The sequence below is a fragment of the Oceanobacter sp. 1_MG-2023 genome (assembly GCF_030689025.1).
GTDB lineage: Bacteria > Pseudomonadota > Gammaproteobacteria > Pseudomonadales > Oceanobacteraceae > Oceanobacter.
Genome location: NZ_JAUYWA010000005.1, coordinates 1 through 113,683, shown reverse-complemented (window position 1 = coordinate 113,683; position 113,683 = coordinate 1). Strand labels below are relative to the sequence as shown.

Here is a 113,683-nt window from a genome sequence, read left to right as displayed (position 1 = left end):
GTGGTGATGATGAGGATATCAGCCTGTTGGCGCAGTTCCTCGATAGCGCCGCGCTGGATGCCGGAGAGGGGCAGGCGGATGAACATGAAGATGCGGTGCAGATGATGACGCTGCACTCTGCCAAAGGACTGGAGTTTCCCCAGGTGGTATTAACCGGCCTGGAAGATGGCTTGTTTCCTCACAAGATGTCGATGGATGATGCCGATGGACTGGAAGAAGAACGGCGTCTGGCTTACGTCGGTATCACCCGGGCGATGGATCAGTTGGTGATCACATACGCCGAGAGCCGACGTTTGCATGGGCAAGAAAATTTTAGTACTCCTTCGCGATTTATTCGTGAAATCCCGACAGAACTGATGGATGAAGTGCGTTTGAAAAATACAGTATCACGACCTCTGAGTGCCCGACGATCAAGAACGGGGAATCACAGACTGCAAGCAGATATATCGGCGGACTGGCCTTTTGGCCTGAGCAGTCGGGTCTACCATGAGATGTTTGGGGAAGGCACGGTAATGCAGTTCGAAGGCCAGGGGCCGGGGTTGCGGGTACAGGTGAACTTTGAAGATGTCGGCAGCAAATGGCTGGTGCTCAGTTTTGCCAAGTTACAGGCGCTGTAGACGCTGATACAACTGGCGGCTGACCGGTCTGGTGTGACGAGGCCGGTCAGGCTGCTGCATACGTTGCTCTGGAATCGAGGAGCGACGAATCCTGGTCAGCGAGGGACCCGGCGAATACGCCCGGTGTCATCAATGGCCACATAAACAAAGACGGCATCCACGACCTTTCTGCGCTCGTTTTCATTCGGGTTCTGGGTCCATACTTCGATGCCAATCCGGATCGACGATGAGCCGATCTCCAGTACGCGGGTATAAAAACACACCGCCGCTCCGATACGTATCGGAGACATAAAGACAACGGATTCCAACGCCACATTGGCAATACGCCCCTGGGCCAGACGATTGGCAACGGTTTCGGCCGCGTGATCCATTTGTGCGACGACCCAACCACCACTGATATCCCCATGAGTATTGGTGTCACCTCTTGACGGGATCAGCCGTAACGTCAGTTCTCCATCCGGTTTCGGCTCACAATCGTCTTTTGGTCTGGCTTTCATAGGGATTCCTGATTTTGAAATTATTTTTAGGAAGTTTACTTCTTTTTTAGCGCGGGCAATACAGACGCACTCGAGATCAATGATGTCAAAAAATATTTAAGACAATACGACAAAAGTAATGCCTCGACCGGGGTATGACTGTTCTGTTGTCTGGTAAAAAAAAGGCCCCTGTAACCAAAATGCAACATATTTGTAATAAACAAGGGGGCGTCACGTAGATGTAACACAGCTCCGGGACAATTCCTCCTTTCGACAACGATTTGCCTGCTGGACATCATCAGGTCACATTGAAGGATATCGCATGAAACATTCTCTCGCTGCCGGTGTGGTTTTATTGGCATCAGTTTTCAGCCAAAGTGCTTTTGCTGAGCGTAATTACATCAGCATAGTCGGTTCATCGACGGTTTATCCATTTTCTACAGTTGTTGCTGAACGTTTTGGCAAATCGAGCAAGTTTCGTACTCCTAAAGTTGAATCCACGGGTTCTGGTGGTGGTTTGAAGTTGTTTTGTAGCGGTGTTGGCGACACAACCCCTGACATTACGAACTCATCGCGCCGTATCAAGGCATCCGAGGTTGCGCTGTGCGCAAAAAATGGCGTTAAAGAGATCGTTGAAGTGACCATCGGCTTTGACGGTATTGTGTTTGCCAATGCCGCCGAACACGCCCAGGCTTCCTTTTCTACCAAGGAAATCTTCCTGGCACTGGCCAAAATGGTACCGGCTGCGAATGGCTCGGAAAAACTGATCGCCAACCCTTATAAAACCTGGCAGCAAATAAATCCTGCTCTGGATAACACGCCAATCAAGGTACTGGGGCCGCCACCGACATCCGGTACCCGTGATGCGTTTGTGGAGCTGGCGATGGAAGGGGGTTGTTCTGCCTTCCCGTTTATCAAGGCGCTGAAAAAATCCGATCCAGACAAATACAAGGCCATTTGCCACGGTCTGCGTGAAGATGGTGGCTACGTTGAAGCCGGTGAAAACGATAACCTGATTGTTCAGAAACTGGCGGCCAGCCCGGATTCCTACGGTATTTTTGGCTACAGCTTCCTGGAACAGAATGAAGACAAGGTTCAGGGCTCCCTGATTGATGGGATTGAACCAACCTTCGACAATATTTCCAGTAGTGAGTATCCGGTCAGTCGGTCACTGCACTTTTATGTTAAAAAAGCCCACGTAGGGGTGATTCCGGGGATTGAAGAATTTCTGGCTGAGTTCACCTCCTCGCGTGCCATTGGTGAAGATGGCTATCTCGCCGACAAAGGCATGATTCCGATGGATGAATCCCGTCGCCGGGCCATGGCTGCGGATGTCAAGGCACTGACCCTGCTGGGTCAGTAAGCCTGAATGCAGGGTGCTGCCCTGCTGCGCGTGTCACATGGATGTATTCTCCGGCCGGTAAACTCACCGGCTGTTTCTTGTTCTGTTCAGGCTAGTCATTATGACCTTCAGCATTTTGCTACTTGTCATCGCGGTATTATTTGTTATCGCATACGTGAGTGGTGCCCGCCGCGCGCGTTCTCTGGTCACTCCTGGTGTGACCCTGAATTCACTGCCTGGCCATTATGGTTCGCTGGTCGCCCTCTGGACCTGCTTGCCTCCGCTGTTGTTAATGCTGTGTTGGGGGGTGCTCGAAACCCCGGTGATCGATCGCTTGTTGGCGGCGCAGTTACCCGCAGAAGTACAGGCAGAAGGGGGCAATCGCATCAGTCTGGCACTGAGCAAGGTGCGTAACCTGGCCGGTGGTGCCAATGTACAAGCCGACCCGGAACTGGCCCCTGTGGTGCTGCATCTGAAAGACCTGCAGTCGCGTAACAGCATGCTGAGTACGACGCTGGTGCTGGCTCTGGCCCTGGCTGGTTTTGGCTTCGGCTTGCGGCGTCTCGCTCCTGCGTTACGGGCTCGTAATGAAGTGGAAAGCATTGTCAAAGTGCTGCTGTTCTGCAGCTCGGGTGTCGCGGTACTGACAACTGTCGGTATTCTGAGCAGTGTGTTGTATGAAGCCTGGATGTTTTTTGGCCGGGTGCCCGTGTTTGACTTCCTGTTTGGTACTACCTGGTCGCCACAGGTCGCCTTGCGCGCTGACCAGTCTGGCTCCTCTGGCAGTTTTGGGGCGGTACCGCTGTTTGCCGGTACCCTGATGATTTCCATGATTGCCATGTTTATCGCGGTTCCGATCGGCCTGATGTCGGCCATTTATTTGTCGGAATATGCCACCCCTCGGGTGCGTAGCTATGCCAAGCCTGCACTCGAAGTGCTGGCGGGCATTCCAACCGTTGTGTACGGCTTTTTTGCGGCCCTGACTGTTGCCCCGATACTGAAAAGCCTGGGGGCTGATATTGGCCTCGAGGTATCGTCTGAAAGTGCGTTGGCTGCTGGTCTGGTCATGGGGGTGATGATCATCCCGTTTGTCTCATCCCTGTCGGATGACGTAATCAATGCTGTACCACAAGCCTTGCGTGATGGCAGTTACGGGCTGGGAGCGACCCAGAGCGAGACCATTCGGCAAGTGGTTATCCCGGCCGCATTACCCGGTATTGTGGGGGCCGTTATGCTGGCGGTTTCCCGGGCGATTGGTGAAACCATGATTGTCGCCATGGCGGCGGGTCTGGCAGCCAACCTGACAGCCAACCCGCTCGACAGTGTGACCACCGTGACTGTGCAGATTGTGACCTTGCTGGTGGGAGACCAGGAGTTTGATTCCTCCAAAACACTGGCTGCCTTTGCACTGGGACTGGTGTTGTTCCTGGTGACTCTGATTCTTAACTACGTGGCGCTGAAAGTGGTACAGAAGTACCGGGAGCAATATGACTGATCAACTCACAACGACTCGCTCCAAAGTAGAACAGGGCATGGCGCGTCGTCGCCGTGCCGAAGGGCGATTCCGCCTGTATGGCGTGTTATCCGTCGGATTTGGCCTGTTATGCCTGGTGGTGCTGTTTGGCAATATTCTGTCTCAGGGCAGTTCGGCTTTCCGGCAAACCGTGTTGCAAGCAGAGATCCTGCTCGATCAGGAGTATCTGGGGCTGAATAACCAGTCGCCGGTTAATGAGCTGCGTAATGGCAATTACGAGGGCCTGATCAAACAGTATCTGAGAAACACGGCTGAGGTTTCCAGTCGCAGCGAGCGCCGGGCGTTGTACGGCCTCGTCAGCGTCGGTGCCCATTGGCAGTTGCAGGATGCGGTATTGGCCAACCCGGATTTGTTGGGTAGTACATTAAGCATTGAACTGATCATGGACGATAACGTGGATCAGTGGTTCAAGCATGAGCGGGACGAGGGCGGTGCCGGACGATTGAATGAATTGCAGCTGGGCTGGCTCGAACAATGGGTGGCGGAAGGGCGCTTGAAGAGCCGTTTCAGTACTACCTTCTTTACCAATGGTGATTCAAGGGAGCCTGAGCTGGCGGGTGTTCATGGTGCCATTATGGGTACGTTGCTGACCCTGATGGTGACCTTCCTGTTGTCGTTCCCGATCGGGGTTGCGGCAGCGATCTATCTGGAAGAGTTTGCACCTAAAAATCGCATCACAGAAATTGTTGAAATCAACATCAACAACCTGGCGGCAGTGCCCAGTATTACGTTTGGTTTGCTGGGCCTGGCGATCTTTATCAATATTTTTGGGGTCTCCCGTTCCACCCCTTTGATTGGTGGCCTGGTGCTGACCCTGATGACCTTGCCGACCATTATTATTTCCGGTCGCGCGGCGATCAAGTCGGTACCGCCTTCCATACGGGAAGCTGCTTTTGGTCTCGGTGCCTCAAAAATGCAGGTGGTTTTTCACCACGTCTTGCCTCTGGCAATGCCGGGTATGCTGACGGGAACCATTATTGGTATGGCACAGGCCCTGGGTGAAACCGCACCGCTCCTGATGATCGGGATGATCGCCTTTGTGGTGGATGTGCCCGGATTTATTACTGATCCATCGACGGTTTTGCCGGTTCAAATCTTTCTCTGGTCTGACAGCCCGGAGCAGGCTTTCACCGAGCGTACATCAGGAGCCATTATTGTATTGCTGACCTTCCTGATTATGATGAACACTGTCGCTGTCTGGCTGCGTCGTCGTCTTGAGCGACGCTGGTAAACGCTAAACTATTCGGATTCCTTGTTATGAGTATTATCGAAAACCACCAAACCGACGGCGAACCGTTTTGCGACTCACCCAAGCTGAAGGCGCGTGGTGTTGGCGTTTTTTATGGGGACAAACAGGCGATTTTTGACGTCAGCCTGGATATTGGTGCCAATGAAGTCATTGCCCTGATTGGCCCATCCGGCTGCGGTAAGTCGACCTTTCTGCGTTGCTTGAATCGCATGAATGATACGATTGATATCTGTCGCATTACTGGCGAGATCCTGCTGGATGATGAAGACATTTATGCCCCCAAGATCGATGTTGTGCCGCTGCGGGCGCGGGTCGGTATGGTGTTCCAGAAGCCCAACCCGTTTCCAAAAACCATCTTTGATAACGTTGCCTACGGGCCACGTATTCACGGGCTGGTGAACCACCGCCATGAACTGGAAGAAATCGTGGAGCAAAGTTTGCGTCGCGCTGGGTTGTGGTCTGAAGTAAAAGACCGGCTGGATGCACCGGGCACCGGCCTGTCGGGTGGCCAACAACAGCGATTGTGTATTGCCCGCACGATTGCTGTTGATCCGGAAGTAATCCTGATGGATGAACCTTGTTCTGCACTGGATCCGATTGCAACTGCTAGAATTGAAGAGTTGATTGACGAGTTGCGCGATAACTACACCATCGCTATCGTTACCCACTCGATGCAGCAGGCTGCTCGGGTATCCCAGCGTACGGCGTATTTTCACCTGGGTCAGCTGATAGAAGTAAACCCGACTGACCTCGTGTTTACCAAACCCCAACATGCGTTGACCGAGGCTTATATTACAGGCCGTTTCGGCTAAAAGGAGAGCTCCAGTGGCAAACAAGGGCATACCGGTTGAAATGAATTTCAGCCAACACATATCCGGACAGTTCAACTCAGACCTCGAAGCCATTCGCAGTCAAATGATGGAAATGGGTGGCTTGGTTGAACGTCAGGTGGCTAATGCCATTGAAGCAATCACGACCGGTGATACCACCCCGGCTGATGACATTATTCGTCGTGAAGATGATGTTGACCGCATGGAAGTGGCTATCGACCAGGAGTGCACCCAGATTCTTGTACGTCGGCAGCCGGCCGCTTCTGATTTGCGTATGGTGTTGGCGGTTTCCCGTGTTGTGCGTGACCTGGAGCGTATCGGAGATGAAGCGACCAAAATTGCGGTTCACGCTCTGGAAGTGAGTGGCTCCACCAACGGCGGTTACTGCCAGCAATCGATACGTTACATGGGCACTGAAGTTGGCAAAATGATTTCAGGGGCGTTGAACGCCTTTGCTCGTAACGATGTGGATGGCGCACTGGATGTGGTGCGTAATGACAAACTGGTCGACCAACAGTACTCCGCGGCGCTGCGGGAACTGATTACCTATATGATGGAAGACCCGCGATCTATCAGTCAGGCGATCAATATTCTCTGGATTCTGCGCGCCATTGAACGGATTGGCGACCATGCCCGTAATATCTCCGAACAGGTGATTTACGTGGTCAGTGGAGCCGATGTACGGCACAGCTCGATCTCCGAAATGGAAGAGCGAGCCCATAAAGACAAAGATGATTCGTCATCTACAGGAGCGTAACGCGTACTGGAGTGGAAATTTCACAGAAAGAGTGATTTTTCAGTATGTTAGGGGAAAAATATATTGACGGATGCCAGCGGCATCTATAGTATTTCCGCCCACTTAGCCGGTATAGCTCAGTTGGTAGAGCAACTGACTTGTAATCAGTAGGTCCCGAGTTCGACTCTTGGTGCCGGCACCAGTAAAATGATAAAGGGCTTCCAGAGCAATCTGGAGGCCCTTTTTCTTTTCTGCTGGTACGCTTTAGTTCCGTTCTGGGTGCTTATTCCAGTTATCCCCAATCTTCATAAATCAAGCGCTGTGGCTTTTTGTCCGTGGTCTGTCGTGTAGCTTTTAGCTGCTCAACGGCATTGGCATGCCAAACCTGCGTTTCACAACGATGGTTAATGTGCCTCAGGGATTGATACTTCCCAAACCGTTTGTGGTGTATATCATCGCTCGTAGTAACTGATAGCGGCTCATACAATTATTCAGTCAACAGGCGTCACGCCATTCTCTGTGCTGCTGTAACTTGTCGGAAATTTTTCCGAATGTGAGCCTTGCCGGTACATACCATCCGTGATTTATGTAGGTTGTCGGGTGTGAGATCCATCGGGGTGGCGAAAGAGTGGGAGTGAGTGGTTGATGACGTTATTGGTGTCGGTATCCGGTTGGCTGCGGCCTTACAATGATGAAATCGCGCTGGCGATTATTGCCACGCTGCTGGTGGTCTTTGGTGACCGGATCAATCGGCTGGTGCGCAAGCTGGTCAGGCCGTATTGGGTGGGATTTCGGGTGCTGGCCTTTGTTGCTCTGTGTACCTTTGGCTATGGCACGTTGACGGTCTGGTTGGTGCCTGTTCTGGCGGGAGTACTGATAAGTCTGGCTGCGCCGGTTTATGTGGCGTCGATTGTTGGCAGCTTTGTGGTGTTGGGAATTCTGGCAGAGGGCTACCACAAGAAGTAGTTGTCTTGGCGGCTGTCAGGCTGTGGGACGTCTATCTTGGGTGGAGAAGGGGGTTGGGTAAATTGGACGGCAGGTACATCCTGTACAAGCCGCCACAGCACCCTGGAACAATCCTGGTTCCGTATACATCATCCTTGCCACAATCCGTCGTGTTGGTCATCCCTGTGCTGTCCGTTGCTTACTGTCCATTTGCCTTCCTGGCAAGCCTCCTGGCCATCTTCCCTGGGCAATCCATTTGCCGTGCCGTCCTGGCAGGTCATCCACTGATGAATATCCTTGTACCTCATCCTGAGGCATGTCCTGACATTCCATTGTGTTGCTCGTCTGAGCCGTCCTGCTCCCTTATAACCCTTCCCTGGCGTGTTCCTGCGGTACGTCATCCGTGTCCCTTTCCTTTGCCGTCCTGGCTGCACTCCTGTGCCTTTCCTGTTACCGCTTCATCCTGAAGTGGTTGCCATCCTGGCAATCTTCCGTTGATCTCCTGTCCGTGTGGTCACACTTTACCAAAAAAGCTGGTGGTCAGGATGGAGGCAGGACGGCGGTATGCTTGCAACAGAAATGAAATGAAAAATAAACTTCATACAAAACAACAGGTTGTGTTTTATGTAGCATGAAAGTGAACAGAAACGGGTAGTCCAGACTACGTATTTCCCACAGGCTTGTGAGATATCTCGCACAAGCAGGTGGGCGAATGTCTCTGGCAGAGGCATTGGGTATCAAAAGCGCGGGAGAGTATTAGCGGGCAATACCCTGGCTACGAGCGTTCACTTGTCGGGAAAATGCTTGCGGGTCGGCGATTTCACCGTCTTCGCGCAGTGCCGGATAGGGCAGGTCATGTTTTTGGCAGAGCTTGGCTGCGGAGGGCTGGCACCACTCAAACAGCAAGGTATTGAAGCGGTCGTCATCCAGATGGCGCTGTTCGAACAGGCCTGCCTGCTGGCGTTGACGTGCGGCCTCGCAGAGAATAATCGCGGCAGCCACGGAGACGTTGAAAGAATGCACCATGCCGAGCATGGGGATGATCAGGTGTTCGTCCGCCAGTTCGGAGGCGATGTCGCTGACGCCTTCTTTTTCGGTGCCCATCAGGATGGCGGTGGGTTGAGTGAAGTCATATTCCCGAAAGTCGATCGCTCTGTCTGTCAGATGAGCTGCGCAGACCTTGATACCGCGTTGCTGGTGCGTGCGGATGGCGGTTTCGATGTCGGCATGGGTGCTAACGCTGACCCAGCTCTCTGAGCCAGCTGCAGCGGCGCTGGTGACGGTATTAAGGCGGAAAGTGTCGGTTGGCCATACGCAGTGGATGTCTTGCACGCCAAAGGCGTCACAGGAGCGGGCAATGGCGGCCAGATTGTGCGATTTGTAAACTTCATCGGTAATGACCGACAGGTCTGGCTGGCGTCGGTTGAGGGTGTTGATCACACAACTCAGGCGTTCTGGCGTCATGTTCGGTTACGTCTCTCTGGCTCAAAACGGAGCGGCATTGTATAAAACCTTCCGGTTTTATGCACGGAACAGGTATGAAAGACAATTTATTGATAGGAGCCGGCTATTTGTGGCGTGGCTTTACACTGCTGAATGAACCGGGAATACGCCGTTATGTCTGGTTGCCCATTCTGATTAATCTGCTGGTGTTGTCGTTTGGAACCTATTGGCTGATTGATGCAGTCAGCCAGTGGGATGGCTTTGATTCCAGCTGGATCAGTTGGCTGGCCTGGCTGGTGGTGCCTCTGTTGCTGTTACTGTCGACCTTGATCTCGGGGTATTTTTTCAGTGCGGTGTTGTTGCTGTTGGCGAGTCCGTTTTATGGCTTGCTGGCGGGCAAGATCGAGCAGCGTCTGGGGCATGAGGTCGAGGACGAATCCATTGCCGCGTTGATCCCGCGTACGGTGATACGGGAGCTGGTCAAGATGGGTTATTACCTGCCGCGTTATCTGTTGCTGCTGTTGTTGTCGTTTGTGCCGGGCGTCAACTTGCTGATGCCCTTCGTCTGGTTCTGGTTTGGCAGCTGGGTGATGGCGTTGCAATACAGTGATTATACTCTGGATAACCAGCAGCAGAATTTCCGTGCCAGCCGAGAGCAGGTGGCTACCCAGCGCTGGACGGCCTGGGGATTTGGTGGGGCGGTGTCGGTGCTGATGGCGGTACCATTACTGAACTGTCTGGTGCCCCCGGCGGCGGTGATCGGGGCTACGCTGTGGCAATTGCAACGGCAGGCCGATCAGTCACGGGCCGGTTGATCTATTGGCCGGCCTCATCACGGTTGTCAGATAAGCAGGCTGCGGGGAAAACACAGGTGAATGTACTGCCCTTGCCTTCGATGCTGCTGATTTTCAGCTCGCCGTCATGGTGCAGCAAGACGTGTTTGACAATAGCCAGCCCCAGTCCGGTACCGCCAGTGGCGATGCTGCGGCTGGGGTCGGCGCGATAGAAGCGCTCGGTCAGGCGGGGGATGTGATGCTGGGCAATACCGATGCCGTTATCCGAGACGCTGAAATGCCCTTTGCCGCCTTCGGTATACCAGCGCAGGGTGACGTCACCCCCTTCCGGGGTGTATTTGACGGCGTTGAATACCAGGTTGGAAAATGCACTGCGCAGCTCATTATAAAAGCCCATCATTTTTTGATCCTGATCGATGGTCAGGGTAATGGTGTGCTTGCTGCTGCTGAGTGATGCGGCATCGCGACGGATGGCTTCCAGCAGCGGCTGCAGCTCGATAGGCTGAGGCTGTTCCGTCTTGCCGGTCTCCAGCCGTGACAGCATCAGCAAATCTTTGAGCAGGTTTTCCATACGATGACTTTGTTCGCTCATTTGCTGCAGCATGCGACCCCAGCGTGGTGGCAGCATCTCGGAAGCGGCTTGCATGGTTTCGACGTAACCGGCAATCACGGTCAGCGGTGTACGTAATTCATGGCTGACGTTGGCAACAAAATCCTTGCGCATTTCTTCCAGTTGTTTCAAACGGGTGATGTCATGAATCAGGATCAGGCGATCCTTGCGGCCAAACAGGGTGATATTGAACTGCAGGTAAATGCGCGGATTGATGGGCGATCGAATCGTGAGCGGTTCCTGATAATCGGCCTTGTCGAAGTAGGCCTTGAATTCTGGCGTGCGGATCAGGTTGGTGATGGGCTGGCCAATGTCTACCGGGTTGCGTAACCCCAGGTAGTTTTGTGCGGCCTGGTTCCAGAATTCCAGCGCGCCGCTGGCATCCACCATCAAGACAGAATCTTGCAGGGCCGCGGTTGAGTCCTGGATACGATTGATAATGGCCTGCAGGCGCTGCTGGTGTTTGATATTGCTTTGCTGCAAGCGCTGGTTCTCGGTAAAAATCGCTCCCCAGATGCCCAGTGTTCGCGGTAATACGGTGGTTTGCCCCTGATCCAGCCAGCGGTGCAGGCGGTACAGTTGCAGCCATTGCCAGGTGATATAGGCCCCCATCATCAAACACAATGCTTCCAGCGGCCGGTCAAAAAAGACGTAACCACAACCAACGGCCAGAATCAGCAAGTAGACAAGGCGGCGCAATTCTCTGCGCCAGACGGGGGACATCAAAATTCAGGAGGCTTTGGTCGAAAAGCGGTAGCCGGTGCCACGCACGGTTTGGATCAGTTGTTCGTGAGACTCACCGAGTGCTTTGCGCAGACGACGAATATGCACGTCAACGGTGCGCTCTTCAACGTACACATTACCACCCCAGACTTGATCGAGCAGCTGGGCTCGGGAGTAGGCCCGTTCCTGGTGGGTCATGAAAAACTGCAACAAACGATACTCCGTAGGGCCGATGTCAATCGGGTCGCCATGAGCGGTAACGCGATGGCAGACCGGGTCCAGCATCAGGCCGCTGACTTCAATGGGCTCTTCGATGCCTTGTGGGGTGGAACGGCGCAAGACGGCTTTCAGTCGTGCGACCAGTTCTCGAGGGGAAAACGGTTTGGTGATGTAGTCATCTGCCCCCGCTTCCAGCCCTTGTACTTTGTTATCTTCTTCGCCCTTGGCCGTCAGCATGATGATTGGCAACTCAGCGGTGCGGTCTTCACGCTTGAGGCGCCGGGCAAATTCGACGCCACTGGTGCCTGGCAGCATCCAGTCGAGTAAAATCATATCAGGCTTTCGATCGATAATCTGCGCATGTGCTTCCTGTACATTGGCAGCCTCAAGGCATTCATACCCGGCCATTTCCAGGGCCACGGCGATCATTTCCCGGATAGGGGCTTCATCGTCCACAATAAGAACGGTCTTGCCAGCTTTGGTCATAAGGCTCGTCACGCAAATGTCACAATAGGAATAATGCGGAGGTATTACACTGACCTAGTGTTACAAGCATGTGACACTGTTGGCATTGGCGTCAAGCCTGACACCAATTACGCGCTGGACAGGGCGTAGTGTGACAGGAGTCCGGCCCAGATCAGCGTGCCATACCAATGGGCTGCCAGAAACACTTTCATGCAGGCTTCCCGGCGGCGACTGCGGATAGACCATAATTGCCAGACCAGATACCCTCCGGCGACGCACCAGGCCAGATAAAACGGCCAGCTTGCTTCCAGCTGATTGCCCGTCAGTAACAGACAAAAATGCGCCATTCCGTAGAGAATGGCGATCATGGTGACATCCAGGTCACCAAACAGGATCGCCGTGCTTTTGACACCAATCAGCAGGTCATCGTCGCGGTCGACCATGGCGTAAATTGTGTCGTAACCGACCGTCCAGCAAACATTGGCAATAAACAATAACCAGCAGACAGCGGTCAGCTCATTGGCCTGTGCGGCAAAGGCCATTGGAATCGCCCAGGAAAATGCAGCGCCGAGAAACACCTGTGGCAAATGGGTATGGCGTTTCATAAAGGGATAAAGTGCTGCCAGAGCGACCCCGCCGAGGGATAACCAGATGGTCAGGGCATTGGTCAACAGCACCAGCGCCAGACTGATCAGGCACAGCACAATAAAGCCGGATAATGCTTCGCGGTCAGAGATGCGTCCTTGAGTCAGGGGACGGTCCTGGGTGCGTTTGACATGGCGGTCGATATGACGGTCGGCGTAGTCGTTAATAACACAACCGGCCGACCGCATAAGAAATACGCCCAGAGTAAAAATCACCAGATTGGCAATGGAGGGAATGCCCTCGGCGGCAATCCACAGCGCCCACAAGGTTGGCCAGAGCAGCAGATAAGAGCCAATCGGCCGGTTCAGGCGTGTCAGCTGCACCCACTGATACCAGTTGGGCCAGAGTTTGTTGAGTGAGGCGGACAGAGGTGATTGCATAATCAACGCCTTGTGTCGTCTGACAAAGGAAAGGAGGCGGATACCAGCAAGGACGAGAAGGCTTCCGTTACCAGCAGTGGTGCACCATGAATTGTAAATACCGAACGCCTGGCCCAGCCAAACGGGTTGGGCTGGTTGACTGTTGACGCCCTTGTGCGGCTGAATTTCAGCGGTTGGCGGCGCAAACTGGGCTGGCGGAACAGATAGCTGCCAAGCGAGCGGTTACCAAGATGGCGAATCTGTTGTCCTACCCGTGCAAGGCTGGTCAATGGAATGGCAGTGCGGGCTCGCACCAGTTCCGTTTGTCCCAGGCACAAGGAAACCTCGCGTACCCAAACGGGTTGGCGTCCGTGCAGCTTCAGGTCTGCCTGTTCGGTTGGTAAAGCCGGGCCGCAATATTGTCGGATAACCTTGACCGAAAATGTGCTTGGGTCCAGTGCCTGCAAACGCTTGGTCAGTGACCCGGCGTCATTGAGCCAGTGACGCCACTCGCGGGGAATGCTCGCTGGTGTTACACAAAAGCGCCCGCTCCAGCGTGGTGTTGTGGCCAGAAGTTGCGCATGGTATCTGGGTATAGTGCTTTTCATGGCGGCGCAGCATGCGTCAAATCGCATTTAGTGGCAAGAGGATTGCTCTGTCCATTGATTTTATGCGGGTTGGACAGTAGCTTAGGCGGCCGAAGTATCGAGTCGGCTGATGCAACATCGGCTCCAGCCGTTATTATGACAGGTGTGACATGAAAAAATGGCAGTGCGTGGTGTGCGGCTGGATCTACGATGAAGCTGAAGGCGCACCAGAAGAAGGTATCCCGGCAGGTACCCCTTGGGAGGACGTGCCAGCAGACTTTACCTGCCCGGATTGCGGTGTCGGTAAAGATGATTTTGAAATGATAGAGATTTGACCATTGATTCCGACCTGCTGTCCCCCAACGGTAACCCCTGCCGATGCCCGCTGGGCATTGATTGTTGTTGCCGATGCGGTTGCGGTTGCCGAAGCGAGCACCGCCGCTGGCTACCAACGGGTGCACGACTACTGTCAACGCCATGGACCCGCGTCGGTGCTCTTGATTTGTGCCAATGATGGCCAGCAAGAACAGTCCAGCGCAGCGGATATGGCGGAGCGTCTGGGAATCGTGGTGCTGAACAACACCCCGGTGACCAGGATCGACCATTCTGGCCGCTGCCTTGAGACGCCGCTGGGGCGATTTGACTTCGAAACACTGATTGTCGCGCCTGCTCATCTGGCGGATAACGTTGATACCGAGCAAGCCTTGTGTGACCACAAGCGCCAGCCATAACGGTATTCGTTAGCAGCCGCCGCCGTATACAAAGTACTAATATGAATAGTGCTGTCGGTAGCCACTGCGCTGACGGTAACAGATAACCGATATTCCTGAGCCTGCGAAGCAGGCCGTACAACCAGGCGTTATGCCTAACTTATCGAGAGGATTCATCTCCATGCGTAAACCAGAACTGGCGGCCGCCATTGCTGAAAAAACAGACCTGAGCAAAGAAAAAGCAACAGAAATCATCACCGTTGTCACCGATCGTATTGCCCAGGCACTTTCCGAAGGCGAGAACGTCAGCCTGATTGGCTTTGGTACCTTTGAAGTACGTCAGCGTGCTGAACGTCAGGGCAAAAACCCGCAAACAGGGGAAGCCATCACCATTGCGGCAGCCAAGGTACCCGCTTTCAAACCCGGTAAAGCCCTGAAAGATTCGGTGCAGTAAGCCGATATGATGGATGCCGCAACGCTGACCCGGCACTGGGTGGAAACATTGGTTGTCGGCGAGGGGTTATGCCCTTTTGCTGCGCCAGTGATGCCAGCACTGCGGATCGATATTTGTGAGCATCCTGACCTTGATCAGGCCACGGCCGAGTTTATGGATTTACTCACCGAAGTGGCCAGGGCAGACAGCGAGACATTGCCAACGGCATTGTTTGTTGTGCCTGGGCTGGTCAAGGAATTTGATGAGTACTGGAACTGGAGTCTGATTTGCGAACAGTTACTGGTACAAATGGGTTACGAAGGCCTGCTACAGTTAGCGACCTTTCACCCTAACTATTGTTTTGATGGTGAGCCGCTGGATGATCCGGGCAACTTCACCAACCGTTCTCCCTTCCCCATGCTGCACATTATCCGCGAGGCGCATATAGAGCAGGCGCTGGCCTCGGTTCCCTTTCCTGACCGTATTCCCGAACGCAACCAGAAGCACCTGCGACGCCTGGGTATTGCCGGTGTGCTGGCGTTGATGCCAGAGCTGGCAAACACGGAAGTATTGTCTGATCAGCCGTCAGCGCAGGGCTGGCGGCCGAAATAACCACCGGGATTTGCCTGGCAAATCCGATTGCCGCCGATCAGGCTGACAGTACGGAAGACTGGCCCATTGATTCCCTGGCTCGCTGGATCACCGTTTCCGTGGCGTCGCGTACCGTCTCTTTGTCAAGACCCAGAGCCTGGAGGATTTTGGTATCCAGTGCTTCTTTCGGGCCATCGCCGTAACCATGAGCGCGTAAACTACGAGTGGTGATATTCAGCAGTCGGGCGTAATGGGCGTGGGCGCCGTTGTAGCGTGAATTATGTTGCTGCCGCAGGGCTGTGACGACCTCATCCGGGAGATGCCACTGATCGATCAGGCAGGCGGCAATCTGTTCACGTGTCAGAGCCAGTACATGACGTTCGATGCAAGAACGGTTGATATGTGGATTGGCTTCAATATAGCGATTGATCAGCGCCAGTTGATGTGGAAAGACATGAGCCAGCAATAAAAAACCGAAGTTGTGCAGTAACCCGGCCAGATTGGCCAGGCTGCAGTCCAGCTGCTTGTCTTCTGGACAGCGCCGGGAAAGCTCACTGGCCAGCTCGGCTCCCATGGCTGCTTGTTGCCAGAACGGGGTATAGCCTCTGGGGCCTTCGTGGGGCATATCAATATGACGTCCCAGTGCCAGATGCGAGACCAGCTCAACCCCGAGTACGTGCAGGATGGTCTCTTTGATGGTTGGCTCGGTATCTTTGGATTGATAACAGGGAGAGTGCTTCCAGTTAAGGATTATCTCGTTGATAGCGGGGTTTTGCTGAAGCGTGTGCGCCTGGCTCTCGAGGTTGGCATCCGGGTCGATTCGCAGCTCAATAATACGCCGTGCGGTCTCTGGTAACGGTGGCAGGTCGAGAGTGTCCTGCAAGCGTGGTTGAACGCGCAGCAAAGTAAACTGTTGTATTGCGGTGTTGATATCCTCCATGTCCTCGCTGGCTGTTGCGTGGAATGGGTCCTCTTTGGGTGGGGCCGAATAATGCCCCAGCTGCGAGTGGGCGATCAGTGCCCGTACCTGCTCGGCTGGTAGTTGCAATAACGTGTCGTTGGTATCAGAGGGAATATACAGGGAGTTGTTTTCGAGTAACGAGTGATCCACCAGGGTTTCGATCTGGGTCAGCTGTGGTGGAGCCGGAAAATTATCCAATCCCAGTGTGTACTTGAGGGATTGCATCTCATCGGGCAAGAGTGCGGTGCAGCATTGTCGCCCCAGTTGATGTGCCAGCTGTTTCAGGTCCAACAGGCGATTGGCCGGGATCAGCACCTGTATCTTGCTATAGCTATCTTTAAGGAAGATAACGCTGGCCAGATTGCCGGATGGCATGGCACTTTTACTGATCATGGTCGGTCACCTGTAATGTCGTCTCGGGTGGCTTGTACGGAGAGGCCTTGTGCCTTGTGAGCAAGCGGCAAAATTGCCGCGGCCAATCAGTGTGGGTACATACAATATAGATCAGATGAGCGTATTTACTTGGGCTGGATCAGCAACCGCTGATATGTGCCCGCTGGAGCATAAAAAAAGACAATGGCTTGGTACTTAGGGAGTCATATTTGGATCAATAAGGGGTAGGTATGGCCCATGAGATGTATTTTTTCAATCTTTATTGATACGACCATTGGATAGCTTTTGACAGTTTTGTTAATTGGGTCTCATTTTTGATATGTTTCTGAACAGAATTGATTGGTTGGTATGCTACAGGGTACATCTATTTAATCCTGCACGGCGGCAACCCGCGCCCAGAGTGAGCACCGGACTAAACAGATGTCCCCTACACGGCAGCATAACGCTCGGCATCGCCCAGCCATCGGAGAATCAGGGGCTCGACCCGTTGCGGGTGCTGGTGCCAAAGCTGAGTCGCCATCTCTCGTACCTGGGGTAATAATTCGGCATCACGTTGCAGGTCGGCGACGCGCAGCATTTGCAAGCCGGTCTGGCGCGTGCCAAGCACTTCCCCCGGGCCTCGCAGCATCAGGTCTTGTTCGGCAATATAAAAACCATCCTGGCTTTCTCGCATCACGTGCAGGCGTTGCTTGCTGGTGAACGAGAGTGGCGCCTTGTACAGCAAGACACAGTGACTGGCGACAGAGCCACGACCAACCCGGCCCCGCAACTGGTGCAGTTGTGCCAGCCCCAGACGTTCCGGGTTTTCAATTACCATCAGACTGGCATTCGGTACATCGACACCGACCTCAATCACCGTTGTCGCGACCAGCAGATCCAGCTGGTGGGCTTTGAAGGCCGCCATAACGGCGGCTTTTTCGGCAGCTTTCATGCGGCCATGCACCAGCCCGATACGTAAATGCGGCAGTTGTGTCGCCAGGTCTTCGGCGGTGTTTTCAGCGGCCTGACATTGCAGCGCCTCACTTTCTTCAATCAGGGTACAGACCCAGTAGGCCTGGGCCTGCTCACGACAGGCATGATCGACTCGCTGAATCACTTCTTCGCGGCGCTGGTCGGATACCACGACGGTGGTAATCGGGCTGCGCCCTGGTGGCAGTTCGTCAATGATGGAGGTATCCAGGTCGGCGTAGGCACTCATGGCCAGGGTACGGGGAATGGGAGTGGCAGTCATGATCAACTGGTGTGGTGACAAGCCATCGAGATTCCCCTTGTCTTTCAGTGCCAGACGCTGGTGGACACCAAAGCGATGCTGCTCATCAACAATCACCAGTGCCAGACGATGAAAATGCACTTCTTCCTGAAACAGCGCGTGCGTACCAACAATCAGCTGGGCCTGGCCTGCGGCAATCGCTTCCAGAGCGGCAACACGTGCCTTGCCCTTGGTTTTTCCGGCCAGCCAGCCACACGGGATACCCAGTGGTTCGAACCAGTCACTCAAGTTCTGGAAATGCTGTTCGGCAAGAATTTCTGTCGGTGCCATCAGGGCGACCTGAAATCCGGCTTCCAGCACGTGGCAGGCTGCCAGCGCCGCTACCAGGGTCTTGCCGGAGCCAACGTCGCCTTGCACCAGCCGTAACATGGGTAATGGCCGGGCCAGATCGGTGATGATCTCGTTGGTTACCCGTTGCTGGGCCGCGGTTGGGGTAAAAGGCAGCTGTGCAAGCAATGCCTGATGGAGGGTCCGGGTTCCCTGAATGACAGGGGCTCCAGGCTGCTGTGCACTGGCCCGCAGGCGTTGCATCGACAGTTGATGTGCCAACAGCTCTTCCAGAATCAGGCGCTGCTGCGCCGGGTGGTGTGCGTTTGCCATTTCTGCCAGTTCGACTTCCCGGGGAGGGCGGTGCAAAAACAGCAAGGCTTGCTTCAGGGAAGGCAGCCCCCATTGTTGCAGCCAGTCGAGTGGCAACAGGTCATCCAGAGGAATTTCGTTTGCGGCCAGTCGTTCCAGCGCCTGATCCATCAACAGCCGCAGGCGCTGCTGGCTGATGCCTTCGGTGGTTGGGTAAACGGGAGTCAGTTGCGGCTCGGGCAGGTCGTCCAGGCCGTTGTCGAGCAGTTGATACTCCGGGTGATAGAGCTCCAGACCACTGGCTCCCCGCCGGGCTTCGCCGTAACAACGTACCAGCGCCCCACGACGAAACTGGTTTTTCTGGGCAGCACTGAAATGATAAAAACGAATGCTGAGTACGCCGCTGTGGTCAGCAATCTTGACCAGCAAGCTGCGGCGTTTGCCAAACAAGACATCGGCTGAACGCACTTCCCCCTGTACCACGGCAGGTTGTTGATGCTGCAGGTTGCCAATCATCTGGATACGACTGCGATCTTCATAGCGAAATGGCAAGTGGAACACCAGATCAGCCAGCGAGTGAATATTCAGCCGCTGCAGCTGCTCGCGCAGTTTTGGGCCAACGCCTTTAAGCCGGGTCAGATCAAGCTGTTTGTCCATGACGAGACGGGCCTAGCCAATACGGCATTGACGGGCAGTATCCAGTAGCAAGTCGACAGCTTGCCCGCGGGGGAAGCTGGCGCGCCAGGCCAAGGCAACGGTACGGAATGGCTGTGGATTGGTAAACGGGCGAGTGATTACCAGAGTCAGGTCGAGATTGTTAACGGCACTTTCGGGCAATACGGTAATGCCCAGTCCGGAGGCGACCATATGTTTCAGGGTTTCCAGCGAGCTGCCTTCCAGTACGCTGCCCAGGCGGGTGTGGTGCTTGTGGCTCAACACCGGGCAATATTCGAACACCTGGTCGCGAAAGCAATGGCCTTCCCCCAGCATCAGCAGGTCTTCGTCTGCCAGTTGTTCCGGGGCGATGGTCTGTTGGGATTTCCATGGGTGATTCTTGGGTAACACGACCACAAAATTTTCATCATAGAGCGACCGGGTCAGTACATCCGGTTCGTTAAAAGGCAGCGCCACAATAATGGCGTCGAGATCTCCGTCGCGGAGTTGGCGACGTAATACACCGGTGTAGTTTTCTTCCAGGTACAGCGGCATGGTCGGGGCACGCTGGTGAATCTGTGGTACCAGATGAGGAAACAAATATGGCCCAATGGTGAAAATAGCTCCCAGTTTCAGCGGCGAGCTGAGTTGGTCCTTGCCTGAACTGGCCAGTTCCCGAATGGTACGGGCTTCTTCTAACACCCGTTGTGCCTGGGCCACGATACGTTCACCGATCGGTGTGATCGAAACTGCACTTTTGCTACGCTCGAAAATGGCAATATCCAGTTCACCTTCCAGCTTTTTGATGGCGACACTGAGAGTGGGCTGGCTGACAAAACATTTCTCGGCAGCGCGGCCGAAGTGCTTCTCCTGGGCGAGCGTCACAATGTACTTGAGTTCGGTCAGGGTCATAATTGGCTGCCTTCATGGCTATTTTGAGTTTGATTTAGTCTACCTATGGAGTGGGCGGAGTAAAAGCCTGAACGACGGGTCATTTTTCCACCGCTAGCGAGCTGGCTATTGATCTCAGTACGGATAACACAAATAACCGGATTGAGCTGTGATCCGGGTCGCTGGCATTATGCGTGTGATTGAGAGAGCTGGCGCTCGAGAATTTTTTTTTCAGATGCCTGCTAATGTGTAAGCAGTGCAGCAAATAAGTTGACCTGTGTCTTAGTACATGGGCGTCAGTAACCGTGGTTGGATCAAGCAGGAGAAGGTGATGGCACGTATTCTGATTGTGGGGGCAGGCGATGTGGGCGGTACCTTGGCCAGGCAATTGGCCCAGCAGCATCAGGTGTGGGGGTTGCGACGCAGCAGTGCAGAAAACAGCACTAACCTGCAATGGATTCAGGCCGATGTAACCAGGCCGGAAACACTGCAGGATTTGCCATCCGGGCTGGATCTGGTGATCTACAGCGTGGCATCGCCATTATTTACCCAGGAAGGCTATCACGACTATTACGTCAATGGTGTGCAGCATGTGCTGGAAGCGTTGGCTCCACAGTCGGTGCGACGGTTTATTTTTGTGTCCAGCTCCAGTGTGTATCACCAGTCCAGGGGTGAGTGGGTAGACGAGACATCGGCCACCGAGCCACGCTCGTTTGCGGGCAAGGAGTTGTTGCAGGCAGAACAGTTACTGCTCAATAGCACAATCGCGACCACCGCGGTACGGTTTACCGGTATCTACGGCCCGGGTCGTAATCGCCTGATTGAGCAAGCCCGCCATGGTGGCCACTGCGACCCTGAGCCGCCAGTGTGGACCAATCGTATTCATCGCGATGATTGTGTGGGGGTATTGACGCTGCTGTGTGAAAAAGCACTGGCCGGAGAGCCGTTGGAGTCGGTGTATCTGGCCACCGATGATGAACCGGCGACGCTATTTGATGTGCTGGAATGGATGAAGGACCGGATTGCCGACGTTGAGCCGGATCACGATGTGCCGGAAGTTTCGCGTCGGGCCAATCGCCGTTGTCGTAACGACCGTATCAAGGCATTGGGCTATGCGTTTCGCTTCCGGAATTACCGCGCAGGTTATGACGTATTATTGGACGAGCTAGGGTATCTCTGAACGGTCAGGCAAAGGGAGTGACAATCGCTCGGGATAGTCTCGCTGGCAGACCAGCAGACTGACACCGGCTCAGGGTTCGGTGTCAGCTTTTCAGGCGCACGATCTTGTTGACACCGGATACGTTACGCAGCTTGCGGATCACTCGAGCCAGGTGCTTGCGCCCCTGGATATTGACTTTCAGTTGGGTCACGCTGAGGCGGGCATCACGCTCCTCAACGCTGATTTTGTCGATACTGGCATCGGCGGTATGAATCGCACTGGCAAGATCCACAATCAAGCCGCGGCGGTTTTCCATATACACCTTGAGGTTGACGGTAAACTCGCTGTGGATGTCTTTTTCCCAGCGTAGCGTGACGCATTTTTCCGGGTTGTTACGCAAATCTTCTATATTGCGGCAGGTTTCCGTATGTACCACCAGTCCTTTGCCGGAGCTGACATGGCCGATAATCGGATCGCCGGGAATCGGGCTGCAGCATTTGGCAAAACTGACGACCAGGCCTTCAGTACCACTGATGGACAACGGCTGCTCGGCGCTGGCTTGCAGGTCGATATCGGTATCCCGGTAAGCGGCAAGAAAACGTCGTGCCATTAATGGTGCCATACGATTGCCGGAACCAATTTCCTCGAGCAGATCGTCAAGATGTTCGAGGCCGGTTTCTTTCAGCACCAGATCGATCTGGTCATGGCTGATGTCGTCCAGCGACTTGTCGAGTCCGGCCAGGGCCTTGTTGAGCAAGCGTTCGCCCAGTGCGACGGATTCGGATTGCCGTTGGTTTTTCAGATAGCTGCGGATATTGGAACGGGCTTTGCCCGAGACCACAAAGTTGAGCCAGGCCGGGTTGGGCTGGGCATTGGCAGCTGTCACAATTTGTACCGTCTGGCCGCTTTGCAATTTGGCACTCAAGGGCGACAGTTGTCGGTCGATACGGCAGGCGATGCACTGGTTGCCAACATCGGTATGCACCGCGTAGGCGAAGTCGATGGCGGTAGCGCCAGCGGTCAGTGTGAGAATCTTGCCCTTGGGAGTGAAGACGTAGATTTCATCCGGGAACAGATCCACTTTGACGTGCTCAACAAATTCCAGCGGACTGCCAGCATTTTTCTGTAATTCCAGCAGGTTCTGTACCCACTGATGGGCACGCTGGGAACCGCTGATCTGGTCGCTTTCAGATTTATACAGCCAGTGGGCAGCAATGCCATAGTTGGCCATGGCATCCATTTCTTCCGTACGAATCTGGATTTCAATCGGTACATCGCCAGCGTTGAACAGGGTGGTATGCAGCGATTGGTAACCATTGGCTTTGGGTATGGCGACGTAGTCCTTGAAACGGCCGGAAATCGGTTTGTAAAGGCCGTGCATCAGGCCAAGAATCCGATAGCAGGTGTCTACTTCGCTGGTGATAATACGGAAGCCATAGACATCCATGATTTCGTCGATGTCTTTTTTCTTCGATCGCGCCATCTTGCTGTAAATGCTGTACAGATGTTTTTCGCGACCAACGACCCGAGCCGAAATATTGTATTCACTCAGACGGTTCCGGATGCTGTTTGATATCTGTGAAATGATTTCGGCATGGCGGCCGCGATGATTCTTGACGGCTTTGCGAATCAGATTCGAGCGCATCGGGTGCATGGCTTCAAAGCACAGGTCTTCCATTTCGACACGAATGCTGTTGAGACCCAGACGATGGGCAATCGGGGAATAGATATCGAGGGTTTCGCGGGCAATACGGCGGCGCTTGTCGGGGCGTAATGATCCGAGGGTGCGCATGTTGTGCAAGCGGTCGGCGAGCTTGACCAGAATGACGCGAATGTCTTTCGCCATGGCCATGGCCATTTTCTGGAAGTTTTCTGCCTGCTGCTGCTGTTTGTCTTCAAAATGAATATGGGTCAGTTTGGAGACACCATCCACCAGGTCCGTGACCACATCACCAAACTGGGTGGCAAGGGCGGGTTTGGGGATGCCGGTATCTTCAATTACATCGTGCAGCATGGCGGCCATCAGGCTCTGGTAATCCAGATGCATGTCGGCGAGGATGCTGGCGACGGCGAGGGGGTGAATAATATAGGGCTCGCCACTGCGCCGACGCTGGCCATCATGGGCCTGCTCGGCGTAGTAGTAAGCTCGGCGCACCTGCTGGACTTGCTGGCGGCTGAGATAATGCGACAGGCGTTCGGACAAGGCATCAATCGTGGGCATTAGGTTCTCCGAAAAATTGATGCATTGGCTTGGGCTCAGTATTGGTCGGCTTTAGCGGCCTCTTCCTGGGCAGCAATCGTCGCAGGGGTAACCAGCTCCGCTGAAATCTCGCGCAGGGCAATAACCGTTGGTTTATCGTTCTCTTCCGGTACTAATGGCTCAAAGCCTTCGACCGCAAGCTGGCGGGCGCGTTTGGTCGCCAGCATTACCAATTCAAAGCGGTTATCAACGTTGGTCAGACAATCTTCAACAGTTACGCGGGCCATAAACATTCCGTCAAGTAAGAAATCGTTAGAACAGAGTATATTAGCGGATTTTGAGCGATATGTAAGCAGTGTATTTCAGCTTTGCGTGTCGCCAAGCAGTAATGACGTCAGGGTATCGGCATGGCGGGCTTGTTGGGCCTCGATGCGATGGCGGCGGGCAATAATAATCGCACGCAGTTCTGCCAGGGTGTTGTCAAATTCGTCGTTGATAATCAGGTAGTCGTATTCGCCATAATGGCTCATTTCTGATCGGGCATCCTGCATGCGGCGATTGATTGTGGCTTCGTTATCCTGGCCACGGCCTTGCAGCCGCTCCCTTAATGCCGCGATTGATGGCGGCGCAATAAAGACCGAGACGGCGTCGGGCATCAAATGCCGCACTTGCTGTGCTCCTTGCCAGTCAATTTCCAGAATCACATCACGACCAGCAGCCAGCTCGCTTTCCACCCAGCGCTGTGAGGTACCGTAGTAATTATCGAATACCTGGGCATGTTCAAGAAAGGCACCCGCGTCGACCATTTGCTGGAATTCTGCATGGCTGACAAAGTGATAGGCCGTGCCATTTTCTTCGCCTGGGCGGGGAGCACGGGTGGTGTGGGATACCGAGACACCGATATGGGATGTGGTGTTCAGCAGGGCGTTGACCAGGCTGGTTTTACCAGCGCCGGAGGGCGCAGAAAAAATAAACAGAGTACCAATCATGACAGGGAAGTCTTCTTGCGGGTTCGGGGATTCCGGCAGTATATCGAAAATGGAGCCAATTATCGGCCGCTTGCGGTGAATATAACGGACCGGGGCAGTGTGGGCCGCCCCGGCCGGGCCAGAGGTATTATTGCGGACGGGTGCTGGTACAAATGTCCCGATCATCAAAGCGGCGCGCAGCGGCCAGCAGATTCGGGTAGTCGGTCAAGCTGTGCAGCGCCCGAAACAGTGTCCAGTCGACCATGCAAATCAGGCAGATGGTCGGGTAATGCCAGTCATCAAACTGCCCTGCTGCAGCCTGCTGGTCGAGCCAGTGGAGGGAGTCTTCGATACGTTCCCGTTGCAGTTTGAAGATCAGCCGGTCTTCTTCTACGGGCAGCTCAGAACGCTGGCTCATCAGCAGGATGACCATGGAGTCGCTGACTGCATCAATAACACTGATCTGATTGTACTGTGCAAGCGTCAGTTGCGGCTGTTGCAGGCGTTGCTGCAAGTGCTGGTAGATAACGTGGGAGTCAAAAATACGGCTGCCATCGTCTTCCAGTACCGGCATCTTGCGAATAGGCGTAATCGTGGCGAATGCAGCCCGGCCTTCGTCCGTCAGGATGTCGACTGGCTGGAATGTGTAATCAACCCCTTCCAGCTGCATTCTGATACGCCGGGCAAAGGGGGAAGTCTGATTGCCGTGCAAGATGATGGCCATGCCTGTCTCCTTGAAAAATAACGATTAACCAGCAAACACTGTCTTGGTGACATGATGCTACGGATTACGCTGGCAGGCCAGCGGTGGTGACGGTTGCCTGCTTGAACGGCCTGGGAAACCGGTGCCGGCCGTCTGACCAGGTGGTCAGAAGGTGTGATCAAAGCGTCAGAAAGAGTGAGCAAGGTAAATAGAACACGCGTTGCCTGATATGTATCTTTTCACTACAATGCGAATCATTACTATTTTTAATCCTCCCTCATTCTCTTAGCACTAGGGTTTGTCATGCCGGTTTCTTTGGTGGCGCAGAAGCAGTTCGGCGCCCTTTACAAGGATCACCACCCTTGGCTGCTGTTGTTATTACGGCGGCGACTGGGTTGTGACGACGATGCCGCCGATCTGGCCCAGGATGCTTTTATCCGGCTGATGAACCGGCCCCAGACGCTGGAAGGTAATGAAGCCCGAGCGTATCTGACCACGGTGGCAAAAGGGCTGTGTGTCGATTTATGGCGTCGCCGTCAGGTTGAGAACGCCTGGCAAGAGGCGGTGGCAGCCTGGCCGGAAAATGTGACGCCTTCGCTGGAAGAACAAGCACTGGTTATCGAAGCCTTGTGTGAAGTCGATACCATGCTGCGGCAGATGCCAGAAAAAGTGGCCAGGGCATTCCTGCTCTCACGCCTGGAAGGGCTGACCTATCGCGAGATCGGGCAACGCCTGGAGGTTTCTGAGCGCATGGTCAAAAAATATATGGCCAGTGCCATGTACGAATGTGCCTTGCTGGAAATGAACACCATGGAAGCGCAGCCATGACACTGGATCATGATCGCCAGCGCGCCCTGCGTGAGGCCTCGCAATGGTATGCCTGTCTGGAAGATGAGCAGCTGGACCCTGCTGAACAGCAGGCCTGGCAAGCCTGGCTGGATAGCAGTGACGCCAATCGCCAGGCCTGGCGTCATATCGAAAGTGTTGCTGAACGTTTTGACGGCCTGCGTGGTGCCAGTAATGCGCTGCCGGTCAGGGAAACACTGACCGGCTTGCAACAGCAGCGCCAGAGTCGCCGCGGCGCACTAAAGAGTCTGGCTGTGCTGGGAGCCGTGGCTGGAGGTTGCTGGGTTGCCATGCCTTACCAGCACTGGCAGGCAGATGAACGCAGCGCCGTGGGAGAAATCCGGCAGTTGCAATTGGCCGATAACTGCCGGGCCTGGCTGAATACCGACAGCAGTATGAATACGGACTTCCACAATGGCCGGCGACAAATCCTACTGCAACGAGGCGATCTTTTTGTCGAAACCAGTCATGGGTCTGCCGAGTTGCAGTCGGCGACGGCAAACGCCGATGTGCGCTGTCGTGGTGGACGCTTCGCCTTGCGTCGTCGCAACACCGGCGGCGATCTGTTGGCTGTGTTTGAGGGTGCCGTAACACTGCATGGCCGTGATGGCAAAAAACGACACCTGCGAGCAGGGCAACAATGCCATGTGCACCGGGGGAGTATGTCCGCTCTGGGGCCGGCAGACCCTCGCCATGAATCCTGGATACATCATCTATTGTTGGCCCACGATGAGCCGTTGGCAGAGCTGACGGCAGAGCTGGAACGCTATCGTCACGGTTTTATTCATGTTGACCCGGCCGCGGCACGCTTGCGGGTGACGGGTTCCTTCCCGACCCAGGATACCGATATGGCGCTGGATATGCTCAGTGCCAGCTTGCCGGTGCAGGTAGAGTACCCGTTACCCTGGTGGGTCAATATCACTCATAGCTGATAAGAAGATTAATTCTCATTTGTTTATGAGAATGGTTCCCCTTTTTGATGGCTGATTCGATATGTCTGTATAAGTTCCTCAAAAAACAGATCAACAGCCCTGAAAAAGGAGTAATGGATGTTATTTAGAAATTTCCGCCCGCGGGTAGGATGTCATGCACTGCTGCTATCTGCAGCGATGGGATTGGGTGTTGCCGCTCCGGCTGCGGTTGCTCAGGATGCCTCCACGAACCTTAGCCAGTTCTCTATTCCTGCGGGTGATCTTGGTACCGCCATTACGCGTTTTGCGGCGCAAAGCGGTGTATCACTGAGTGTTTCGTCATCCATGCTGGCCAACCGCCAGACCCAAGGCCTGGAAGGCAACTATAGTATCGGACAAGCTCTGAAGCTGTTGCTGGAAGGCACCGGTCTGACAGCCAGCAAGCAAGCCAATGGCAGCTACCTGTTGACTGATACCCCGGTTGCAGCGGCTGCATTGAACGCCGGTGACCCGCTGATGCTGCAAACCATGGTGGTTTCTGCAGCAGGTTTCGAGCAGAAACTCACCGATGCACCAGCCAGTATCTCGGTTGTTGATCAGAAAGAACTGAACAGCCGTCCTTACACAACGCTGCTGGATGTTGTGCGGGAGCTGGAAGGGGTCGACATTGGCGAAACCCGTGACAAAACCGGTCAGGGCACCATCAGCATGCGGGGCATGGGTTCCGATTACACACTGATTCTGGTGGATGGCCGTCGCCAGAATAACCACGGCGATATTTACCCCAACAGCTTTGGTGGTAACCAGTTCAACCACATTCCACCACTGACTGCGATTGAACGGGTCGAAGTGATTCGTGGACCGGCATCCACGCTTTATGGTGCTGATGCACTGGGTGGTGTGATTAACGTTATTACCAAAAAGGTCACTGACGAGTGGACCGGCGGTATCAACTTCAGCCGTACGCTGCAAGAAAACGATGACTTTGGTGATGATACCACCATTGATTTCAACGTTATGGGGCCACTGATCAAAGACAAACTCGGTGTTGCGGTACGTGGTAGCCTCTATGACCGTGAAGCGTCCAACCCGGAATATGATTCCGTTATCGATCCCTACGGTGATACACAAACCCGTTCCCTGGGTTTTGGCGGCGGTGGTAAAACCGTCGATAACACCAACAAATCCCTGGGTTTCCGTTTGAGCTGGACGCCGGATGCCCGTCAAACCGTCGTTTTCGATATCGACACCTCGGAACAGGTGTATGACAACTCAATGAACTCTGACGGCAGCTATCCGCTAGGTACGGTGGACAGTATTGATCGCTTGTGGTCAAGCAGCCCTCGGGCAGGCTACAAAGAAGAGCAGAGCTTTACTCGTGACCAGTGGTCACTGGCTCACGAAGGCGACTGGGACTTCGGTCACAGCAACGTTTCTCTGGCGTATATCGAGACAGCCAACAAAGGCCGTACCTTACCGCTGACAGCCACCGAGCGCGCCCTGCAAACGGAAATCTACGAAGGAACGGGCGATTACGCAGGCTTGAGTGAAGAAGAGCGTATGGAAATCATGGAAGATGAATTCCTGCCTCGTCCTGACCGGGTCATGACCAGTAGCCAGTACACTCTGGATGCCAAACTGGATCTGCCGATTGAAGACCTGGCCGGCGAGCACTTGCTGGTGGTTGGCCTCCAATATATTGACGGCGAACTGGAAGACGGCGTTTTTGGCATGGAAGACGGTGATGAAGGTAGTGGTGCTGTTTCCGATCACGAAATGTACTCACTGTTTGTCGAAGACAACTGGACTCCCATTACCCCTCTGACCATTACCGCGGGTATCCGTTACGACGACCACTCTCAGTTTGGCAGCAATACCAGCCCGCGCCTTTATGGTGTGTACGATGTACAGCCAGGCTGGACTGTTAAAGGTGGTGTCAGCACCGGTTACAAGACACCTAAAACCACTGACCTGTACGATGGTATTACCGGCTTTGGTGGTCAGGGTACCAGCCCGTTTGTCGGTAACCCGGATCTGGAACCGGAAACCAGCGTCAATACCGAAGTGGCCTTGTACTGGGAATCATTGGTCAAGCGCGATAATGCCAATATCACCGTGTTCCACAACAAGTTTGAAAATAAAATTGTCAGTGGTGACACCGTTTATAGCTGTGCCCAGACAGGTGGCGTGAAACCTTGTGCTAACTTGGGTGCGTATGAAGATATTGGCTACGACAGCTATAGCCAAAAGATCAACATCGACGAAGCTGAAATCAAGGGTGCTGAGCTGGCGGGTCGTTACCAGATTCTGGATGACCTGGCGTTCCGTATGAACTACACCTACACCGACAGCGAGCAAACCAGTGGTTCTGAAAAAGGCCAGCCGTTAACCGATACCGCCAAACACATGGCCAATGCCACGTTGGAATGGCAGGTTGATGAACGCACCAACCTGTTCCTGACCATGGAAAAACGCTCGGATCGCTTCCGTGGGGTGGATGAATACGATCGTCACCTCTACTACAAAAGCTATCAGGTCTTACACCTGGGTGGCTCTATCGCACTCAACGAGTCGGTGACCATTCATGGCCGTATCAACAACCTGCTGGATGAAGACTTTACCAGCTACACCACCGCGTTTGAGGACAACAATAACGACGGTGTATACGACAGTGATGATGATGAAGTTATCTACACGGATGACTACAACAACAAAGACAAGGCCCGTAACTTCTGGGCTGGTGTCAGCATTACTTTCTAAATAGCCTGATTGCACTGCGCGTCCTTCCGGACGCGCAGTTCATAATCCCAACCGGTATTCCTCTTCTCCAGCTTCGAACCCTCCAGACCCCGGTTATTCCGAAGCTGTGTTGTCGTCGATAAACCAACCGGCAGCGGTTGTGCCATCAGCAGAAAACCTCCGATTGATTCAATGTTATAATTTGGCCATCAATATTGAGGGGATCATTATGTCGAAAGCATTTGAATTACAGGGGATCGTACATTCCATTGACGAAACCAGAGCCTACGGCCAGAACGGCTTCACCAAGCGGGAATTTGTGGTCAAGCTGACCGGTGATGGCGAGAAACCAGAATACCCGAACTATATCGCGCTGGAGCTGATCAAGGATAAATGTGCCTTGATGGACAGTTATAACCCAGGTGATGAAGTGCAGGTCAGTTTCAACCTGTCGGGTCGTTTATGGAGTGCGGCAGGCAAGCCGGAAAAATGTTTTACCAGCCTGCAAGCCTGGCGGGTTGAGCGCGTCGGAGATGCGGTGCAGTCAGGTGGCGGCTCTCCGTTTGCCCAGACCATGCCCAATTACGATGATGATGTGCCGTTCTGAGCGATATTGCTGGCGAAGGTTTCAGACACTTCCACTGGCAAGTGCCTGAATGCCCACTTGCCGGGTCAGATTCCTGATCCGGCAGGAGTCAGGACTGAATCTGTCATCCTGTTTTCTGGTGGTTCCCAGAGAACCCAATCACCGTACTGCTTCAGCGCGACCAATCAGGCCTTGAGGGCGCATCACCAGCAGACCAATCACGATCGACAGCGAGATGGCATCGCGGAACGGCAGTAGCTCCTGAGGCAAAGAAGCCCGCAAGCTGACCTCCAGAATGCCGAGCAAGAATCCTCCCAGAACGGCACCGTTAAGGCTGCCCAAACCGCCCAGTACAACAGCGGTAAACGCCTTGAGTACCGGTACAAACCCCATCAGTGGATCAACCGAACCGCGTTGTGCCACCCATAAAAAGCCCGACAGTCCAGCCAGCAGGCCTGAAATGGCAAAGGCGCCAATAATCACCCGGTCGGCAGAAATTCCCATCAGACGCGTTACCGAAAAATCCTGCGCAGCCGATCGCATCGCCAGCCCCAAGGTTGAGAACCGTAAAAAGCCGACCAGCCCAATCAGTGCCACCAGAGAGACGGCAATTGAGATTGCTTGTAATGTACCTATTTGTAACCCGCCCACATTCAATGACTGGGTGAGCCATTCTGGAACCGGGACCGCAATCGGTCGGGGCGAGATAAAGTTCTGGAACACCACATGCAGGATTGAACTGACTGCAAAGGTCGTCAGCAGCATGGTTGTTAACGACGCACCCCGTACGGGACGAAAGGCAATGCGTTCGGTCATCGCCGCTGCTGCCCCGGCGAGCAGACAAGCACTGATGACTGCCAGGCCAAATGGCCAGCCCAATGTGGTGGCGACAAATACCAGCGCGTAGCCAGACAAGGTCATGATTTCGCCGTGGGCAAAATTGATCATTCCCAGTACCGAAAAAACCATCGCCAAGCCCAGCCCCAGCAGCGCATAAACACCACCCAGAGCAATGGCATTGAGGGCCTGTTGTGCAAACACTTCCATTATTGGTGTGCTCCAAAAAAGAGATCTTTAAGGTTGGCGTCGCTCAACATATTAGCGGCGGTGTCGGTGGCGAGGATCTCACCATGGCTCATCACGTAACCGCGGTCGGATACGCGTAAAGCCCGCTCGATATCCTGCTCGACCAGTAGTACAGAAATGCCCCATTGCCGCAGCTCGGCAATAACCTGAAAAATCGTATCGACGATCTTTGGAGCCAGCCCCAGCGACGGTTCATCAAGCAGTAGTATTCTGGGCCTGGACATCAGCGCCCGGGCGATGGCCAGTATTTGCTGCTCACCGCCGGAGAGAGTGCCCGCTCGCTGGTGATAACGTTCCTTGAGCACCGGAAAGGTGTCGAGCAGGCGTACCTGCTCGGCCGCACGATCCTTGTTGGAAGCACCGCCCAGTCGCAGGTTTTCTGCCACTGTCAGCCCGGAGAACACCCGGCGACCTTCCGGGCTCAAGGTCAGCCCAGCCCGTACCATTTGTTCCGTCGAAAAGCCGGACACATCCTGTCCATCCAGATATATCTGGCCCGAGCGCTGCACCAACCCCACAATGGCCATCAGCGTTGATGACTTCCCTGCCCCGTTTGGCCCGATCAGCGTGACGATTTCCCCGGCGTTGACTGTCAGGTCAAGCTGGCGAACGGCTCTGATGCCACTGTAGTTGACGTCCAGCCCGCGCACCTCGAGCGCGGGCTGTGTGTGTCTTTGGGTCGGGGCTTCCATTTATTTGCTCCGTGGCAGAATGGCGGCGTCAATCACACGGGTATCCAGATGGATCACGGCACCGTCTGATACCTGGTTGATCGAAACGGACCGTGCAGGAACCCGTTCGCGACCGGCATAGCTGATCTTGCCGGTTACTACGTCGAGACCATCAATGGCATCAATGGCATCGCGCAAGGCACGTCCATCAACGCTGCCAGCTGCAATAGCCGCTGCTTCGATAACCTGCATCATGTCGTAACCGGTGGCGGCAAAACTGTTGCTCAGCTTTTTGCCGTAAAAGGCCTCGTATTGGTCAAAGAAATCACCCAACCGGGTTCCTGGTGTTGGATAACCCGCATTGGTGAACACCACGCCTTCGGAAATCGTGCCCAGTGATACCGTGGTGGGAGAGTCAATGCCATCACTGCCGTATACGGCTGAGGTAACACCAGCGGAACGCAACTGGCGCAAAAAGGCCGGAAAGTCAGGTTCATAGGCCGACGTCATGACCACATCTGGCTGTGGGTCGAGGTTGGTAATGTGGGTTACTTCGGCGGAAAAGTCTTGCTGACCCAAAGAGTAAGTCCCTTTGCCGACGACCTTGCCGCCCTGTTTTTCGAAAACTTCACCAAAATACAGCGGCAGGTTACCGGTGTAGGTGGTTTCTGGAGAAACCAGCAAATAGGCGGTTTCCAACTCTTGCTCGTGAGCGTACTGGGCCAGCGTTGCGCCCTGAACAATGTCGGCGGCGTAGTTGACGAAGTAGAACTCACCGATGGCCTGGGTCAGGCTGGCGTTGGTTGCACAGGTCGAAAACGATGGGATACCGGCATCCTGGGCAATCAGGCCACCGGCAATGGCCGGATCATCGTCGCAAGGCAGGACAATGACGTTGGCACCGTCATCGATCATTTCCTGCACGACCACGGATGTTTGTACCGTGTCGGAACGTACATCGTGGATGATGGCTTCAACTTTATAGGGGCCATTGCTGGCGTTGATGTCGGCAATGGCGATCTTGGCGCCTTCAACGGTCGGCGTGTCGTAAGGAGCAAGATAGCCGGTCAGAGAAACGGCGAATCCGATCTTCAACGTGTCCTGGGCAAATGCGGGTGCCGCTGTCATGGAGACGGCAAGCGAGAGGGCAAAATGGCGGATCATCTGAGACTGTTTCATCTGCTTTTCCTTTCTGTTATGCGAGGTTGTGGGTTTATTCGGACAGGGTGGATTGACCTTCGCCGAAGTACGCCGCAGCGACTTCGGGGTTTTCTCTAATGTGTTCCGGCGAGGCGAGCGCGATCAGTTTTCCCTCATTGAGTACTGCGACCCGGTTGGACAGGCGCAAAATCATGGGCAGGTCATGATCGACCAGTAGAATCCCCAGACCATTCTCATCACGCAGTGACATGATCAGTGCGGCCAGATCATCTGTTTCGGTACTGTTCATACCCGCCGCAGGCTCATCGAGCAGCAGAAAGTCCGGGCAAATAGCCAAGGCTCTGGCAATTTCAAGACGACGCTGCTGGCCATAAGACAGCGTGCTGGCTGTGCGCAGCGCCATGCCATCAAGACCCACCCGTGTCAGGATGTCTGCGACCGTTGGACTGTTGGCCGGGCCGGGAACCGATACCATGGCTGCGGAGACGTTCTCTGCAACACTGAGGCGAGCGAACAGGCGAATGTTCTGGAAGGTGCGGGCTACCCCGTTATGAGCATAGGCAACCGGATTGCCCTGTGCCATTTGGGTGTCATGTACCCATACTTCGCCCTCATCAAACCGCTGGATACCGGAGGCACAGGACAGAAAGGTCGACTTGCCGGAGCCATTCGGGCCAATCAGACCCAGAATCTCACCCTGCTGAAGATCAATAGAGACGGCATCCAGTGCTGTTACGCCACCGTAACGCTTGGTCAGTGACTGGACCCGGATTGATTTGGGTGTCTGACTGGCTGTGGGACGAGGCGTGTTGATAACGGAGCGCTTGTAGACTCGTGGCTTGATGTCAAACGGCAGAAAATCATCCAGCTCCTTCAGGCCAAAGATACCTTCGGGGCGACGGTAGAGCGTCAGGATCAAGGCGACACTGATACCGATCGTTGTCAGGCCAAATAGCGCCGGAATCTGGATCGGCCCCAGACTGAAACCTGGCTCAGCCTGACGGAGCACTTCAGTAATCATGGTGATCACGGCAACGCCGACCACGGCGCCGGCAGTACTGGAGGCACCACCAACGATCAACATGGCCAGCAAGGAAAAGGTCAGCGTGAAATAAAATTCCTTGGGAGAGAATACCCCCAGGTGCAGCGCAAACATGGCTCCGCCAAGCGCGGTGAAGGCGATGGATAAACAGAACACAATGGTACGGTTACGCTTGATCGAGATACCGGATGCCGCCGCCGCTGCTTCATCTTCCCGGACTGCCCGGGCAGCCAGGCCCCAGCGACTGTGCTTGAACCAGTCGGCAACAAAAATGGTGATGATGGCTCCGATGGCCGCGGATATCGGGCTGACAAGTTTCGGAATACCATAGAGCGCTTGTGCTCCCCGGGTGAATGTTGTGCCGCCAACCAGCAGGCTATGGGCAACAATCAGCAAGCCGAGAGTGGCGATGGTGGCCGAAGCACCGTTCAAGCGCGAGATCGCCAGACCGATACCTGCACCAATCAGCCCAACCACGAATACGGTGATCACGATACCCAGCAGTGGCGGGGCGCTGAAAGTACTCAGAAAATCCGGCAAATTGGGCAGCAAGGCACTCTTGCGTGCCGCTGGCATGACCAGAATCGCGGTCAGATACGCGGCAATGGCCATAAAAGCCGGATGGCCAAAACTGACAATTCCGGTGTTGCCGACGTAAATACCCAGAGCCACCACCAGTACAACCAGAATAAAGAAGTAGCTCACCGTATTGTTCATGGCGGTACTGCCAAACACCGTTGCTGTGGTGGCGATGGCCAGCAGGATCAGGGCCAGCGTAATATTGCCCAGTCTCATGAGAGCACCTCCATCGCTTCATCGAGGCGGAAGGCCTTGCGCAGTGCGGTGAGTAAATCAATGGCTCCGCGGTTGTCGGAGTGGACACAAATCGACTCTGCATCGACGCGCACAGTGGCACCGTTGACCGCTGTGGTATAGCCGCTGGCGATGGCCTGACGGGCCCGGGCGGCGGCTTGTGTTGCATCGAGGGAACCCGGGTCTGTAACGATGAGCAGATGACCATGCTCGTTGTAGTCCAGATCGGCATAGAACTCACCAACAAAGGTGACGCCCTTGGCCTTATAGGTCGTTTCCTGGCAGGTGCCGCCCAAACCCAGCACCGGCAAGTTGAATGCCAGTGCCGCATCGGCAATGGCTTCTGCAATGCGGTGATCGCGGCAGGCCATGCCGTATAAGGCGCCGTGCGGTTTGATATGGGAGAGGGTGACACCGCGTCCGCGCAGCATGCCGTCCAGCGCACCAACCTGATACTTGATCATGGTGAGCAGCTCAGCCGGTGCAATCTTCATTTCTCGGCGGCCAAAGCCTTGCAGGTCTGGCAGTGACGGGTGTGCGCCGATTTGCTTGCCGTGCTCAATCGCCATATCGACGGTTTGCTGCATGATGACCGGGTCCGATGCATGAAAACCACAGGCAATATTGGCCTGATCGATCAGGGGCATGATCGCCTCATCATTGGCGAGGCGGTATTTGCCGAAGCCCTCGCCCATGTCGCAGTTGATCAGTGGCCGCATCGTTAATGTCTCCTAAACTCAGTGAAGTGTGTTCAGGAGGTATTAGGGTTGACGGCAGGTGATTAATCAATTTTATTATACTTCCCAACTTGTATGAGAAAAATTTATGTCTATAACGCTACGTCAACTCCGGTATTTCGTCAGCGCAGCGGAGTCGGGCATGATGTCGTCGGCAGCATCGATGTGTAATGTGACGCAATCGGCCATTACGCTGTCGATCAAATCCCTTGAGGAGCAGATCGGTTTTGACCTGTTCGAGCGCACCGCCCACGGCGTGAATCTCAGTTTTGAAGGACAGCGTTTTTTAGGCAAAGCCCGCGAAATTCTCTCGCTGGTCTCCAATGCAGCGATTTCCAGCGTTGAATCAGAAGCCAGCAAACACAGTGGCTCGATTACGGTGGGAGCCACCGATACGGTGATGGGTTATTTTCTGATGCCGCATCTGGCACGTTTCAAATCACGGTTTCCACATATCGACGTTAATATCATCGAGATGGGACGGCAGCAGATTGAGGATGCCCTGATCGCCGGTACGCTCGATATTGCCGTTATGCTGGTGTCCAATTTGCAGCGACAGGATGAGCTGGCGGCGTCCGTTTTGCGCCCGTCACAGCGGCGTTTGTGGCTGCCGTCACGTCATCCATTGCTGTTGAAGCAGTCCATTACACTGGCCGATGTTGCCAAAGAGCCAATGGTGATGTTGACAGTAGACGAAGCGGAAGAAAGCGCCTTGAACTATTGGAGTCATCTGCCCCAGGAACCTCGCATCGTATTACGCAGCGCCAACGTCGAAGCCATTCGCACGGCGGTCGCCAGCGGTCTGGGCGTGACTATCCTGTCAGATATGGTGTTCCGGACCTGGTCGCTGGAAGGGGACCGGATCGAAGCCCGGGATCTCGCTACCCGGGTGCCACCGATGGATATCGGCTTGTCCTGGCGGCTGGGGGCCACGCTGTCGCCCAGTGCCCAGGAGTTTCAGAGCTTTATCAAGGCGGCCTCGGTAGGCATCGTCAAATAAGGCTTTATCCTGGTATAAGTTTTTTAAATACCAGGGGCTAAGTATTTGAAAATTGCAAGTTCGCCGCGGGCGTCGTTCTATTGGGGAACGACAACCGATGGAGAACTTCTCATGACTCAGTACAAAACCTACAAGCCTGAAGGCATTTCCGATCCTTATGGCACTTACGTACACGGTATCGAGCCGCCGGTCGGTTCACGTATGGTTTTCGTTTCAGGACAAATCCCCGTTGCCTTCGATGGCACCGTGCCTGAGACAATGGAAGGTCAGGCAACGGTTTGCTGGCAAAACATCGAAGCGACTCTCAAGGCCGCAGGTCTTGGTATCGAGAATATTGTACGGACTACCCAATATCTGACGGATGCCTCTATGTACCCGGAAGCCAATGCCGTACGCGCCAAGATGCTCGGCACTCATCGCACGGCCTCGGTTTCTATTACGGTTCCGGCTCTGATTGAACCTACCTGGTTGATCGAAATTGACGCCATTGCTGCCGCACCGGCTGAATAACAGGATTAATCATATGCTGGCCATTAATGCTTTTGGTGAACGCCAATTCACCTTCGATTTTGCCAACACGGCACTGCTTATCGTGGATATGCAGCGCGACTTTATTGAAGACGGTGGCGCTTGTGGTGCTGGCGGTGCTGACGTAAAACCGCTGCAAGCCGTTATTCCCCATGTGCAATCCATGTTGCAGCTGTTCCGTGAAAAGGGAGCTCCTGTCGTTCATACACGGTATGGATTCAAACCCGATATGTCGGATCTGCCAGAGCCTGTCCGGTTACAAAGCAAGGAAGCGGGTGGAGAGTATGGTACCGCGGGTCCTTTGGGACGCATTCTGACGCAGGGCGAACCCGGTTTTCAGATTGTTCCTGAACTGAAGCCTCGGCCAGGTGAAACGATCATTGATAAATCCACTTTTGGTGCTTTCACTTACACCGAGCTGGATTCTATCTTGCGTAGCAAAGGGGTAACGCACGTTATCATCTGTGGCGTGACGACACAGTGCTGCGTTGAAGGCACTTTGCGGGAGGCGGTTGATCGCGGCTATTTTGTTCTGACTCTGGCTGACAGTTGTGGTGCTTTCGAAGAGAGCTTGCAGCGTGGGACATTGACCACGATTCAGAGTGAAGGCCATTTGTTTGGCTGGATCGCCAATAGCACCGACGTATTGGCTGCTGTCTGATTTTTGATCAGGCTCTTCCTGGGCTGACATGATGCCGGGGGAGGCTGATCCTGATTGCCTGGTGTCGGGTTGAAAACCCGGCCCAGGCATTTTTTACTTCTTTGTTTCTCTCTTGTGTCCGGGATTAGTTGACCACTACACTGTGTTGCCGCGTTTCGGGTGTGCAGGCATCAGGATAAACCCCGTTACTGTCGCTCCCGCCGACTCATGCCCGCTTTGGCTCATCTCATCTCATCCTAATGCCGATGCAGTGGCGTATTCATCATTGTGATACGATTTTTGGTCGCTCCAGTCTGCTGTGAAATCTGACGGTTTTATTCAGGGAGCGCGGCTTATTGAATAATGGGTTCATTTCAAAACAATCAGGGAAGATAGATCATGTTTTACATGCTGAGTACGCTGACCGCCGTTGTGACCGGATTGCTGTTTCTGATATCGCTGGGGGCACCGGAACTGCTGCTGTGGTTGATGGGGGTCAGTGAGTCGGAGTCCGCTGCTTTTGTCGCTCGCCGTATGGCCATGGTGTTTCTGGGTTTGACGCTGATTTGCTGGTTAAACCGGGATTGCCGTTCCGCCGACGTACATAAAGCGATCGCTATGGGGCTGCTGGTGATGCTGTTGGGGCTGGCGGCTTTGGGACTGTTTGAATTATTACGCGGCTATGCCGGCTATGGCATCTTGCTGGCAGTAGCTACCGAGCTGTTGCTGGGAATTGCCTGGGGTCGGGTTTGTCTGCTGGCACACAGAAGCCGGCTGGGCGTATTTTGAGTAACAACAATAAGTAAAAAAGCAGGGAGGTCATGCGAGGAGGGTTACCCGAGACAATTGGGTAGCCATCTGGCCCCCATAACGTCTTCGAATAAAATGAAGCAAAAAAGTGATCAGACCCAGGCCAAATGCCGGCGACTTATTCTTGTGCCGGTGGTGCCTGAATACTGTCTTGGTGCGGTACGGCTGATTTCTGCTTAGTGGCTGGAAATCATTTTGTGGGATTTGAAGTGGAATGCATGTTTGATGCTGGTGATCAGATCGCTGCACAGTGCAGAGATATAGTCAGAACGCATTTGTTTGGCAGCAGCGATATGCATATCGATTTCTTCTTTGCTGCAGATGTTAGCGGCTTGGTCTTGGTTGTTCATAATAGAACTCCTTGGTTTTGTCTGATTGGGTTGTGCCTTGAAAGTAAGACCATAGTAGTAGCTTCCTGGTGGCTAAAAAAGCGAGGCTTTCTAACCAAAAAGATGAAAAAAACTAATCATTTGTGTTGAATGTAATTTGTCCTGTTGCAGCACAGATGCTTGTGTATTGTATAAAAGTCCTTTTAAAACAGTAGCTTGATGTCAATTTTCTGTTTTTTGTACGCTGTTTCAGCATCGGTTTTTCTCCTGAAAAGCGTGAATAATATTTAGCTTGTTGACGTTTTTGTGACATCGCCAGCAAATTATGGCTTGCAGCAAGTGGCAAGACTCTGGCCGTGCCATGGTTTTGTCTTGCTTGCTTTTCTGTTTTGTTTTTCCTGCTGCTATCCAATGGCTGCCTTAGCCTTGTCTTAAGAGTGGAATTGTGAATTTTCACGCACCAGTCTGGATCTTTGTGCATTATTTTAATGCACAAATAATATTCTATCGGCCGTTAGTCTTGTAAGTGGTCTTTGTATAGCTCTTTAGGGTCTGTCCGCTTTTCTTTTAATTTCTCTTGGCGTTTAAAACCTGTCGTTCTGGTCAAACCAGCTTTGTATTGTCCACTTGGTTGATAGCTTGCCTGTGGTTATTGGTTTTGGCTTATAGCGATAGAGCATCGAATCAGGCCGTTTCTGAAATTCAGTGTCACTTTTTTGTGCGTCGTAAGGCCTTGTTTTTAAAGAATTTAATTTTTTGGTATGGCGCAATCACGACAATCTGGAGCCATCAGACGCTGAAGCGGAACGGCCTGTGCTGAAGCTAATGAATGAACCGGAGGATGTGTGATGGCGAATAACTGGTCTGAAGTAATCAGCCAAGCCACGGTGCTGAGGCGTCAATTGCACCAGCAGCCGGAGTTGAGTTGGGAAGAAGAGCACACCGCCCGGGTGGTGCGCCAACGACTGGATGATTTAGGTATCCGTTGGCGTGCCTGCGCCCGTACTGGCACCGTCGCCTGGCTGGGTGGATCGGCAGCACCTGCTTCAGATACCCCTCATTTTGCCTTGCGTGGCGATATGGATGCCTTGCCTATTCAGGAGCAAACCAGCGTCGCCTGGCGCTCACGCCAGGATGGCTGCATGCATGCGTGTGGTCACGATGGCCACAGTGCGACCTTGTTGGCAACAGCCCACTGGCTGAAGCTCCACGAAGCGGCTTTGCCAGCTCCGGTAACGCTGGTGTTCCAACCGGCAGAAGAAGGTGGCCATGGGGCCAGGGCGATGATCGACGACGGCGCGCTGGAAGGTGTCGACGCCATTTTTGGCTGGCACAACTGGCCCGCCATCCCGTTTGGTCACATGGCCTGCCCGAATGGCATTGTGATGTGTGGTAACGGCACTTTCCAGATTCGGGTCAGTGGCCGTGGTGGTCATGCCAGTCAGCCGGAACAGTGTCGCGACCCGGTACTGGCTGCCAGTGCCCTGGTGGTGGCATTGCAGCAGATTGTCAGTCGGCGTCTGGCGCCACAGCAGGCCGCGGTGGTCAGCGTGACATCGATTGACGCCATCAGTGCGCCAACCGTCATCGCCCAGAACGCGGTGATTTCCGGCAGTATCCGGGTACCCGACAGCGCTACCCGCTTGCAGGTGAATGCCCTGATCGATGAAATCTGCCAACACACCGCCGCCGGTTACGGGGTGACTGCAGAAGTGGATCATCAACCCCGTTACGAGGCGACGATCAACCACCCGGAGCAAGCGCGGCTGATGCGCCAGGGTTGGGAGCAGCTGTTTGGTGCCCGGATGCTGGAGCACGGTGTGCGCTTGCCCATCATGGCATCGGAAGACTTCAGTTATTACCTCAACGAGATACCCGGTGCGTTTGCGCTGGTCGGCTCCGATGACGGCTCGGCACCTGCCTGGCCCTGTCACAGCCCCCATTACGATTTTAACGATCGCCTGATTGAACAGGTGACCCGTTTGTATGCCCAGTTGGTGCATGCCCCCCAACCCTGAGCAACCCGGCATATTCAACCGGTATAGCCAGATTCGTTTGATGAAGGAGTAATTAATGAGCATTTTTGCGCAACGTGAGTCGGATATTCGTGCCTACTGTCGTGTTTATCCCGTGGTGTTCGATAAAGCCTCCAATGCCCGTCAGATTGATGAGCAGGGCAATGAATACATCGATTTTTTTGCCGGGGCTGGCGTACTGAATTTTGGCCACAACAATGAACGCATGAAAGCGGCGGTGATTGACTACATTCAGCAGGATGGCGTGCTGCACAGTCTGGATATGCACACCACCGCCAAGCGCCGTTATATGGAAACGTTCGAGAGCGTGATTCTGGCGCCACGTTCCATGGATCACCGCATGCAGTTTATGGGGCCAACCGGCACCAATGCGGTAGAGGCCGCCCTCAAGCTGGCGCGCCGGGTAACTGGTCGTCGTCAGGTGGTGGCGTTTTCGAAAGGCTTTCATGGCATGACCCTGGGGGCACTGGCCTGCACCGCCAACAACTACTTCCGGGGGGCTGCCGGGGTTGCGCTGGATAACGTCAGTCATCAACCCTTTGCCGCCATGGCCACCCTCGATTTGTTACGGGAACAATACGCCGATGCCTCCAGCGGCATTGAGCCACCGGCGGCCTTTATCGTCGAAACCATTCAGGCGGAAGGGGGCGTGAACGTCGCCAGCCAGGGGTGGCTGCAAGCGCTGCAATCCCTTGCTCATGACCATGGCTCGCTACTGATTGTGGATGAAATCCAGGTAGGGTGTGGCCGCACCGGTTCGTTCTTCAGCTTTGATGGCACCGGTATCGATCCAGACATCATCTGCCTGGCCAAAGGCATTGGCGGCATGGGCACGCCGATGGCCATGAACCTGGTCAAACCGGAACACGACAAACACTGGTCGCCAGGTGAGCATACCGGCACCTTTCGTGGCCAGAACCTGTCATTTGTGGCCGGTGTCGAGGCGCTGAACTACTTCCGCGACAGCGAACTGATGGATCAGGTTGCCCGCTACACCGATATCGTACACGAAGCTCTGGCACCGCTGGCGCGCAAATATCCACAGGTAGCGATTCGGGGCAAAGGCCTGATCGTTGCGCTGGATGTGGCCGATAGCGACCACGCCAAAGCCATTGTGGCGGAATGTTTCGACAACGGCTTGCTGATTGCCAGTTGTGGCACCGGCGGCCGGGTTCTGAAACTGATTCCGCCATTAACCATCCCTGAAAGTGATCTGAAGGCAGGACTGACGGTGCTGGTCCGTGCCACCGACAACGCACTGGAGGCCGCCCAATGAGACAACGTGATGATATGACTTTTCCGCACGAGGAATACGTACGTCGCATGAATGACCTGCGCCAGCGTATTGCGTACCGGCGACTGGATGCCGTGGTGATTTCCGACCCGGAAAACATCATGTACCTGACCGACTACCAGACCACTGGCTACAGCTTTTTCCAGGCGCTGGTTGTGCCGCTGGAAGGCGAGCCCTTTATGATCACGCGGGCGATGGAAGAATCCAATGTGATCCATCGTACCTGGGTGGAAGTCACCCGCCCGTACCCGGACACGGGTGATGCCATTCAGATGCTGGTGGATGCCCTGACGGAGTTTGGTCTGGCCAACAAGCGTATTGGTTACGAACGTAACTCCTATTTTTTCCCGGCCTACCATCAGGACTTTATCCACACTCGTATGCGTAATGCCAAGCTGCTGGACTGCTTTGGTATCGTCGAGCAGGGCCGGATTCGTAAATCGGTGCACGAAATCGAGATCATGAAGCGGGCGGCCATCGCCACCGAAGCCGGTATGACGGCGGGTATCGAAGCCTGTATGGCGGGAGCCAGCGAAAACGAAATTGGTGCTGCCATCAGTGCCGGCATGTTCCGCGCCGGAGGAGAAACCCCGGCGGTGATGCCATACGTTACCTCTGGCCCGCGCTCAATGATTGGCCATGCGACCTGGGAAGGCCGGGTAGTGCAGCCCAACGAACATATCTTTCTGGAAGTCGGCGGCTGCTATCGGCGTTACCACACCGCCATGATGCGTACGGTCGTGCTTGGCGAACTGAGCGATTCGATGTACAAAGCCCAGGAAAAAATGAAACAGGCGTTAGATGCGGTACATGAGTTTGTCCAGCCCGGCATGACGGTATCCGATGCGGACAATATGATCCGCAATATTATTTCCGATAACGACGTAGGCGCCCGATTGGCGACCCGCTCCGGTTACTCGATCGGTATTGCCTTCCCGCCAAGCTGGGATGAGGGCTACATTGTCAGCCTCAACCAGGGCGACTCTGCGATTCTGGAAGAAGGCATGACCTTCCATATTATTCCGTGGATGTGGGGCGTTGATGGCGATAAAACCTGCGGCATCTCCGACACCATTTATATAACCGATCAGGGCTGTCAGTCCTTTTTCGATATGGATCGGAATTTTGTCGTCAAGCCGGAAACCAGCAGTAACCTGGTGGATCTGGGCGCTGTGAACCGCAAACCCGAGCTGGCCGCAACCGACAAACCGGCGCCGAAAAAGAAAACCGCCGACGCCTGAACCGACCTTGAACCAACCGGGCTGCCGTGTCTGATACCGACAACGGCCGCCTCAGGAGATTGTATGCTGACAGTCACAAACCCGACCACCGGGATGGTGCTGGAAACTTATGCCACCCATACCCCGGATGAGATGAACCAGCGCATCGAGCTGGTGGCCAGTGCGTATCACGATTGGGGCAGTGCCCGACAGAGCCTGCGCAGCAAGGTCATGCTGGGCGTGGCGGCCAAGCTGCGCGAGCGTAAGCAGGCGTTGGCCGAAATGATGGCGCTGGAAATGGGCAAGCCGATTCTGGAAGGGGTGGCCGAGGTCGAAAAAGCCGCCTGGTGTACCGAACACTATGCGGAGCAGGCCGAAACCTACCTCAACAGTGAATCGATTGAGTCGGATGCGACACAAAGTTATGTCACCTATCAGCCGCTGGGAGCGGTGTTGGGGATTCTGCCCTGGAATGCTCCGTTGTGGCTGGCTTTTCGTTTTTTGGCTCCGGCGCTGATGGCCGGTAACACCTGTGTTATGAAACACGACCCGAACGTACAAGGTTGTGCCCGACTGATCGAAACCATTTTTGACGACGTTTGTGCGGTGAACAAGGTGCCTGCGCATATTATGGTGAACCTGACCTTGGCCACCGAACAGATCGAAACAGCGATTCGTCACCCGGCAATTCAGGCGGTGTCCTTTACCGGCTCCAGTGCCGCCGGTGCCCAGGTTGCCAGCATTGCCGCCGCGGAAATCAAACCGGCGGTGCTTGAGCTGGGCGGCTCCGATCCTTGTATCGTGATGGCTGATGCTGATCTCGACAAGGCGGCCGATATTGTGGTGCTGTCGCGTATGATTAATGCTGGCCAGTCTTGTATTGCCGCCAAACGGATACTGGTCGAAGCACCGATATACGATGAATTTATCGACAAGCTCGCCAGCCGGATGGACAAGCTGGTGATTGGCGATCCATTGCTGGACGATACCCAGGTTGGCCCGATCGCCCGGCAGAATTTGCTAACCAACCTGCATCGCCAGGTCAGCGATACCATCAATGCGGGTGCCCGTTGCCTGTTGGGTGGCGAGCCGCTTAATCGACCCGGTTTCTATTACCCGCCAACATTGCTGGTGGATGTGCAGCCGGGCATGGTGGCGTTTGAAGAAGAAACCTTCGGGCCGGTGATGGCGGTGATGAAGGTCGACGATTTTGAACACGCCATCAAGATTGCCAATGCAACAGACTACGGCCTGGGAGCCAGTATCTGGACCAACACCCCGCGTCAGAAACGTCAGGCCATCTTGCGTTTGCAAGCCGGGCAGGTGGCGATCAACGGGATTGTTAAAACCGACCCACGGCTGCCCTCCGGTGGCATCAAGAAGTCCGGTTATGGCCGCGAGTTGGGGCCACATGGCATCCGGGAATTCACCAATGCCAAGCAAGTCTGGATTGGCTGAGGGGTTTTGTTAGCGAGTTGTTGATAGTGCCCGGCACCTCTCTCCATATATTGCTCGACCTCAAACCGGCTCCTGACCCTGTCTCGAGCCGGTTTTTGATGGCACTCAATGGGTTATCCGCCGTTTAAGCATGGTAACTGCGTCCTGTTTCTGGCTGAATGGCGGCTTATCAGATATGCCCAGCGGTTTGGGTATGTCGGTCCGACGGGTAATGCAGGAGTGAACGGATGTCTTATATTGACGACTCGCTGTCTAAAGGCGAAACCATCTATCGAGTGTTCGAATTTCACTGGATCATCCGGTTCTTCCTGGTGCTGCATGTGATTCTGTGCGTTACCCTTATCTGGATTCCGGTGGCCTTGTATTACTGGTTGACCTGGCGCTGTACCGAGCAGGGTGTCACCAACAAACGAGTGATTCACAAGAGCGGCATTATTGCCCGTAAAACCGATGAAATGAAACTCGAGGCCATTGAAGCCATCGAGATCAATCAAGGTATCTGGGGACGTATTTTGGGGTTTGGCACGTTAACGATCTACGGGCGTGGCGATGGGGATGTCGTGATGAAATGGATGGCTCGGCCCGTGCAGGCCAAGCGTGATATTGAAAGTGCCGATTACCCGGTCTCTGCCACCGAGTCAGACTGACCGGGTGTTACTCCGGCATGGCGTGTTGCCCGGTGGTTTGCGGGGCTGCATGCGCCGCCTCTGAATGAGGCATCGTCACGGGCTGCGAGCTGAACCGGTTCAGGGTGATCGGCTCGTTGGCCAGATCAAAAAATACCGAACTCATGATGTTGTGATTGTTGTTTACCCAGTTTTCATGTTGATGGGTATTAAGGGAAATCGCGACCTGATTGACGCCGTCTTGCAACAGGCTGGCCGGGATATGGATATCCGGGCCATAGAGTCGTTGCACTTTATGGGTATTCACAAAAACGTGGGCATGGCCTTGCAAGATCCCCTCGGCATTTTGATAACCGGCGGTGGTGACCATGTCTGGAGCGCCAAGCTCATAATGTTTGACCTTGACGTGTACGTTGACGCCATCCATCGCGTCCCGGAACACCTGGATTTCTATTTGCGGAACCGGTGCATCTGCCAGAATATTGCGGCTGGCATGCATGTGCATCTCTTTTGCGGCATGGGCCGAGCCGGTCAGACCCAACAGCAGCGCTGCCAGCAGTAAGCGTTTGTGGTTGCGATTCACCGTCGATCACCTGTTATGCAAATCATTTATGAGGCGGGCCAGCAGTCCCCGCAATACGGCGCCATGCCAGCCCTGCGGATTTCATCATTATCGGCCGGGAGGCAGGTCCGTTGGCAGGTCGGTGCTGCTGGTGGTGCAACTGGCCACGGCATTGTCGTGCAGTTCGCCCGCATATTGTGGGCCGAGAATATAGGGGAAGGCCGCTTTGATGGTGCCTTCGTCGTCCATGGTAATCGTGATGTGGTAGTGGTAACCGTGCTCGTCATCGGTATGGCCGTTGTGCTGGTCGAGATATTCCCCGCCCTGGTCCGTCAACGAACTGTCCCAATAATAGTCTTCAAAATAGAAGCCGTTGACGGCAACAAATTCGTTGTCTGATAGCGAGGTGACGACGTCATCAAAGTCCGGGCCAGGGTAATCAACGTCAACCGTGCCTTGTGTGGTGTCGTACTGATCGACCAGGACGCAACTGCGAGCGCCATCGGAGCAACCCGTGTCGGCATCGTCATAGTCGCGGGTGACCCAACTGCTGACTGCCAGTACGCCATCGTCTTCCCAGGGGCCATAAATGGGATAACCATCGGCGGCATAACCCCAGATGGGGGAGTGGCCGCTGCCATCATCACCCAACAGCTCAGCCAGGCAGGAAGAATACAGATGGTGGTGATAATCGGTGCCCGCGGCATGGCCGCCACACATATCGATGTCATACACTTCGGCTTCTGGTGCCAGGTTGGACCAGACACCTTCTTCGTTGTAGGTAAAGCCATCTTCCCAGTTAAAAATGGAAGCGCCGTTGACCATGATGCCGATCTTGTCGAGGCCGCTGTCGCATTCTTCCGTGGCGGCGGATGGCTCGACGGGCACATAGACGGTGCGTTCATCCTGGGTGGGACATTCCGGTCCTGGGGGCCAGTAGCCAAAGCCGTAATCCATGGAGCAGTTGTCGTTGCTGTCGTAGCCAATGTCTTCACCAAAGGCGATAACGTCGCCGACGGCAACGGTTGGTTCTCCGGTGACAAAGTCAGTGTCGGCCTTGGGACGGCTGTTCAGTGTGTCGAGGATGTCCTGCGTGATGGTGACGCTGTAATCGGGAATGCCCTGCGAGTTGACGACGACGTAATCTTCCCCGTCCACGGTTGTTTCCGTCACGGATTGAACGTTGACTTCCACACCCAGGCCGGTTTCGGAACTCAGAATATGTGCGGATACTGCCCCGGTTTCATTCAGGAGCCATACTGAGTCCGAGTCCGAGTCCGAGTCCGAGTCCGATACATCACTGCTTGAACTGTCATCCGAAGTGCTATCGCCAGAAGCACTGCCGCCACAGGCGGTCAGGTTGGCAGCCGCAAAAGCCAACAGTAATGCGCTTAATAACGGTGTTATACGGTTGGTTTCCATAGTGCAGTGATCCGGGTCATAAAGTAGGTAGTCAGTGTAGCGATCGCAATGCAAAGTAATGGTGGGTGTTCGGTAAGGATTTGAAAATATAGGCTGGTTTTATGGAACTTCACCTGTCATTCACGCAAGCGGCGACTGGTTGCGTGTTTCCTGGGTTGACTGGCCGTCGAATGACGGCGGCCAGTCAGGGTTTATACGCTCCAGAATGGCAGGGGCGCTGGCAGGTCACATGCCATTCCATGAAATGAAACCATGATGCCAGCTGGTTAATCCCGCCGGTATCCGCAGCGGCGGGCTCTTAGTTCGAAGCCATATGAGCGCGGTATTCTTGCTGCCGTTCCAGCATCCAGCCCGGGTATTCTTCCGGCAAGCGGCTGACGGCGTCCAGCAAGGCCAACTGATCGGTCGTTAGATGCACCTGGGTGGCCGCGATATTATCGGTCAGCTGATCGATGCGTTTGGCACCCACAATAACACTGGTTACGGCTGACTGATGGAGTAACCAGGCCAGGGCAATCCGGGCGATGCTGGTTTGTTGCTCCGCCGCGATACCAGCCATAACGGCAATCACCTCACTGCCCCGTTCACGGTTTACCGGAGGGAAGTCAAGTTTGGTGCGGCGACTGTCTGCCGATGCCTCCGGGCCTTCGTATTTGCCCGACAGATAGCCACCGGCCAGCGGACTCCAGACCATCAAACCAATCTGTTCCGACTGCAGCATCGGTATGACCTCGCGTTCGAGATCCCGGCTGACCAGCGTGTAATGGGCTTGCAGTGAGATAATTGGGCACAGCTGGCGCGCTTCGGCAATCCCGACCGCCTTGACCACCTGCCAGGCGGCCCAGTTCGACAAGCCGATGTAATTCACCAGCCCCTGTTGTACCAGAGTGTTCAGGGCTTCGAGGGTTTCCCGGATCGGGGTGGCCTTATCAAACCCATGAATCTGGTAAAGATCGATATGGTCCAGTTGCAGGCGCTGCAGGCTGGCCTGGCATTGACTCATAATATGGCCACGGGAGGCGCCACGGGTATTCGGGCTGGCAGCCATGGGGCCGAGTACCTTGGTGGCGATAACCACTTCATCGCGTTTTACGTCCAGGTTTTTGAGCGCCTGACCTAACAGGCGTTCACTGGCACCTCCGCCATACATGTTGGCAGTATCGATAAAGTTAATGCCCGCAGCCAGCGCCGCGGCCACCAGTTCATCCACCTGTTGCTGTTGCAGCTGGCCGATCATGCCCCAGATGCCATCGCTGCCACCAAAGGTCATGGTGCCGAGGCACAACTCCGAAACAAACAAGCCGGAGTGACCCAGCTGGCGCATCCGCATAGTGCCCGGAGCCGTGGCTGAGTGGGTGATGTTCGGGGGTGTGCCAGCAGAGGCGTTGGGGCTTGTGTTAGGGCTTGTGTTGGGGGTAACAGGAGAAGAGCTCGACATAACAGCGTACCTCGGGAGTGGATCATTGACGATTGGCTGGCGATGTCGTTGTCTGAATTCGCTAGCCAGGACAGAAGGCCATGCTATGGCCAGCGGGCGGAAAAACCGCTGGCAGAAACTCGCAGACTCTTGCCTGATCCTCTCAAATGACAAGCGGGAGCTACTTTTTAATGGCTGTCGGGGTACAGTGATTCACGTGGCCAATCCGCTGCGCCCGGTATACACCGGTTGCCTGGCGGCGGCCGTTACGCTGACAGAAGCGAAGGAAGATCGATATGAAAACACCATCCGCAAACTCGTTATGCCAGGCGTCAGCGCAGACAGACCAGAAGGGTCCTGCTCAGGCCGGTCAGATGGCTCATCAGCAAGCCATGCCCTCTGCATCGCTTGATGCGTTGACCGCGTTGGCCGCGTTGGCCGAACGGCAATGGCATCGCCATGGACAGGAGAACGCCATCGATGGCTTGCGACTGACCCGAGCCACCGAGCCCAGCGGGACGATGCGCGCCATTTACCCGACGTCCTTTTGTGTGGTGCTGCAGGGAAGCAAGCTCAGTGAGCTGGCAGACACCCGATTCCATTACCGGCAGGGACAATGCCTGTTGGCATCGGTGAATGTACCGGTCAATTCCCGGATCATGGAGGCCAGTCCCAACTGTCCGTATGTGGCTTTCAGCGTCGCGCTTGACCCGGAAATGGTGGCGGAGTTATTGCTGCACGCCCCGGCGTCGGCATTAGCGACTGCGCCACGACAAGCAGCGTGCCCGCCACTGGCTGAACGGCCGTCGGCCTTGTCGACGGCGGCATTACCCACCGATCTTATCGATCCCTTGCTGCGTTTATTGCAGTTATTGGATCAGCCGCAAGACCTGGCGGTGCTGGAGCCCCTGTTGCGGCGGGAAATCTGCTGGCGTTTGTTACGCTCTCCAATGGGGGCGGCATTGCAACAAATCGGTATGGAAGATAGCGATACCGCGCGGATTGGCCGGGTAACGGCCTGGATGCGCAGTCATTATCAGCAAGGGTTCAAAGTCGCCGATCTGGCTGCCATGGCCAGCATGAGCCCGGCGTCGTTCCATCGTCATTTCAAGGCGATTACCCAATTCACACCGGTCCAGTTCCAGAAGCAGATACGGCTGCAAGCTGCCCGGCGGCTGTTACTGACCGATCATGAAGTGGCCAGTGTCGGGTATCGGGTCGGATATGAAAGTCCGTCGCAATTCAGCCGCGACTATCACAAGGTCTTTGGTGCGCCTCCAGGCCGGGACAAGGCCAAGCTGCGCTCCAGTCTGGTGCTGGAAAGTATCGATTAGCGTCGGCCGATTGTATCGGGACACGACAATAACGCGGCAGTGTCTGCTTATTGGTGGACCGACTGGTATGCTTCCCAGTCATGACAAGGCGGGCAACTGCATGGCCGCTGTTGTCTGACACTAACCCATCGTAAGGAAGCGCCTGTGCAAAAAGTAGCGATATTTGTGGATGTGCAAAACGTGTACTACACCACCCGTGGTACGTTTCGGCGTCATTTCGATTACAACCGCTTCTGGGCGCGCGCGACGGCAGGGCGGGATGTGGTGAAAGCCTTTGCTTATGCCACTGATCGTGGCGACCAGAAACAGCGGGAATTCCAGAATATCCTGCGGGCGATCGGTTTTGAGGTAAGACTGAAGCCCTTTATTCAACGGGCCGATGGTTCGGCCAAAGGCGATTGGGATGTAGGCATCACCATTGATGCGTTGGAATATGGCGAGCAGGCCGATGTGGTGGTGCTGGTTTCCGGGGACGGCGATTTTGATTTGCTGGCCAATAAGCTGAGAGTGGGCAGGGGTAAACGAGTGGAGGTGTACGGGGTGGCAAAACTGACGGCATCGTCACTGATCCATGCGGCCAGCGAGTATTTTCCAATCGATGGTGATCTGTTGCTGGGCTAAGCGGTTTTTATGTGACGGAGTAGCGCAGTGCGAGCTTCCTTGCCCGCACTGCGCTTCTTGCTACTGTTTACATATGTACCTTGATCAGAGCGCTGACAGTATTTTCGTCAAATTCGCTGCTGTATTTGTTGTGCCATGCGCTGTACTCAAGACCAAGCTTGATCTTGTTGTCGTAACCCAGCATCGGACCAACGTTATAGGTCAGCTGCGGGTTGAAGTTGAAGCTGGCTTTGTGATCATCACTACCGGTTGAATAGTCGATGTAGCCACCCAGTTCAACCTGGCCCCAGGATGCACCATAGGTCAGAGTGATCTGGTGATCGTCGTCCAGACCATTGTCGTTCATGCTGTAAAAATACGTGACGCTGGCGAAGTTCATGCCCGGAATCGCCAGGTCGGCACCAATACCGTACAGGTAGTTATCCTGACTGAAGCCGGATGAGGTTGAACCGGATTCCAGCGTAAAGGCCAGGTTGATGTTTTTAACGATGCCATCGTCAAACTTGGTGACGAAGAACTTGGGTGAGAACTCGCTGTAGCTGGCGCGGAAGTTATTGTCACCCTGGTCACGGTCGAGGAAGAAGAACAGGCCACCCCAGCTGTAACCCGACACGTGCTCAACGGTGTAGGTGTTCAGAGCGTAGTCCTTGTCGGTTTGTGGCCAGTCGTTGGAATCAATTTTGAAATCACCACCAACCAGTACAGAGATGCTGTTATCAGCAAAATAACGCTCGGCATGTGCTGCAGGAATGGTTGCTACGGCGACAACGGCCAGGGCTAGAAGTTGTTTTTTCATCACACTCTCTCTTTCAGATTAATAATTCAGGAAATCGTCTGGCTGACTTCAAAGGCCTGTGAGCCTCCTGATGCAGCATTATGTCGCCGGTCTATAACTTGACCGTTCGGACAGCAATTGATGAAAAGCAAAATCCTGACCAACTGGCCAGAAATAACCGTTTTAATTTCAAATGACCGTTTTATCGGCACTAAGGGAGGAAATATGAGGTGTTAAGGGCGCGATATCCGATTCAGCGGTTGCGCTAATGCTTGGCGATAGTGCGCTGAATGGACCGGCAGGCACCTAAATGTTGCAGGCAGAATAAGGTTGAATCAGGCCAACCTGGTCTTGTCGGGAAGAGTGTGCTGGCCGAACCGAGAAGATCTGGTCGCCACCTGTTTGTCACATGGGGCGACCAGTAATGATGGCTGGCTTGGATGCGGGCTTGGGTACGTTATGTGCGATCAGCCAGAGGCGTCGAGAAGGTGTACTCCATATCCCAGGGGAAACGAATCCAGGTATCCTGGCTCACCTCGGTAATAAAAGTATCTACCAGAGGGACACCGGCGGGTTTGGCGTACAGCGTGGCAAAATGTGCTTTCGGCAGCATTTCCCGTACACAACGAGCAGTTTTGCCGGTATCGACCAAATCGTCGATCAACAGCATGCCGTCGCCATCTCCCTCGACACCCTTGAGGATTTGCAACTCGCCCTGTACCGATTGCACCGAGGAATCCCCGGTACTTTTATAACTGGTGACACACACGGTATCGATCAGGCGAATGTCCATCTCTCGTGCCAGAATCGCTGCCGGAACCAGACCGCCACGGGTAATAACAATCAACCCTTTCCAGGGGCCTTTGTCTAACAGCCGCAAGGAAAGCGTGCGCGCATTGCGATGCAGCTCTTCCCAGCTGACGGGGTAATCCATGGAGTACGTGTGATCGGACATGAGCAGGAACCTGTGAATAAAATGAAAAACTGACCGGGCGGTCACTTTATTCGGAGGTGCGAGCAGGATCAAGTCCCGGTTTTCCTGGCAATACAGAGAATGTCGGCTTGGCCAGTGGGGATCAAGAGCCATTACACAATAAAGATCCGGGGCCGTTCTGCTCTTTTATGTCGCTGTGATGCGTCGCCCCAAAACACGCCACTAATCTCTGATCCGTCCCCAGCCAATAGCAAGCTGCTCTGCAATGGCCGTGGCGTCGGCTTGCAGGCCGTCAAAACGAGTGACTCCCTGTAGCCAGCGGGTAATGACTTCCGGGTGCTGGTTCAGCCACATATAAATGGCCCGGTCCAGCGGTACAAAGTAGTTGCTGACCTGATCCATGATCTGTTCCTGCTCGCTGGCCTCGAAGGTCAGGTTGCGGAAGAAGCGGCCGAGATTGGGGCAGCGGGCAGTCAGGCCATCGCGAACATTGGTATTAATAGTGGCGTGACCATAATCCTTGCCAAAGTATTCTTCACCGCCAGACAGGTAACGAATGGAAAAATTCTGGTTCATTGGGTGGGGTGTCCAGGCCAGAAAGGCGATCCATTCACCCTTGCGAATACGGCCTTTGACCTGTGCCAGCATCAGCAGCTCTGAAGTTTCAATCAGTTTGAACGATTGCAGCTGGTAAGCGTTGGAATCAATCATGTTTTGTACCGAGATATTGCCACTGCTGCCCTTGCCGCTGCCATAAATCCGCCAGTCGAACTTGTCACCGTGTTGGGCCAGGTCGGCAAAACTGCGTATTCCCTGGTCGTAAACATAGTCCGGCACAGCCAGAGTGTAACGGCCCTCGTCGAGGTTGGTTGTCAGGGTTTTTATCGATCCGCGTTGCAGATACGGTGCGGCCACGTGACGTTGTGCCGGTATCCAGTAGCCCATAAAAACATCAACCTGATCCTTGTCCATGCCTTTGTAAACATCCTGCAGGGAAGGCATTCGGGTAATGCTGGCATCGTATCCGAGCTTGTTCAGCAGAATGCTGGCGGTGGCAGTGGCGACCCGCAAATCGGTCCAGTCCACTTCTCCCAGCGTGGGGTTTTTGCAGCTTGCTGGTTCTGCCATGGCGGGATGTGCCAGGAACAGTAGCAATAATAAAGCAGTCGAAAAGTGTTTCATCTTGATGGGCACCCAAAGAAAGAGAGCGACAATGGTCAGTATCCGACCCGGACAAGGGATGGACAGATGACGTCATTCGGTGCGGTCATTATCAAAAGGGCAGAAGGTGGATGATGGTGTCTCAGCGTCATCTTGTGACGCTTTGGCTTTATTTGGGGGAGCCATGATGGATATGTATTGAAACTATGATCGGTTTGGCGCCAGCCGGATAAATGTACCCAAACCGGTCAATTGGTTGTACTGCCACTGCTTGGTATTCGATGATCTTTTATGTGTATGTATTATGGTATACCGTAATACAGATTAATCCACAGAAGAGTGGATTTCGTGAACAAAACAAAACCTGAACTCCCAAAAAGGTTACGTAGTATGAAATTTTCCCTGTTCCTGCAGATGGAGCGTTATAGCCCTGACAAAACGCATCAGGAGCTGCTGAATGAGCTGGTTGAGCTGGTTCAGATCGCTGAACAAGGTGGTATGGAAACGGTCTGGGTCGGTGAGCATCACTCAATGGAATTCACCATTGGCCCTAACCCATTGAGTTTTCTGGCGTATCTGGCGCCTCAGACTTCCACGATCCGGCTGGGTCTGGGAACCGTTATTGCGCCTTTCTGGCATCCGATAAAACTGGCAGGCGAAGCGGCGCTGGTGGATCAAATGTCCTGCGGACGGCTGGAGTTCGGTATTGCCCGTGGTGCCTACCAGTGTGAATTTGATCGAATGGCTGGTGGTATACCAGCCGCTGATGGTGCGCGTTATTTGCGTGAAATGCTGCCGATCTTGCCCAAGCTGTGGCAGGGAGATTATGCCCATGATGGTGAGTGCTGGCAGTTCCCGACCTCAACATCAGTACCGAAACCGCTGCAGTCCGGTGGGCCGCCGATGTGGGTGGCTGCACGGGAGCAGGCGTCACATGATTTTGCCATTGCAAACAACTGCAACGTTATGGTGACGCCGCTGTTCAAGTCCGATGCTGAAGTGGGTTCCCTGATGGACAAGTTTGAAACTGCTTGTGCCAAACACCCGGAAAAAGCACGGCCCAAGATTATGTGTCTGCGTCATACCTATGTCCATGAAGATCCAGAAGACTGGCGTGTTGGGGTAGAAGGTATTCGTCGCTGGTACTCCTACTTCCAGGGCTGGGCACGTAATGACCAGCAACCGGTGAGTGGCTTCTGTCATCCGATTTCGGCAGACGAGCTGGAGGCATTCGAGGCCTTGGCGCCAGAGCAGTTGCGCAACAATCTGGTGATTGGTACACCAGCAGAGGTGGTTGAACGGCTGAAATATTACGAAGCCAGTGGTTTGACGGAATACAGTTTCTGGAGTGATAACAGCCTGAGTCATGAGCAGAAAAAGGAATCCCTGCAATTGTTTATTAATCAGGTAATGCCTTCGTTCTGATTTTCAGGGTTATCCGAATCCAATAAATCATGGTATACCATGATTTATTGGATTTGTTTTTGTTTGAAATATTGTGATTTTATTGGATATTTTTGTGTTATCGCAAAAATAGGGTAATCCTGTTTTTCGATGGTGCTGGATCACTGGTAAATAAAATATTGCCAGCAGTTCAGTGCGCCTGCCCCAGTTCTTGCCGGTCTCCCGCTTCTTTTCTTTTTGATGTGTTTTTTAGTTGGTTGCTTTGTCGTTATGACGATCAGCTGAGTGATGTTGCAGCGGTTGTTCTGCCTGCTCATCACTCGATTTGCTGGCGCTCAAATCACGATGGGCGTGCGGGCAGGGCTGACGCCGAAATGGGATTTGTACAATTTGCAGAAATGCGAGACGGAGTTGAAACCGCAGGAATAGGCGACGTCGGTGACAGATGAGTGATTCTGTTGCAGGTGTTCGCGGGCGGTTTCAAGGCGCAGGCAAGTATAGTACTTGCCTGGCGTCTGGTTGAAATGCGTCTGGAATAATCGTTCCAGCTGGCGTACCGACAGGCAGGCCGCCCGGGATAGTTGGTGGCGGTCTAATGGCTGGTCGATATGCTTGCGCATCTCGGCCAAGGCCCGCTGCAAGCGGCTATCCTGGCTGTGGGCCGGGATATTGCCTTGCTGTAGCTGTTGTATCACCTGATCCCCCTGATCGGCCGACAGGTCTGACATACACAGGGTGATCATCAATTCATCCAGTGCCTCTCGGCTGGCGTGGCGATGAAACAGGTAGGCACTGGCGTGGTAGTAGTCGGCGCCAATCCAGACCAGTGTGTTATTTAACGGCATGGGCAGACGGGCGATTTCCTGATCATGCTCCGGGCTGGAGTGGCCACTGAGCACCAGCAGATTGCCTTGCTGACGCTGTTGATGATTCAGGCTGGGTAATGCCGTAATCATCAGTCCGGCGTCCGAGCGAACCAGGTCGCCGGATAACGAACAAATCGACCAGCTTATATGATGGGACGTCACTCCCTGGCAGGCAGTAAGCCATTCATTAATACGCCCCAGGTCGGCTAGCCTGAATCCCGGGCGTAACAAAACAGTAAGGTTGTTCAAACACGGTTGTCTGGTGGTTTCTATTGGCATGGATATCACCTGGAGCATGTGTCGGCTGTTATTTTCTTGTGTCATTTAAAAGCATGTGTATTATGGTATACCATGTTTCAGTGAAACGAAAACAATCCATTAAATATACAGTTTTTGAAAATACGTTCTGTAGCGAGGAGTCACTCGATGAGCTTTGAAATACGCAAGATGATTACTACGATTGAAGAAACGTTTATTGAAGGTGGCAAAGCGGCAGAGCAGCCGGTCACCATGGTCGGTGTCGCGGCAATTATTCGTAACCCGTGGGCTGGCCGTGGTTTTGTTGAAGACCTGAGCCCGGAAATCAAGGCGCACTGTTCTGACCTGGGTGCGTTGATCGTGGAATACGTCAGCCGTGCCATCGGTGGTGCGGATAAGATTGAAGCGTATGGCAAGGCTGCCGTTGTCGGCATGGATGGTGAAATCGAACACGCCTCGGCCGTGGTGCATACGTTGCGGTTTGGCAATCACTACCGTAACGCCGTGAATGCACAGAGCTATCTGGCCTTCACCAACAAGCGCGGTGGCCCGGGTACTTCCATCCAGATTCCAATGATGCACAAGGACGATGCCGGCTTCCGCTCGCATTACATCACCATGGAAATGTCGATTGAAGATGCGCCGGCAGCCAACGAGCTGGTGATCTGTCTGGGTGGTTCTACCGCTGGGCGTCTGCACCCTCGTATTGGTAACCGCTACCAGGATCTGAAAGATCTGGAGCAAGAAGCCACTCTCGCTAACCAGTAAGCAAGGACACGACTCATGACAACCAAGCTGACAGGCAAAACTCCGGACGGCACGGCCTATCAGGTCTGCGGTAACGGTGACGCGGTTGTGCTGATTCATGGCGTCGGGCTGGACCAGTCAATCTGGAACGCTCAGGTGCAAGGGTTGGCGCAGCACTACCAGGTCATTACCTACGATATGTTGGGGCATGGGCACAGTCCGTTGCCGCCCAAAGTGGCCTCGTTGGATGACTACGCCGGGCAATTGCAGCGGTTGCTGCAACACTTGGACTGCGGGCCGGTGCATCTGATCGGCTTTTCCATGGGCGGGCTGGTAGCGCGGGTATTTGCGATTCAGCAGCCGCAGCTATTACGCTCGCTGGTGATCATGGGGAGTGTGTTTGACCGTACAGAAGACGCCCGGCAGGCAATTCTGGCTCGTACACTGGATGTGGCCAGGCATGGGCCTGAAGCCAATATCGATGCTGCGCTGGAGCGCTGGTTCAGCCCGGAATACCGGGCTGCCAACACTGCCCGGATACAGGGAATCCGGGATCTGGTCTGTGCCAACAACCCGGAAGGTTATTTGCGTGCCTATCGCCTGTTCGCCGGTAGTGACAATTACCTGGCTGACCGGCTGATTGATATCCGGGTACCGACACTGGTGATGGCCGGTGAGCTGGACCCCGGCTCAACCCCGGAAATGGCCCAGAAACTGGCTTGCCAGATACCTTCTGCCCGCTGCCAGATTATGGCCGGGCAACGGCACATGATGGCAATGGAATCCCCGCAACTGATTAATCACGCCTTGCAGCTGTTTCTTGGCAGCTGTAACAGTACTTGTCCTGCTACCTCATCGGAGACCTGTCTGTGAATTTGACTCCTTACCAGATGTACATTAACGGCCGTTATTGTGAAGCCCAGAGCGGCAATCGCTTTGACAGCCTGACGCCGTCCACGGCACAGCCATGGGCCAGTTTTCCGGATGCCACCGAGGTGGATGCCGATATCGCCGTCACGGCGGCACATCAGGCTTTTGTCAGTCCGGCCTGGGCGGGGCTGACCGCCACAGCACGAGGCAAGCTGTTACGGACGCTGGGCGACCTGATTGCTGATCATCGTGAGCTGCTGGCGGAACTGGAAAGCCGGGAAAACGGCAAACTGATCCGCGAAACCCGTGGCCAGATGGGGTATTTGCCAGAGTTTTTCTATTATATGGCGGGGCTGGCTGACAAGATCGAAGGGCAAACCCTGCCGGTCGATAAATCCGACATGATGGCGTACACCCTGCACGAGCCAATGGGCGTCGTCGCCGCGATTGTGCCCTGGAACAGCCCGCTGTACCTGACAGCCATCAAGATGGCACCGGCGCTGGCGGCGGGTAATACCTTGGTGATCAAGCCGTCAGAACACGCCTCGGCCAGCATTGTGGCGCTGGGCAAACTGGTTGAACAAGCCGGGTTCCCGGCCGGTGTTGTGAATATTATTACCGGTTATGGCCCTTCCGCCGGTGCGGCGCTGACCCGTCATCCGCTGGTGCGCCATGTTGCCTTTACCGGTGGTGCCGCCACCGCGCGCCATGTCGTGCGCTCCAGTGCTGAAAACTTCGCTCATTTGTCGCTGGAACTGGGGGGCAAGTCGCCGCAAATCGTTTTCCCGGATGCTGATATCGACAGCGCTGTTAACGGCATTGTTGCCGGTGTGTTTGCCGCGTCAGGGCAAAGTTGTGTGGCCGGTTCCCGGCTGTTGATTCACGACAGTATTTACGACGAAGTGGTCGCCAGGGTTTGCGAACGCGCCAGCCGTATCTGTATTGGTGATCCACTGGCAGAAGAGACCGAAATGGGACCGATGACGACTCTGGCCCAGCTGGATATCGCCGACAATATGGTGCAGCAGGCGATCAGCGAAGGCGCCGTCTTGCGCTACGGCGGCCAGCGGGTTGAATGTAATGGCGGCTGGTATTTCCAACCGACCTTGCTGGAATGTGACTCATCGTCGAACAGCCTGATGCAGGAAGAAGTGTTTGGTCCGGTCACGGCAGCAATTCGTTTTCATACGGAAGCTGAAGCACTGGCGCTGGCCAACGACACCCGTTACGGCCTGGCGGCGGGTATCTGGACGCGGGATATCGCCCGCGCCCATCGACTCTCCAAGGCCGTCCGCAGCGGCATTATCTGGGTGAATACCTATCGGGTGGTGTCCGCCATGGCGCCGATTGGTGGTTTTGGTGACAGCGGTTACGGGCGCGAGGGCGGTATCGAAGCCGTGCTTTCCTATACCGAGAAAAAAACCGTCTGGGTCAACCTCTCCAGCGAGCCAATGAGCGACCCCTTTGTGATGCGTTGAGGAGCAGCAACATGATTAACCAAGATTTGTATAAAGCCACTCTGGGTTCGTTTCCGTCCGGGGTCACCGTGGTGATGGCCTACGATCGCGATGGCCGGGTAACCGGGCTGACCGCCAGCGCATTCAGTGCCCTGTCGATGGATCCGCCGCTGATTCTGGTGTGTCCGCAGTACCGCTCCGAATCCTATCAGGTGCTCAGTGAAGCCACGCATTTTTCAGTCAATATCCTGGCTGCGGATCAGGGTGCGGAAGCCTGGGCTTTTGCCAAAAAAGGGGCCGACAAGGTGGCCGCACTGGCGCAGCTGGATATCCAGCAAGGCGTCACCGGGGTGCCGGTACTGGCCTCGACCGTGGCGGTGATGGAATGCTGCCACTGGCGTCAATACGAAGGCGGCGATCACGCCATCCTGGTGGGAGAAGTGCAGCATATGGCCAATGACAGCGGTCGCAGTCCAATGGTGTATTGCCGAGGGGATATGGGCAGCTGGCCAATGCCGGTAATTGAGGAGGCTTGCTGATGACGGCGCAATTGTTCCGACAACAGGCTTTTATCAATGGTCGCTGGTGCGATGCCGATGACGGGCAAACCCAGACCATTTATGACCCGGCCAATGGCCATGTGATTGGTACGGTGCCGCTGATGGCGGAAGCCGAAACCCATGCCGCTATTCTGGCCGCCGAGTTGGCCCGCAAGGGCTGGGCTGCCATGACGGCACAACAGCGCAGCCGTATTCTCTACCGCTGGTATGAGCTGATTGTAGCTCATGCCGATGAACTGGCCCGTATTCTGACCATGGAGCAGGGCAAGCCATTGGCCGAAGCTCACGGTGAAATTCTTTACGGTGCCAGTTTTATCGAATGGTTTGCCGAAGAAGGCAAGCGGGTGTACGGCGAGGTGATTCCAAGTCCCAACCCGGATGCCCGTATCGTTGTGGTGAAACAGCCGATCGGTGTTGTGGCAGCGATTACCCCGTGGAATTTCCCCTGCGCCATGATTACGCGCAAGTGTGGCCCGGCATTGGCAGCGGGTTGCAGCTTTATCGTCAAACCGGCACCGGATACACCGTTTTCGGCACTGGCGCTGGCAGCACTGGCGCAACAGGCCGGTATTCCCGATGGTGTCTTTAACGTTGTGACTGGTGATGCCATTGCCATCGGCAATGTTCTGACCAGCAGCCAGAAAGTCGCCAAGCTGAGTTTTACCGGCTCGACCCGGATCGGCAAACTGCTATTAAGCCAGTGTGCAGATACCGTCAAAAAAGTCTCGCTGGAGCTGGGAGGCAACGCACCTTTTATCGTGTTTGATGATGCCGATATCGACGCAGCGATTCAGGGGGCTATGATTTCCAAATTCCGTAACGCCGGGCAAACCTGTGTCTGCACCAACCGTTTTCTGGTACAGCGTGGCATCCATGATGTCTTTGTGCGACGCTTGCAAGAGCAGATTGAGGCACTACAGGTTGGTCATGGCTTGCTGGCCGGTGTCGATCAAGGACCGTTGATTAACCAGGCAGCGTTAACCACAGTACAGCGCCATGTGCGTGACGCGCTGGACAAGGGCGCGACCTTGCATTGTGGTGGCGAACCACACGCCGCAGGTGAGAACTTTTTTGCTCCCACCCTGCTGTCGGGTATGACCAGCACCATGGCCGTGGCCCAGGAAGAAACCTTTGGCCCGCTGGCTGCGGTGTTTGCCTTTGATGACGAAGACGAGGCGGTTGCCCTGGCCAATGACACCGACTCTGGCCTGGCGGCGTATCTCTATACTCGGGATATGGCGCGTTGCTGGCGAGTAGGCGAAGCGCTGGAGTATGGCATGGTGGGTATCAACGAAGGGCTGATTTCTACCGCGGTAGCTCCCTTTGGTGGGATCAAGACCTCCGGGCTGGGGCGTGAAGGCTCACACTTCGGCATGGATGATTACCTGGAAATCAAATACATGATGATGGGCGGACTGGGCCGTTAAGACACTGGCCCGGTCAAGATACCGGTCAAAGTACAGGTCAAGGTACAAGCCAACGCATAGAGAGAATGTTATGACTGATTCTGCTGAAAAAAACCGCTTCGATGCCGGATTGAAAGTCCGCCGTGAAGTGTTGGGTGACGCCTACGTCGACCAGAGCCTGAACAACAACCGGGACGAATTCGCCTGGCCAATGCAGGAGCTGGTGACAGAATATTGCTGGGGCGAAATCTGGACGCGGGAAGAACTCAGCCGCCGGGAGCGCTCATTGATCAATCTGGGCATGTTAACGGCCCTGAATCGTCCCCACGAGATCCGGGTGCATGTCCGTGGTGCGCTGAATAACGGGGTATCCATTGCAGAGATTCGTGAGGTTTTTTTACAATCCGCGATCTATTGTGGTGTGCCTGCAGCGATCGATAGCTTTAGAATTGCGCGTGAAGTGCTGGCCGAGCTCGACGCCGACCAGCAAGATCAAACGCCGGTTGCCTGACAACCATCGTCGTTACACTGTGCGGCGCCCCACCGGGGCTTGCCTCGGTTCATGATTGACCAGTTGGATAAAGGGTATGCTGAAGAAACACTCCCGAGAAGATCTGGGGAAGATAGAACGAACCTCCGTAACATTGCGGGAAAAGGTACTGGACGCCTTGCGCAGTGCCATTCTCAGCTTCAAGTTCCTGCCTGGAGACCGCCTGGTAGAACGGGACTTGTGCGACCTGCTGGGGGTAAGCCGGACTTCCGTCCGGGAAGCACTGCGACATCTGGAATCCGAAGGGCTGGTTGAATACCTCGATGGCAAAGGCCCGAGAGTCTCGGTCATCACCCTGGAGCAGGCGCTGGAAATCTACGAACTGCGCTGTTCGCTTGAAAGCCTGGTGGTGGAGCTGTTTACCGTGCGTGCCAGCGAAGACCAGTTGCTGGACCTTGAATACTCGTTACGCAAACTGCAATCCCGGCTCAAAAGCGGCGATGTGGTGCTGATACTGGAAGCTGTCAGTGATTTTTACAACGTGCTGTTTCAGGGTTGTGGTAACCATACCGCGTGTAGCCTGTTGCGCCAGTTGCAGGCGCGGATCAGCTTTTTGCGTGCGACGACAGTCAGCCAGAATGATCGTTACCTCGACAGTAGTGAGGAAATGGCGGCCATCTTTGAAGCGATCCAGTCCCGTGATCCGGTGCGGGCGCGCAAAGCCAGTATCGATCATATCCACAAGGCCGCTACCGTGGCCTTGGCGGTGATGGCCAAGCAGAACGATGTCGACCCGGCAACCTTGCAAGCCATATATATTGCCCCGAACTGAACCGGTTATTGGCCATCTGCTGGTGGCATCAACCGCCAAAGACATGCCCGTGTCTCTGGCGGTTTTTTTTAGTCCTGGCAAGGGTTGAACGGAATGCTGTCGATCAGCTGCAAGTTATAGCCTTCCAGCCCGACAAAGCGCCAGGACGCTCCCAGATGCCGGAATTTCCGCACACCCAGATCCCGTAAAATCTGCGCGCCGGTGCCAACGTCGCTGAACACCCGCTGGTTATTGGTGTTTGGCACCATCAGCTGTGGTGCGCGATTCAGCAGTGCGCTGGCAGAGGTTTCGTTATCCACCAGTACCACCACCCCGGTGCCCTCGCGGGCTACGGCTTCCAGTGCTGACCACAGGCTCCAGTGTGTCGGGCCGTGGTAATTGGCACCAATCAGGTCGCGCAGAGGATCAATGCCATGAACCCGTGCCAGAACCGGCTGTTCCGGATTGATATCACCGGCCACCAGAGCAATATGAACGGCATTGGACAGGCGGTCTTCGTAAGTCACCATCCGGAAGGTGCCGTGGACAGTGGGCAAGGGTTGCTCGCCGATCCGGGTAACGGTGGTTTCGGTATTCATACGATGCTGGATCAGGTCGGCGATGGTGCCAATACGCAAATCGTGCTGGGCAGCAAACGCCAGCAGGTCGTCACGACGTGCCATGGTGCCGTCTTCATTCATGATCTCGACAATGACCGCCGCGGCTTCAAAGCCCGCCAGTCGTGCCAGGTCGCAACCGGCTTCGGTATGTCCTGCCCGGGTTAACACCCCTCCCTTGCGCGCCCGTAACGGGAAGATATGACCCGGTTGTACCAGATCGGCAGGTTGGGCATCGGCGGCTACCGCTAGCTGGATGGTGTGGGCACGGTCGGCGGCAGAAATACCGGTTGAGATGCCCTGGGCCGCATCAATCGAAACGGTAAATGCGGTGCCGTAAGTACAGCCATTATCGGCAACCATGGCGTGCAAGCCCAGTTGCTCACAGCGCTGTTCGTCCAGTGTCAGGCAAATCAGTCCACGCGCTTTGGACGCCATAAAATTAATCGCTTCCGGTGTTACGGCTGTCGCAGCGATGATCAGGTCGCCTTCATTTTCACGGTCTTCGTCATCCATCAGAATGACCATTTTGCCGTTACGGATATCCTCGATAATATCCGCCGTGCTATCGATGTTCATCGCCCATCTCCCATGCTATTCAATATCTTTTAATCATTCTAAAATACGATATTGTATTATGGTATACCACAAATAATTTGGAGGATTGTATGAAAGCTTATTGGATTGCCTTTGTTGATATTGATGACCCCCGGCAATATGCCCGATATATGGAGCAGTCACCGACAGCGCTGCAACAATATGGTGCCAGAATCCTGGCGCGGGGCAGTGAAATGACAGCACTGGAAGGCTTTGATAAAACCCCGGACCGGGCGGTGGTGTTTGAATTTGACAGTTATGAACAGGCGTTGGCCTGTTATCACTCTGATGCCTATCAGCAGGCTCGCCAGCATCGGCTGGAAGTGGCCAGCGCCCATATCGTGATACTCAAGGGGCAATAAAGGTCAAAGCGTGGTGTATCTATCCGCCTTGACCGGTCGCACGGCTTTACAGGCCCTTGTCTGCATGACCGCTTGAAATACAAAAGCCGCTCGGCACTGAGCGGCTTTGGCAGAACAGAACAGCTTGACCCCCACCCGGCGAGTGCCGGGAGGCTTGGGCGCTATCAGGAAGTGGAGCGGGCCAGCTTGTCGGAACTGGCAGACTTGCCGGCCTGGGCCAGGTCGCCCGGACCGTAAGAAATACCGTCCCGTTCGTCCCGTAACCCTTTTATCAGGGCCACACACATCAGCAGTAGCACCACGGAGAATGGCAGGGCTGCTGCGATGGTGGCGGATTGTAATGCCGTCAGTCCCCCGGCCAGCAGCAGTACCGCCGCGACGGCACCCAGAATGGTGCCCCAGATGCCACGAATGGCTAACGAAGGCTCACTGCCCATCGACAGGATGGTGGAAATCACCAGGGTGCCGGAGTCTGCCGAAGTGACAAACCAGGTAATAATCATGATGGTCGCCAACAAGGACATTGGCCAGGTGAGGGAGTCGACCCCGATGGCTTCAATGGTGTGATACAGCGCCATGGTCATGTCAGCATTGACGGCTTCAACAATACCGCCAGCTCCGTACAGTTCGATATGCAGGGCGGTACCACCCATGGCAATAATCCAGATAAAGCCACCCAGGGGAGGGATGATCAGAGCGCTGAGCAGGAATTCACGAATGGTACGGCCACGGGAAATACGGGCAATAAACAGCCCCACCAAAGGACCCCAGGACAACCACCAGCCCCAGTAGAACAGCGTCCACCAGCCCTGCCATTGACCTTCAGGGTTCGGATCGGTCCAGAAGCCCATGGGAATCATATGCCAGACGTAATCCCCCACGCTGGTGGTGAACATGCCCAATAAATACACGGTTGGCCCGGCGATCACAAAGAAGCCGATCAGTATCAGGCTGATACGGATATTCCAGACGCTTAACCAGCGAATCCCCCGTTCCAGACCGGACATGGTCGAGAGGGTGGCAATAATGGAAATCACTGCAATCAACACGACCTGGACGGTGGTGGATATTTCGACCCCAAACAGATAGTTCAGTCCCGCATTGATCTGGGATACCCCAAGGCCGAGGGCGGTTGCAGTACCAAACAGGGTGCTGAAAATGGCCAGCAAGTCGACAGCATGACCCAGAGGCCCATAAATACGATCCCCCAGCAGCGGATACAGTGTTGAGCGAATGGTCATCGGCAAACCTCGACGACAGGCGAAATACGCAATCATCATTCCGGTCGCGATATACACCGCCCAGCCATGCAAGCCCCAGTGGAACAGGGTAATCCGCAAGGCAACCTGGGCCGCCTCGGCACTGCCGGGTTCAATACCGGCCATCTCGATAAAGGGGTTGCCCTGCAGGTGGAATATCGGCTCGGCAATACTCCAGAACAGAATGCCAACACCAATGGCGCAGCTGAACAGCATGGAAAACCAGACAAAGAAACTGAACGCGGGGCGTTCATCATCAGCACCCAGCCGGATCGATCCATGGCGGCTGAAAGCCATCCATACGCAGAAAAACAGCACCACGCTGACGACCATAACGTAGTACCAGTTCAGAGTGGTCTGAATCCAGCTTTTGACATCGGTGTATACACCGTTGGCCAGATCGACATTCAGAACCGTGAACAGAACGAAGGCCAGAATCATCGCTTTTGAGGCAATACCCATTCCTGGATGTATCCCGGCGAACAGGCCCTTGCTGACTAACATTTTCTTGGGTTGCATTATTTCATGCTCCCTTGATATGTGAAGAGTGACGGAATCATTCATGAGGCCCTGTCGGTTATTTCTTCCAGGCTCATGAATATACGCTTGGCGATGTTGTGTATTATGGTATACCAACTTACATGATAAGGGTTCAATGCCATTTGGCTTGTTTGTCCGCTATTGATACATCGATGCCGACAATGCTTTTCAGTGCCCGGTTTATAGATGTCACAATTGCCCTAAAGGGCGCGATAACGTCATCAGATGGCGCTGCTGTAGCAAGACGGCCTGGCAGAATCCTTTAGCGTAGAGAGCAGCGATGTTGTATTGATTTAGAAGCCCGATGTCTTGGTCGTTCTGGCCGACGCATCCAGACATATTTGAAATAGCGACCAGACACCCTGCGTTGCTACGCCTGACGTTGTCCGCATTGTTTGAGCTGAAAAGTTGTTTGAGCTGAAAAAGAGGAGAGCAATGGTGGATTGCCGTATCAAGAACCATCGCCATGGATATCACCATCATCCTGCTGGCGACCGTTCAGATAGTGGTCGTGATAATCGCTGTAATATTGATAGGGATGGCTGCTGTGATAGCGATTGGAATAGTCGCCATGATAGCAGCCAGGATGGCAAAACCGGCCACCACGCCGATCATCGGCATGGCGTCAGTGGCAGAATAAAGCCCGATACCGGTAACGACAGTCAAAACGCACTGATTGACTCTCTGATTGTATCTGGCGCTTGTCTGGCCAGCCTGGGGACATGCGCCTGAGGCGATCCCCCCCATCGTTATCAACGGAGCTGTGGTTATGCCAGTGCTGCCAGGGCGTTGGCGGCCTGCTGGTGACTATGACGCAGCTCGTCAATATCGACCCCTGCCACTTCTCCTTTTTCGACCTTCCATTGTCCCGCCACCATCACATAGTCCGCCTGATGGGCGCCACACAGCAGCAGTGCGGCTAACGGATCATGGCTGCCGGAGAAACGCAGTTCGTCGAGGCCAAACAAAGCCAGGTCGGCCTGTTTGCCCACCGCGAGGGTGCCGATGTCATCACGGCCCAATACGTTGGCGGAACCTTGGGTGGCCCAGCGCAGCGCATCCTGATGCGTTACTTTGGAAGAGCCGTATTTCAGTCGTTGCAGATACATGGCCTGGCGCGTTTCCTGAATCATGTTCGAACAGTCGTTCGAGGCTGAGCCATCCACACCAATGCCCACCGGGCTACCGGCCGCTTCGAGATCCTGCACCGGACAGATACCGGACGCCAGCATCATGTTGGAGGTTGGGCAGTGACAGATACCGACCCCCGCCGTTCCCAGTCGCTGGATTTCATTGGCATCAAAATGAATGCCATGAGCCAGCCAGGTGCGGTTATGTAGCCAGTTGACACTTTCCAGATAGTCGACCGTACGCAAGCCGAACATTTTCTGGCAGAAGGCTTCTTCGTCGAGCGTTTCGGCCAGATGCGTGTGCAAACGCACCTGATGCCGGGCAGCCAGCTCGGCACTGGCGATCATGATGTCGCGAGTAACCGAGAAGGGAGAGCAGGGGGCCAGTGCGACTTGCATCATCGAGCCTGGGGCGGCGTCGTGATAACGACGGATCAGCCGTTCGCTGTCGGCCAGAATCGTTGCTTCGCTTTGCACCACCGATTGCGGCGGCAAGCCGCCGTCGTCCTGTCCCAGACTCATGGAGCCTCGGGTCAGGGTGACGCGCAAGCCGACATCAGCGGCGGCGTCGGCCTGTACATCAATGGCATCGGTCAGGGTTTGTGGAAACAGGTAGTGATGATCGGCCGCCGTGGTGCAGCCAGACAACAACAGCTCGGTCAGAGCCAGACGGGTGGCCTGATGCAGCATGTCCGGCTGCAAACCGGCCCAGACGGGATAAAGAGTCTGCAGCCAGGGGAACAGCTCTTTGTTCAGGGCCGCAGGCAAGGCACGGGTAAGGGTCTGGTAAAAGTGGTGATGGGTATTGATCAGGCCCGGAATCAGCACATGACGGCTGGCGTCGAAGAGCTGGTCGTACCGCTCGGGCTGTTGCCCGGCGGCGACCACTTCGACGATCGTGCCGGACTGGATAACCAGTCCGCCACGGGCGTCTTCCGGGCTGTTGGTCTGGATCGCCAACGGGTTGGCGATCCAGAGTCGTGCAGGTGTCGTGGTGCTGTTCATGGTCAGATTAACTTTTGGCGTAGAAAGGTTTGCCGAGAGACATCGGCGCGACAAGGCGGCTACGGCTTTGGTTGCTGGACAATATCACCAGTACAACTACCGTGGCGAGGTATGGCAGGATGGCCAGCAGGTTCGGCGATACCGAGAAGCCAAGCCCCTGGAAAACCAGATGCAGAATGCTGGCCAGGCCAAACAACCAGGCACCCAGTAATACCCGCTCTGCTTTCCAGCTGGCGAAAACCACCAGCGCCAGTGCAATCCAGCCACGTCCGGCGGACATGTTTTCTGCCCACAGTGGCGTATAGGCCAGTGACAGATAGCTGCCTGCCAATCCGGCCATGGCACCACCGAAGATAATGGCCAGATAGCGGGTTTTTAAAACCGGCAGGCCAATGGCATTGGCGGAGTGCGGGTTTTCCCCAACCGCCTTCAGAATCAGGCCGGGACGGGAGTATTTGATAAACCAGTAAACGCCGCCAAACAGCACGAACGACAGGTAAACGATCAAGTCCTGGCCAAACAACATACGGCCAATAATGGGCAAGTCGGTCAACACCGGGATAAAAATCGGGTCCAGGCCATCAATCGGTTTACCAACAAAATCGGCACCGACAAAGGCGGATAGTCCGGTACCAAAAATGGTTAGTGCCAGCCCGGTAGCGACCTGGTTGGCGCTGAGCTCCATGGTGATAACGGCAAAGATTATCGACATCAACATACCGGCGACAATGGCCAGCATAAAGCCCAGCAACAGGCTGCCGGACAGCAAGGCGACGACAAAACCGACCACCGCACCCATCAGCATCATGCCTTCCTGGCCGAGGTTCAGCACACCGCTTTTTTCACAAATCAGTTCGCCCAGCGCCACAATCAACAGTGGGGTGCCGGTACGGACCATGGCATAAAGAATATTACTGATCAGATCGATATCCATGGTGTTATCCCTGTGTATTGGTGGTGGGTTGGATAGGAGCGGTGGTGGGTTGGCGACTGATCCAGCGCACACGGAAGCTGATCAATACGTCACAGGCGAGCAGGTAAAACAGCAACATGCCCTGGAACAGGCCGGTTAGTGCCAGTGGCAAGCCGAGGCTGATTTGCGCCATTTCACCACCCATATACAACAGTGCCATCAACAGTGAGGCCAACAGAATGCCGACAGGGTGCAGGCGGCCCAAAAAGGCCACAATAATGGCAGCGTAGCCATAACCGGGTGAGATATTGGGAATCAATTGTCCGATCGGGCCGGTCACTTCACTGACGCCAGCCAGCCCTGCCAGAGCACCACTGAGCATCAGCGCAAAATAGGCCAGCCGTTTTTCCTTGAAACCGGACAGTCGTGCGGCACTGGCGTCCAGCCCCATTACCTTGATCTGGAAGCCGTAAAAACTGCGGCTCATCAGTACCCAGATGGCCACGACCGCCAGCAGCGCCAGCGCCAGACCAAAGTGAATCCGGGTATCTTCAATCAGCAGTGGCAACAGCGACGAATCGGAAAACATGGCGGATTCCGGGAAGTTGTAGCCATCGGGGTCTTTTAATGGCCCGTGCACCGCCCACAGCAGAATATTGAGGGCAATGTAGTTCATCATGATGGTGGTCAGGATTTCATTGGTGTTGAACTGCACTTTCAGCAGTGCGGCAATACCGGCCCATACCAGGCCACCCAGAGCACCAAAGACCAGTACCGTCGGCAATACCCAGGCGGACTCAACGTCAATCAGTTGCAGCGCCATATAGCTGCCAAACAGACCGCCGATCAGCAGCTGGCCTTCTGCGCCGATGTTCCAGATCTGGGCCTTGAACACCACCGACAGACCAATGGCACACAAGAGGATCGGCGTGGCTTTAACGCACAGTTCGGCAATGCCATACGTATCCGAAATCGGCACGTACAATATCGTTACCAGCGCTTCCCAGGGATCAACCCCCAGCAAGGTGAACAGGATAACGCCGGTCAGCATGGTCAGAACCGCCGCCAGTACCGGCGACAAATAGGCCATCCGTTTGGAGCGCTCGCCCCGAGGTTCCAGTTTGATCATGCGTGAGTTCCCTCGGTTGCGGGCTGTACTTGGGGACTGAAGTCGCCTGCCATCATGCGGCCCAGTTCTTCAATGGAGGATTGGGGGGTGGGCTTGATCGGTGACAGCTCGCCGTCACAAATCGCACCGATGCGGTCGGAAATCAGGAACAGCTCATCAATGTCTTCCGACACCACCAGAATGGCAGCACCCTGATCCCGTAGCGTAATCAGGGCTTTGTGGATCGCCGTGGCGGCACCGATATCCACGCCCCAGGTGGGGTGGGCAGCAATCAGGATTTTGGGATCTTGCAGGATTTCCCGGCCAATAATGAATTTTTGCAAATTACCACCAGAGAGGCTGTCCGCCTGGGCGTGACGGCCTGCGGTTTTGACCTTGTAGTCCTTGATGATCTTATCTGCAAAGGCTTCGGTTTTTTGCCAGCCGACCATTCCCTGTTTGACCAGTCCGGTCAGAAAGCCGGTGAGCAAGGCGTTTTCAGTCAGGCTCATTTCCGGTACAGCGCCGCGGCCGAGGCGTTCTTCCGGGACAAAACCCAGCCCCAGCGCGCGGCGCTGGTCTGGTGGCAACAGTGCCACATCGGTTTTACCGGCGCTGCTGGTGTTAAAAAATACCGTCCCTGCTTTGCTCAACGCTTCGCCGCTGAGGCTGGCCAGCAGTTCTTCCTGACCATTACCGGCGACACCGGCGATGCCAACGATTTCCCCGGCATTGACGGTCAGGTCAAGGTTTTTCAGATGGACACCAAAGGGATCATGACTGGGCTGATCCAGCTGGGTGATTTCCAGCACGGGCTTGTCGCCCAGTACCTTCGGGTAGGTGGTGCTGACCGGAGTATCGTCCCCCACCATCATCTTGGCCATGCTGGTGGTGTCTTGTTCCGACGGAATACAGGCACCGGATACACGTCCGCCACGTAATACGGTGGCCTTGTGGCAGAGGGCTTTGACCTCGTTCAGCTTGTGGCTGATAAACAGGATTGAACAGCCTTCACTGGCGAGCTGGCGCAGGGTGACAAACAGTACCTCAACTTCTTGCGGTGTCAGTACCGAGGTCGGCTCATCGAGAATCAGCAATCGGATGTCCTGTACCAGGCAGCGGACAATCTCGACCCGCTGACGCTCACCCACCGACAGTGTGTGAATTTCACGCTCGGGGTTGATGGCCATGCCGTATTTTTCCGAAACGGTGCGGATTTTTTCGGCCAGTGGCCCCAATTCTCCGGCATCGTCTCCCAGTGCGAGGGCGATGTTTTCCGTGACGGTCAGGGTATCGAACAGGGAAAAATGCTGGAACACCATGCCAATCCCCATTTTACGGGCGTGGGCAGGGTCCTTGACTTCCAATGGCAAGCCATCCCAGAGCAGTTCACCACGATCGGGCTTGACCAGACCGTAGATCACTTTCATCAGGGTGCTTTTACCGGCGCCATTTTCTCCCAACAGGGCATGAATTTCGGCGGGCGCGATGCTCAGGTGTACGTCGTCATTAGCAATGCAGCCTGGGTACTGCTTGGTAATGCCGCGCAGGCTGAGCCTGGGGGGTACGGGTTGCTTGGGCACGGGCTGTTCCTCTATGGAGCCTGGCAAACACTGGAAAGCGTCAGGCGCTGCGGTATTGGTCTGAATATGGCTTCAAACAACGAACGGCGGACATCGCCAGAGGGTTGTTTGGGGACATATTGGCAGAGTATTCACAGGCTTGAGCGATTGACAAATATTGGCCAGGGACTCCCTTCCGGTTGCAGGTATGGTTACGAATCTTTAACGAGCCAGCAAAAAGCTGGCCAACTGGTCAGAATTTTTTTGTTATGTCGTCAGAGTGGCTGGTATAGTAAATGCTTAATATGACCGATCGGTCAGGTTTTTCGGGGCCTTGAAGCCTACTCGGGAAATTCTGCCAACAAATTCGGGGAATGTGCTGATTTAATCGTAAATTCCTTTAAAAATCATAAAGTTATAAAGTTATCTGCCGACAAGGATAGCTCACCGGAGGAAGGAACATTGATTCGCTTTTTATTCAATGATCAACTGCGCGAAGTAGATGATCTTGCTCCAGACCTGACCATCTTGGAGTATTTACGCACCGTCGAAGTGCAACGTGGAACCAAGGAAGGTTGCGCCTCCGGCGACTGCGGTGCCTGCACGGTGGTGGTGGCAGAACCGGATACGACTCAAGGCAGATTACGCTATAAAAGCGTGAATAGCTGCATTACCTTTGTGGGCAGTTTGCAGGGTAAACAGCTGATCACCGTTGAAGCACTGAAGCCCGTAGCGCCCGCCCCTGAGTCGCACACGGCGCCTGCAGACGCAGCGGGCAGCCCGGCACCCGCGCTGCATATTGCCCAGCAAGCGATGGTGGATTGCCATGGTTCCCAATGCGGTTTCTGCACCCCTGGATTTGTAATGTCATTGTTTGCGCTGGGCAAAAATGCCCCGGTGCAGACCGTCAACGAATTTGATCCGGCCAACCCGGATGCCCATACCCGCCACGAGATCGATCTGGCTCTGGGCGGCAATCTCTGCCGCTGTACCGGGTATCGGCCGATTATTGAAGCGGCCGGACAGGTGCTGGCAGGGGAGCGCCAGGACGCCTTCAGCGCGGCTGAAGCCGAGACCTGGCAGCGGCTGATAACGCTGGCAGAACAATCCCGGGCCAGCACCACCATCGACGGACTGACACAGGGCGATCGTCACTTTTTTGTTCCTACCAGCGTGCAACAACTGGTTGATTTACGCCGCCAGTACCCCGAGTCACGCCTGGTGGCCGGAGGCACCGATCTGGCACTGGAATACACCCAGCAGCTCAAGCCGCTGGACGTGCTGATCTATACCGGCCAGGTCGCTGAACTCAAGCATATCGAGGTCTCAGACAGCGCCCTGATAATCGGTGGCGGGGTGAATTACAGCGACGCCATGAGCACCATCGCGCAGCACTTGCCAGAATTCGCCACCATGATGACCCGCCTTGGTGCGTTGCAAGTACGTAATCAGGGCACGATGGCCGGCAATGTTGCCAACGCCTCACCGATCGGAGATACACCGCCGGTCTTGCTGGCGCTGGATGCCATTCTGCATATCGACAGCCCCGCCGGAGCCGAACAGATTGCCATTAACGACTTCTTCACTGGTTATCGCCAGACCTGCTTGCCAACCGGGGGCGTGATCAGCGGGATCGAGATTCCACTTGATAAACAGGACTGGCACCGTCGGGTATTCAAGGTTTCGAAGCGTCAGGAAGACGATATTTCCGCCGTACTGGCAGCGCTGATGTTCAAGGTTGAGAACGGCCAGATTTGTGCGGCCCGGCTGGCCTTTGGCGGGGTCGCCGCGACGCCGTTACGCGTACCCGCTGCCGAGCAGGCCCTGATTGGCCAGCCGCCGACTCTGGAGGGGATCCGGGCCGCGCAGGCGGTATTGCAACAAAGCCTGACGCCGCTGACCGATGTCCGTGCCAGTGCCCACTACCGCCTGCAACTGGTCCAGAACCTGTTGGCGCGGGCAGTGCTGGAATACAACCAACCTGAAACCACGCTGGAGGTCGTCGACTATGCGTAATGTGACACTTCCCGAACACAATACCGCGACAGCACAAGCGCCGACCCAGAACGGTCAGGCCGGGCTGGATATCGTTACCGGTGGTGTTGGCAAACCGTCCCGCCATGAAAGTGCCGTGGCCCACGTCAGCGGTAGCGCCCGTTATGTGGATGACATGATCGAACCGGGCAACTGCCTGCATGCCGCGGTGATCCGCAGCACCATTGCCGCTGGACAGATTACCCGGCTGGATCTTGCCGCCGTGCGCAACAGCCCGGGAGTGGTGGCGGTGATGACCGTCGAAGATGTGATCGGCCACACCGACATTGGCCCGGTGTTCCCGGGCGACCCACTGATGACCTCGACCGAGGTCAAGTTTATGGGTCAATGTATCGCCGTGGTGGCGGCAACCACCGAACTGGCCGCCCGCCGGGCGGCACAGCTGGCAGTGGTGGAATACCAGCAGCAAACCCCGCTGCTTGATCCGCGTGAGGCGCTGGCGCAGTCGCGACTGGTGCGCCCGAGCCACAGCATGAAGCGCGGAGACCTGGCGGCCGCCATGGCTACCGCAAGCCATATTCTGGAAGCCGAGCAAGCCGTGGGCGGCCAGGAGCACTTTTACCTCGAAGGCCAGGTTTCCCTGGCAATGCCAGCGGAAGACGGCGGCATGCTGGTGTACACCTCCAGCCAACACCCCAGCGAAGTCCAGAAGCTGGTGGCTGAAGTGCTGGACGTGCCGCTGAACCGCATCACGGTCGATATGCGCCGGATGGGGGGTGGTTTTGGTGGCAAGGAAAGCCAGGCCGGTCAATGGGCGTGTCTGGCTGCATTGCTGGCAACCCGTACCGGTCGTGCCGTTAAAATGCGCTTGCCGCGCCAGGACGATATGGTAATGACCGGCAAGCGTCATCCGTTTGCCAACCGCTATCGCATCGGCATCGACCCGGATGGCCAACTGCTGGCGGCAGAGCTGGAAGTGATCGGTAACTGCGGCAACTCGGCCGATTTGTCGGATGCCATTGTCGACCGCGCCATGTTCCACGCCGATAACGCCTATTATCTGCCCGCCGCCCAGATCGACGGCCACCGGGCCTTCAGCAATCAGGTATCCCACACCGCGTATCGCGGTTTTGGTGGCCCACAAGGCATGATGATTATCGAACGGGCGATGGACGATATTGCCCGCAAGGTTGGCCAGGACCCGCTGACCATTCGTAAACGTAACCTGTATGGCACCCCGGAGCACAAGCCCGACTGCACCGTGACGCCATATCACCAGACGGTTGAGCACAACAGCCTGCCAGACATTATTGAGCAGCTGGAACAGAGCAGCGATTACTGGCAGCGCCGCAGTGCCATAACCGCATGGAACAAGACCAGTCCGGTGCTGAAACGTGGTCTGGCGCTGACGCCGGTGAAGTTCGGTATTTCCTTTACCTTGCAGCATCTCAACCAGGCCGGTGCGCTGATACATATCTACACTGACGGTTCGATACAGGTAAACCACGGTGGCACCGAGATGGGCCAGGGCTTGCACACCAAGGTCGGCCAGATTGTTGCCCAGACGCTGGGTGTCAGCCTCGACAGCATTCAGGTGACCGCCACGCGTACCGACAAGGTACCGAATACCTCACCGACGGCGGCTTCCAGTGGCACCGACCTGAACGGCAAGGCGGCGCAAAATGCCGCGCTGATTCTCAAGCAGCGGCTGGTGGACTTTCTTGCCGCCGACAAGGGCGTACCGGCTGAGGCGATTGTGTTTGCCAATGGCCAGGTGTTCTGGGCTGAGGGCATGTCGATGAGTTTTGCCGAGCTGGCTGAGGCCGCTTATGTCAGTCGGGTGTCACTCTCGACCACCGGTTATTACCGCACCCCCAAAATTCACTACGACCGCCATACCGCCTCCGGTCGGCCGTTCTTTTACTTCGCCAACGGGGCGGCAGTATCAGAAGTGGTGATCGATACCCTGACCGGGGAATACAAGGTTTGTCAGGTGGATATCCTGCATGACGTCGGCCAGAGCATTAACCCGGCCATTGATCGCGGCCAGATTGAAGGCGGTTTTATCCAGGGTATGGGCTGGCTTACCACCGAAGAACTGGTCTGGCACGACGACGGCCGTTTGCTCAGTAACTCTCCTGCGACCTACAAGATTCCCGCTATTGGTGACACCCCGCCAGTGTTTAACGTCCGTCTGTTTGAACAGGCCAACAACGAAGCCACGGTGTACAACTCCAAAGCGGTGGGAGAGCCTCCGTTTATGCTGGCAATCTCGGTCTGGTCAGCACTGCGCGACGCCATCAGCAGCCTCAGTGATTACCAGCTCAGCCCTGACCTCGACACCCCGGCGACGCCGGAACGGGTACTGGATGCGGTTATGGCATTACAAGCCGGCACAGGGGATCAGCCATGAAACACTGGTCGGAATCGCTGGCGGAGTGCCAGCGCAGCGGCCAGCCCCATGTGCTGGTCACGGTAATCAGCACCGGCGGCTCTACTCCCCGAGCCGCCGGCAGCAAAATGCTGGTGCTGGCGGATAGCAGTATCGACACCATTGGTGGTGGCCAGCTGGAGTATCAGGCGCTGCAACAGGCCCGGGCGCTGTTGCAGGAAACAGAGCAACAGCAGGTTATCCGGCAGGTTTTGCTGGGAGCCGATGCCGGCCAGTGCTGTGGTGGTTACGCCACCTTGCTGTTTGAAAGTTATCCCGCCCGCGCAGCCGAACTCTGGGTGTTTGGTGCTGGTCATGTGGCCAAGGCACTGATGCAGATAGTGCAGCAGCTGCCGTTGCCAACCCGCTGGATCGATAACCGCCCGGAGCTGTTTCCGGCGGCTGACAGTCTGGCCCCCCATATTGAATGCGTGGTCGCAGACACCCCGGAAGCCTTGCTGGTCGATGCCCCCGCTGGCAGCCGGATACTGATTCTGACCCATGATCACGCGCTGGACTACCGGCTGGCCGAGACGGCCCTGCGGCTTGGCCATTGCGCTTCCATCGGGGTGATTGGCTCGGCAACCAAGGCCAACCGCTTCCGTTATCGCCTGACACACAGCGGCATGACGGAACAACAGCTGGAAATCATGCAATGCCCGGTCGGGCTGGAGGAAGTGGCTGGCAAGTTACCCATGGAAGTGGCGGTGTCGATTGCCGGGCAGCTGATTCAGCAGTACCAGACAGACCTGCAGACCGGGCAACGTCCGAACACACGGGCCACCGGTGTGCCACTGTCGACCCTCAAGCAACTGATGCGCAAGGACAAACAGACGCAGGATGTGACCGTTCTGACGCCCCTGGCACCCAATGAGGCACCGAGCAAATGAGTAAGACACTGACCCTGACCGAACTGAACAGGTTACCTGCCGCTGACGCCCGGCTGGCCTTTGCCCAGTGCTGTGTGGCCGCCCGCTGGATGGATGCCATGGTCGCCAGCCGTCCCTTTGCCTCTGTCGAGCAGCTGCATCAGGTTGCTGCCGATCACTGGCAAGGGCTGGAAGAAGCCGACTATCTGCAAGCCTTCGAAGGCCACCCAAAAATCGGTGACGTCAGCTCACTGAAACAGAAATACGCCAGCACCAAAACCCTGGCCGCCGGGGAGCAATCCCGGGTTGACGAGGCCGACGACAGCGTGATCAATGCATTGGCCAGTGGCAACCAGGCTTATGAAGACCGTTATGGATTTATTTTTATCGTCTGTGCCAGCGGCAAAAGTGCGGCCGAGATGCTGGCCTTGTTACAGGCCCGCTTGCACAACGACCGCGGGACCGAGATTCAGAATGCCGCGGATGAACAAGCCAAGATTACCCGGCTACGAATTAACAAATTACTCGGCCTGACCGACTAACCAAGACACCGAACAGGATTCAACATCATGATTACCACCCATGTACTGGATACCGCGCTGGGCAAGCCGGGTATCGCCATTCCGGTCACACTGAGTCGTCAGGAGCAGGATAGCTGGACACCCGTTAGTGCAGGGCAGACCAACGACGACGGCCGTATTCCCGGCTGGCTGGACGACAAACCGGCTCTGGCCGCGGGCGTTTACCGTATACGTTTTGAGCTTGACGACTACTTTGCCCGCCAGTCGCAGAGAGCGTTTTACCCTTTTGCGGAAATTGTTTTCCGCGTTGAAGACCCGGCGCAGCATTTTCATATTCCGCTGCTGCTGAGTCCGTTCAGTTACTCGACGTACCGGGGTTCCTGATATGAGCACAGTATTTCGTGGCTCGCTGCTGTTTTTTACCGCCGACCCGCAGTTTGCCGGAGAGGACGCCTGGCAATATATCGACGACGGGCTACTGGCCGTGGACGATGCCGGGCTGATCACTCAGGCCGGGGCGTATTCCGAGTTGCCCGGGCTTTGGGATGATGGCGCAAACGTCGTCGACTACCGTGGCAAGATTCTGATGCCGGGCTTTGTTGATTGCCATATTCATTACCCCCAAACCGAGATGATCGCCGCCTACGGTACACAACTGCTGGACTGGCTGGAGACCCATACCTTTCCGGTGGAAAGCCAGTTTGTGGATTACGACTACGGCGTCAGGATTGCCGAGCGTTTTGTCACCGAATTGCTGCGTAATGGCACCACCACCGCTCTGGTGTTTGGCACTGTGCACCCACAATCGGTAGATGCCTTTTTTACCGTGGCGCAGCAACGCCAGCTACGCATGATTGCCGGTAAGGTGATGATGGACCGGAACGCGCCGGATGCGGTGCTCGATACCGCATCCAGTAGCTATCAGGAGTCCAAAACCCTGATTGAAAAATGGCACGGCGTTGACCGTCTCAGCTACGCTGTGACGCCTCGTTTTGCCCCCACCAGTACCCCAGAGCAGCTACAGCAGGCGGGACGTTTGCTGCAGGAGTTTCCCGGTGTGTATCTGCATACGCATTTGTCGGAAAACCGCGATGAACTGGCCTGGGTCCAGAGCCTGTTTCCGGATTCTGAGCATTATCTCGATGTGTACGATCAAGCCGGGTTGTTGGGCAAACGCAGTGTCTTTGCCCACGGTATTCACCTCTGTGACGACGAGTGCCAGCGGATGGCCAACAGCGATTCGGTAATCGCCCATTGCCCATCGTCCAACCTGTTCCTGGGTTCCGGCCTGTTTGATCTGAAAAAAATGGATGCCTGCGGTATCCGGGTCGGCATTGGCTCGGATGTCGGGGGTGGGAGCAGTTTCTCTGCGTTTGATTCCCTCGCCGATGCCTACAAGATCCAGCAACTGAACCAGCACAACCTTGACCCGTTCCGGGCCTTGTATCTGGCCACGCTGGGCGGTGCCAGAGCGCTGTCGCTGGATGACAGGATCGGCAGCTTCCAGCCTGGTATGGAGGCCGATTTTATCGTGATGGACCCACACGCGACCGACTTTCTGTCTTTTCGCAGCCAGCACTGTCGCAACTTGAAAGAGCAGCTGTTTGTGCTTAACACCCTGGGCGACGATCGGGTGATTGCCGCTACTTATATTCTGGGCCAACTGGCTCATCAACGAGATTCGGATCACGTGCCTCAAGGGGAAAACTGATATGGATGCTTACATCATCGACTGGTTACATCTGCTGATACGTTTTCTGCACGTGCTGACCGCCATCGCCTGGATTGGCGCATCGTTCTATTTTGTCTGGCTGGATAACTCGCTGGAAAATCCGCCACAGTGGAAACTCGACAAAGGCATCAAGGGTGACCTGTGGGCGATTCATGGCGGTGGTTTTTACGAAGTCGCCAAGTATCGCAACGCTCCGGAAACCCTGCCCAAGACCCTGCACTGGTTCAAATGGGAAGCCTATTCCACCTGGATCACCGGCATGCTGCTGCTGATTGTGGTGTTCTACGTGGGTGCACAAAGTTATCTGATCGACAGTAACAAAGCCGATCTGAGCAGCTGGCAGGCCATTGGTATTGGCGTCAGTTCACTGCTGATCGGTTTTGCCATTTACGAAGTCGCCTGCCGTACTCCGCTGATCAAAAACGGGCTGATCTTTGGTCTGGTGATGCTGGTCTTGCTGACGGCAATGGCCTGGGCCTTGAGCCAGGTACTGGGGGATCGTGCGGCTTATATCCATGTCGGGGCATTGATCGGTACCTGTATGGCGGCCAACGTTTTTACCACCATCATGCCCTCACAACGGGCCATGGTAGCGGCGGCAGAGAAAGGGCAGTCGCCGGATCCGATATATGGCTACAAGGCCAAATTGCGCTCTACCCATAACAACTACGCCACTATTCCGGTGCTGTTTATCATGCTCAGCAACCACTTCCCGATGACCTATGGCCACGAATACGGCTGGTTGATCCTGGGAGGGCTGGCCCTGATGGGTGCCTGGGCCAGACACTTTTTCAACCTGCGCCATCACGGTGTGGTGAAACCGATGATTCTGGTGTCGGCCCTGGCTGGCTGTATGGTCATTGCCTGGGTAAGCAAGCCTTCTGAACAGAGTGTCAGTGCCGGAACCGGAGGGCCAGCGGTCACCGACGTACAGGCGTTAGGCATTGTCGGACAGCACTGTACCGCGTGTCATGCTGCCAACCCGAGCGATGATATTTTCAAGGTATCACCGGGAGGAGTGATGTTCGATAACCTCGACCAGATCAAGGCCATGAAAGACCGGATCCTGGCGCGGGCGGTGCATACCCACGATATGCCGTTTATGAACAAAAGCGGGATGACCGATGCCGAACGGGAAGTACTGGGGCGCTGGCTGGAGCAGCAATAACCGGCTTGATCCGTCTGGTACAAACTGGCACCTGTGCTTCGGCATGGGTGTCGTTGTTGCCTTGTTGTGCCTTTGTTTGTCGTCTCTGCAATGGCTTGCAACATTGGGCACTCTGTTCATTTTCCCGCTTGTTATGTTTAAAGTGACCGCCAATACCGTTCTTCAGCGAGCAAATACCCCATAATGTTGTACTCATGGGTAAAAATTATAATATATGAGTATAAAAATCCTTCTGGTTGATGATCATCAAATGTTTGTGGATGGACTCAAGAGTGTCTTGATGGGTTCGGATCTGCAGGCCGATGTTGAGTCAGTGCACAATGGTCAGGATGCCCTTAAATACTTGCGCAAGGGGGATTACGATATTGCCCTGATTGATCTGCGCTTACCCATTATTGATGGCTTTGATCTGCTGCAAGCCCTGCGGGACCAGAGCAACCTGACCCCCGTTATTATTGTTTCCGCTTCCCGAGACCCGGCAGATATCCAGCGGGCCAAACAGCTGGGAGCAATGAGCTTTATTTCAAAATCCTCTTCGGGCAAAAAAATCATCGAAACCATCCAGGATGTGCTCGATGGCAAGCTGGTGTATTGCACCGAGATCGATGCCGAACAGGATCTGGCCTCGCTGTCGGATCAACAATGGGCCTCGCTGCACAACCTGACACCACGTCAACTCGAGGTCCTGCGACTGGTGTGCAAGGGGCTTTCCAATATCGAAATCGCTGCTCAATTGAGTCTGAGTGTGGCCACCATCAAAAGCCATATCAGCGCTATTTTTATGGCGCTGGGTGCCAAAAGCCGTTCCGAATCCATCAAGAAGGCTCAACAACTTGGCCTGGACTAGACATGTTTTTCCACACCCATCCCTTTGTCGATGATGCCGAAAACAACGACAACGCGCCCAACATCAAGGTTGAAGCCGAAAAAATTCTGATCGTCCGGCGTAACACGCCGATGATTCTGATCGGCAACCTGTTCGGCAGCATGCCCTTGCTACTTATTTTCTGGGCCGACCGCCAGAGTAATTCACTACTGCTGTGGGAAAGCGCCCTGGTTGCGATCCTGGCGATTCGGCTGCTGCATTTTGGCTTGTACAAGCCGGACAAGGTCAATAGCAATAGCCAGAGACTGAGGAATTACGACCGTCAGCAAATGCTGCTGATCTTTCTGACAGGCTGTATCTGGGGTGCCGGGGGCTGGCATTTTTTTGATGGCACGGAGATCAAGAATGTCGCATTTCTGATTCTGACGTTTGTCAGCATGATTGCAGGCAGTCTGGTGTCGCTGTCATCGCGGCCAGTGTCTTACCGCTTGTTCGCCTCCCCTCTGATGCTGCCGTTATTGGGGCGCATGTTTCTGGAGGACGAATGGTTTTACGGCTGGATGGGATTTGGCGGGGTCGTTTACCTGCTGGCAACGTTCAGCTTCAGCAGTACTGTTCACCGGGTGATTGATCAGTCGATCCAGCTGAAATACGAAAACCTTGATCTGATCGAAGACCTGCAGCAGGAAACCGAGCGCGCCAATACCGCCAACCGTGAGAAGTCCCATTTTTTTGCCGCTGCCAGTCACGATTTGCGCCAGCCCCTGCAGGCGGTCAGTCTGTACAGTGAATCGCTGGCTGCTCTGGTTACTACCCCGCAGCAGCAGCAAGGGCTGGCCAATATCCAGAAGGGGGTGGCTTCCTTGCATGAGTTGCTGGATGCCTTGTTTGACGTTTCCCGTTTTGATGCCGGGGTGGTGGCAGTCAATCCGGTGGTATTTTATCTCGATGAATTATTGGCAAGGATGGAACCCCAGTTCCAGCTTGAAGCGCAGATCCGGGGCCTGGCGTTCCAGATTGGTTGTCGCCATTGTGCCGTCAGGACCGATCCGGTTTTACTGGAGCGGGTATTAACCAACTTGCTGGTGAATGCGTTCCGTTATACCGAACAGGGCAAGGTCGATATCTATTGTACCCTTGGGCCAGAAGATCACTTGCAGTTACATGTCCGGGATACCGGCATCGGTATTACCGCCGAGAATTGCCGCCGTATTTTTGATGAATTTTTTCAGGTACACAATCAGGAGCGCGACCGGCATCAAGGCCTGGGGCTGGGGTTGGCGATTGTCCGGCGGATTCTGTTGTTGCTGGAACTGCCAGTAAAGGTGCACTCGGTACTGGGTGCCGGGACGGAGTTTGTGGTAACGCTGCCGCTGGCGGAGTCGTTACCGGAAGACGCAGTGCTGGATCAGAACCGCGAATCCAGTGCTCTGAATCAGGATGTGTTCAAGGGGCTGGCGGTTATGGTGGTGGATAACGAGGCCGCCATTGTTAATGCCATGACCGATTTGCTGCAATCCTGGGGCAGTGACTGTTCCGGTTTTGTGACGACAGAGGATGCCCTGGCAGCTATCGAGCAGGGTTATCAGCCTGCGTTAATGCTGGTTGATTACCGGATGCCTGGGTCATACAGCGGTTGTGAGCTGGTACAGCGGGTTTGGCAAACCTTGCCCGGGGTTGCCGCACTGATCATCACTGGCGATACCAGTGAGGAAGTGGCCCAGGAGATTATCTGGCAACAGCTGGATTTTCTGCACAAGCCAATCAAACCGCCAAGGCTGAGAATCAAGGCATCCCGGGTGTTGGCACGGCATCAGGAACGGCTGGCCCAGCAGGAAGACTGACCTTGCCCAGTGTGACTGTTCCCGGCTCGCTGACCCCGCAACCTGTCAGAATAATATGCGTCAGGGTATCGGTTGCGGCATCAAAGTCGGCCGGGGTGAGTTCGCTTTTACCCAGGGCCGAGGCGATCTGGATATGGAAATCAGCGTAGTGTTGGGTGCTGGACCAGAGTAAAAAGATCAGATGCGCCGGGTCGATATTGGCGCTTATTTTGCCGCGTCGTTGCCATTCCCGAAACACTTCCACCCTGGATTCAAACCATTCGGCATAGCCGTTGCTAAAATAATCCTCGAGATTGGGGCCGCCGCTGATGATCTCGGTGGCGAATATTCTGGACGCCAGTGGATACTGGTAGGAAAACTCGATTTTCTTGCGGATATAGTTTGGCAACGCTTCGGCCGGGTTATCGTCGGCATTCATGGTTTTGCTGAAGGTGCCATCCCAAAGATCGATGATGTCACTCAGGACCGCCAGATACAGGCCCAGTTTGTTTTTGAAATAATAGTGAATATTGGCCTTGGGTAGCTCGGCACGATTGGCTATTTCGCGCATGCTGGCGCCTTTGAAACCGAAAGCAGCAAATTCTTGCTCGGCGGCGGCGAGGATCATTTTCTCGTTACGCTGGCGGATGTCACCGGCGGTTTTTTCATGGCCGTGGGACGTAATATTTAAAGACATGAGATTATCTGATTCTATCGAAAGTGTCGGCATTGTAGCCTGAAATGCGGCAGAGCTGAAAAAGCCGCCCAGAGGCGGCCTTATCTTAACAGTCCATGTCGTCGATATCTTCGAATCAGGACACAGTGCCAGCGGTTTTCTCTGTTGCGGTTGTCATGGTGGCTTGCGCTGCAGCGGTGGTTTTCTCTTCCGGCAGCAGGGCGCTCATGATAATTGCGGCCAGACCACCTGTGGTGATGGCAGAACCAAAGATGCTCTGCACCAGTTTGGGCATTTCAGCCAGCAGGTTAGGTGTCATGATCACGCCCAGACCCATGCCAAACGAAACTGCCATGATCAGCATTTTGCGGCGATCCAGGTGTTCGGTGGCGAGAATCTTGACCCCTGCGGCAGCCACGGTGCCAAACATCACCAGCGTAGCGCCACCCAGTACCGGCTTGGGAATATTCTGCAGTACGCCCCCAATAATCGGGAACATACCCAGAATAAACAGTACCGCACCGATGTAATAACCAATGTAGCGACTGGCAACACCGGTCAGCTGGATCACGCCATTGTTCTGGCTGAAAGTGGTGTTGGGCATGCTGTTAAACAGAGCTGCCAGCAAGGAGTTAATACCATCGGCCAGGACGCCGCCCTTGACTCGCTGGATGTAGCTCTCACCCTTGATGGGCTGATGCGACACAATGCAGTTGGCGGTCAGGTCGCCGGTGGATTCAATGGCGGTGATCAGGTAAATCAGTGCGATAGGAGCAAACGCCGTCCAGTCGAATGAGAAGCCATATTTGAACGGTACCGGAATACTGAAAGCCGGCAGACTGGCCAGGTTGTCGAAGCTGATTTTGCCCATAAATGCGGCGGCGACAAACCCGATGACCAGGCCGATTACAATAGACGACAAGCGAATCCAGCTGTTGGAAGAGCGGTTCAGCACAATAATACTCAGCAGCACCAATCCACCCAATGCCAGGTTCGCCGGGCTACCGAAATCTGGTGATTTGAAGCCACCGGCCAAATCCGTCATGCCAACCTTGATCAGGCTGACACCAATGATGGTAATAACAATCCCCGTCACCAGCGGCGTAATCACCGACTTCAGCTTGTGCAGGAACTGGCTCAGGAAAATTTCAACAAAGGCACCAAGGAAACACACGCCAAAAATCAGCGACAGAATCTCTTCTGGGCCGCCGCCCTTGCCCTTGGCAATAAAACCGGCCGCCAGTACCGAGCTTAAAAACGCAAAACTGGTTCCCTGTACACAGATCATGCCCGCACCAATACCAAATGGGCGACGTGCCTGGATCACCGTGGCAACGCCGGAGACCATCAGCGCCATACTGATCAGGTACGGAATATGTTCACCCAGCCCCAAAACACCACCGACAATCAGCGTTGGCGTGATAATACCGACAAAACTGGCCAGTACATGCTGGATGGCGGCGAAGCTGGATTCCAGAGCGCCAGGCCTGGCATCCAGTGGATACAGTAGATCATTGGATTGATGGTCGGACATGGTTATCTCCCTGAGGATGATTGCCGTCAGCCATTGGCAGAACCGGGCTGAAGGAGCAGATGTTGGTAAAGATGCATACTGTCGGAATACTTTGCTGACCAATCGGTCAAGTTGCTGAATAAAAAGCAAAAAACTGGCCAATCGGTCAGAATTGTGGGTAAAAATCATTTATTTCATTAAAAACAATCAGTTAGCAAAATATTGCCGCACCCGGCAAGAACCGCGTATCCGCAGACATACAGGCTGATCTTCCGCACTATGCCCTGAGAGAAGACACTGTCCCCAAAAGCGCACAGAAATGGGCTTTGGGCCGTGGTTTCATATGACCTCGCCGCTTTGGCTGGGGCCGCTGGCTGCGGTAATCTTGTAAGTACCAGGGCTTGCAGCATCGATGCCAGACATCTTGCCGGGCCTTTTTTTGTAACCTCCGGCCATGTCAGGTTTAGCCTGCTGACCCCAACGGAAGGACGACTATGACAACCTCTGCGGCAAACAACAGCTTGCGCGGCTATTACCCCGCCATTGCACCCTATGACAGCGGCATGCTCGACGTCGGTGATGGCCATCAGATTTATTGGGAGCGGGTGGGGACACCAGGGGCAAAACCGGCGGTGTTTCTGCATGGTGGGCCGGGTGGAGGCTGCAGTGATCACCATCGTCGGGTGTTTGATCCGGCCAAATACGACGTGCTGCTGTTCGATCAGCGTGGTTGCGGACGCTCCACCCCTCATGCGTGTCTGGAAGCCAATACCACCTGGCATCTGGTTGCTGATATCGAGCGGCTGCGAGCAACATTCGGCATTAAAACGTGGCAGGTGTTTGGTGGCAGCTGGGGATCGACCCTGGCACTGGCCTATGCTGAAACCCATCCTGAGCGGGTGTCTGAACTGGTATTACGCGGCATTTATGCGCTGACTCAAGCCGAGCTGGATTGGTACTACCAGTATGGCGTGTCGGAAATGCACCCGGAAAAATTCGAGAAATTCCAGGCCCCCATTCCGGAAGCGGAACGCAGCAATATGATGCTGGCGTATCACCAGCGCCTGACCGGCGACAACGCCGCCGAAAAAATTGCCTGCGCCAAAGCCTGGAGCCAATGGGAAGGCGGCACCGTTACCCTGCGGCCCGACGCAGATTTGGTCGATGACTTCGGCGGCGACCAGTTTGCGCTGGCTTTTGCCCGCATTGAAAATCACTTCTTTAGCAACAAAGGCTGGCTGGACGACGGCCAGCTGCTGCGTGATGCCGACAAACTCCACGGCATTCCCGGCGTTATTGTCCATGGCCGCTTTGATATGCCATGCCCATTGAAATATGCCTGGCAGCTGGCGAAGGCCTGGCCGGAGGCGGAATTACACATTGTGGAAGCCGCCGGACACGCCATGACGGAACCCGGTATTCTGGATCAGCTGATTCAGGCCACGGACCGGTTTGCCGAATAGCAGAATACGGGCGGGCCTGCGATGACGGTGCGTTGCATGCCTGGGAGCCAGCTGACAATGGATACAGGATAAACCTGAAGATGACCACTTTGACGTCAGGAAAAGCACAATGAACAACAATAATCCCACCGCGGCTAACCCGGAAGACTCTGGGGAAGAAACGCTGGTGTCAATCAGCGACGATTTCCACGCCTTTATCGCCGGTTTTAACAGCCTGACCCTGGCGACGGTTAACGCCAGCGGCGAGCCGGAAACCAGTTATGCGCCGTTTATCCAGCAGGACGGCTGTTTTTACGTCTTTCTGTCCGAGTTGGCCAGCCACACCCGGAATCTGCAAGCCAACCCGAACGTCGGTCTGTTCTGGATCGAGCCGGAAGAGCGCGCCCGTAATATCTTTGCCCGTACCCGGGCCACGGTATATGCCTGTGCCGAGGTGGTGGAACAGGCTGATCGTGGGGATGCTGACCTTGCCTCCAGTGAGCGGAACATCATTCTGGATGCCATGGCGCAACATCTCGGCCCGACCTTGCAGGTGTTACGCGGATTGGGAGACTTTCATCTGTTCCGGCTGATGCCGCAGCATGGAAGTTATATCACTGGCTTTGCCAAGGCCTATCGACTGGAGGGCGAAGGATTACGGCAAGTGGTGCATCAGGGCAAGCCCCGTGTGGATAAACAAGGGTGATTGGGCAGGTTGGATCAGTACCGTGTTCCAGTGTTGGAAGACATCTGGTGCTGCTCCAGCTGTTTGTTTTACCCGGCTGGCTACTGGTTACCTGGCGCAAACACACTGCGGTTATGCAATTTCACCGCGGATATCGTCGGCAAAATAATGCAGGTCGCAGTTTTTCTCCTCGCCGCCACGGTCAATAATCAGAAATTGCTGATTTTCTTTTTCCACCAGTAATGGAAAGTGCCAGACCCCGCGATGAAAATTCACCCCCTGAGCCCCATTGGTTCTAAACAGCGTCAGGTTGTCGGGATGGGGTGGCTCTCCCGCAGGTGCCACCAGGACCAGAAACGGCGTTTGACACAGCGGAATAAAAGCCTGGCTGGAGAGTGGGTGGCGTTCCATCATATCCACTGCAATCGGTCGTGGTCGGGGCCGCGCCCGGAAGATACTCACCAACGGTTTGCCCTGTTGCTCGGTCAGATCGAGATCTGCGAGGTTATGAAAACGGTCGGCATACCCATCGTTAATAGCAAAATGGTCGCGATCGGCGGTTTCAATCACATCACCAAAGGCCTGGAAGGCTGCTCGGGTGAGGGGGATCGGCTCAAGTGTGACGGGCATGGCAATTCCTCTGGCTAGGGGCAGGTGAATACGTCAGCTGGTCTGGCTGGCAAATATCCGGTGCAGGTCTGGGGTGCTCAGATCGCGGCTTAACTGCAACTTGAGCTGAATATGTTCCATATGATGATTCATCAGCTGGATAGCCTCGGCAGTCTGACCGGACTCAATGGCATCTACTAATGACATATGTTCTTCGTATGAGCAATGGCGGTGCTGGTGTGGTGATTCGTAGGTGGCAATGATCAGAGAGGTTTGTGATACCAGGCGCGACAGGAATCCGGCCAGTGCCTGATTGTTGGCCATCTCGGCCAACAACAGGTGAAACTCCCCAGACAACCGCAGGCCGTTGCCTTTGTCGCCGGTTTCAAAGGCACGTTGTTCCCGTGCTATCAGCTTGCGCAGCTGTTTAATCCCTTTGCTTTTGGCCGGGGATGGCGGGATGGCCAACACCAGTTTCAAGACCGCTTCTTCGACCAGTTGGCGGGCCACCAGGGTGTCGTTAGCCTGTTCGGGGGTCGGGCTGGCAACGGTCGCCCCTTTGTTCGGAATCAGCTCAATCACGCCGTCTTGTGCCAGTCGGGCCAGGGCGCGGCGGATAATCGTGCGGCTGACGCTGAATACCTCGGCCAGTGCTGCTTCGTTCAGCTTGGTGCCAGGCAGCAAACGTTGTTCGAGGATGGCTTCAAAGATGGATTGGTAAATCCGGGCATCCTGTACCCCGCGGTGGCTGGTCTGAGGCTGTTGTTCGGTGATCATGAGATGTTTTGAATTCCACTGCTGGCAAATCGCTGAGACTGGATACTAACATTTCAATAAATTGTATACAAAGATGATGGATTATAAACCAGTTATTGGCTTTTTTAGAGCAGTTTTTTGATTCTATAGTGTTTATTTACGGCTAATTAAGCTAGTCTTGATGAAAATATTGTATACAATATTTTTGATTAATGTGTTCAGTTTACACCTGTCGCAGCCACCGGCGGCGGCACTCAGGAGGCATCATGAATTCGGATTATCCCCGCGACCTGATCGGTTATGGCGACCAGCCACCCCATCCACAGTGGCCCAACAAGGCCCGCCTGGCGTTGTCGTTTGTGCTCAACTACGAAGAAGGTGGCGAGCGCTGTGTCTTGCATGGCGATAAAGAGTCCGAAGCCTTTCTGTCGGAAATGCCCGGTGCCCAGGCGTTAGCCGGGGTGCGACACATGAGCATGGAATCGATCTATGAATACGGCAGCCGGGCCGGTGTCTGGCGGGTATTGAAACTGTTTGAACAGAATAATATTCCGCTGACGATTTTTGCCGTGGCGATGGCCGCTGAGCGTCACCCTGAAGTCATCAAGGCGATGGTGGCAGCCGGTCATGAGATTTGTAGCCATGGTTACCGCTGGATCGATTATCAGTACATGGACAAGACCGAAGAGGCCGAGCACCTGCAAAAAGCCATCGAGATTCTGACCAATATTACCGGCGAACGGCCGTTAGGTTGGTACACCGGGCGTACCGGCCCCAACAGCCGCGACGTCGTGATGGAAGAAGGTGGCTTTCTGTACGACTCCGACGCGTACGACGACGACCTGCCGTATTGGGTCGATGGCCCGGAAAAACCGCATCTGGTGATTCCTTACACCCTCGACAGTAACGATATGCGGTTTGCCACTCCACAAGGATTTAACTGCGGAGAGCAGTTTTATCAGTACCTGAAAGACAGCTTTGATGTGCTGTACGCCGAAGGCGAAAGCGCACCCAAAATGCTGTCGATCGGATTGCACTGCCGCCTGATTGGCCGACCTGGCCGATTGGCATCGCTGCAGCGTTTTATTGAATACGCCAGCAGCCACGAAGACGTCTGGTTCTGCCGTCGGGTCGATATCGCCCGGCATTGGCATGAACACTTCCCTCCCCATTCCAAGTAGGCCCCAACAGCATGAATACAGAACAACTGCGTCAATACGTTAACCTCGCCAGCGCCCGCCTGGGTGCCAAAGTAATCGCCGTGACCGACGATTGGTTTGCCGCCGCCGATCGGATGCTGAACCCGGAAGAGCCGGTCTGGCAGGAAGGTGTCTATGACGACAACGGCAAATGGATGGACGGCTGGGAGTCACGCCGGAAACGCGGGCCGGGTTATGACCATGCGGTTGTGCGCCTGGGGGTGGCGGGCGTGATCAAGGCGGTGGATATCGATACCCGTTACTTTACCGGCAACTATCCGCCGTCGGCGTCTTTGGAGGGTTGTTTTTGTCCCGAAGGGGACCCGAATAACGATACGGTCTGGCAAGAGGTGCTGCCGTCGGTGTCATTGCAGGGCAACAGCCAGCATGTGCACCCGATTGCGTCCGACCAACCCTGGACGCATTTGCGCCTGAATATCTTTCCTGATGGTGGTGTGGCGCGTTTGAAGGTTTACGGTGTGCCGTACCGGGACTGGTCGACCCAGTCTGCGGATGAATCGATCGATCTTGCTGCAGCTCTTAACGGAGGGCGGGCGCTAGCGTGTAATGACCAGCACTTTGGCCATATGAGCAATCTGATTGCACCGGGCCGTGGTATCAATATGGGGGATGGCTGGGAAACGGCTCGTCGCCGTACTCCGGGTTTTGACTGGGTGATTCTGGCCCTGGGCCACAAGGGTACAATCGAGGAATTGATCATCGATACCCTGCACTTCAAGGGTAACTACCCGGATAGCTGCTCGATTCAGGCTGCCTGTGTCACCGGTGGTTCTGATGACCAGATCGAAGCACAAAGCCTGTACTGGCAGGAGCTGTTGCCATCGCAGAAATTGCAGATGAACCAGGAACATACGTTCAAGGAACAGTTGCAGGGGCTGGGAGCCGTGACACATATCCGGGTCAATATCTTCCCGGATGGTGGCATCAGCCGCGTGCGGGCATTCGGTAAAATCAGTCAGTAATAACGTCGTCAATCCCGCCCGCAAGACGTATCCACCCGGATAACTGCTCCGGGCGGATACGGGCGGACGGACTCAGCTTTCTTCCGCTCGATAGGCGTAGGTGCTGTTGAAGCAATAAATCATCCAGTCTCCGGCAGAAATCGGCTCGTATTTGGGCGTTTCGCCTTCGCTGCAGCAGTTTGGCAGGCAGCTGACGTCGGTATCAAAATCCGGTTCAACAAAAAACGGCATGGAATAACGCTCGGCTCCGGATGGACTGTATACCCGGTGTGGCGTCGATTTGTAACGGTCGTTACTCCAGCGCGCCATCATATTGCCGATGTTGATCACAAAGGTATCTGCAATCGGTGGGGCATCAACCCAGTGGCCGTTGACGTCCTGCACCTGTAAGCCGCCAATCTCATCTTGCCAAAGAATGGTAATACAGCCGTAGTCGCTGTGGGCGCCTGCGCCCATGGCTGCTTGTGCTGTCGTGTCTGGCCGTTCAGGGTAGTGTAAAAAACGCAGCACGCTGAGCGGGTGGTCGAACTTGTCGTCGAAAAACGTTTCATCCAGCTCCAGTGCGATGGCGAGGGCACTGAGAATATTTTTGCCCAGCGCCAGCATATCCCAGTAATGAGCTTCCATTTTGGCCTGAAAACCTTCAATGGCATCCGGGTATTGGTTGGGGCCATACAAGGGGCGTTCCGGGCCGATCAGGGGATGATCGGCGGGCAGGTTGAGGCCCATATCAAAGGATTCTTTCCAGTCGCCGGGATGGCTTGGATCAAGCTGTTCGGCGGCGGTTTCGCCATAACCACGGTGGTTGGCGGACAAGCGAATATTGATCTTGAGTTTTTCTGCGGCGGGGAGAGCGAAGAATTCTTCCGCCAGTTGGCGCATGTCAGCCATACGTTCACGGCTGATGGGGTGGCCGGTGATATAGAAAAAACCGCTGTGCTGGCAGGCATGGTCGATGGCGTTGGCAACCTGTACCTTGCCGTCATGGTCTTGCTGGTACAGAGGGGAGATATCAATCAGGGGAATATTCATAAGCGGAGATCCAATAAAAAAACCTGTCCGCCTCTTGTCTGGTGATAAGAGAGGACAGGTAATACCAGCTAACCGAGCGGTATTCTTTGCGGTTGGGCCTGACCGGCCATCATGGTGAAGGTGTCATGATGGCCGTTACCCGGTGTATTACTTCGGAATGTCGGCTTTGATGCCTTCAACATACCAGTTCATTTTTTCCAGATCGGCGAAGGTCATTTTGGTACCAGCCGGTACTTTCAATTCGCCCTTGTTGTCTTTCAGAGGGCCAGTGAAAGGATAAACACTGCCATCCTTGATGCCTGCGATCAGTTCTTCAGCATGAGTGACGACATCGGCAGGAATGCTTTTGTTGAAGCCAGGTACCACAATCGCGCCTTCTTTCATGCCTTCGACGTGGGCAGAAGCTGTCCAGGTGCCATCCATAACGGCTTTAACGGTATTGATGTAGTGCGGGCCCCATTCGTCAACGACCGACATCAGGTGAGCCTTAGGTCCAAACGAGGACATATCGGATGCCTGGCCAACGGCGTATTTGCCGCGACGTTCAGCAGCCTGCATGGCGGCAGGTGAATCGGTGTGCTGCAGAATGACATCCACACCCTGGTCCATCATGGCGTTGGCAGCATCCGCTTCTTTACCCGGATCGAACCAGCTGTTGACCCAGATGATTTTCAACTCGGCTTCCGGGTTGTATTTGCTCAGTGCGAGTTGCACGGTATTGATATCACGGATGACTTCCGGAATCGGGAACGAGGCAATGTAGCCGACCTTGTTGGACTTGGTGACCTGGGATGCCACGTAGCCAGCAATGTAACGGCCTTCGTAAGTGGTGGAAACGTAAGTGCCCATGTTTTTGGACGTTTTGTAACCGGTAGCGTGTTCAAACTTTACTTTGGGAAATTGTTTGGCGACTTTGAGGGTCGGGTTCATAAAGCCGAACGAGGTGGTGAAGATCAGGTCATGGCCGGTTTTGGCGAGGTTGCGAATCACACGCTCGGCGTCCGCACCTTCGGCTACGTTTTCAACGTAAGTGGTTTCAACCTTGTCACCATAATACTCTTCAACCGACAGGCGGCCCTGATCGTGCTGATAAGACCAGCCGTGGTCGCCGATTGGGCCGACATACACAAAACCAACCTTAAACGGATCAGCTGCCATCGCGGCGGGAATAGAAAGAGCAGCCATCAGGGTTCCGGCGGCCAGACCGCTGATCAGCTTGTGAAATTGACGTCGTTTCATCCGTCCTTCTCCTGTAGTGGCAAGTGACATTGCCGGTTTAAAAAAATTGACCGTTTGGACAGTATTTTAGATAAGCAAAATTCTGACCAACTGAGAGAGATAACCCGGTTTTATTTTATTCCCCGGTATTATGGGCGTTTGAGTGTGGAATATCAGGTCGTTCGGGATGCAAAAGCGCCAGGGTGGAACCGGGTTCGGTCGAGCATGCTTGGCAGTGGTGCATGGGGTTATTGATCAGGCACTCAAATGTAGCAGAGACGATCCGAGGGTGGGAAGAGGCAGGGAATAATCAGGCAAGAGGCAGGCAAGAGACAGGAAAGCGGGATGGGCTGGCGATCCCCGCTAATCCATATCGGGCCAGAGGGCCGGATTGGCGGGGATACGTACGGTGGGGCGTTACTTCAGTTTGATGGTGAAGTGCTTCTTGATCGGCTCAATGATTTTCCAATGGCCTTTGAAGTTGGCCTCCAGAGTCACGGCATCACCAGCGCCGATTTCAACCGCTTCACCGCCATCCGGGGTGATGATGGCCTTGCCTTCAATGACGTGGATAAATTCCCAGCCAGCGTATTCAGCGTAATAGGTGCCCGGGGTGGCTTCCCACCAACCGGCGATCATGGATTCATCCGGGGAGGTGTATTCAATCCAGGTTTTCATGGTGGGATTGCCTTCGACCTTGGACCAACCGGCCAGGTCGTCGGTGATTACCTCAACGGAAGGTGCAGGAATCTTGGTAACAGTCATGGTATGGGCCTCGATGGAATCTGACAAAGATGCGCATGGCGCGCAGGGATAGAACAAACGGCTTGGGCAAATCCTCTCTGCCACCGTGGTGCCAGAGAGGGCAAGCTGAGGAATTATTCTCCAGCGGCGCGCTTGATTTCTTCGGGCTTGGGTTCGTCGTTGAGGTAAGCCTCAAGGGAGTCGTCCAGGGCATACAACCACGGCGTGTGGTGAGCCGGAGACGGCGTACCGGTCATTACTGACGGGAAGGAATAATCACGGAAGGTCATGATGTCTTGCTTCTTGTGTTTCTTCCAGATCAGGAACGTCTCGTTCACCGCCGGAATATCAAAGCTCGGGTAATCGGTATCGTCGATCAGATCCTGAATATAGGCACCCTGGAACTCGTAGTTTTCCTTGTCGGTTTCCAGCTTGAGCTCGTTTTCACGCCACTGGGCACTGTGTGCTTCCATCTCTGCTTTCGATGGTAAAGGAATACGGCCCATGATGACGTCACGGGTGTACCAGGCCTGGGCATCAAACATATTGAAGCTGTACCACTGGTCTTGCATGCCGAGGTAGAACAACTTGGTGTTTTCTTCCCAGACGACGCCTTTGTAGAGACCCAGAGGCCACAGGCGGTTGTTGGTTTTCAGGCGCAGCTCTTCTGGCAGGAACGGGAACGAGTGCAGGTAACCGGTACACAGAATAATGGCATCGACCTGTTTGCTGCTGCCATCAGAAAAGAACACGGTGTTGCCTTCAACGTGGGTCATGGCCGGTTTTTCTTCCCAGTTGGCTGGCCATTTGTAACCCATCGGCGCACTGCGGTAGCAGGAAGTAATAGAGCGAGCGCCGTATTTGTAACACTGGGAACCGATGTCTTCAGCAGAGTAGCTGGAGCCAACAACAAGGATGTCCTTGTCTTTGAATTCCAGTGCATCACGGAAGTCATGAGCGTGCAGAATACGGCCGCCAAAACTTTCGAAGCCTGGATATTCCGGTACAAATGGGGTTGAGAAGTGACCGCTGGCCACTACCACAAAGTCAAAAACTTCTTCGTATACGGTGTCGTTATTGTGGTCGTGAACCGAGACAGTGAAGTTGTCGTCGGCTTTGTTGTATTCAATATGACGAACCGGGGAGTTGAAACGGATGTACTTGCGGACATCGGCTTTTTCCACTCGACCCTTGATGTAGTCCCACAGCACTTCACGTGGTGGGTAGGAGGCAATGGGTTTGCCAAAGTGTTCATCAAAGCTGTAGTCGGCAAATTCCAGTGCTTCTTTCGGGCCATTGGACCACAGATAGCGGTACATGGAGCTGGGCACGGGTTCGCCGTTCTCATCCAGACCGGTGCGCCAGGTGTAGTTCCACTGGCCGCCCCAGTCGGATTGTTTTTCGAAACAAACCAGTTCAGGGATGTCGGCACCTTTGGACTGGGCGGACTGAAAGGCTCGGAGTTGGGCCAGGCCGCTTGGGCCAGCGCCAATAATCGCAACGCGTTGAGTCATGTCTTTTCTCCTGCTACAGAAAAATTATTGTGGGGAAAAATTTATGACGATTGATGCATCAGGGGTATTCCCCCGTGAGGGTACGCAAAAGGGGTTAGGTCAGGGTTAGGTTGGGGTAAGTGACGGGCAAAAGTCGCCGTTTTGCTGTTGTAGTTGCTGATGATATTGCCTTAGTATTTTGGGCGTATTGTTATTAACAGGCGTTCAGGGTAGCAGACTGACCGTGCCAGGTAACGTCTGCAGCGGCAATACGGGTAGCCGCAGACATGACAATGGATTTGAAGAGGTATGTTGTATGAGCGATAAAATGAGTGAACCGGCACTGTATGCGTTCAAGATAGCCTTTACCTATATGCCAAAAGCCATAGAGGTTACAAAGTATGAATACGGCGATCGCTACCAGATAGTGCTGGATCAAATCGCGGCTGTCAGGGAGATATTGCTGGAAAACGGAGTGGATCCAGACGAAGTGGATGGGGAAATCAATCCGGACTCTGCGCCTAATTCAAGTTATTAAGCATCACCCGCCCACTGCCGCTTAATGGGCGGCAGTGGTTTGGAGTCGCTAGATCCCCAGTTTGTCTCGCATGTCGTAATAAAAGGCACCCATGGCAGTGTAAGGAATACGCATCAGACGGCCGCCCGGGAACGGGTATTGCGGCAAGCTGGCCATCACATCAAAACGTTCTGCCTGACCCTGAATCGCACTGGCGATCAATTCTCCGGCAAGGTGTGTCGAGGTAACGCCATGGCCGCTGTAGCCTTGAGCGTAGTAGACATTGTCGCCAATTCGACCAAATTGCGGCAACCGCATCAGCGTCAACAGGAAGTTACCGGTCCAGGCATAGTCAATCTTGACGTCTTTCAGCATCGGAAAGGTTTTCAGCATTTTGGGGCGAATCAACGCTTCCACCTTGTCAGGCTCCCGCGCGCCATAGGTGACACCACCGCCATAAATCAGTCGGCCATCACCACTGAGGCGGAAATAATCCAGCAGATAATTGCAGTCTTCAACACAGTGATCCCCCGGCAACAGCTGACGCTGCAACGCCGGACTGAGTGGTGCTGTGGTAATCACCTGGGTGCCACAGGGCATGGCTTTTTGTTGCAGCTTCGGCAGCAGGCCATTGAGATAGGCATTGCCTGCCACCATCACAAAATTGGCCGTTACCTGCCCTTGTGCGGTTTTGACCACCGCCGGGTTGCCTTGCTGGACATCAATCACTGGCGAGTCTTCAAAGAGCCGGCCCCCCATTGATTCAATCGCCGCCGCCTCACCCAGCGCCAGATTCAGCGGATGAATATGGCCACCACTATGATCCAGCAAGGCCCCGGTGTAGCGCTCGGTACCAACATATTCCTGCACCTGGTGCGCATCGAGCATCTCCATCTGTTGATGACCGTGCTGCTCCCAGAGGGCTTTTTTGGCTTCCAGTTCGCGCAGTTGTTTCGGGTTGCAGGCCGCAAAAATACCGCCGTCCTTGAGATCACACTGAATATCGTACTGCTTGACCAGACGGCGAATAATCTGCCCACCCTCAAACGCCATCTTGCCCATGGCATTGGCCGTTTTCTGGCCGTAATGCTGGGCAATAAAATCCATGTCGCGGCTATAGCTGTGAACAATCTGGCCGCCGTTACGACCGGAGGCCCCAAAGCCGATACGGCTGGCTTCCAGAACCACAACGGAAAAGCCGCGCTCAGCCAGATGTAACGCTGTCGACAGGCCGGTGTAACCCGCACCAATGACGCAGACATCAGCGGTGATATGGTCATGCAGGGCTGGACGTTGCGGCTGTGGATTGGCCGAGGCAGCATAATATGAAGAAGGATAGGTGGCTGTCATCGTAGGTCTCTCTGGGGCGGATTGAGGGGCTGGCCCGATGCTCCCAAGATAGGGCGACGGCTGTCTGGTCGCCATACCCACCGGGGGATATATCCTGCTGTTAGCCAGAGTGATTTGATAGCACCACAGGCATGGGCCGGAGCTTTCAGAGCGGTCTGGTTTGCGGCTCAGCTTCTGGCCGGACTCCCCAGCGACGATAATACGTAAGGTTTTATCAACATAAGCGATGATCTGGCTGTATTTATTGGCAGATTTCTGCACGCTATAACAACGTAAAGTCGAATAACAGGTCGAGAAACTATGAATGTGTTACTCCAAAACAGCCTGCTGGTAAAAACACAGGGACTGATTAATGGCGCATGGGTCGATGCCGACCAGCACACCACGCTGGTGGTCGATAATCCGGCAACCGGTGACGCGCTGGTCTCGGTAGCGGATATGGGCGCGGCAGAAACCTGCCGCGCCATTGATGCAGCTCATACCGCTTTACCCGGCTGGTCGGCCACCAGTGCCACCAAACGCAGCCGGATTCTGGAAGCCTGGTACGACCTGGTGGTTCAGCATGTGGATGAACTGGCGTCGATCCTGACTGCAGAACAAGGCAAACCGCTGGCAGAAGCCAAGGGCGAGGTGCTTTATGGTGCTTCCTATATCAAGTGGTTCGCAGAAGAAGCACGACGTATTTATGGTGATGTGATTCCGGCGGCACAAGCCGATCGCCGCAATATCGTGATCAAGCAACCGGTGGGGGTTGTGGCCGCCATTACACCGTGGAATTTCCCCAGCGCCATGCTGGCACGCAAAATGGCTCCGGCCTTGGCCGCGGGTTGTACCATCGTCTGCAAACCGGCAGCGGAAACCCCGCTGTCGGCATTGGCGCTGGGCGTGCTGGCGCAACAGGCCGGCGTCCCGGCCGGGGTGATCAATATGGTTGTCGGCTCCGATGCCCCCGCCATTGGGAACGAACTGACCAGTAGCCCTCTGGTGCGCAAGGTAACCTTTACCGGCTCAACCCCGGTGGGCAAGCTGCTGATGAAACAATGCGCCGATACCGTCAAGCGCACTTCCATGGAGCTGGGGGGTAATGCCCCTATTATCATCTTTGATGATGCCGATCTGGATCAGGCCATTAACGGCGCATTGATTTCCAAATTCCGCAATTCCGGTCAGACCTGCATCTGTTCCAATCGCCTGTTGGTACAGTCCGGTATTTACGACCGTTTTATCGAACGTCTGTCAGAGGCCGTGAGTGAATTCCGTCTGGGTGCCGGTCAGGATAGCAATACCACCCATGGCCCGTTGATTACCGACAAGGCCGCCCAGGGGGTGGATGAAAAAGTCAAAGACGCCGTTGCCCAAGGGGCACGGGTAGTGATTGGAGGTGCGCCTGCGGAGCAGGGAAGCCGCTTCTATCAACCGACCATTCTGGCCGATGCCACGCCGGATATGCGTGTTTTCCGCGAAGAAATCTTTGGCCCGGTTGCCCCCGTCTTCCGCTTTGAAACCGATGACGAAGCGATTGCATTGGCCAACAGCACCGAATATGGCCTGGCAGCGTATGTGTTTACCCAGAACCTGAGCCGTATCTGGCGGGTTTCAGAAGCCATTGATTTTGGCATGGTCGGTGTCAACGAAACCGCCATCAGCTCAGAAGCCATTCCTTTTGGCGGCGTGAAAGAATCCGGTCAGGGCCGCGAAGGCTCGAAATATGGGCTGGATGATTATCTCGAAACCAAACTGATCTGCCTCGGCGGGCTGTAACAGCGGATTGAAGACCCGATTGGCGACGGTTATCCAGCCGTCGCCATACCGGCGCTGGATCAGCACCAACACTGACCCGGTTATCCAACCAGGCGCAATAAACCAGGCACAACAATATACCAGCGGACGAGCCCTGCCGCAGAACTCGCCCTTATTACCCATCCATCCCGCCAAGCCGGGTGACGAATATCGAGGTTGCTATGTCTCACATGATTTACCCCACCACCAACTTCGCCGCTACCGAAACGATGAACATCGCTCGGGGTGACGGTATCTACGTGTACGACGACCAGGGCAAGCAATACCTCGAAGGTATGTCGGGATTGTGGTGCGCTTCACTGGGTTACAATAATGCCGAACTGATCGAAGCCGCTGCCAAACAGATGGAAACCCTGTCGTTTGCCCATATGTTCAGCGGCAAAACCCACGATGTCGGCATGCAGCTGGCAGACACACTGACCGCCATGGTGCCGGTCGACAATGCCCGCGTCTTTTTTGGCAGCTCCGGTTCCGATGCCAACGACACCCAGATCAAGCTGCTGCGTTACTACTTTGCTGCCATCGGCAAGCCGGAAAAACGCAAGATCATCGCCCGTGAACGTTCTTACCATGGTGTCACCGTTGCGGCCGCCTGTCTGACCGGGTTGCCCATCAACCAGGCCAACTTTGACCTGCCGGTCGAGGCCATGGGGATTCTGCGCACCGATGCACCGCATTACCTGCGCGGCAAGCTGGACGGCGAAAGCGAAAGCCAGTTTGTTGACCGTATAGTCGCCAATCTGGAAGCCATGATTGTGCGTGAAGGCCCGGAAACCATCGCTGCCTTTATTGCTGAACCGATTACCGGTGCCTCCGGCGTGATCGTACCGCCTGCCGGTTATTATGAAAAAGTACAGGCCACCCTGAACAAATACGACATCCTGTTCTGGGCCGACGAAGTGATCACCGGCTTTGGCCGTACCGGCAACGACTTTGGCTCCACCACCATGGGCATCAAGCCCGATATGATGAGCTTTGCCAAACAGCTGTCATCTGCTTATGTGCCGATTTCAGCTTCCGTGATCCGGGGTGATATGTACGAAGCCATGATCGACCCTTGCAACAAGCTGGGCGTATTTGGCCATGGCTACACCTATTCCGCCCACCCGCTGGCCTGTGCCGTGGCATTAAAAACCCTGGAAATCTATCAGCGCGACAACCTCTTTGCCAAAGCCGCAGCCACCGGTGACTACCTGCAAACCCGGCTGCGTGAATTCAACGACCACCCGTTAGTGGGCGAAGTGCGTGGTACCGGCATGATCGCTGCCATTGAAATGGTGGCGGACAAGGAAACCAAGGCTGCTTTCCCGGATGGCAAGGTTGGTTACTTTGGAGCTAACGCCTGTCAGGAGCATGGGTTGATCAGTCGCCCGGTGGCAGGGTCATCACTGGCGCTGTGTCCGCCACTGATCACGACCGAAGCCCAGATCGACGAAATCATCGACAAAATGGGCCGGGCTCTGGACGACACGCTGGCGTTTGTACAAAAACAGGGCTGAATCGTTCATCGATTCCCTTGCCTGGTTGCCAATGCTCCGGCATCTGGCAGAAGCATTTGCCTCCGCTTGCGGGGGCTTTTTTGTGGCTGCGTGGGGTATCCTGCGAAGCAGCCCACGTGTTTGTGTCCCCAACATTTGATTGTTAGCTGCCACTTATTAGTAATGGTAGCGACACGAGATAACAATAATTGCCGTATCATCCACGGCGTATACCAAACGATTGGTATCATCTATTCTGCGAGACCAGAAGCCTGAAAGGTTTTCTTTAAGGGCTTCCGGTTTTCCAATTCCATCAAACGGAGAAAGCTGAACATCGGTAATTAAGGTATTGATGCGTTTCAAGGTTTTCTTGTCTTGAGTCTGCCAATAAACGTAACTATTCCAGGCTTCATCAGTCCATGATAATAACCTGTCACTCATCAATAAGATCTCGCTGAGTCGTTTTACCCGTTTTAAACTGCGTAATTGAACGATTTAAGTGTTCGGCGTTCGCTGGTGAGCGAAGTAAATGTACAGTTTCCATAAGGCTGTTGTAGTAATCCAATGACATTACAACAGCATCTTCAGAGTCACGACGAGTGATTACAGTCGTATCCGCATCGTTAATAACATTGTCCAAGACGGCTTTTAGACCATTTCGGGCTTCAGTAAAAGAGACAATTCTCATTTTGTATCTCACTTGTACAGGATATAGCACAAGTCTAGCTTGAAGATAAATACATGTACAGAATGTTGTGCATGACTCCGTCTTGGCAGTTCACGCCCTCAGTCCGCGCGGCTTTGTAAAGATCCAGCTTTTCAGAAACGAGGTAGTGCAGGCCGTGGCTGTCGGCCCAGCTGCCGGACACCATGAAGCACCAGCACCAGCACCAGCAACAGCACCGCCAGCCAGATAGGGACATACATCCACAGATCCGCTGCAGCAAAGGGCTCACCCAACAGCAAGGCCACCACAAACAGCAACAGCGGTTCGACATAACCCAACATACCAAACAGAGCAAAAGGCAGGCGTTGCCCGGCTCCCAGATAACAAAACAGCGCCGTACTGCTGAGTAGACCAAGCCCGATCAGTACCGGCCAGGATGACGCCTCCCGCGCCACAAAAAAATCGGCATTAAAGTCCCACATAAACAATATGATCAAGGCCGGGGGCAGCATCACCAGATGCTCGATAAAAATACCACTCAGCCCTTTCAGGGCCAGCCGTTTCCTGAGCATGAAATAGGGTGGAAAACCCAGCATTACAATCAGGGATACCGGTGAAAAGTGGCCATGCAATATCAATCCGGCCAGCACCCCGGCCAGTGCCAGAGTCACCGCCAGTGCTTGTAACGGACGGATGGTTTCGTGATACAGAAAGCGCCCGATCACCACCATAAGCAGAGGCAGCAGAAAATACCCCATCGCCAGCGCCTGACCCTCACCGTTCATCGGTGCCCAGCCAAACAGCGCGAGTTGCATTGCAATCAGGCCGCTACAGAGCAAGGTCGAGAAGCCATTGCCGGGGCGGCCAAACAAACGTCGGATATCGGTCCAAACACGCTGGCTGCTGCGGCTAAACAGCACTAGCAAAGCAAAGATCAGCAGTGAAAAAATGATCCGCCAGCCGAAGACCGACGGCCCATCCAGAGGCGATAACAACACACTGTAATACGACAGCAGGCCAAACAGCACGGAGGCCGCAATGGACAGCAGAACGCCTGTAAACAACATAAAACTCCCATGCCCGCTGTCGGCAGAGGGCGTATCAGACGTTAATCATTCGTTTTGCAGCGCGTTATGGATACGCTGCATCAGATCGACAGTATTGGTGACTTCACCAAATTCGTAGGCCATCGCCGTCAGGGCAATGCGTTGTACCTCGTCTGCCGATACCTCACCAAACCCCATATCCGGATAGGGCATGGCCGCATTGGCATCGCTTAGCGCAATCATCCGGTATTCGCGGTGAACACCATCCCGCATGGTCGTTTCACAGCAGACATTGGTCACCGTGCCGCAGACAATCAGGGTATCGATGTCTTTCATCCGCAGGATCATGTCGAGATCGGTGTTATGAAAACCACTGTAAAACAACTTGTCGACGACAATGTCACCGTCTTGTGGCTGCAGCTCATCGATCACTTCAATGGCCGGGTTGGAACGCGCAAACTGGGCATCGGCATCTGGATACAAGTCGCGGAAACGCCCGGTGTCAGAGCCATCTCCCCGCACTACATGGCGTAAATAAATTACTGGCATGGCCGCGGCACGCATGTATTCGGACAGGCGTTTGATGGGCGCAATAATGGCCCTGCTTGACGGCACAAACAAGGCACCGTCCTGCTCGCAAAAAATCTTTTGCATATCAACAATAATCAGCGCTGTGCGCCGGGGGTTAATGGCCCATTCAACTTTTTTCAACATGGTTCGCTGACCTCTTTCTATATCACTGATTACTGGTATTCGGCATTGCAGCCATGTTTACCACGACGGCGATGGCTACCATGACATGAAACGGATCAGGGTTGGCATCCGCTTTGACAGCAAGGGCGTACTAACCGGCCATCTCTGGGGGCTGATCCGCGCTGGTGATACGGTAAGGCAGGGTGTGTGGCAAGGCGGGGTGTGCAGGCGTGTTAGCAGACCGCCTGCGGGTTCTGGTGGTGGCATAATGGCGGCAGGGAAGGTGATGCCGTGACCGCGGCCGAACCTCGCATCAATCCTCCGCTGCCAGGCAGGAGTGATCGTATCGGAATGCTCGCAGGGCATCACACCGGACAACCCTGCGGATGTTGGTCAACTCAATGCTTGATCATTACATGACGGACGGTGGTGTAGTCTTCCAGGCCGTACATCGACATATCCTTGCCATAACCCGACATTTTCATGCCGCCATGGGGCATTTCGCTGGTCAGCATAAAATGGGTATTGACCCAGGTGCAGCCGTATTGCAAGCGGGCGCTGAGGCGGGCTGCACGACCGGTGTCAGCGGTCCAGAGGGATGAGGCGAGGCCGTAATCGGAGTCGTTGGCCCAGGCCAGAGCCTGGGCTTCGGTGTCGAATTCGGTGATCGAGACCACCGGGCCAAAGACTTCACGGCGGACGATTTCATCTTCCTGCCGGGCACCAACAATCAGGGTCGGCTCGTAGAAATAGCCTGCGCGATCGGCAATCTTGCCACCGGTGGCGATGGTGATATGCGGTTGTTCGCGGGCGCGATCCACAAAACCGGCCACCCGTTCGAGGTGAGCCTGGGAAACCAGCGGCCCCATTTCCGTGCCGTCTTCGTACTGGCTGCCGATTTTGATGGTGGAGACGGCCGCGGTCAGTTTATCGACCAGCTGCTGGTACACACCTTTCTGGGCGTAGATGCGACAGGCGGCGGTGCAGTCCTGTCCGGCGTTGTAGTAGCCGAAGGCCCGCAAACCTTCGACGGCGTCGTCGATATCCGCGTCATCAAAAATCAGTACCGGTGCCTTGCCACCCAGTTCCATATGGGTGCGTTTCATATCTTCGGTGCTGGATTGCACGATTTTCTGGCCGGTGGCGATCGAGCCGGTCAGCGACACCATACGCACTCCCGGGTGAGTGGTCAGCGTGGCTCCGACGCTGGCACCGCCGCCAAACACCGTGTTGACGACGCCCGCCGGGAAAATCTCCTGCATGATTTCACCCAGCTTGAGAGTGGTCAGCGGGGTTAGCTCCGATGGCTTGAGTACCACACAGTTACCGGCGGCGAGCGCGGGTGCCAGCTTCCAGGAAGCCATCATCAAGGGGTAATTCCAGGGCGCGATGGAAGCCACAACACCGAGCGGATCACGGCGAATCATGGAAGTAAAACCGGGCAGGTATTCGGCCGCTGCGGAACCACTGAGACAACGGGAGGCACCGGCAAAAAAGCGGAAGACATCCGCAACAGCCGGGATTTCGTCGTCCTGCATGGCGGCAAAGGGTTTGCCGGTGTCGTTACATTCGAGGCGGGCAAGCTCTTCGCCCATGGCTTCAATACGATCGGCCAATTGCAGCAGCAGGTAAGCGCGGTCTTTGGGCGCTTGCTGGCTCCAGCTGTCGAAAGCGTCATCAGCGGCACTGACGGCGGTGTTGACCTGGGCGTCGGTGGCTTCGGCAATCCGGCACAGTACCTCGCCAGTGGCCGGATTAAATACTTCCAGTTGCTTGCCTTCGCCAGCAATCAGTTCGCCGTTGATCAGCATTTTATTAATCATGGTAGTGGGCATGGTAGTGGGCCTCTTGGTTCAGACGATAGGTCGGACAGGTGTCAGATAAAGTGGATAGGTCAGTGCTCATGAAAGATTGCCTCGTTATTTGCCGCTACCGGCAACGTCATCGCCACCCTTGGTAAGGAGGTAAGCCAGAAAAACCGGCACCATGGTGGCGAGCATTACCATCAGGGCAACCACGTTGGTGACTGGCACATCCCGTGGTCGGGTCAGCTGGTTCAGCAGCCAGATCGGCAGAGGTTTTTCGTGACCGGCAGTAAAGGTGGTAACAATCAGTTCATCAAACGACAGCGCAAACGCCAGCATGCCCCCGGCCAGCATGGCGGTGCCCAGATTTGGCAACAGGATATAGCGAAAGGTCTGCCAGCCATCCGCGCCAAGATCCATCGAGGCTTCGATCAGGCTGCCGGAAGTGCGCCGAAAACGCGCCACCACATTGTTGTAAACAATCACCACACAAAAGGTGGCATGGCCGACAACAATGGTAAGGATACCGGGCTGGATATCCATGGCCTGGAATGCCTGCAACAGTGCCAGACCGGTGATAATACCGGGCAGGGCAATGGGCAGAATCAACATCAGGGTGATGCTGTCTTTACCGAAAAACGAACGGCGATACATGGCCGCCGCTGCCAGCGTGCCCAGCACCATGGCAATCGCAGTGGCAAGGCTGGCAATTTTCAGCGACAGGCCAATCGACTCCAGCACATCAGCCCGTCCGAAAGCGACGCTGAACCAGTGCAGGGTAAATCCCTTGGGTGGGAAGCTGAAAGCCGACTCCTCGGTGTTAAAGGCATACATCGCAATAATCACAATGGGGAAGTGCAGGAACACCAGACCGCCCCAGGCGGCGCATTTCAGCCACACACTGGCGTGTTGATCAGAGTGCATCAAAAGCTCCCATACGTTTCACAATCGACAGATAAATCGCAATCAGCACAATCGGCACCAGCGTAAACGCGGCGGCCATTGGCATGTTGCCAATCGACCCTTGTTGTACGTACACCATACTGCCAAGGAACAGGCCCGGCGGTCCCACCAGCTGCGGCACAATGTAATCCCCCAGAGTCAGAGAAAAGGTAAAGATGGAACCGGCGGCAATCCCCGGGACCGACAACGGCAGAATAACGTGGCGGAAGGTTTTGAACGGAGTAGCGCCGAGGTCGGAAGAGGCCTGCAACAGCGACGGTGGCAGGCGTTCCAGCGATGCCTGAATCGGCAGAATCATAAAAGGCAACCAGATGTAGGTGAACACCAGAAAACGCCCGAGACTGGAAGTCGATAGCGTATTGCCTCCCACACCGGGAAGCGCCAGTAGCGCATCCAGCAACGGTGTCAGACCGAGCAGATGAACAAACCACTGCGACACCCCTTCCTGTGCCAGCAGCAGCGTCCAGGCATAAGCCTTGACGATGTAACTGGTCCACATCGGCAGCATCACGGCAAGATAGAAAAAGGCCTTGATACGACCACTGGCGTAACGCGCCATATAATACGCCACCGGGAAAGCCAATATCGCACTGAATGCCGAGACCGCCAGAGCCATCAGCAGGGTACGCAGGATGATGTCGAAGTTGGCGGGATCAAACAGCCGGGCATAGTTTTCCAGCGTCAGGGTATGGTTCACCAGCATGGTGAAGTCGTCGAAGGTGTACAGCCCTTGCCATAACAGCGCCAGCAGCGAGGCAATATACACCGAGCCAAACCACAGCAGCGGCGGTAGCAGCAGTAAGGCCAGCAGCAGATTGGGGCGACGATAAAGCCGATCCGCCGCCCGATACAGCAGCCCGGATGGCGGCGTGAAAACAGGGCTGTTGTCAGCCGCTGGCAGTGACGATCTTGAAGTCATGTCAGACACTCGCGTTATCCCGCAAAGACACCATGGCCTGACGGCTCCAGCTGACCTGAACCGATTGCCCCGGCAACCGTGCGGTGTGGTTCGACAACAGGCTGTTGGCCTCGGAGGCGGCGATGCTGACACCGGGTTCCAGCTCCACTTCAATACGGGTGTTTGAGCCCTGATATTGCACGTCTTTAATCACCCCGGGCAGGTTGATGAGCTCGGTGGATGCCGTGTCCGATGGAACAGCGGAGCCGGAGTGTCTGATCGAAATATATTCCGGTCGAATCGCCAGCGCGGCGGATTTTCCCGACAATTGCTGCGCCAGTGCACCGTGCAAGACATTGGAAGAACCGACAAAACCGGCCACAAACGCCGTTTGCGGCTGGTTGTACAGGTTGCGGGGTGAATCCAGTTGCTCAATCCGGCCCTGGTTAAACACCGCCACGCGATCCGACATCGACAGCGCCTCGGTCTGGTCGTGGGTAACAAACACAAAAGTGATACCGAGCTGGCGCTGCAGCCGTTTCAGTTCCCCTTGCATTTGCTCGCGTAATTTCAGATCCAGTGCCCCCAGCGGCTCGTCCAGCAGCAGCACCCTGGGGCGATTGACCAATGCCCGGGCCAATGCAATCCGCTGACGCTGACCACCAGACAGTTGCGCCGGCTTGCGTTGGCCATACTGCCCCAGCGCCACCATATCCAGCGCTTCGGCGGCGCGATGCTGGCGCTCTTTTTTATTGACGCCCTTGACCATCAGCCCATAGGCAATGTTGTCGAGCACGTTCATATGGGGAAACAGGGCGTAGTCCTGAAACACCGTATTGACGTTACGCTGGTACGGCGGAAGCCCGGTAGCGTCGCGGCCATGAATGATGACATGGCCATCGTCCGGTTGCTCGAACCCGGCAATCAGCCGCAGGCAGGTGGTTTTGCCGGAACCCGAAGGCCCCAGCATGGAAAAAAACTCGCCTTCTGCAATTTTCAGCGAGACCTGATCAACTGCCCGGACATCGCCGAAGCAGCGGCTGGTTTGGCAAAACTCAACAGCGGTATTCATAAAATATATCGTGTCCTGTGAACGCATTGCCGGGCCAGCAGGCCCGGCAGTCAACCTGTATTCATACGGCGCTTGTACTGCGCAGACTCAGCGGCCGCCCATAATGGCGATGTAATCCCGGGTCCAGCGGCTGTAGGAAACACAGCTGCCCTGACTGCTGCAGTTGGAGGTTGGCGTTTTCCAGAAAAACACTTGGTCGAAGTTGTCCATCCCATTGGTTGTGCAACCTTCGGCACCCAGCAGTGCATTGTTATCACAGGCGGCGGGCACTGCCGGAACGGAACCAAACCAGGACGCCAGGTCACCTTGCAACTTGGGGGTGATCGACCAGTTGAGCCACTCGTAAGCACAGTTCGGATGGGCCGCATCCGTAGCCAACATAGTGGTGTCAGCCCAGCCAGTTACCCCTTCCTGCGGAAACGCCGTGGCTACCGGGGCACCTTCTGCGATCAGGATATTGGCCATAAAAGGCCAGCTGCTGGAGGCCACAACGCCTTCGTTCTTGAAATCGCTCATCTGCACGTTGTAGTCGTGCCAGTAACGATGGATCAGGCTGTGTTGCGCGCGTAATAGCTCCAGTACCGCGCTGTACTGGGTTTCGTTCAGTTCGTACGGGTCCTTGATACCCAGTTCCGGGCGGGCAGACTTCAGGTACAGCGCGGCATCGGCCAGATAGATGGCACCGTCATAGGCCTGCACCCGACCCTTGTTGGACTGGCCATCGGGCAGGGTTGTGGCTTCAAACACCACACTCCAGCTGTCCGGTGCCTGTTTGAATACATCGGTGTTGTACATCATCAGGTTGGGACCCCACTGGAAGGGCACGCCGTAGTGTTTGCCATCAAGGGTAAACCAGGGCGCGTTTTGCAGCCGTGGGTCGATACTGCTCCAGGCCTTGATCTTGCCGGTGTCGATTGGTTGTACCCGCTTGCCGTAAATCAGTCGTAACGAAGCATCACCGGATGCCGTTACCAGATCGTAACCGCCCTTGGCCATCAGGCTGACCATTTCGTCCGAGGTCGCTGCGGTTTTGACATTGACGGAACAACCGGTGGACTGCTCAAAGCCGCTGACCCAGTCATAGGCGGGGTCGGTATCGCCGCGTTCAATGTAGCCGGGCCAGGCGATAATATCGACGCGGCCTTCTCCCTGGGAGCCAGCCAGCGCAGTCAGTGCGCTGCCAGCCAACAAGGTGCTGAGTATCAGATGACGTGTTGCCATGGGGTTTTCCTCTGCCTGAACGTATGGAAGGCTTGCGCCGGTTTAGCGTCGTGTCCCGAGCGCCGCTACGGATGGCGGAAGCTGTGGAACGGGATGCAACGAGAGCCTCAGGCTAAAGCGAGGGGTTTATCTGGCTCCAATTGTTAATTAAGAAAGAAGCCTTCTGAAAAAACGATAGCTACGAAAAACTTAGCAGTGGTATATCCAAAACAGATTGTTAATACTGGCGTAAGCCCCGGTATTTACAGGAAAACCCTTGTCTGGCGCAGATGACGGACGGACGTTAGTCACCGCCATCAGGACCCGGCAGCTACCGCGGGTGTGAGTGACATTGCTAACAATGAATATATGCCAGGAAGACATGTACAGAAAATATGCCCAACACAACCATGACCGCCCTTGGACAACACCTCGCGGAGCACCTGTTTTACCATGATGAGCCTGCGCCAGATCCGATACTTTATAGCCATTGCCGAAACCGGGTCGGTATCGGCGGCGGCCCAGGCGGTGCCGATTTCCCAGTCGACCCTCACCACCGCCATCAAACAGCTGGAAGATGACCTCGGCGTCACCCTGTTTAGTCGGCACGCCAAGGGCATGGAGCTGACGCACCAGGGCCACCAGTTTTTGCGTCAGGCACATCTGGTGCTGGCATCGGTAGACAACGCCCGGCGCAGCCTGCAACAAAGTACCGAAACCGTAACCGGTGAATTGACCATCGGCGTGACCAGTCTGGTTGCCGGATATTATCTGGCTGATCTGCTGGCGCGTTTCCAGCGCATTTATCACCGCGTCAAGTTACGGGTGGTTGAAGATGACCGGGACTATATCGAGCATCTGTTAGTCAGTGGTGAGATCGATGTCGGGGTGTTGATCCTGTCGAATCTCAAATACCTCAGCGCCCTGAATACCGAAGTACTGACCTTTTCCCATTACCGTCTCTGGTTACCACCCGATCACGAACTGCTGCAGCTCGACAGTATTGGCTTCAAGGATTTACTGCATGAGCCGCTGATTCTGCTTAACGTCGATGAGATGGAACAACGTATTCGTAACCTCTGGGCGCAGGCCGACAGCAAGCCCACCGTCAGCCTGCGCAGCGCCTCGGTAGAAGCGGTGCGCAGTCTGGTATCTGCGGGTATGGGAGTGGCGCTGATGCCTGATATGACCTACCGGCCGTGGTCAGTCGAAGGTGATACCGTCGAGGCCCGTCGTATCACCGAAGTATCAGAAACCCTCGATATCGGACTGGCCTGGCGGCGCGGAGGTGCCCGTAATCCACTGATTGACCTGTTCCTGCCAGTGGCCCGGGAATCCCTGCCGGTACGCCATAACCACGCCAACAGCTGACGACCAGCCGGGAGAGAAGCCATGAATGCCAACAAGCTGCCGACCAATATCCTGATACAGGGCCAGCGTATGGCCGGAGATGGAGAGGCTGAAGCCGTCATCAACCCGCGTAGCGGTGAGTTATTGATCAACTTGCCACAGGCATCTGCCGAGCAGGTTGATGCTGCTGTAGCCGCTGCCCGTCAGGCCGCCAGGATATGGCGCCAGACCAGTCCCGGCGAACGGGCGGCCATGTTGCTGGCCATCGCCGCCGGTATCGATGCCCGCGCCACGGAACTGGTGCAACTGGAAGCGCTGAATTGTGGCAAACCCTTGCATCAGGTGGCCGAAGACGACGTACTGGCCACTGCCGATGTGTTCCGCTTTTTTGCCGCGGCGGTACGTTGCCAGTCCGCCCCGGCTGCCGGTGAATACCTGCCCGGCCACACCAGCATGATTCGCCGTGACCCGATTGGTGTGGTGGCGGCCATCGCCCCCTGGAACTACCCGCTGATGATGGCCGCCTGGAAAATTGCCCCGGTGATCGCCGCAGGCAACACCATGGTATTCAAACCGTCGGAACAAACGCCACTGACGGCGCTGGTTCTGGCCGATATTCTGGATGCGGTACTGCCGCCCGGTGTCGTCAATATAGTGTTGGGGCGCGGCGACAGCGTCGGCAGCCAGCTGATCAACCACCGACATGTCCGCATGGTATCTCTGACCGGTGATATCTCTACCGGACAAAAAGTCTTGCAGGCGGCGCGGCGCTCAATCAAACGCACGCATCTGGAACTGGGCGGCAAAGCCCCGGTGATTGTACTGGCAGACGCCAACCTCGATGCGGTGGTTGAAGGGGTGGGGCGCTATGGCTACTACAACGCCGGGCAAGACTGCACCGCCGCTTGCCATATTTACGCTGACGCCCGTATTTATCAGCCGCTGATTGCAGCACTGGCAGAGAAAGTCGCCTCGCTGACCTTTAACCAGGCCGACGACCGTTGCAATGATCTTGGCCCGCTGATCAGCCAGCGCCAGCGCAACAGCGTCGCCAGTTTTGTCGAACGGGCGCTCGAACAACCCCATATCCAGCTGCTGGCAGGTGGACAGATACCCGAAGGCCTCGGCTTTTATTACCAGCCGACCTTGCTGGCCGGTGCTCGCCACGACGATGAAATAGTCCGCCGGGAAGTCTTCGGCCCAGTGGTCTCCGTCACCTCTTGCCCAACCACACAACAAGCCATCGACTGGGCCAACGATTCCGAATACGCCCTGGCCTCATCGGTCTGGTCCGGGCATATCGGCCGCGCCATGGCCACCGCCAGTCAGCTCGAATACGGCACCACCTGGATCAATAACCACTTTATACTCCCCAGCGAAATGCCCCACGGCGGCCTGAAAAGCTCCGGTTATGGCAAAGACCTCTCCGCCAGCGCACTGGAAGAGTTTTCCGTGGCCCGCCATATCATGCTGAGTCATCGGTCGTGATGGATGGGTTGGCTACTCTGCGACAAACCGTGTGGTGACGGCAAGAGGGTTGGTATATTGGCAACACCCGGGACGACACAAACCGTGCCTGATGCCAGCGTGCATAGCTAGAAACACCCCCACGGGCGTGGGGACGACTGAAGATAGTCGCCCGTCACACTTTAGTCGATGGAAACACCCCCACGGGCGTGGGGACGACCACTAAACTGCCAAATAACCTGAGAGTTGGCGGGAAACACCCCCACGGGCGTGGGGACGACGCCGCGCCTATCGTAGCGGCGACCGATCGTTCGGAAACACCCCCACGGGCGTGGGGACGACCTGATCTGCTAACTCCAAAGCTGGCCAAGTTAAGAAACACCCCCACGGGCGTGGGGACGACATACCGATTGGCGGTGATGTTTATGCTGATCTGGAAACACCCCCACGGGCGTGGGGACGACGGTCTGTGATGGATAACGTCAAGCGCATCAATGGAAACACCCCCACGGGCGTGGGGACGACTCCATGAGCTGATAACATGAAAAAGGTACAAGAGAAACACCCCCACGGGCGTGGGGACGACGGGTATGGCATGACAGCAATCAGGCTATCTATGGAAACACCCCCACGGGCGTGGGGACGACTGAACAACACCATCAAAATTGACGACCGGGAAAGAAACACCCCCACGGGCGTGGGGACGACTTTTCTGGTTGGCGGTGGTGAGCGGGTAAATGAGAAACACCCCCACGGGCGTGGGGACGACTCGTCTTGGAAATCACACGCGCCGCGCCAGTAGGAAACACCCCCACGGGCGTGGGGACGACCTGCGCGCTCCTCTGGCGTCACCGCCTGGCCGGGAAACACCCCCACGGGCGTGGGGACGACCGGTACTTTCACGCCGCCAGAGTAGCCACCATAGAAACACCCCCACGGGCGTGGGGACGACAAGTGATTACCGGATGCGCCTCTACTGCCTATAGAAACACCCCCACGGGCGTGGGGACGACGAATTATGCCGATGCGGTACACTCTGGAATCTGGAAACACCCCCACGGGCGTGGGGACGACTTGATGCTTGACGCCCAAGTCAAGGCGCACGAGGAAACACCCCCACGGGCGTGGGGACGACGCACCGGAGGCGATCAGGTCGGCGAATAGGTTGGAAACACCCCCACGGGCGTGGGGACGACTGTCCGTGATTTCCATCTGTTCTGATGTGCTCAGAAACACCCCCACGGGCGTGGGGACGACTTCAGTCGAAATATGAGATCAATCAGGGTATAAGAAACACCCCCACGGGCGTGGGGACGACCATGGCTGTCCGACATGACCAACGAAATGGATGGAAACACCCCCACGGGCGTGGGGACGACTGAGAAAATATCAGCCCTGGAGGAGATTGAGGAGAAACACCCCCACGGGCGTGGGGACGACCTGGGTACTGCCAACTTTGCAACCGCCTGTCTGGAAACACCCCCACGGGCGTGGGGACGACACCTGATGAGCCGCGCAGACGCTCACAGGGTAAGAAACACCCCCACGGGCGTGGGGACGACATTGCCAGTCTGTACGAGTCACTTCCACGGTAAGAAACACCCCCACGGGCGTGGGGACGACGTGGTCTTGGGAAAAATGCCGAATCATGGAATAGAAACACCCCCACGGGCGTGGGGACGACTGTATGAGAGAGGCCGGGTACTACTGGGTGAGGGAAACACCCCCACGGGCGTGGGGACGACCTGAGTTCTGGGAGCAACAGCAACAGGCAGGGAGAAACACCCCCACGGGCGTGGGGACGACCTGAGTTCTGGGAGCAACAGCAACAGGCAGGGAGAAACACCCCCACGGG

108 protein-coding genes, 1 tRNA gene and 1 CRISPR repeat array (1 of these 110 cut by a window edge) are annotated in these 113,683 nt (G+C 55.2%); of the genes, 57 read left to right on the top strand and 52 right to left on the bottom strand.

What is annotated here, in order from left to right:
• Positions 1 to 617 carry the final stretch of a DNA helicase II gene (gene uvrD, locus Q8W22_RS05425; protein ID WP_303434508.1) on the top strand. Its footprint begins 1,561 nt before the window's first position, so the window shows 617 of its 2,178 coding nt (coding positions 1,562–2,178); its start codon lies beyond the left edge, outside the window; it ends in the stop codon at positions 615 to 617.
• Positions 618 to 712: 95 nt separating this feature from the next.
• Here uvrD and Q8W22_RS05420 read toward each other — a convergent pair whose 3' ends face one another.
• Positions 713 to 1,114 (bottom strand): acyl-CoA thioesterase, encoded by a 402-nt coding sequence (locus Q8W22_RS05420; RefSeq protein WP_303434507.1) that lies wholly within the window; start codon positions 1,112 to 1,114, stop codon positions 713 to 715.
• Positions 1,115 to 1,415: 301 nt separating this feature from the next.
• Between Q8W22_RS05420 and Q8W22_RS05415 the strand changes: the two genes are divergently transcribed.
• From Q8W22_RS05415 to Q8W22_RS05385, 7 genes are all read left to right on the top strand, one after another.
• A complete protein-coding gene (locus Q8W22_RS05415) occupies positions 1,416 to 2,456 on the top strand; it encodes a substrate-binding domain-containing protein (protein ID WP_303434506.1) in 1,041 nt (346 codons plus the stop codon).
• Between the two features lie 100 nt (positions 2,457 to 2,556).
• Complete coding sequence (pstC, locus tag Q8W22_RS05410; RefSeq protein WP_303434505.1) at positions 2,557 to 3,930, top strand: phosphate ABC transporter permease subunit PstC; 1,374 nt, start codon at positions 2,557 to 2,559, stop codon at positions 3,928 to 3,930.
• On the top strand, positions 3,923 to 5,200 hold the full coding sequence (gene pstA, locus Q8W22_RS05405; RefSeq protein ID WP_305415456.1) for a phosphate ABC transporter permease PstA: 1,278 nt from the start codon (positions 3,923 to 3,925) through the stop codon (positions 5,198 to 5,200). The genes pstC and pstA overlap by 8 nt, the downstream gene beginning before the upstream one ends.
• Positions 5,201 to 5,226: 26 nt before the next feature.
• Positions 5,227 to 6,030 carry a phosphate ABC transporter ATP-binding protein PstB gene (gene pstB / locus Q8W22_RS05400; protein ID WP_303434503.1) on the top strand — a complete coding sequence of 268 codons (804 nt, stop codon included), beginning with the start codon at positions 5,227 to 5,229 and terminating at the stop codon, positions 6,028 to 6,030.
• A 13-nt stretch (positions 6,031 to 6,043) separates the two neighbouring features.
• The gene (gene phoU / locus Q8W22_RS05395) at positions 6,044 to 6,805 is read left to right on the top strand and encodes a phosphate signaling complex protein PhoU (RefSeq protein WP_368501403.1); all 762 of its coding nucleotides are present in this window, start codon (positions 6,044 to 6,046) and stop codon (positions 6,803 to 6,805) included.
• A gap of 105 nt (positions 6,806 to 6,910) precedes the next feature.
• Positions 6,911 to 6,986: transfer RNA gene (locus Q8W22_RS05390), tRNA-Thr, on the top strand.
• Positions 6,987 to 7,429: 443 nt separating this feature from the next.
• Positions 7,430 to 7,750 (top strand): DUF3392 family protein, encoded by a 321-nt coding sequence (locus tag Q8W22_RS05385; RefSeq protein WP_303434502.1) that lies wholly within the window; start codon positions 7,430 to 7,432, stop codon positions 7,748 to 7,750.
• Between the two features lie 735 nt (positions 7,751 to 8,485).
• Here Q8W22_RS05385 and trmH read toward each other — a convergent pair.
• Positions 8,486 to 9,193: a tRNA (guanosine(18)-2'-O)-methyltransferase TrmH gene (trmH, locus tag Q8W22_RS05380; protein ID WP_303434501.1), complete on the bottom strand. Its 708-nt coding sequence runs from the start codon at positions 9,191 to 9,193 to the stop codon at positions 8,486 to 8,488.
• Between the two features lie 74 nt (positions 9,194 to 9,267).
• On the opposite strand from trmH, the gene cysZ reads away from it, so the two are divergent.
• Positions 9,268 to 9,987, top strand: coding sequence for a sulfate transporter CysZ (gene cysZ / locus Q8W22_RS05375; protein ID WP_305415452.1), 720 nt, complete (start codon positions 9,268 to 9,270; stop codon positions 9,985 to 9,987).
• 1 nt (position 9,988) lies between these two features.
• Here cysZ and phoR read toward each other — a convergent pair whose 3' ends face one another.
• The 4 genes from phoR to Q8W22_RS05355 all read right to left on the bottom strand — a co-directional run bounded on the left by phoR (position 9,989) and on the right by Q8W22_RS05355 (position 13,595).
• Positions 9,989 to 11,299 (bottom strand): phosphate regulon sensor histidine kinase PhoR, encoded by a 1,311-nt coding sequence (gene phoR, locus Q8W22_RS05370; RefSeq protein ID WP_303434499.1) that lies wholly within the window; start codon positions 11,297 to 11,299, stop codon positions 9,989 to 9,991.
• Between the two features lie 6 nt (positions 11,300 to 11,305).
• Positions 11,306 to 12,004 (bottom strand): phosphate regulon transcriptional regulator PhoB, encoded by a 699-nt coding sequence (gene phoB / locus Q8W22_RS05365; protein ID WP_303434498.1) that lies wholly within the window; start codon positions 12,002 to 12,004, stop codon positions 11,306 to 11,308.
• A 107-nt stretch (positions 12,005 to 12,111) separates the two neighbouring features.
• Complete coding sequence (gene ubiA / locus Q8W22_RS05360; RefSeq protein ID WP_303434497.1) at positions 12,112 to 13,008, bottom strand: 4-hydroxybenzoate octaprenyltransferase; 897 nt, start codon at positions 13,006 to 13,008, stop codon at positions 12,112 to 12,114.
• A gap of 2 nt (positions 13,009 to 13,010) precedes the next feature.
• Complete coding sequence (locus Q8W22_RS05355) at positions 13,011 to 13,595, bottom strand: chorismate lyase (RefSeq protein ID WP_303434496.1); 585 nt, start codon at positions 13,593 to 13,595, stop codon at positions 13,011 to 13,013.
• Between the two features lie 149 nt (positions 13,596 to 13,744).
• Here Q8W22_RS05355 and Q8W22_RS05350 point away from each other — a divergent pair, with 149 nt between their 5' ends.
• The 4 genes from Q8W22_RS05350 (at position 13,745) to Q8W22_RS05335 (ending at position 15,329) form a co-directional block, all read left to right on the top strand.
• A complete protein-coding gene (locus Q8W22_RS05350) occupies positions 13,745 to 13,909 on the top strand; it encodes a rubredoxin (protein ID WP_303434495.1) in 165 nt (54 codons plus the stop codon).
• 3 nt (positions 13,910 to 13,912) lie between these two features.
• On the top strand, positions 13,913 to 14,305 hold the full coding sequence (locus tag Q8W22_RS05345; protein ID WP_305451776.1) for a hypothetical protein: 393 nt from the start codon (positions 13,913 to 13,915) through the stop codon (positions 14,303 to 14,305).
• 160 nt (positions 14,306 to 14,465) lie between these two features.
• The gene (locus Q8W22_RS05340; RefSeq protein ID WP_303434493.1) at positions 14,466 to 14,738 is read left to right on the top strand and encodes an HU family DNA-binding protein; all 273 of its coding nucleotides are present in this window, start codon (positions 14,466 to 14,468) and stop codon (positions 14,736 to 14,738) included.
• A gap of 6 nt (positions 14,739 to 14,744) precedes the next feature.
• A complete protein-coding gene (locus tag Q8W22_RS05335; protein ID WP_305451775.1) occupies positions 14,745 to 15,329 on the top strand; it encodes a DUF1415 domain-containing protein in 585 nt (194 codons plus the stop codon).
• A 37-nt stretch (positions 15,330 to 15,366) separates the two neighbouring features.
• Here Q8W22_RS05335 and Q8W22_RS05330 read toward each other — a convergent pair whose 3' ends face one another.
• From Q8W22_RS05330 to Q8W22_RS05320, 3 genes are all read right to left on the bottom strand, one after another.
• A complete protein-coding gene (locus tag Q8W22_RS05330) occupies positions 15,367 to 16,662 on the bottom strand; it encodes an aminoacyl-tRNA deacylase and HDOD domain-containing protein (protein ID WP_305451774.1) in 1,296 nt (431 codons plus the stop codon).
• Positions 16,663 to 17,089: 427 nt separating this feature from the next.
• Positions 17,090 to 19,168, bottom strand: a complete 2,079-nt coding sequence (gene recG, locus Q8W22_RS05325) for an ATP-dependent DNA helicase RecG (protein WP_303434490.1) — start codon at positions 19,166 to 19,168, stop codon at positions 17,090 to 17,092.
• A 12-nt stretch (positions 19,169 to 19,180) separates the two neighbouring features.
• Positions 19,181 to 20,077, bottom strand: coding sequence for a hydrogen peroxide-inducible genes activator (locus tag Q8W22_RS05320; RefSeq protein ID WP_303434489.1), 897 nt, complete (start codon positions 20,075 to 20,077; stop codon positions 19,181 to 19,183).
• Positions 20,078 to 20,387: 310 nt separating this feature from the next.
• Here Q8W22_RS05320 and Q8W22_RS05315 point away from each other — a divergent pair, with 310 nt between their 5' ends.
• The gene (locus Q8W22_RS05315; RefSeq protein ID WP_303434488.1) at positions 20,388 to 21,236 is read left to right on the top strand and encodes an NAD(P)H-binding protein; all 849 of its coding nucleotides are present in this window, start codon (positions 20,388 to 20,390) and stop codon (positions 21,234 to 21,236) included.
• A gap of 82 nt (positions 21,237 to 21,318) precedes the next feature.
• Here Q8W22_RS05315 and spoT read toward each other — a convergent pair whose 3' ends face one another.
• The 4 genes from spoT to Q8W22_RS05295 all read right to left on the bottom strand — a co-directional run bounded on the left by spoT (position 21,319) and on the right by Q8W22_RS05295 (position 25,107).
• Positions 21,319 to 23,436 (bottom strand): bifunctional GTP diphosphokinase/guanosine-3',5'-bis pyrophosphate 3'-pyrophosphohydrolase, encoded by a 2,118-nt coding sequence (gene spoT, locus Q8W22_RS05310; RefSeq protein ID WP_303434487.1) that lies wholly within the window; start codon positions 23,434 to 23,436, stop codon positions 21,319 to 21,321.
• 35 nt (positions 23,437 to 23,471) lie between these two features.
• Positions 23,472 to 23,702 carry a DNA-directed RNA polymerase subunit omega gene (gene rpoZ / locus Q8W22_RS05305; RefSeq protein ID WP_303434486.1) on the bottom strand — a complete coding sequence of 77 codons (231 nt, stop codon included), beginning with the start codon at positions 23,700 to 23,702 and terminating at the stop codon, positions 23,472 to 23,474.
• Between the two features lie 75 nt (positions 23,703 to 23,777).
• A complete protein-coding gene (gene gmk, locus Q8W22_RS05300; protein ID WP_303434485.1) occupies positions 23,778 to 24,404 on the bottom strand; it encodes a guanylate kinase in 627 nt (208 codons plus the stop codon).
• A 127-nt stretch (positions 24,405 to 24,531) separates the two neighbouring features.
• Positions 24,532 to 25,107: a glutathione S-transferase family protein gene (locus Q8W22_RS05295; RefSeq protein ID WP_303434484.1), complete on the bottom strand. Its 576-nt coding sequence runs from the start codon at positions 25,105 to 25,107 to the stop codon at positions 24,532 to 24,534.
• A gap of 282 nt (positions 25,108 to 25,389) precedes the next feature.
• Here Q8W22_RS05295 and Q8W22_RS05290 point away from each other — a divergent pair, with 282 nt between their 5' ends.
• The 4 genes from Q8W22_RS05290 to Q8W22_RS05275 all read left to right on the top strand — a co-directional run bounded on the left by Q8W22_RS05290 (position 25,390) and on the right by Q8W22_RS05275 (position 30,189).
• Entirely contained in the window at positions 25,390 to 25,914 is a 525-nt protein-coding gene (locus Q8W22_RS05290) for a sigma-70 family RNA polymerase sigma factor (RefSeq protein ID WP_303434483.1), read from the top strand.
• Positions 25,911 to 26,864 carry a FecR domain-containing protein gene (locus Q8W22_RS05285; protein ID WP_303434482.1) on the top strand — a complete coding sequence of 318 codons (954 nt, stop codon included), beginning with the start codon at positions 25,911 to 25,913 and terminating at the stop codon, positions 26,862 to 26,864. Before Q8W22_RS05290 ends, Q8W22_RS05285 begins: the two co-directional genes overlap by 4 nt.
• A gap of 117 nt (positions 26,865 to 26,981) precedes the next feature.
• Positions 26,982 to 29,603 carry a TonB-dependent receptor gene (locus Q8W22_RS05280; RefSeq protein WP_305451773.1) on the top strand — a complete coding sequence of 874 codons (2,622 nt, stop codon included), beginning with the start codon at positions 26,982 to 26,984 and terminating at the stop codon, positions 29,601 to 29,603.
• 208 nt (positions 29,604 to 29,811) lie between these two features.
• Positions 29,812 to 30,189, top strand: coding sequence for a DUF3127 domain-containing protein (locus Q8W22_RS05275; protein ID WP_305451772.1), 378 nt, complete (start codon positions 29,812 to 29,814; stop codon positions 30,187 to 30,189).
• Positions 30,190 to 30,327: 138 nt separating this feature from the next.
• Here Q8W22_RS05275 and Q8W22_RS05270 read toward each other — a convergent pair whose 3' ends face one another.
• Genes Q8W22_RS05270 through Q8W22_RS05250 form a run of 5 tightly spaced genes read right to left on the bottom strand, consistent with a single transcriptional unit; the run spans position 30,328 to position 35,660 of the window.
• Entirely contained in the window at positions 30,328 to 31,215 is an 888-nt protein-coding gene (locus Q8W22_RS05270) for a branched-chain amino acid ABC transporter permease (RefSeq protein ID WP_303434478.1), read from the bottom strand.
• Positions 31,215 to 31,946 (bottom strand): ABC transporter ATP-binding protein, encoded by a 732-nt coding sequence (locus tag Q8W22_RS05265; RefSeq protein WP_303434477.1) that lies wholly within the window; start codon positions 31,944 to 31,946, stop codon positions 31,215 to 31,217. The genes Q8W22_RS05270 and Q8W22_RS05265 overlap by 1 nt, the downstream gene beginning before the upstream one ends.
• On the bottom strand, positions 31,947 to 33,104 hold the full coding sequence (locus tag Q8W22_RS05260; protein ID WP_303434476.1) for an ABC transporter substrate-binding protein: 1,158 nt from the start codon (positions 33,102 to 33,104) through the stop codon (positions 31,947 to 31,949).
• 34 nt (positions 33,105 to 33,138) lie between these two features.
• A complete protein-coding gene (locus Q8W22_RS05255; protein ID WP_303434475.1) occupies positions 33,139 to 34,923 on the bottom strand; it encodes a branched-chain amino acid ABC transporter ATP-binding protein/permease in 1,785 nt (594 codons plus the stop codon).
• Positions 34,920 to 35,660, bottom strand: a complete 741-nt coding sequence (locus Q8W22_RS05250; protein ID WP_303434474.1) for a 5-oxoprolinase subunit PxpA — start codon at positions 35,658 to 35,660, stop codon at positions 34,920 to 34,922. Before Q8W22_RS05250 ends, Q8W22_RS05255 begins: the two co-directional genes overlap by 4 nt.
• A gap of 106 nt (positions 35,661 to 35,766) precedes the next feature.
• On the opposite strand from Q8W22_RS05250, the gene Q8W22_RS05245 reads away from it, so the two are divergent.
• The 4 genes from Q8W22_RS05245 (at position 35,767) to Q8W22_RS05230 (ending at position 38,635) form a co-directional block, all read left to right on the top strand.
• Positions 35,767 to 36,678, top strand: coding sequence for a LysR family transcriptional regulator (locus Q8W22_RS05245; protein ID WP_303434473.1), 912 nt, complete (start codon positions 35,767 to 35,769; stop codon positions 36,676 to 36,678).
• A 111-nt stretch (positions 36,679 to 36,789) separates the two neighbouring features.
• Positions 36,790 to 37,188 (top strand): RidA family protein, encoded by a 399-nt coding sequence (locus Q8W22_RS05240; protein WP_303434472.1) that lies wholly within the window; start codon positions 36,790 to 36,792, stop codon positions 37,186 to 37,188.
• A gap of 13 nt (positions 37,189 to 37,201) precedes the next feature.
• Positions 37,202 to 37,867, top strand: a complete 666-nt coding sequence (locus Q8W22_RS05235) for a cysteine hydrolase family protein (protein ID WP_303434471.1) — start codon at positions 37,202 to 37,204, stop codon at positions 37,865 to 37,867.
• 378 nt (positions 37,868 to 38,245) lie between these two features.
• Positions 38,246 to 38,635: a hypothetical protein gene (locus tag Q8W22_RS05230; RefSeq protein ID WP_305451771.1), complete on the top strand. Its 390-nt coding sequence runs from the start codon at positions 38,246 to 38,248 to the stop codon at positions 38,633 to 38,635.
• A gap of 197 nt (positions 38,636 to 38,832) precedes the next feature.
• Here the strand turns inward: Q8W22_RS05230 and Q8W22_RS05225 are convergent, their stop codons facing one another.
• Positions 38,833 to 39,006 (bottom strand): hypothetical protein, encoded by a 174-nt coding sequence (locus Q8W22_RS05225; protein WP_303434190.1) that lies wholly within the window; start codon positions 39,004 to 39,006, stop codon positions 38,833 to 38,835.
• A gap of 112 nt (positions 39,007 to 39,118) precedes the next feature.
• Positions 39,119 to 39,442, bottom strand: a complete 324-nt coding sequence (locus Q8W22_RS05220; protein WP_305451770.1) for a hypothetical protein — start codon at positions 39,440 to 39,442, stop codon at positions 39,119 to 39,121.
• 391 nt (positions 39,443 to 39,833) lie between these two features.
• On the opposite strand from Q8W22_RS05220, the gene doeB2 reads away from it, so the two are divergent.
• From doeB2 to Q8W22_RS05195, 5 genes are all read left to right on the top strand, one after another.
• Positions 39,834 to 41,003, top strand: a complete 1,170-nt coding sequence (doeB2, locus tag Q8W22_RS05215) for a N(2)-acetyl-L-2,4-diaminobutanoate deacetylase DoeB2 (RefSeq protein ID WP_303434188.1) — start codon at positions 39,834 to 39,836, stop codon at positions 41,001 to 41,003.
• A gap of 55 nt (positions 41,004 to 41,058) precedes the next feature.
• Complete coding sequence (locus Q8W22_RS05210; protein ID WP_305451769.1) at positions 41,059 to 42,297, top strand: aspartate aminotransferase family protein; 1,239 nt, start codon at positions 41,059 to 41,061, stop codon at positions 42,295 to 42,297.
• Positions 42,294 to 43,556: an ectoine hydrolase gene (doeA, locus tag Q8W22_RS05205; RefSeq protein ID WP_303434186.1), complete on the top strand. Its 1,263-nt coding sequence runs from the start codon at positions 42,294 to 42,296 to the stop codon at positions 43,554 to 43,556. Before Q8W22_RS05210 ends, doeA begins: the two co-directional genes overlap by 4 nt.
• A gap of 63 nt (positions 43,557 to 43,619) precedes the next feature.
• Positions 43,620 to 44,993, top strand: coding sequence for an NAD-dependent succinate-semialdehyde dehydrogenase (locus Q8W22_RS05200; protein ID WP_303434185.1), 1,374 nt, complete (start codon positions 43,620 to 43,622; stop codon positions 44,991 to 44,993).
• A 227-nt stretch (positions 44,994 to 45,220) separates the two neighbouring features.
• Positions 45,221 to 45,640 carry a PH domain-containing protein gene (locus Q8W22_RS05195; protein ID WP_303434184.1) on the top strand — a complete coding sequence of 140 codons (420 nt, stop codon included), beginning with the start codon at positions 45,221 to 45,223 and terminating at the stop codon, positions 45,638 to 45,640.
• Positions 45,641 to 45,647: 7 nt separating this feature from the next.
• Here the strand turns inward: Q8W22_RS05195 and Q8W22_RS05190 are convergent, their stop codons facing one another.
• The 3 genes from Q8W22_RS05190 to Q8W22_RS05180 form a co-directional block, all read right to left on the bottom strand.
• Positions 45,648 to 46,202 carry a hypothetical protein gene (locus Q8W22_RS05190; RefSeq protein WP_305451768.1) on the bottom strand — a complete coding sequence of 185 codons (555 nt, stop codon included), beginning with the start codon at positions 46,200 to 46,202 and terminating at the stop codon, positions 45,648 to 45,650.
• A gap of 87 nt (positions 46,203 to 46,289) precedes the next feature.
• Positions 46,290 to 47,603, bottom strand: coding sequence for a YHYH protein (locus Q8W22_RS05185; RefSeq protein ID WP_305451767.1), 1,314 nt, complete (start codon positions 47,601 to 47,603; stop codon positions 46,290 to 46,292).
• 298 nt (positions 47,604 to 47,901) lie between these two features.
• Entirely contained in the window at positions 47,902 to 49,041 is a 1,140-nt protein-coding gene (locus tag Q8W22_RS05180; protein WP_305451766.1) for an aldo/keto reductase, read from the bottom strand.
• A gap of 275 nt (positions 49,042 to 49,316) precedes the next feature.
• Between Q8W22_RS05180 and Q8W22_RS05175 the strand changes: the two genes are divergently transcribed.
• Together Q8W22_RS05175 and Q8W22_RS05170 are read left to right on the top strand one after the other, a co-directional pair.
• Positions 49,317 to 50,354: an AraC family transcriptional regulator gene (locus Q8W22_RS05175; protein WP_305451765.1), complete on the top strand. Its 1,038-nt coding sequence runs from the start codon at positions 49,317 to 49,319 to the stop codon at positions 50,352 to 50,354.
• A 144-nt stretch (positions 50,355 to 50,498) separates the two neighbouring features.
• Positions 50,499 to 50,975: an NYN domain-containing protein gene (locus tag Q8W22_RS05170; RefSeq protein ID WP_303434179.1), complete on the top strand. Its 477-nt coding sequence runs from the start codon at positions 50,499 to 50,501 to the stop codon at positions 50,973 to 50,975.
• 67 nt (positions 50,976 to 51,042) lie between these two features.
• Here Q8W22_RS05170 and Q8W22_RS05165 read toward each other — a convergent pair whose 3' ends face one another.
• From Q8W22_RS05165 to Q8W22_RS05155, 3 genes are all read right to left on the bottom strand, one after another.
• Positions 51,043 to 51,771 carry a hypothetical protein gene (locus Q8W22_RS05165; protein WP_303434178.1) on the bottom strand — a complete coding sequence of 243 codons (729 nt, stop codon included), beginning with the start codon at positions 51,769 to 51,771 and terminating at the stop codon, positions 51,043 to 51,045.
• A 436-nt stretch (positions 51,772 to 52,207) separates the two neighbouring features.
• Positions 52,208 to 52,705 carry a xanthine phosphoribosyltransferase gene (gene gpt / locus Q8W22_RS05160; protein WP_303434177.1) on the bottom strand — a complete coding sequence of 166 codons (498 nt, stop codon included), beginning with the start codon at positions 52,703 to 52,705 and terminating at the stop codon, positions 52,208 to 52,210.
• A 201-nt stretch (positions 52,706 to 52,906) separates the two neighbouring features.
• The gene (locus Q8W22_RS05155; protein ID WP_303434176.1) at positions 52,907 to 53,866 is read right to left on the bottom strand and encodes a glycine betaine ABC transporter substrate-binding protein; all 960 of its coding nucleotides are present in this window, start codon (positions 53,864 to 53,866) and stop codon (positions 52,907 to 52,909) included.
• A gap of 369 nt (positions 53,867 to 54,235) precedes the next feature.
• Here Q8W22_RS05155 and Q8W22_RS05150 point away from each other — a divergent pair, with 369 nt between their 5' ends.
• Positions 54,236 to 55,270, top strand: coding sequence for an LLM class flavin-dependent oxidoreductase (locus tag Q8W22_RS05150; RefSeq protein WP_305414667.1), 1,035 nt, complete (start codon positions 54,236 to 54,238; stop codon positions 55,268 to 55,270).
• A gap of 314 nt (positions 55,271 to 55,584) precedes the next feature.
• Here Q8W22_RS05150 and Q8W22_RS05145 read toward each other — a convergent pair whose 3' ends face one another.
• Positions 55,585 to 56,394, bottom strand: coding sequence for a helix-turn-helix domain-containing protein (locus Q8W22_RS05145; protein WP_305451764.1), 810 nt, complete (start codon positions 56,392 to 56,394; stop codon positions 55,585 to 55,587).
• A gap of 147 nt (positions 56,395 to 56,541) precedes the next feature.
• Between Q8W22_RS05145 and Q8W22_RS05140 the strand changes: the two genes are divergently transcribed.
• The 7 genes from Q8W22_RS05140 (at position 56,542) to Q8W22_RS05110 (ending at position 62,735) form a co-directional block, all read left to right on the top strand.
• Positions 56,542 to 57,141, top strand: a complete 600-nt coding sequence (locus tag Q8W22_RS05140; RefSeq protein ID WP_303434173.1) for an amino acid synthesis family protein — start codon at positions 56,542 to 56,544, stop codon at positions 57,139 to 57,141.
• A 15-nt stretch (positions 57,142 to 57,156) separates the two neighbouring features.
• A complete protein-coding gene (locus Q8W22_RS05135; protein WP_305414663.1) occupies positions 57,157 to 57,993 on the top strand; it encodes an alpha/beta fold hydrolase in 837 nt (278 codons plus the stop codon).
• Complete coding sequence (locus Q8W22_RS05130) at positions 57,990 to 59,468, top strand: aldehyde dehydrogenase (RefSeq protein ID WP_305451763.1); 1,479 nt, start codon at positions 57,990 to 57,992, stop codon at positions 59,466 to 59,468. Before Q8W22_RS05135 ends, Q8W22_RS05130 begins: the two co-directional genes overlap by 4 nt.
• A gap of 11 nt (positions 59,469 to 59,479) precedes the next feature.
• Positions 59,480 to 59,986: a flavin reductase family protein gene (locus Q8W22_RS05125; protein WP_303434170.1), complete on the top strand. Its 507-nt coding sequence runs from the start codon at positions 59,480 to 59,482 to the stop codon at positions 59,984 to 59,986.
• The gene (locus Q8W22_RS05120; RefSeq protein WP_305451762.1) at positions 59,986 to 61,434 is read left to right on the top strand and encodes an NAD-dependent succinate-semialdehyde dehydrogenase; all 1,449 of its coding nucleotides are present in this window, start codon (positions 59,986 to 59,988) and stop codon (positions 61,432 to 61,434) included. Before Q8W22_RS05125 ends, Q8W22_RS05120 begins: the two co-directional genes overlap by 1 nt.
• Before the next feature lie 70 nt (positions 61,435 to 61,504).
• Positions 61,505 to 61,924: a 4-carboxymuconolactone decarboxylase gene (gene pcaC / locus Q8W22_RS05115; RefSeq protein ID WP_303434168.1), complete on the top strand. Its 420-nt coding sequence runs from the start codon at positions 61,505 to 61,507 to the stop codon at positions 61,922 to 61,924.
• A gap of 76 nt (positions 61,925 to 62,000) precedes the next feature.
• Positions 62,001 to 62,735 (top strand): GntR family transcriptional regulator, encoded by a 735-nt coding sequence (locus Q8W22_RS05110; protein WP_303434167.1) that lies wholly within the window; start codon positions 62,001 to 62,003, stop codon positions 62,733 to 62,735.
• Between the two features lie 68 nt (positions 62,736 to 62,803).
• Here Q8W22_RS05110 and ribBA read toward each other — a convergent pair whose 3' ends face one another.
• Positions 62,804 to 63,910 (bottom strand): bifunctional 3,4-dihydroxy-2-butanone-4-phosphate synthase/GTP cyclohydrolase II, encoded by a 1,107-nt coding sequence (gene ribBA / locus Q8W22_RS05105; protein WP_303434166.1) that lies wholly within the window; start codon positions 63,908 to 63,910, stop codon positions 62,804 to 62,806.
• 89 nt (positions 63,911 to 63,999) lie between these two features.
• Here ribBA and Q8W22_RS05100 point away from each other — a divergent pair, with 89 nt between their 5' ends.
• Positions 64,000 to 64,290 (top strand): DUF1330 domain-containing protein, encoded by a 291-nt coding sequence (locus Q8W22_RS05100; protein WP_303434165.1) that lies wholly within the window; start codon positions 64,000 to 64,002, stop codon positions 64,288 to 64,290.
• A 164-nt stretch (positions 64,291 to 64,454) separates the two neighbouring features.
• Here Q8W22_RS05100 and Q8W22_RS05095 read toward each other — a convergent pair whose 3' ends face one another.
• Positions 64,455 to 66,068 (bottom strand): BCCT family transporter, encoded by a 1,614-nt coding sequence (locus Q8W22_RS05095; RefSeq protein WP_305451761.1) that lies wholly within the window; start codon positions 66,066 to 66,068, stop codon positions 64,455 to 64,457.
• Between the two features lie 210 nt (positions 66,069 to 66,278).
• A complete protein-coding gene (locus Q8W22_RS05090; protein ID WP_305414656.1) occupies positions 66,279 to 66,557 on the bottom strand; it encodes a hypothetical protein in 279 nt (92 codons plus the stop codon).
• Here Q8W22_RS05090 and Q8W22_RS05085 point away from each other — a divergent pair.
• Positions 66,556 to 66,729, top strand: a complete 174-nt coding sequence (locus Q8W22_RS05085) for a hypothetical protein (RefSeq protein ID WP_305451760.1) — start codon at positions 66,556 to 66,558, stop codon at positions 66,727 to 66,729. The two genes, Q8W22_RS05090 and Q8W22_RS05085, sit on opposite strands and share 2 nt — an antisense overlap.
• A 127-nt stretch (positions 66,730 to 66,856) precedes the next feature.
• On the opposite strand, the gene Q8W22_RS05080 is transcribed toward Q8W22_RS05085, so the two are convergent.
• From Q8W22_RS05080 to Q8W22_RS05065, 4 genes are read right to left on the bottom strand one after another with little or no spacing between them, the layout of a single operon-like run.
• Positions 66,857 to 68,224, bottom strand: coding sequence for an 8-oxoguanine deaminase (locus Q8W22_RS05080; RefSeq protein WP_305451759.1), 1,368 nt, complete (start codon positions 68,222 to 68,224; stop codon positions 66,857 to 66,859).
• Between the two features lie 7 nt (positions 68,225 to 68,231).
• On the bottom strand, positions 68,232 to 69,158 hold the full coding sequence (locus tag Q8W22_RS05075) for an ABC transporter permease (protein WP_305414652.1): 927 nt from the start codon (positions 69,156 to 69,158) through the stop codon (positions 68,232 to 68,234).
• Between the two features lie 4 nt (positions 69,159 to 69,162).
• Positions 69,163 to 70,266, bottom strand: coding sequence for an ABC transporter permease (locus Q8W22_RS05070; RefSeq protein WP_303434159.1), 1,104 nt, complete (start codon positions 70,264 to 70,266; stop codon positions 69,163 to 69,165).
• On the bottom strand, positions 70,263 to 71,828 hold the full coding sequence (locus Q8W22_RS05065) for an ABC transporter ATP-binding protein (protein WP_303434158.1): 1,566 nt from the start codon (positions 71,826 to 71,828) through the stop codon (positions 70,263 to 70,265). The genes Q8W22_RS05070 and Q8W22_RS05065 overlap by 4 nt, the downstream gene beginning before the upstream one ends.
• A gap of 441 nt (positions 71,829 to 72,269) precedes the next feature.
• On the opposite strand from Q8W22_RS05065, the gene xdhA reads away from it, so the two are divergent.
• From xdhA to Q8W22_RS05020, 9 genes are all read left to right on the top strand, one after another.
• The gene (xdhA, locus tag Q8W22_RS05060) at positions 72,270 to 73,823 is read left to right on the top strand and encodes a xanthine dehydrogenase small subunit (protein ID WP_305451758.1); all 1,554 of its coding nucleotides are present in this window, start codon (positions 72,270 to 72,272) and stop codon (positions 73,821 to 73,823) included.
• On the top strand, positions 73,816 to 76,215 hold the full coding sequence (gene xdhB / locus Q8W22_RS05055; protein WP_305414650.1) for a xanthine dehydrogenase molybdopterin binding subunit: 2,400 nt from the start codon (positions 73,816 to 73,818) through the stop codon (positions 76,213 to 76,215). Before xdhA ends, xdhB begins: the two co-directional genes overlap by 8 nt.
• A complete protein-coding gene (xdhC, locus tag Q8W22_RS05050; RefSeq protein ID WP_305414649.1) occupies positions 76,212 to 77,123 on the top strand; it encodes a xanthine dehydrogenase accessory protein XdhC in 912 nt (303 codons plus the stop codon). The genes xdhB and xdhC overlap by 4 nt, the downstream gene beginning before the upstream one ends.
• The gene (uraD, locus tag Q8W22_RS05045) at positions 77,120 to 77,644 is read left to right on the top strand and encodes a 2-oxo-4-hydroxy-4-carboxy-5-ureidoimidazoline decarboxylase (protein ID WP_305414647.1); all 525 of its coding nucleotides are present in this window, start codon (positions 77,120 to 77,122) and stop codon (positions 77,642 to 77,644) included. Before xdhC ends, uraD begins: the two co-directional genes overlap by 4 nt.
• Positions 77,645 to 77,671: 27 nt before the next feature.
• Positions 77,672 to 78,007, top strand: coding sequence for a hydroxyisourate hydrolase (uraH, locus tag Q8W22_RS05040; protein ID WP_305451757.1), 336 nt, complete (start codon positions 77,672 to 77,674; stop codon positions 78,005 to 78,007).
• A 1-nt stretch (position 78,008) separates the two neighbouring features.
• The gene (gene guaD, locus Q8W22_RS05035; protein WP_303434152.1) at positions 78,009 to 79,334 is read left to right on the top strand and encodes a guanine deaminase; all 1,326 of its coding nucleotides are present in this window, start codon (positions 78,009 to 78,011) and stop codon (positions 79,332 to 79,334) included.
• A 1-nt stretch (position 79,335) separates the two neighbouring features.
• On the top strand, positions 79,336 to 80,523 hold the full coding sequence (locus Q8W22_RS05030; RefSeq protein WP_303434151.1) for a urate hydroxylase PuuD: 1,188 nt from the start codon (positions 79,336 to 79,338) through the stop codon (positions 80,521 to 80,523).
• A gap of 214 nt (positions 80,524 to 80,737) precedes the next feature.
• The gene (locus tag Q8W22_RS05025) at positions 80,738 to 81,370 is read left to right on the top strand and encodes a response regulator transcription factor (protein WP_303434150.1); all 633 of its coding nucleotides are present in this window, start codon (positions 80,738 to 80,740) and stop codon (positions 81,368 to 81,370) included.
• Positions 81,371 to 81,372: 2 nt separating this feature from the next.
• Positions 81,373 to 83,193 (top strand): hybrid sensor histidine kinase/response regulator, encoded by a 1,821-nt coding sequence (locus tag Q8W22_RS05020; RefSeq protein WP_305451756.1) that lies wholly within the window; start codon positions 81,373 to 81,375, stop codon positions 83,191 to 83,193.
• Here Q8W22_RS05020 and Q8W22_RS05015 read toward each other — a convergent pair.
• Both Q8W22_RS05015 and Q8W22_RS05010 read right to left on the bottom strand, forming a co-directional pair.
• Positions 83,135 to 83,869 carry a TetR/AcrR family transcriptional regulator gene (locus tag Q8W22_RS05015; protein ID WP_305451755.1) on the bottom strand — a complete coding sequence of 245 codons (735 nt, stop codon included), beginning with the start codon at positions 83,867 to 83,869 and terminating at the stop codon, positions 83,135 to 83,137. The genes Q8W22_RS05020 and Q8W22_RS05015 overlap by 59 nt on opposite strands.
• A 115-nt stretch (positions 83,870 to 83,984) precedes the next feature.
• Positions 83,985 to 85,382: a uracil-xanthine permease family protein gene (locus Q8W22_RS05010; protein WP_303434147.1), complete on the bottom strand. Its 1,398-nt coding sequence runs from the start codon at positions 85,380 to 85,382 to the stop codon at positions 83,985 to 83,987.
• A gap of 473 nt (positions 85,383 to 85,855) precedes the next feature.
• Between Q8W22_RS05010 and pip the strand changes: the two genes are divergently transcribed.
• Both pip and Q8W22_RS05000 read left to right on the top strand, forming a co-directional pair.
• The gene (gene pip / locus Q8W22_RS05005; protein WP_305451754.1) at positions 85,856 to 86,824 is read left to right on the top strand and encodes a prolyl aminopeptidase; all 969 of its coding nucleotides are present in this window, start codon (positions 85,856 to 85,858) and stop codon (positions 86,822 to 86,824) included.
• A gap of 109 nt (positions 86,825 to 86,933) precedes the next feature.
• Positions 86,934 to 87,509: a HugZ family protein gene (locus Q8W22_RS05000; protein ID WP_305451753.1), complete on the top strand. Its 576-nt coding sequence runs from the start codon at positions 86,934 to 86,936 to the stop codon at positions 87,507 to 87,509.
• A gap of 111 nt (positions 87,510 to 87,620) precedes the next feature.
• On the opposite strand, the gene Q8W22_RS04995 is transcribed toward Q8W22_RS05000, so the two are convergent.
• Complete coding sequence (locus Q8W22_RS04995) at positions 87,621 to 88,118, bottom strand: ureidoglycolate lyase (protein WP_303434142.1); 498 nt, start codon at positions 88,116 to 88,118, stop codon at positions 87,621 to 87,623.
• A 33-nt stretch (positions 88,119 to 88,151) separates the two neighbouring features.
• Complete coding sequence (locus Q8W22_RS04990; protein ID WP_303434141.1) at positions 88,152 to 88,874, bottom strand: GntR family transcriptional regulator; 723 nt, start codon at positions 88,872 to 88,874, stop codon at positions 88,152 to 88,154.
• A gap of 245 nt (positions 88,875 to 89,119) precedes the next feature.
• On the opposite strand from Q8W22_RS04990, the gene puuE reads away from it, so the two are divergent.
• Together puuE and alc are read left to right on the top strand one after the other, a co-directional pair.
• The gene (gene puuE / locus Q8W22_RS04985) at positions 89,120 to 90,034 is read left to right on the top strand and encodes an allantoinase PuuE (protein ID WP_305451752.1); all 915 of its coding nucleotides are present in this window, start codon (positions 89,120 to 89,122) and stop codon (positions 90,032 to 90,034) included.
• Positions 90,035 to 90,045: 11 nt separating this feature from the next.
• Entirely contained in the window at positions 90,046 to 91,035 is a 990-nt protein-coding gene (gene alc, locus Q8W22_RS04980; protein ID WP_303434139.1) for an allantoicase, read from the top strand.
• A gap of 72 nt (positions 91,036 to 91,107) precedes the next feature.
• On the opposite strand, the gene Q8W22_RS04975 is transcribed toward alc, so the two are convergent.
• The 4 genes from Q8W22_RS04975 to Q8W22_RS04960 form a co-directional block, all read right to left on the bottom strand.
• Positions 91,108 to 92,067, bottom strand: a complete 960-nt coding sequence (locus Q8W22_RS04975) for an isopenicillin N synthase family oxygenase (RefSeq protein WP_303434138.1) — start codon at positions 92,065 to 92,067, stop codon at positions 91,108 to 91,110.
• Between the two features lie 147 nt (positions 92,068 to 92,214).
• A complete protein-coding gene (locus Q8W22_RS04970) occupies positions 92,215 to 93,306 on the bottom strand; it encodes a BMP family ABC transporter substrate-binding protein (RefSeq protein WP_370693324.1) in 1,092 nt (363 codons plus the stop codon).
• A 396-nt stretch (positions 93,307 to 93,702) separates the two neighbouring features.
• Complete coding sequence (locus Q8W22_RS04965; protein WP_303434137.1) at positions 93,703 to 94,050, bottom strand: cupin domain-containing protein; 348 nt, start codon at positions 94,048 to 94,050, stop codon at positions 93,703 to 93,705.
• Positions 94,051 to 94,163: 113 nt separating this feature from the next.
• Positions 94,164 to 95,543 (bottom strand): NAD(P)-binding domain-containing protein, encoded by a 1,380-nt coding sequence (locus tag Q8W22_RS04960; protein WP_303434136.1) that lies wholly within the window; start codon positions 95,541 to 95,543, stop codon positions 94,164 to 94,166.
• 295 nt (positions 95,544 to 95,838) lie between these two features.
• Between Q8W22_RS04960 and Q8W22_RS04955 the strand changes: the two genes are divergently transcribed.
• Entirely contained in the window at positions 95,839 to 96,060 is a 222-nt protein-coding gene (locus tag Q8W22_RS04955) for a hypothetical protein (protein WP_303434135.1), read from the top strand.
• Between the two features lie 48 nt (positions 96,061 to 96,108).
• Here Q8W22_RS04955 and Q8W22_RS04950 read toward each other — a convergent pair whose 3' ends face one another.
• On the bottom strand, positions 96,109 to 97,389 hold the full coding sequence (locus Q8W22_RS04950) for an FAD-binding oxidoreductase (RefSeq protein ID WP_305451751.1): 1,281 nt from the start codon (positions 97,387 to 97,389) through the stop codon (positions 96,109 to 96,111).
• A 300-nt stretch (positions 97,390 to 97,689) separates the two neighbouring features.
• Between Q8W22_RS04950 and Q8W22_RS04945 the strand changes: the two genes are divergently transcribed.
• Both Q8W22_RS04945 and Q8W22_RS04940 read left to right on the top strand, forming a co-directional pair.
• Entirely contained in the window at positions 97,690 to 99,150 is a 1,461-nt protein-coding gene (locus Q8W22_RS04945; RefSeq protein WP_305451750.1) for an NAD-dependent succinate-semialdehyde dehydrogenase, read from the top strand.
• 200 nt (positions 99,151 to 99,350) lie between these two features.
• The gene (locus Q8W22_RS04940) at positions 99,351 to 100,688 is read left to right on the top strand and encodes an aminotransferase (protein ID WP_305451749.1); all 1,338 of its coding nucleotides are present in this window, start codon (positions 99,351 to 99,353) and stop codon (positions 100,686 to 100,688) included.
• 156 nt (positions 100,689 to 100,844) lie between these two features.
• On the opposite strand, the gene Q8W22_RS04935 is transcribed toward Q8W22_RS04940, so the two are convergent.
• From Q8W22_RS04935 to Q8W22_RS04895, 9 genes are all read right to left on the bottom strand, one after another.
• The gene (locus Q8W22_RS04935; protein ID WP_305451748.1) at positions 100,845 to 101,108 is read right to left on the bottom strand and encodes a Txe/YoeB family addiction module toxin; all 264 of its coding nucleotides are present in this window, start codon (positions 101,106 to 101,108) and stop codon (positions 100,845 to 100,847) included.
• Positions 101,101 to 101,355 carry a type II toxin-antitoxin system Phd/YefM family antitoxin gene (locus tag Q8W22_RS04930; RefSeq protein WP_303434130.1) on the bottom strand — a complete coding sequence of 85 codons (255 nt, stop codon included), beginning with the start codon at positions 101,353 to 101,355 and terminating at the stop codon, positions 101,101 to 101,103. The genes Q8W22_RS04935 and Q8W22_RS04930 overlap by 8 nt, the downstream gene beginning before the upstream one ends.
• 131 nt (positions 101,356 to 101,486) lie before the next feature.
• A complete protein-coding gene (gene rarD, locus Q8W22_RS04925) occupies positions 101,487 to 102,401 on the bottom strand; it encodes an EamA family transporter RarD (RefSeq protein WP_305451747.1) in 915 nt (304 codons plus the stop codon).
• A gap of 45 nt (positions 102,402 to 102,446) precedes the next feature.
• Positions 102,447 to 103,094 (bottom strand): cysteine hydrolase family protein, encoded by a 648-nt coding sequence (locus Q8W22_RS04920; protein ID WP_305451746.1) that lies wholly within the window; start codon positions 103,092 to 103,094, stop codon positions 102,447 to 102,449.
• A 377-nt stretch (positions 103,095 to 103,471) separates the two neighbouring features.
• Positions 103,472 to 104,908 (bottom strand): gamma-aminobutyraldehyde dehydrogenase, encoded by a 1,437-nt coding sequence (locus Q8W22_RS04915; RefSeq protein ID WP_305451745.1) that lies wholly within the window; start codon positions 104,906 to 104,908, stop codon positions 103,472 to 103,474.
• An 84-nt stretch (positions 104,909 to 104,992) separates the two neighbouring features.
• Entirely contained in the window at positions 104,993 to 105,802 is an 810-nt protein-coding gene (locus Q8W22_RS04910) for an ABC transporter permease (RefSeq protein ID WP_303434125.1), read from the bottom strand.
• Complete coding sequence (locus Q8W22_RS04905; protein ID WP_305451744.1) at positions 105,792 to 106,760, bottom strand: ABC transporter permease; 969 nt, start codon at positions 106,758 to 106,760, stop codon at positions 105,792 to 105,794. Before Q8W22_RS04905 ends, Q8W22_RS04910 begins: the two co-directional genes overlap by 11 nt.
• Position 106,761: 1 nt before the next feature.
• Positions 106,762 to 107,811: an ABC transporter ATP-binding protein gene (locus tag Q8W22_RS04900; RefSeq protein WP_305414624.1), complete on the bottom strand. Its 1,050-nt coding sequence runs from the start codon at positions 107,809 to 107,811 to the stop codon at positions 106,762 to 106,764.
• Positions 107,812 to 107,898: 87 nt separating this feature from the next.
• The gene (locus Q8W22_RS04895; protein ID WP_305451743.1) at positions 107,899 to 109,032 is read right to left on the bottom strand and encodes an ABC transporter substrate-binding protein; all 1,134 of its coding nucleotides are present in this window, start codon (positions 109,030 to 109,032) and stop codon (positions 107,899 to 107,901) included.
• Between the two features lie 432 nt (positions 109,033 to 109,464).
• On the opposite strand from Q8W22_RS04895, the gene Q8W22_RS04890 reads away from it, so the two are divergent.
• Entirely contained in the window at positions 109,465 to 110,382 is a 918-nt protein-coding gene (locus tag Q8W22_RS04890; protein WP_303434122.1) for a LysR family transcriptional regulator, read from the top strand.
• 21 nt (positions 110,383 to 110,403) lie between these two features.
• A complete protein-coding gene (locus tag Q8W22_RS04885) occupies positions 110,404 to 111,849 on the top strand; it encodes a gamma-aminobutyraldehyde dehydrogenase (RefSeq protein ID WP_305451742.1) in 1,446 nt (481 codons plus the stop codon).
• Between the two features lie 110 nt (positions 111,850 to 111,959).
• Positions 111,960 to 113,634: direct repeats of the CRISPR family, unit length 28 nt; unit sequence GAAACACCCCCACGGGCGTGGGGACGAC.
• Positions 113,635 to 113,683 lie beyond the last annotated feature (49 nt).

Excerpts from the sequence above, each read along its gene's own strand:
- Q8W22_RS05030 (WP_303434151.1), top strand. The coding sequence starts at position 79,336 with ATGGATGCTTACATCATCGACTGGTTACATCTGCTGATACGTTTTCTG.
- Q8W22_RS05085 (WP_305451760.1), top strand. The coding sequence starts at position 66,556 with ATGGATATCACCATCATCCTGCTGGCGACCGTTCAGATAGTGGTCGTG.
- Q8W22_RS04955 (WP_303434135.1), top strand. The coding sequence starts at position 95,839 with ATGAGCGATAAAATGAGTGAACCGGCACTGTATGCGTTCAAGATAGCC.
- Q8W22_RS05290 (WP_303434483.1), top strand. The coding sequence starts at position 25,390 with ATGCCGGTTTCTTTGGTGGCGCAGAAGCAGTTCGGCGCCCTTTACAAG.
- doeA (WP_303434186.1), top strand. The coding sequence starts at position 42,294 with ATGAGACAACGTGATGATATGACTTTTCCGCACGAGGAATACGTACGT.
- Q8W22_RS05295 (WP_303434484.1), bottom strand. The coding sequence starts at position 25,107 with ATGGCCATCATCTTGCACGGCAATCAGACTTCCCCCTTTGCCCGGCGT.
- Q8W22_RS04885 (WP_305451742.1), top strand. The coding sequence starts at position 110,404 with ATGAATGCCAACAAGCTGCCGACCAATATCCTGATACAGGGCCAGCGT.
- Q8W22_RS05090 (WP_305414656.1), bottom strand. The coding sequence starts at position 66,557 with ATGGCGATGGTTCTTGATACGGCAATCCACCATTGCTCTCCTCTTTTT.
- xdhC (WP_305414649.1), top strand. The coding sequence starts at position 76,212 with ATGAAACACTGGTCGGAATCGCTGGCGGAGTGCCAGCGCAGCGGCCAG.
- Q8W22_RS05385 (WP_303434502.1), top strand. The coding sequence starts at position 7,430 with ATGACGTTATTGGTGTCGGTATCCGGTTGGCTGCGGCCTTACAATGAT.
- Q8W22_RS05155 (WP_303434176.1), bottom strand. The coding sequence starts at position 53,866 with ATGAAACACTTTTCGACTGCTTTATTATTGCTACTGTTCCTGGCACAT.
- pcaC (WP_303434168.1), top strand. The coding sequence starts at position 61,505 with ATGACTGATTCTGCTGAAAAAAACCGCTTCGATGCCGGATTGAAAGTC.
- pstA (WP_305415456.1), top strand. The coding sequence starts at position 3,923 with ATGACTGATCAACTCACAACGACTCGCTCCAAAGTAGAACAGGGCATG.
- Q8W22_RS05000 (WP_305451753.1), top strand. The coding sequence starts at position 86,934 with ATGAACAACAATAATCCCACCGCGGCTAACCCGGAAGACTCTGGGGAA.
- Q8W22_RS05320 (WP_303434489.1), bottom strand. The coding sequence starts at position 20,077 with ATGACCCTGACCGAACTCAAGTACATTGTGACGCTCGCCCAGGAGAAG.
- Q8W22_RS05095 (WP_305451761.1), bottom strand. The coding sequence starts at position 66,068 with ATGCAACCCAAGAAAATGTTAGTCAGCAAGGGCCTGTTCGCCGGGATA.
- Q8W22_RS05150 (WP_305414667.1), top strand. The coding sequence starts at position 54,236 with ATGAAATTTTCCCTGTTCCTGCAGATGGAGCGTTATAGCCCTGACAAA.
- puuE (WP_305451752.1), top strand. The coding sequence starts at position 89,120 with ATGAATTCGGATTATCCCCGCGACCTGATCGGTTATGGCGACCAGCCA.
- Q8W22_RS05180 (WP_305451766.1), bottom strand. The coding sequence starts at position 49,041 with ATGTCGAGCTCTTCTCCTGTTACCCCCAACACAAGCCCTAACACAAGC.
- ubiA (WP_303434497.1), bottom strand. The coding sequence starts at position 13,008 with ATGCAATCACCTCTGTCCGCCTCACTCAACAAACTCTGGCCCAACTGG.
- Q8W22_RS04970 (WP_370693324.1), bottom strand. The coding sequence starts at position 93,306 with ATGAAACGACGTCAATTTCACAAGCTGATCAGCGGTCTGGCCGCCGGA.
- pip (WP_305451754.1), top strand. The coding sequence starts at position 85,856 with ATGACAACCTCTGCGGCAAACAACAGCTTGCGCGGCTATTACCCCGCC.
- Q8W22_RS05100 (WP_303434165.1), top strand. The coding sequence starts at position 64,000 with ATGAAAGCTTATTGGATTGCCTTTGTTGATATTGATGACCCCCGGCAA.
- Q8W22_RS05145 (WP_305451764.1), bottom strand. The coding sequence starts at position 56,394 with ATGCCAATAGAAACCACCAGACAACCGTGTTTGAACAACCTTACTGTT.
- recG (WP_303434490.1), bottom strand. The coding sequence starts at position 19,168 with ATGGACAAACAGCTTGATCTGACCCGGCTTAAAGGCGTTGGCCCAAAA.
- Q8W22_RS04965 (WP_303434137.1), bottom strand. The coding sequence starts at position 94,050 with ATGACTGTTACCAAGATTCCTGCACCTTCCGTTGAGGTAATCACCGAC.
- Q8W22_RS04960 (WP_303434136.1), bottom strand. The coding sequence starts at position 95,543 with ATGACTCAACGCGTTGCGATTATTGGCGCTGGCCCAAGCGGCCTGGCC.
- Q8W22_RS05285 (WP_303434482.1), top strand. The coding sequence starts at position 25,911 with ATGACACTGGATCATGATCGCCAGCGCGCCCTGCGTGAGGCCTCGCAA.
- Q8W22_RS05015 (WP_305451755.1), bottom strand. The coding sequence starts at position 83,869 with ATGTCTTTAAATATTACGTCCCACGGCCATGAAAAAACCGCCGGTGAC.
- Q8W22_RS04905 (WP_305451744.1), bottom strand. The coding sequence starts at position 106,760 with ATGACTTCAAGATCGTCACTGCCAGCGGCTGACAACAGCCCTGTTTTC.
- Q8W22_RS05420 (WP_303434507.1), bottom strand. The coding sequence starts at position 1,114 with ATGAAAGCCAGACCAAAAGACGATTGTGAGCCGAAACCGGATGGAGAA.
- doeB2 (WP_303434188.1), top strand. The coding sequence starts at position 39,834 with ATGGCGAATAACTGGTCTGAAGTAATCAGCCAAGCCACGGTGCTGAGG.
- cysZ (WP_305415452.1), top strand. The coding sequence starts at position 9,268 with ATGAAAGACAATTTATTGATAGGAGCCGGCTATTTGTGGCGTGGCTTT.
- pstC (WP_303434505.1), top strand. The coding sequence starts at position 2,557 with ATGACCTTCAGCATTTTGCTACTTGTCATCGCGGTATTATTTGTTATC.
- Q8W22_RS05250 (WP_303434474.1), bottom strand. The coding sequence starts at position 35,660 with ATGCGGCCACTGATCAACTGCGACATGGGCGAGGGCTTCGGCAAATAC.
- Q8W22_RS04940 (WP_305451749.1), top strand. The coding sequence starts at position 99,351 with ATGTCTCACATGATTTACCCCACCACCAACTTCGCCGCTACCGAAACG.
- Q8W22_RS05340 (WP_303434493.1), top strand. The coding sequence starts at position 14,466 with ATGCGTAAACCAGAACTGGCGGCCGCCATTGCTGAAAAAACAGACCTG.
- Q8W22_RS04995 (WP_303434142.1), bottom strand. The coding sequence starts at position 88,118 with ATGCCCGTCACACTTGAGCCGATCCCCCTCACCCGAGCAGCCTTCCAG.
- gmk (WP_303434485.1), bottom strand. The coding sequence starts at position 24,404 with ATGATTGGTACTCTGTTTATTTTTTCTGCGCCCTCCGGCGCTGGTAAA.
- Q8W22_RS04895 (WP_305451743.1), bottom strand. The coding sequence starts at position 109,032 with ATGGCAACACGTCATCTGATACTCAGCACCTTGTTGGCTGGCAGCGCA.
- Q8W22_RS05140 (WP_303434173.1), top strand. The coding sequence starts at position 56,542 with ATGAGCTTTGAAATACGCAAGATGATTACTACGATTGAAGAAACGTTT.
- Q8W22_RS04975 (WP_303434138.1), bottom strand. The coding sequence starts at position 92,067 with ATGAATATTCCCCTGATTGATATCTCCCCTCTGTACCAGCAAGACCAT.
- Q8W22_RS05415 (WP_303434506.1), top strand. The coding sequence starts at position 1,416 with ATGAAACATTCTCTCGCTGCCGGTGTGGTTTTATTGGCATCAGTTTTC.
- uraH (WP_305451757.1), top strand. The coding sequence starts at position 77,672 with ATGATTACCACCCATGTACTGGATACCGCGCTGGGCAAGCCGGGTATC.
- Q8W22_RS05355 (WP_303434496.1), bottom strand. The coding sequence starts at position 13,595 with ATGAAAAGCACTATACCCAGATACCATGCGCAACTTCTGGCCACAACA.
- alc (WP_303434139.1), top strand. The coding sequence starts at position 90,046 with ATGAATACAGAACAACTGCGTCAATACGTTAACCTCGCCAGCGCCCGC.
- Q8W22_RS04915 (WP_305451745.1), bottom strand. The coding sequence starts at position 104,908 with ATGCCCACTACCATGATTAATAAAATGCTGATCAACGGCGAACTGATT.
- Q8W22_RS05110 (WP_303434167.1), top strand. The coding sequence starts at position 62,001 with ATGCTGAAGAAACACTCCCGAGAAGATCTGGGGAAGATAGAACGAACC.
- rpoZ (WP_303434486.1), bottom strand. The coding sequence starts at position 23,702 with ATGGCCCGCGTAACTGTTGAAGATTGTCTGACCAACGTTGATAACCGC.
- Q8W22_RS04920 (WP_305451746.1), bottom strand. The coding sequence starts at position 103,094 with ATGTTGAAAAAAGTTGAATGGGCCATTAACCCCCGGCGCACAGCGCTG.
- Q8W22_RS05075 (WP_305414652.1), bottom strand. The coding sequence starts at position 69,158 with ATGGATATCGATCTGATCAGTAATATTCTTTATGCCATGGTCCGTACC.
- Q8W22_RS05260 (WP_303434476.1), bottom strand. The coding sequence starts at position 33,104 with ATGAAACAGTCTCAGATGATCCGCCATTTTGCCCTCTCGCTTGCCGTC.
- Q8W22_RS05210 (WP_305451769.1), top strand. The coding sequence starts at position 41,059 with ATGAGCATTTTTGCGCAACGTGAGTCGGATATTCGTGCCTACTGTCGT.
- Q8W22_RS05245 (WP_303434473.1), top strand. The coding sequence starts at position 35,767 with ATGTCTATAACGCTACGTCAACTCCGGTATTTCGTCAGCGCAGCGGAG.
- Q8W22_RS05200 (WP_303434185.1), top strand. The coding sequence starts at position 43,620 with ATGCTGACAGTCACAAACCCGACCACCGGGATGGTGCTGGAAACTTAT.
- Q8W22_RS05240 (WP_303434472.1), top strand. The coding sequence starts at position 36,790 with ATGACTCAGTACAAAACCTACAAGCCTGAAGGCATTTCCGATCCTTAT.
- ribBA (WP_303434166.1), bottom strand. The coding sequence starts at position 63,910 with ATGAACATCGATAGCACGGCGGATATTATCGAGGATATCCGTAACGGC.
- Q8W22_RS04930 (WP_303434130.1), bottom strand. The coding sequence starts at position 101,355 with ATGAGAATTGTCTCTTTTACTGAAGCCCGAAATGGTCTAAAAGCCGTC.
- Q8W22_RS04945 (WP_305451750.1), top strand. The coding sequence starts at position 97,690 with ATGAATGTGTTACTCCAAAACAGCCTGCTGGTAAAAACACAGGGACTG.
- pstB (WP_303434503.1), top strand. The coding sequence starts at position 5,227 with ATGAGTATTATCGAAAACCACCAAACCGACGGCGAACCGTTTTGCGAC.
- Q8W22_RS05350 (WP_303434495.1), top strand. The coding sequence starts at position 13,745 with ATGAAAAAATGGCAGTGCGTGGTGTGCGGCTGGATCTACGATGAAGCT.
- Q8W22_RS05265 (WP_303434477.1), bottom strand. The coding sequence starts at position 31,946 with ATGGAAGCCCCGACCCAAAGACACACACAGCCCGCGCTCGAGGTGCGC.
- Q8W22_RS05335 (WP_305451775.1), top strand. The coding sequence starts at position 14,745 with ATGATGGATGCCGCAACGCTGACCCGGCACTGGGTGGAAACATTGGTT.
- Q8W22_RS05125 (WP_303434170.1), top strand. The coding sequence starts at position 59,480 with ATGATTAACCAAGATTTGTATAAAGCCACTCTGGGTTCGTTTCCGTCC.
- phoR (WP_303434499.1), bottom strand. The coding sequence starts at position 11,299 with ATGTCCCCCGTCTGGCGCAGAGAATTGCGCCGCCTTGTCTACTTGCTG.
- Q8W22_RS05330 (WP_305451774.1), bottom strand. The coding sequence starts at position 16,662 with ATGATCAGTAAAAGTGCCATGCCATCCGGCAATCTGGCCAGCGTTATC.
- Q8W22_RS05135 (WP_305414663.1), top strand. The coding sequence starts at position 57,157 with ATGACAACCAAGCTGACAGGCAAAACTCCGGACGGCACGGCCTATCAG.
- Q8W22_RS05270 (WP_303434478.1), bottom strand. The coding sequence starts at position 31,215 with ATGGAAGTGTTTGCACAACAGGCCCTCAATGCCATTGCTCTGGGTGGT.
- Q8W22_RS05230 (WP_305451771.1), top strand. The coding sequence starts at position 38,246 with ATGTTTTACATGCTGAGTACGCTGACCGCCGTTGTGACCGGATTGCTG.
- Q8W22_RS05255 (WP_303434475.1), bottom strand. The coding sequence starts at position 34,923 with ATGAGACTGGGCAATATTACGCTGGCCCTGATCCTGCTGGCCATCGCC.
- spoT (WP_303434487.1), bottom strand. The coding sequence starts at position 23,436 with ATGCCCACGATTGATGCCTTGTCCGAACGCCTGTCGCATTATCTCAGC.
- Q8W22_RS04910 (WP_303434125.1), bottom strand. The coding sequence starts at position 105,802 with ATGCACTCTGATCAACACGCCAGTGTGTGGCTGAAATGCGCCGCCTGG.
- Q8W22_RS05315 (WP_303434488.1), top strand. The coding sequence starts at position 20,388 with ATGGCACGTATTCTGATTGTGGGGGCAGGCGATGTGGGCGGTACCTTG.
- Q8W22_RS05195 (WP_303434184.1), top strand. The coding sequence starts at position 45,221 with ATGTCTTATATTGACGACTCGCTGTCTAAAGGCGAAACCATCTATCGA.
- Q8W22_RS05280 (WP_305451773.1), top strand. The coding sequence starts at position 26,982 with ATGTTATTTAGAAATTTCCGCCCGCGGGTAGGATGTCATGCACTGCTG.
- Q8W22_RS05275 (WP_305451772.1), top strand. The coding sequence starts at position 29,812 with ATGTCGAAAGCATTTGAATTACAGGGGATCGTACATTCCATTGACGAA.
- xdhB (WP_305414650.1), top strand. The coding sequence starts at position 73,816 with ATGCGTAATGTGACACTTCCCGAACACAATACCGCGACAGCACAAGCG.
- Q8W22_RS05070 (WP_303434159.1), bottom strand. The coding sequence starts at position 70,266 with ATGATCAAACTGGAACCTCGGGGCGAGCGCTCCAAACGGATGGCCTAT.
- Q8W22_RS04990 (WP_303434141.1), bottom strand. The coding sequence starts at position 88,874 with ATGATCACCGAACAACAGCCTCAGACCAGCCACCGCGGGGTACAGGAT.
- guaD (WP_303434152.1), top strand. The coding sequence starts at position 78,009 with ATGAGCACAGTATTTCGTGGCTCGCTGCTGTTTTTTACCGCCGACCCG.
- Q8W22_RS05020 (WP_305451756.1), top strand. The coding sequence starts at position 81,373 with ATGTTTTTCCACACCCATCCCTTTGTCGATGATGCCGAAAACAACGAC.
- gpt (WP_303434177.1), bottom strand. The coding sequence starts at position 52,705 with ATGTCCGATCACACGTACTCCATGGATTACCCCGTCAGCTGGGAAGAG.
- Q8W22_RS05165 (WP_303434178.1), bottom strand. The coding sequence starts at position 51,771 with ATGAAAAAACAACTTCTAGCCCTGGCCGTTGTCGCCGTAGCAACCATT.
- Q8W22_RS05010 (WP_303434147.1), bottom strand. The coding sequence starts at position 85,382 with ATGTCCGACCATCAATCCAATGATCTACTGTATCCACTGGATGCCAGG.
- Q8W22_RS04935 (WP_305451748.1), bottom strand. The coding sequence starts at position 101,108 with ATGAGTGACAGGTTATTATCATGGACTGATGAAGCCTGGAATAGTTAC.
- Q8W22_RS05235 (WP_303434471.1), top strand. The coding sequence starts at position 37,202 with ATGCTGGCCATTAATGCTTTTGGTGAACGCCAATTCACCTTCGATTTT.
- Q8W22_RS05025 (WP_303434150.1), top strand. The coding sequence starts at position 80,738 with ATGAGTATAAAAATCCTTCTGGTTGATGATCATCAAATGTTTGTGGAT.
- Q8W22_RS05185 (WP_305451767.1), bottom strand. The coding sequence starts at position 47,603 with ATGGAAACCAACCGTATAACACCGTTATTAAGCGCATTACTGTTGGCT.
- uraD (WP_305414647.1), top strand. The coding sequence starts at position 77,120 with ATGAGTAAGACACTGACCCTGACCGAACTGAACAGGTTACCTGCCGCT.
- rarD (WP_305451747.1), bottom strand. The coding sequence starts at position 102,401 with ATGTTGTTTACAGGCGTTCTGCTGTCCATTGCGGCCTCCGTGCTGTTT.
- trmH (WP_303434501.1), bottom strand. The coding sequence starts at position 9,193 with ATGACGCCAGAACGCCTGAGTTGTGTGATCAACACCCTCAACCGACGC.
- Q8W22_RS05225 (WP_303434190.1), bottom strand. The coding sequence starts at position 39,006 with ATGAACAACCAAGACCAAGCCGCTAACATCTGCAGCAAAGAAGAAATC.
- Q8W22_RS04950 (WP_305451751.1), bottom strand. The coding sequence starts at position 97,389 with ATGACAGCCACCTATCCTTCTTCATATTATGCTGCCTCGGCCAATCCA.
- phoB (WP_303434498.1), bottom strand. The coding sequence starts at position 12,004 with ATGACCAAAGCTGGCAAGACCGTTCTTATTGTGGACGATGAAGCCCCT.
- Q8W22_RS04900 (WP_305414624.1), bottom strand. The coding sequence starts at position 107,811 with ATGAATACCGCTGTTGAGTTTTGCCAAACCAGCCGCTGCTTCGGCGAT.
- Q8W22_RS05080 (WP_305451759.1), bottom strand. The coding sequence starts at position 68,224 with ATGAACAGCACCACGACACCTGCACGACTCTGGATCGCCAACCCGTTG.
- Q8W22_RS05175 (WP_305451765.1), top strand. The coding sequence starts at position 49,317 with ATGAAAACACCATCCGCAAACTCGTTATGCCAGGCGTCAGCGCAGACA.
- Q8W22_RS05120 (WP_305451762.1), top strand. The coding sequence starts at position 59,986 with ATGACGGCGCAATTGTTCCGACAACAGGCTTTTATCAATGGTCGCTGG.
- Q8W22_RS04890 (WP_303434122.1), top strand. The coding sequence starts at position 109,465 with ATGATGAGCCTGCGCCAGATCCGATACTTTATAGCCATTGCCGAAACC.